General features: G+C 71.7%; 108 protein-coding genes, 8 tRNA genes and 1 other RNA gene (1 of these 117 only partly in view). 54 read left to right on the plus strand and 63 right to left on the minus strand.

Going from position 1 to position 111,278, the window contains the following annotated elements:
- The 7 genes from pheA to AC3IX6_RS18865 form a co-directional block, all read right to left on the minus strand.
- Positions 1-645, minus strand: the 5' portion of a protein-coding gene (gene pheA, locus AC3IX6_RS18835; RefSeq protein ID WP_383940088.1) for a prephenate dehydratase. It extends 291 nt beyond the left edge of the window; 645 of the gene's 936 nt are visible here — the first part of the coding sequence; its start codon is at positions 643-645; its stop codon lies off the left edge, out of view.
- A gap of 42 nt (positions 646-687) precedes the next feature.
- On the minus strand, positions 688-1,995 hold the full coding sequence (efeB, locus tag AC3IX6_RS18840) for an iron uptake transporter deferrochelatase/peroxidase subunit (RefSeq protein WP_489371257.1): 1,308 nt from the start codon (positions 1,993-1,995) through the stop codon (positions 688-690).
- A gap of 5 nt (positions 1,996-2,000) precedes the next feature.
- Positions 2,001-4,037: a copper resistance CopC/CopD family protein gene (locus AC3IX6_RS18845; protein WP_489371258.1), complete on the minus strand. Its 2,037-nt coding sequence runs from the start codon at positions 4,035-4,037 to the stop codon at positions 2,001-2,003.
- Between the two features lie 22 nt (positions 4,038-4,059).
- Positions 4,060-4,557 (minus strand): copper chaperone PCu(A)C, encoded by a 498-nt coding sequence (locus tag AC3IX6_RS18850; protein ID WP_489371259.1) that lies wholly within the window; start codon positions 4,555-4,557, stop codon positions 4,060-4,062.
- Positions 4,554-5,207, minus strand: a complete 654-nt coding sequence (locus AC3IX6_RS18855) for an SCO family protein (RefSeq protein ID WP_489371260.1) — start codon at positions 5,205-5,207, stop codon at positions 4,554-4,556. Before AC3IX6_RS18855 ends, AC3IX6_RS18850 begins: the two co-directional genes overlap by 4 nt.
- A 127-nt stretch (positions 5,208-5,334) precedes the next feature.
- Positions 5,335-6,060, minus strand: a complete 726-nt coding sequence (locus AC3IX6_RS18860; protein WP_489371261.1) for a YcnI family copper-binding membrane protein — start codon at positions 6,058-6,060, stop codon at positions 5,335-5,337.
- A gap of 111 nt (positions 6,061-6,171) precedes the next feature.
- A complete protein-coding gene (locus AC3IX6_RS18865) occupies positions 6,172-6,987 on the minus strand; it encodes a hypothetical protein (RefSeq protein WP_489371262.1) in 816 nt (271 codons plus the stop codon).
- Between the two features lie 271 nt (positions 6,988-7,258).
- On the opposite strand from AC3IX6_RS18865, the gene AC3IX6_RS18870 reads away from it, so the two are divergent.
- Positions 7,259-7,747: an ATP-binding protein gene (locus tag AC3IX6_RS18870; protein ID WP_489371263.1), complete on the plus strand. Its 489-nt coding sequence runs from the start codon at positions 7,259-7,261 to the stop codon at positions 7,745-7,747.
- Positions 7,748-7,849: 102 nt separating this feature from the next.
- Here the strand turns inward: AC3IX6_RS18870 and AC3IX6_RS18875 are convergent, their stop codons facing one another.
- Both AC3IX6_RS18875 and AC3IX6_RS18880 read right to left on the minus strand, forming a co-directional pair.
- Positions 7,850-9,316, minus strand: coding sequence for an aminopeptidase P family protein (locus AC3IX6_RS18875; protein ID WP_489371264.1), 1,467 nt, complete (start codon positions 9,314-9,316; stop codon positions 7,850-7,852).
- 160 nt (positions 9,317-9,476) lie between these two features.
- Positions 9,477-11,084: a PP2C family protein-serine/threonine phosphatase gene (locus AC3IX6_RS18880; RefSeq protein ID WP_489371265.1), complete on the minus strand. Its 1,608-nt coding sequence runs from the start codon at positions 11,082-11,084 to the stop codon at positions 9,477-9,479.
- Between the two features lie 407 nt (positions 11,085-11,491).
- On the opposite strand from AC3IX6_RS18880, the gene AC3IX6_RS18885 reads away from it, so the two are divergent.
- Both AC3IX6_RS18885 and AC3IX6_RS18890 read left to right on the plus strand, forming a co-directional pair.
- Complete coding sequence (locus tag AC3IX6_RS18885; RefSeq protein ID WP_489371266.1) at positions 11,492-12,190, plus strand: bifunctional DNA primase/polymerase; 699 nt, start codon at positions 11,492-11,494, stop codon at positions 12,188-12,190.
- Positions 12,191-12,297: 107 nt separating this feature from the next.
- Positions 12,298-12,975: a hypothetical protein gene (locus AC3IX6_RS18890; RefSeq protein WP_489371267.1), complete on the plus strand. Its 678-nt coding sequence runs from the start codon at positions 12,298-12,300 to the stop codon at positions 12,973-12,975.
- A 261-nt stretch (positions 12,976-13,236) separates the two neighbouring features.
- On the opposite strand, the gene AC3IX6_RS18895 is transcribed toward AC3IX6_RS18890, so the two are convergent.
- The 3 genes from AC3IX6_RS18895 to AC3IX6_RS18905 form a co-directional block, all read right to left on the minus strand.
- Complete coding sequence (locus tag AC3IX6_RS18895; protein WP_489371268.1) at positions 13,237-14,211, minus strand: DUF5926 family protein; 975 nt, start codon at positions 14,209-14,211, stop codon at positions 13,237-13,239.
- A gap of 155 nt (positions 14,212-14,366) precedes the next feature.
- Complete coding sequence (locus tag AC3IX6_RS18900; RefSeq protein WP_489371269.1) at positions 14,367-14,792, minus strand: ATP-binding protein; 426 nt, start codon at positions 14,790-14,792, stop codon at positions 14,367-14,369.
- 261 nt (positions 14,793-15,053) lie between these two features.
- Positions 15,054-15,854 carry a glycerophosphodiester phosphodiesterase gene (locus AC3IX6_RS18905; protein ID WP_489371270.1) on the minus strand — a complete coding sequence of 267 codons (801 nt, stop codon included), beginning with the start codon at positions 15,852-15,854 and terminating at the stop codon, positions 15,054-15,056.
- 235 nt (positions 15,855-16,089) lie between these two features.
- On the opposite strand from AC3IX6_RS18905, the gene AC3IX6_RS18910 reads away from it, so the two are divergent.
- The 6 genes from AC3IX6_RS18910 (at position 16,090) to AC3IX6_RS18935 (ending at position 21,683) form a co-directional block, all read left to right on the plus strand.
- On the plus strand, positions 16,090-17,697 hold the full coding sequence (locus tag AC3IX6_RS18910) for a S1C family serine protease (RefSeq protein ID WP_489371271.1): 1,608 nt from the start codon (positions 16,090-16,092) through the stop codon (positions 17,695-17,697).
- A gap of 119 nt (positions 17,698-17,816) precedes the next feature.
- Positions 17,817-18,722, plus strand: a complete 906-nt coding sequence (locus AC3IX6_RS18915) for a LysR family transcriptional regulator (protein WP_266907002.1) — start codon at positions 17,817-17,819, stop codon at positions 18,720-18,722.
- Positions 18,723-18,831: 109 nt separating this feature from the next.
- Positions 18,832-19,386 (plus strand): cysteine dioxygenase family protein, encoded by a 555-nt coding sequence (locus AC3IX6_RS18920; RefSeq protein WP_489371272.1) that lies wholly within the window; start codon positions 18,832-18,834, stop codon positions 19,384-19,386.
- Positions 19,386-20,444 carry a YeiH family protein gene (locus AC3IX6_RS18925; protein ID WP_489371273.1) on the plus strand — a complete coding sequence of 353 codons (1,059 nt, stop codon included), beginning with the start codon at positions 19,386-19,388 and terminating at the stop codon, positions 20,442-20,444. The genes AC3IX6_RS18920 and AC3IX6_RS18925 overlap by 1 nt, the downstream gene beginning before the upstream one ends.
- Positions 20,445-20,578: 134 nt before the next feature.
- Positions 20,579-21,541, plus strand: a complete 963-nt coding sequence (locus tag AC3IX6_RS18930) for a trypsin-like serine peptidase (protein ID WP_489371274.1) — start codon at positions 20,579-20,581, stop codon at positions 21,539-21,541.
- A gap of 57 nt (positions 21,542-21,598) precedes the next feature.
- A tRNA-Ser gene (locus AC3IX6_RS18935) sits at positions 21,599-21,683 on the plus strand.
- A 104-nt stretch (positions 21,684-21,787) separates the two neighbouring features.
- On the opposite strand, the gene AC3IX6_RS18940 is transcribed toward AC3IX6_RS18935, so the two are convergent.
- Entirely contained in the window at positions 21,788-22,009 is a 222-nt protein-coding gene (locus AC3IX6_RS18940; RefSeq protein WP_489371275.1) for a hypothetical protein, read from the minus strand.
- Between the two features lie 103 nt (positions 22,010-22,112).
- Positions 22,113-23,321, minus strand: a complete 1,209-nt coding sequence (locus tag AC3IX6_RS18945) for an FAD-dependent monooxygenase (RefSeq protein WP_489371276.1) — start codon at positions 23,319-23,321, stop codon at positions 22,113-22,115.
- 294 nt (positions 23,322-23,615) lie between these two features.
- Here AC3IX6_RS18945 and AC3IX6_RS18950 point away from each other — a divergent pair, with 294 nt between their 5' ends.
- From AC3IX6_RS18950 to AC3IX6_RS18990, 9 genes are all read left to right on the plus strand, one after another.
- A complete protein-coding gene (locus AC3IX6_RS18950) occupies positions 23,616-24,038 on the plus strand; it encodes a DUF6344 domain-containing protein (protein ID WP_489371277.1) in 423 nt (140 codons plus the stop codon).
- A 695-nt stretch (positions 24,039-24,733) separates the two neighbouring features.
- Complete coding sequence (locus AC3IX6_RS18955; protein WP_250738547.1) at positions 24,734-25,045, plus strand: hypothetical protein; 312 nt, start codon at positions 24,734-24,736, stop codon at positions 25,043-25,045.
- Positions 25,046-25,227: 182 nt separating this feature from the next.
- The gene (locus AC3IX6_RS18960; protein WP_489371278.1) at positions 25,228-26,385 is read left to right on the plus strand and encodes an acyl-CoA dehydrogenase family protein; all 1,158 of its coding nucleotides are present in this window, start codon (positions 25,228-25,230) and stop codon (positions 26,383-26,385) included.
- Positions 26,382-27,407, plus strand: coding sequence for a bifunctional MaoC family dehydratase N-terminal/OB-fold nucleic acid binding domain-containing protein (locus AC3IX6_RS18965; RefSeq protein ID WP_489371279.1), 1,026 nt, complete (start codon positions 26,382-26,384; stop codon positions 27,405-27,407). The genes AC3IX6_RS18960 and AC3IX6_RS18965 overlap by 4 nt, the downstream gene beginning before the upstream one ends.
- On the plus strand, positions 27,407-28,453 hold the full coding sequence (locus AC3IX6_RS18970) for an acyl-CoA dehydrogenase family protein (RefSeq protein WP_489371280.1): 1,047 nt from the start codon (positions 27,407-27,409) through the stop codon (positions 28,451-28,453). Before AC3IX6_RS18965 ends, AC3IX6_RS18970 begins: the two co-directional genes overlap by 1 nt.
- Positions 28,450-28,848 (plus strand): MaoC family dehydratase, encoded by a 399-nt coding sequence (locus AC3IX6_RS18975; RefSeq protein ID WP_489371281.1) that lies wholly within the window; start codon positions 28,450-28,452, stop codon positions 28,846-28,848. The genes AC3IX6_RS18970 and AC3IX6_RS18975 overlap by 4 nt, the downstream gene beginning before the upstream one ends.
- A complete protein-coding gene (locus AC3IX6_RS18980; protein ID WP_250738542.1) occupies positions 28,845-30,011 on the plus strand; it encodes a lipid-transfer protein in 1,167 nt (388 codons plus the stop codon). The genes AC3IX6_RS18975 and AC3IX6_RS18980 overlap by 4 nt, the downstream gene beginning before the upstream one ends.
- A 179-nt stretch (positions 30,012-30,190) precedes the next feature.
- Entirely contained in the window at positions 30,191-30,724 is a 534-nt protein-coding gene (locus tag AC3IX6_RS18985) for a SigE family RNA polymerase sigma factor (protein WP_250738541.1), read from the plus strand.
- Positions 30,725-30,864: 140 nt separating this feature from the next.
- Positions 30,865-32,514 carry a long-chain fatty acid--CoA ligase gene (locus tag AC3IX6_RS18990; protein ID WP_489371282.1) on the plus strand — a complete coding sequence of 550 codons (1,650 nt, stop codon included), beginning with the start codon at positions 30,865-30,867 and terminating at the stop codon, positions 32,512-32,514.
- A gap of 28 nt (positions 32,515-32,542) precedes the next feature.
- Here AC3IX6_RS18990 and AC3IX6_RS18995 read toward each other — a convergent pair whose 3' ends face one another.
- The 3 genes from AC3IX6_RS18995 to AC3IX6_RS19005 all read right to left on the minus strand — a co-directional run bounded on the left by AC3IX6_RS18995 (position 32,543) and on the right by AC3IX6_RS19005 (position 37,165).
- Positions 32,543-33,121, minus strand: coding sequence for an antibiotic biosynthesis monooxygenase (locus AC3IX6_RS18995; protein ID WP_489371283.1), 579 nt, complete (start codon positions 33,119-33,121; stop codon positions 32,543-32,545).
- Between the two features lie 13 nt (positions 33,122-33,134).
- Positions 33,135-36,602, minus strand: coding sequence for a response regulator (locus tag AC3IX6_RS19000; RefSeq protein ID WP_489371284.1), 3,468 nt, complete (start codon positions 36,600-36,602; stop codon positions 33,135-33,137).
- 119 nt (positions 36,603-36,721) lie between these two features.
- The gene (locus AC3IX6_RS19005) at positions 36,722-37,165 is read right to left on the minus strand and encodes an SSI family serine proteinase inhibitor (RefSeq protein WP_489371285.1); all 444 of its coding nucleotides are present in this window, start codon (positions 37,163-37,165) and stop codon (positions 36,722-36,724) included.
- 186 nt (positions 37,166-37,351) lie between these two features.
- On the opposite strand from AC3IX6_RS19005, the gene AC3IX6_RS19010 reads away from it, so the two are divergent.
- Both AC3IX6_RS19010 and AC3IX6_RS19015 read left to right on the plus strand, forming a co-directional pair.
- Positions 37,352-37,442: transfer RNA gene (locus AC3IX6_RS19010), tRNA-Ser, on the plus strand.
- A 251-nt stretch (positions 37,443-37,693) separates the two neighbouring features.
- Positions 37,694-37,766, plus strand: a tRNA-Arg gene (locus AC3IX6_RS19015).
- Between the two features lie 78 nt (positions 37,767-37,844).
- Here the strand turns inward: AC3IX6_RS19015 and AC3IX6_RS19020 are convergent.
- The 13 genes from AC3IX6_RS19020 to AC3IX6_RS19080 form a co-directional block, all read right to left on the minus strand.
- Positions 37,845-39,071 carry a site-specific integrase gene (locus AC3IX6_RS19020; protein ID WP_489371286.1) on the minus strand — a complete coding sequence of 409 codons (1,227 nt, stop codon included), beginning with the start codon at positions 39,069-39,071 and terminating at the stop codon, positions 37,845-37,847.
- Entirely contained in the window at positions 39,068-39,274 is a 207-nt protein-coding gene (locus AC3IX6_RS19025) for an excisionase family DNA-binding protein (RefSeq protein WP_489371287.1), read from the minus strand. Before AC3IX6_RS19025 ends, AC3IX6_RS19020 begins: the two co-directional genes overlap by 4 nt.
- Complete coding sequence (gene repSA / locus AC3IX6_RS19030) at positions 39,262-40,674, minus strand: replication initiator protein RepSA (protein WP_489371288.1); 1,413 nt, start codon at positions 40,672-40,674, stop codon at positions 39,262-39,264. The genes AC3IX6_RS19025 and repSA overlap by 13 nt, the downstream gene beginning before the upstream one ends.
- A complete protein-coding gene (locus AC3IX6_RS19035) occupies positions 40,671-41,366 on the minus strand; it encodes a DNA methylase (protein ID WP_489371289.1) in 696 nt (231 codons plus the stop codon). Before AC3IX6_RS19035 ends, repSA begins: the two co-directional genes overlap by 4 nt.
- The gene (locus AC3IX6_RS19040) at positions 41,363-41,560 is read right to left on the minus strand and encodes a hypothetical protein (RefSeq protein WP_489371290.1); all 198 of its coding nucleotides are present in this window, start codon (positions 41,558-41,560) and stop codon (positions 41,363-41,365) included. The genes AC3IX6_RS19035 and AC3IX6_RS19040 overlap by 4 nt, the downstream gene beginning before the upstream one ends.
- Before the next feature lie 5 nt (positions 41,561-41,565).
- A complete protein-coding gene (locus AC3IX6_RS19045; RefSeq protein ID WP_489371291.1) occupies positions 41,566-41,751 on the minus strand; it encodes a hypothetical protein in 186 nt (61 codons plus the stop codon).
- A gap of 90 nt (positions 41,752-41,841) precedes the next feature.
- Positions 41,842-42,183, minus strand: coding sequence for a SpdD-like protein (locus AC3IX6_RS19050; protein ID WP_489371292.1), 342 nt, complete (start codon positions 42,181-42,183; stop codon positions 41,842-41,844).
- A gap of 12 nt (positions 42,184-42,195) precedes the next feature.
- Positions 42,196-42,351, minus strand: a complete 156-nt coding sequence (locus tag AC3IX6_RS19055; RefSeq protein ID WP_489371293.1) for a hypothetical protein — start codon at positions 42,349-42,351, stop codon at positions 42,196-42,198.
- A 19-nt stretch (positions 42,352-42,370) separates the two neighbouring features.
- Positions 42,371-42,559, minus strand: a complete 189-nt coding sequence (locus AC3IX6_RS19060; protein WP_388297786.1) for a mobile element transfer protein — start codon at positions 42,557-42,559, stop codon at positions 42,371-42,373.
- A gap of 19 nt (positions 42,560-42,578) precedes the next feature.
- Entirely contained in the window at positions 42,579-43,244 is a 666-nt protein-coding gene (locus AC3IX6_RS19065) for a DUF2637 domain-containing protein (protein ID WP_489371294.1), read from the minus strand.
- A gap of 69 nt (positions 43,245-43,313) precedes the next feature.
- Entirely contained in the window at positions 43,314-43,505 is a 192-nt protein-coding gene (locus AC3IX6_RS19070; RefSeq protein ID WP_489371295.1) for a hypothetical protein, read from the minus strand.
- Between the two features lie 80 nt (positions 43,506-43,585).
- Entirely contained in the window at positions 43,586-44,935 is a 1,350-nt protein-coding gene (locus AC3IX6_RS19075) for an FtsK/SpoIIIE domain-containing protein (protein ID WP_489371296.1), read from the minus strand.
- 2 nt (positions 44,936-44,937) lie between these two features.
- Positions 44,938-45,267, minus strand: coding sequence for an SCO3933 family regulatory protein (locus tag AC3IX6_RS19080; protein WP_382970577.1), 330 nt, complete (start codon positions 45,265-45,267; stop codon positions 44,938-44,940).
- Between the two features lie 153 nt (positions 45,268-45,420).
- On the opposite strand from AC3IX6_RS19080, the gene AC3IX6_RS19085 reads away from it, so the two are divergent.
- The 12 genes from AC3IX6_RS19085 (at position 45,421) to AC3IX6_RS19140 (ending at position 58,806) form a co-directional block, all read left to right on the plus strand.
- A complete protein-coding gene (locus AC3IX6_RS19085) occupies positions 45,421-46,287 on the plus strand; it encodes a GntR family transcriptional regulator (RefSeq protein WP_489371297.1) in 867 nt (288 codons plus the stop codon).
- Positions 46,274-46,966 carry an HAD family hydrolase gene (locus tag AC3IX6_RS19090; RefSeq protein ID WP_489371298.1) on the plus strand — a complete coding sequence of 231 codons (693 nt, stop codon included), beginning with the start codon at positions 46,274-46,276 and terminating at the stop codon, positions 46,964-46,966. Before AC3IX6_RS19085 ends, AC3IX6_RS19090 begins: the two co-directional genes overlap by 14 nt.
- An 839-nt stretch (positions 46,967-47,805) precedes the next feature.
- A complete protein-coding gene (locus AC3IX6_RS19095) occupies positions 47,806-48,570 on the plus strand; it encodes a DUF3800 domain-containing protein (RefSeq protein WP_489371299.1) in 765 nt (254 codons plus the stop codon).
- Positions 48,571-49,260: 690 nt separating this feature from the next.
- On the plus strand, positions 49,261-49,626 hold the full coding sequence (locus AC3IX6_RS19100; protein ID WP_254381969.1) for a PH domain-containing protein: 366 nt from the start codon (positions 49,261-49,263) through the stop codon (positions 49,624-49,626).
- 214 nt (positions 49,627-49,840) lie between these two features.
- Positions 49,841-50,686, plus strand: a complete 846-nt coding sequence (locus AC3IX6_RS19105; RefSeq protein ID WP_489371300.1) for a DUF2797 domain-containing protein — start codon at positions 49,841-49,843, stop codon at positions 50,684-50,686.
- A gap of 100 nt (positions 50,687-50,786) precedes the next feature.
- Positions 50,787-51,128 (plus strand): antibiotic biosynthesis monooxygenase family protein, encoded by a 342-nt coding sequence (locus tag AC3IX6_RS19110; RefSeq protein WP_489371301.1) that lies wholly within the window; start codon positions 50,787-50,789, stop codon positions 51,126-51,128.
- Complete coding sequence (locus tag AC3IX6_RS19115; protein ID WP_489371302.1) at positions 51,109-51,990, plus strand: amidohydrolase family protein; 882 nt, start codon at positions 51,109-51,111, stop codon at positions 51,988-51,990. Before AC3IX6_RS19110 ends, AC3IX6_RS19115 begins: the two co-directional genes overlap by 20 nt.
- Before the next feature lie 76 nt (positions 51,991-52,066).
- Positions 52,067-52,834, plus strand: coding sequence for a response regulator transcription factor (locus AC3IX6_RS19120; RefSeq protein WP_489371303.1), 768 nt, complete (start codon positions 52,067-52,069; stop codon positions 52,832-52,834).
- Positions 52,834-54,504, plus strand: coding sequence for a sensor histidine kinase (locus AC3IX6_RS19125; protein WP_489371304.1), 1,671 nt, complete (start codon positions 52,834-52,836; stop codon positions 54,502-54,504). The genes AC3IX6_RS19120 and AC3IX6_RS19125 overlap by 1 nt, the downstream gene beginning before the upstream one ends.
- 25 nt (positions 54,505-54,529) lie before the next feature.
- On the plus strand, positions 54,530-55,804 hold the full coding sequence (locus tag AC3IX6_RS19130; protein WP_489371305.1) for a bifunctional glycosyltransferase family 2/GtrA family protein: 1,275 nt from the start codon (positions 54,530-54,532) through the stop codon (positions 55,802-55,804).
- On the plus strand, positions 55,804-58,050 hold the full coding sequence (locus tag AC3IX6_RS19135; RefSeq protein ID WP_489371306.1) for an ArnT family glycosyltransferase: 2,247 nt from the start codon (positions 55,804-55,806) through the stop codon (positions 58,048-58,050). Before AC3IX6_RS19130 ends, AC3IX6_RS19135 begins: the two co-directional genes overlap by 1 nt.
- Before the next feature lie 60 nt (positions 58,051-58,110).
- The gene (locus AC3IX6_RS19140) at positions 58,111-58,806 is read left to right on the plus strand and encodes a TetR/AcrR family transcriptional regulator (RefSeq protein WP_489371307.1); all 696 of its coding nucleotides are present in this window, start codon (positions 58,111-58,113) and stop codon (positions 58,804-58,806) included.
- A 9-nt stretch (positions 58,807-58,815) separates the two neighbouring features.
- Here the strand turns inward: AC3IX6_RS19140 and AC3IX6_RS19145 are convergent, their stop codons facing one another.
- On the minus strand, positions 58,816-60,351 hold the full coding sequence (locus AC3IX6_RS19145; RefSeq protein WP_489371489.1) for an MDR family MFS transporter: 1,536 nt from the start codon (positions 60,349-60,351) through the stop codon (positions 58,816-58,818).
- A gap of 83 nt (positions 60,352-60,434) precedes the next feature.
- Positions 60,435-60,842 (minus strand): MarR family winged helix-turn-helix transcriptional regulator, encoded by a 408-nt coding sequence (locus AC3IX6_RS19150; RefSeq protein ID WP_489371490.1) that lies wholly within the window; start codon positions 60,840-60,842, stop codon positions 60,435-60,437.
- A gap of 221 nt (positions 60,843-61,063) precedes the next feature.
- On the opposite strand from AC3IX6_RS19150, the gene AC3IX6_RS19155 reads away from it, so the two are divergent.
- Complete coding sequence (locus AC3IX6_RS19155; RefSeq protein ID WP_489371308.1) at positions 61,064-61,303, plus strand: hypothetical protein; 240 nt, start codon at positions 61,064-61,066, stop codon at positions 61,301-61,303.
- 6 nt (positions 61,304-61,309) lie between these two features.
- Here AC3IX6_RS19155 and AC3IX6_RS19160 read toward each other — a convergent pair whose 3' ends face one another.
- The 10 genes from AC3IX6_RS19160 to AC3IX6_RS19205 all read right to left on the minus strand — a co-directional run bounded on the left by AC3IX6_RS19160 (position 61,310) and on the right by AC3IX6_RS19205 (position 68,332).
- Complete coding sequence (locus tag AC3IX6_RS19160; protein ID WP_489371309.1) at positions 61,310-62,107, minus strand: hypothetical protein; 798 nt, start codon at positions 62,105-62,107, stop codon at positions 61,310-61,312.
- A 92-nt stretch (positions 62,108-62,199) separates the two neighbouring features.
- Positions 62,200-63,054, minus strand: coding sequence for an RNA polymerase sigma factor SigF (locus AC3IX6_RS19165; RefSeq protein WP_243341827.1), 855 nt, complete (start codon positions 63,052-63,054; stop codon positions 62,200-62,202).
- A gap of 246 nt (positions 63,055-63,300) precedes the next feature.
- Positions 63,301-64,329, minus strand: a complete 1,029-nt coding sequence (locus AC3IX6_RS19170; RefSeq protein WP_489371310.1) for an RNA polymerase sigma factor SigF — start codon at positions 64,327-64,329, stop codon at positions 63,301-63,303.
- Positions 64,330-64,540: 211 nt separating this feature from the next.
- On the minus strand, positions 64,541-64,702 hold the full coding sequence (locus tag AC3IX6_RS19175; RefSeq protein ID WP_356511502.1) for a hypothetical protein: 162 nt from the start codon (positions 64,700-64,702) through the stop codon (positions 64,541-64,543).
- Between the two features lie 372 nt (positions 64,703-65,074).
- Positions 65,075-65,362 (minus strand): hypothetical protein, encoded by a 288-nt coding sequence (locus AC3IX6_RS19180; protein ID WP_489371311.1) that lies wholly within the window; start codon positions 65,360-65,362, stop codon positions 65,075-65,077.
- Between the two features lie 102 nt (positions 65,363-65,464).
- Positions 65,465-65,551: transfer RNA gene (locus tag AC3IX6_RS19185), tRNA-Ser, on the minus strand.
- A gap of 80 nt (positions 65,552-65,631) precedes the next feature.
- Positions 65,632-66,060 carry a tRNA adenosine(34) deaminase TadA gene (tadA, locus tag AC3IX6_RS19190; protein WP_489371491.1) on the minus strand — a complete coding sequence of 143 codons (429 nt, stop codon included), beginning with the start codon at positions 66,058-66,060 and terminating at the stop codon, positions 65,632-65,634.
- Positions 66,061-66,137: 77 nt separating this feature from the next.
- Positions 66,138-66,734, minus strand: a complete 597-nt coding sequence (locus AC3IX6_RS19195) for a tRNA adenosine deaminase-associated protein (protein ID WP_489371312.1) — start codon at positions 66,732-66,734, stop codon at positions 66,138-66,140.
- A 252-nt stretch (positions 66,735-66,986) separates the two neighbouring features.
- Positions 66,987-67,160, minus strand: coding sequence for a hypothetical protein (locus tag AC3IX6_RS19200; protein ID WP_243341832.1), 174 nt, complete (start codon positions 67,158-67,160; stop codon positions 66,987-66,989).
- 128 nt (positions 67,161-67,288) lie between these two features.
- On the minus strand, positions 67,289-68,332 hold the full coding sequence (locus tag AC3IX6_RS19205; protein WP_489371313.1) for a universal stress protein: 1,044 nt from the start codon (positions 68,330-68,332) through the stop codon (positions 67,289-67,291).
- A 193-nt stretch (positions 68,333-68,525) separates the two neighbouring features.
- Here AC3IX6_RS19205 and upp point away from each other — a divergent pair, with 193 nt between their 5' ends.
- On the plus strand, positions 68,526-69,161 hold the full coding sequence (gene upp / locus AC3IX6_RS19210) for a uracil phosphoribosyltransferase (RefSeq protein WP_267758966.1): 636 nt from the start codon (positions 68,526-68,528) through the stop codon (positions 69,159-69,161).
- An 84-nt stretch (positions 69,162-69,245) separates the two neighbouring features.
- Here the strand turns inward: upp and AC3IX6_RS19215 are convergent, their stop codons facing one another.
- A complete protein-coding gene (locus tag AC3IX6_RS19215; RefSeq protein WP_489371314.1) occupies positions 69,246-69,896 on the minus strand; it encodes a LytR C-terminal domain-containing protein in 651 nt (216 codons plus the stop codon).
- A gap of 222 nt (positions 69,897-70,118) precedes the next feature.
- A complete protein-coding gene (locus AC3IX6_RS19220; protein ID WP_112446725.1) occupies positions 70,119-70,415 on the minus strand; it encodes a type II toxin-antitoxin system VapB family antitoxin in 297 nt (98 codons plus the stop codon).
- A gap of 88 nt (positions 70,416-70,503) precedes the next feature.
- Here AC3IX6_RS19220 and AC3IX6_RS19225 point away from each other — a divergent pair, with 88 nt between their 5' ends.
- A complete protein-coding gene (locus AC3IX6_RS19225) occupies positions 70,504-72,138 on the plus strand; it encodes a helicase HerA-like domain-containing protein (protein WP_489371315.1) in 1,635 nt (544 codons plus the stop codon).
- A 90-nt stretch (positions 72,139-72,228) separates the two neighbouring features.
- Positions 72,229-73,164 (plus strand): glucose-6-phosphate dehydrogenase assembly protein OpcA, encoded by a 936-nt coding sequence (gene opcA, locus AC3IX6_RS19230; protein ID WP_489371316.1) that lies wholly within the window; start codon positions 72,229-72,231, stop codon positions 73,162-73,164.
- Here the strand turns inward: opcA and AC3IX6_RS19235 are convergent.
- Together AC3IX6_RS19235 and AC3IX6_RS19240 are read right to left on the minus strand one after the other, a co-directional pair.
- On the minus strand, positions 73,110-73,586 hold the full coding sequence (locus tag AC3IX6_RS19235) for a cupin domain-containing protein (protein ID WP_489371317.1): 477 nt from the start codon (positions 73,584-73,586) through the stop codon (positions 73,110-73,112). The genes opcA and AC3IX6_RS19235 overlap by 55 nt on opposite strands.
- 91 nt (positions 73,587-73,677) lie before the next feature.
- Complete coding sequence (locus tag AC3IX6_RS19240; protein ID WP_489371318.1) at positions 73,678-74,289, minus strand: HhH-GPD-type base excision DNA repair protein; 612 nt, start codon at positions 74,287-74,289, stop codon at positions 73,678-73,680.
- A gap of 108 nt (positions 74,290-74,397) precedes the next feature.
- On the opposite strand from AC3IX6_RS19240, the gene AC3IX6_RS19245 reads away from it, so the two are divergent.
- Complete coding sequence (locus AC3IX6_RS19245) at positions 74,398-75,210, plus strand: VOC family protein (protein WP_489371319.1); 813 nt, start codon at positions 74,398-74,400, stop codon at positions 75,208-75,210.
- A gap of 30 nt (positions 75,211-75,240) precedes the next feature.
- Here AC3IX6_RS19245 and AC3IX6_RS19250 read toward each other — a convergent pair whose 3' ends face one another.
- Entirely contained in the window at positions 75,241-75,687 is a 447-nt protein-coding gene (locus AC3IX6_RS19250) for a molybdopterin-dependent oxidoreductase (protein WP_489371320.1), read from the minus strand.
- Positions 75,688-76,157: 470 nt separating this feature from the next.
- On the opposite strand from AC3IX6_RS19250, the gene AC3IX6_RS19255 reads away from it, so the two are divergent.
- The gene (locus AC3IX6_RS19255) at positions 76,158-78,944 is read left to right on the plus strand and encodes a PKD domain-containing protein (RefSeq protein WP_489371321.1); all 2,787 of its coding nucleotides are present in this window, start codon (positions 76,158-76,160) and stop codon (positions 78,942-78,944) included.
- Between the two features lie 58 nt (positions 78,945-79,002).
- On the opposite strand, the gene AC3IX6_RS19260 is transcribed toward AC3IX6_RS19255, so the two are convergent.
- Together AC3IX6_RS19260 and AC3IX6_RS19265 are read right to left on the minus strand one after the other, a co-directional pair.
- A complete protein-coding gene (locus AC3IX6_RS19260; protein ID WP_489371322.1) occupies positions 79,003-81,780 on the minus strand; it encodes a molybdopterin-dependent oxidoreductase in 2,778 nt (925 codons plus the stop codon).
- Complete coding sequence (locus AC3IX6_RS19265) at positions 81,777-82,604, minus strand: FAD binding domain-containing protein (protein WP_489371323.1); 828 nt, start codon at positions 82,602-82,604, stop codon at positions 81,777-81,779. The genes AC3IX6_RS19260 and AC3IX6_RS19265 overlap by 4 nt, the downstream gene beginning before the upstream one ends.
- Before the next feature lie 266 nt (positions 82,605-82,870).
- On the opposite strand from AC3IX6_RS19265, the gene AC3IX6_RS19270 reads away from it, so the two are divergent.
- Positions 82,871-84,346 (plus strand): helix-turn-helix domain-containing protein, encoded by a 1,476-nt coding sequence (locus tag AC3IX6_RS19270; RefSeq protein WP_489371324.1) that lies wholly within the window; start codon positions 82,871-82,873, stop codon positions 84,344-84,346.
- Between the two features lie 134 nt (positions 84,347-84,480).
- Positions 84,481-85,353: a universal stress protein gene (locus AC3IX6_RS19275; protein ID WP_489371325.1), complete on the plus strand. Its 873-nt coding sequence runs from the start codon at positions 84,481-84,483 to the stop codon at positions 85,351-85,353.
- A gap of 5 nt (positions 85,354-85,358) precedes the next feature.
- On the opposite strand, the gene AC3IX6_RS19280 is transcribed toward AC3IX6_RS19275, so the two are convergent.
- The 5 genes from AC3IX6_RS19280 to AC3IX6_RS19300 all read right to left on the minus strand — a co-directional run bounded on the left by AC3IX6_RS19280 (position 85,359) and on the right by AC3IX6_RS19300 (position 90,881).
- The gene (locus tag AC3IX6_RS19280) at positions 85,359-86,120 is read right to left on the minus strand and encodes an ATP-grasp domain-containing protein (protein WP_489371326.1); all 762 of its coding nucleotides are present in this window, start codon (positions 86,118-86,120) and stop codon (positions 85,359-85,361) included.
- 49 nt (positions 86,121-86,169) lie between these two features.
- Entirely contained in the window at positions 86,170-87,870 is a 1,701-nt protein-coding gene (locus AC3IX6_RS19285) for an aspartate:alanine exchanger family transporter (RefSeq protein WP_489371327.1), read from the minus strand.
- A gap of 117 nt (positions 87,871-87,987) precedes the next feature.
- Positions 87,988-88,881, minus strand: coding sequence for an RNA polymerase sigma-70 factor (locus AC3IX6_RS19290; protein ID WP_489371328.1), 894 nt, complete (start codon positions 88,879-88,881; stop codon positions 87,988-87,990).
- Positions 88,882-88,890: 9 nt separating this feature from the next.
- Entirely contained in the window at positions 88,891-89,586 is a 696-nt protein-coding gene (locus AC3IX6_RS19295) for a histone deacetylase (RefSeq protein WP_489371329.1), read from the minus strand.
- Between the two features lie 332 nt (positions 89,587-89,918).
- On the minus strand, positions 89,919-90,881 hold the full coding sequence (locus AC3IX6_RS19300; RefSeq protein WP_489363048.1) for a recombination directionality factor: 963 nt from the start codon (positions 90,879-90,881) through the stop codon (positions 89,919-89,921).
- 313 nt (positions 90,882-91,194) lie between these two features.
- Between AC3IX6_RS19300 and AC3IX6_RS19305 the strand changes: the two genes are divergently transcribed.
- Together AC3IX6_RS19305 and AC3IX6_RS19310 are read left to right on the plus strand one after the other, a co-directional pair.
- Entirely contained in the window at positions 91,195-91,482 is a 288-nt protein-coding gene (locus AC3IX6_RS19305; protein ID WP_489363050.1) for a hypothetical protein, read from the plus strand.
- Positions 91,479-91,907, plus strand: coding sequence for a type II toxin-antitoxin system VapC family toxin (locus AC3IX6_RS19310; protein ID WP_489363052.1), 429 nt, complete (start codon positions 91,479-91,481; stop codon positions 91,905-91,907). Before AC3IX6_RS19305 ends, AC3IX6_RS19310 begins: the two co-directional genes overlap by 4 nt.
- A gap of 132 nt (positions 91,908-92,039) precedes the next feature.
- Here AC3IX6_RS19310 and AC3IX6_RS19315 read toward each other — a convergent pair.
- Positions 92,040-92,127, minus strand: a tRNA-Ser gene (locus tag AC3IX6_RS19315).
- 174 nt (positions 92,128-92,301) lie between these two features.
- On the opposite strand from AC3IX6_RS19315, the gene ffs reads away from it, so the two are divergent.
- The 6 genes from ffs (at position 92,302) to AC3IX6_RS19345 (ending at position 100,714) form a co-directional block, all read left to right on the plus strand.
- Positions 92,302-92,400: signal recognition particle sRNA small type (gene ffs / locus AC3IX6_RS19320), an RNA gene on the plus strand.
- A gap of 180 nt (positions 92,401-92,580) precedes the next feature.
- Positions 92,581-94,803: a DNA polymerase III subunit gamma and tau gene (locus tag AC3IX6_RS19325; RefSeq protein ID WP_489363054.1), complete on the plus strand. Its 2,223-nt coding sequence runs from the start codon at positions 92,581-92,583 to the stop codon at positions 94,801-94,803.
- A gap of 60 nt (positions 94,804-94,863) precedes the next feature.
- Positions 94,864-96,117, plus strand: coding sequence for a phosphoribosylamine--glycine ligase (gene purD, locus AC3IX6_RS19330; protein WP_489363056.1), 1,254 nt, complete (start codon positions 94,864-94,866; stop codon positions 96,115-96,117).
- Between the two features lie 309 nt (positions 96,118-96,426).
- A complete protein-coding gene (locus tag AC3IX6_RS19335) occupies positions 96,427-98,034 on the plus strand; it encodes a M48 family metalloprotease (RefSeq protein WP_489363058.1) in 1,608 nt (535 codons plus the stop codon).
- A 177-nt stretch (positions 98,035-98,211) separates the two neighbouring features.
- Complete coding sequence (locus AC3IX6_RS19340) at positions 98,212-99,699, plus strand: N,N-dimethylformamidase beta subunit family domain-containing protein (protein WP_489363060.1); 1,488 nt, start codon at positions 98,212-98,214, stop codon at positions 99,697-99,699.
- Positions 99,700-99,811: 112 nt separating this feature from the next.
- A complete protein-coding gene (locus AC3IX6_RS19345; RefSeq protein ID WP_489363062.1) occupies positions 99,812-100,714 on the plus strand; it encodes a phosphoribosylaminoimidazolesuccinocarboxamide synthase in 903 nt (300 codons plus the stop codon).
- 149 nt (positions 100,715-100,863) lie between these two features.
- Here AC3IX6_RS19345 and AC3IX6_RS19350 read toward each other — a convergent pair.
- From AC3IX6_RS19350 to AC3IX6_RS19375, 6 genes are all read right to left on the minus strand, one after another.
- A tRNA-Gly gene (locus AC3IX6_RS19350) sits at positions 100,864-100,936 on the minus strand.
- 24 nt (positions 100,937-100,960) lie between these two features.
- On the minus strand, positions 100,961-101,572 hold the full coding sequence (locus AC3IX6_RS19355; protein WP_489363064.1) for a response regulator: 612 nt from the start codon (positions 101,570-101,572) through the stop codon (positions 100,961-100,963).
- Positions 101,569-102,813 carry a sensor histidine kinase gene (locus AC3IX6_RS19360; RefSeq protein WP_489363066.1) on the minus strand — a complete coding sequence of 415 codons (1,245 nt, stop codon included), beginning with the start codon at positions 102,811-102,813 and terminating at the stop codon, positions 101,569-101,571. Before AC3IX6_RS19360 ends, AC3IX6_RS19355 begins: the two co-directional genes overlap by 4 nt.
- Positions 102,814-102,947: 134 nt before the next feature.
- A tRNA-Gly gene (locus AC3IX6_RS19365) sits at positions 102,948-103,020 on the minus strand.
- Between the two features lie 78 nt (positions 103,021-103,098).
- Positions 103,099-103,170, minus strand: a tRNA-Gly gene (locus AC3IX6_RS19370).
- A gap of 85 nt (positions 103,171-103,255) precedes the next feature.
- A complete protein-coding gene (locus tag AC3IX6_RS19375) occupies positions 103,256-103,573 on the minus strand; it encodes a histone-like nucleoid-structuring protein Lsr2 (RefSeq protein WP_356511550.1) in 318 nt (105 codons plus the stop codon).
- A 355-nt stretch (positions 103,574-103,928) separates the two neighbouring features.
- Here AC3IX6_RS19375 and purS point away from each other — a divergent pair, with 355 nt between their 5' ends.
- The 6 genes from purS to AC3IX6_RS19405 all read left to right on the plus strand — a co-directional run bounded on the left by purS (position 103,929) and on the right by AC3IX6_RS19405 (position 109,506).
- Positions 103,929-104,180 (plus strand): phosphoribosylformylglycinamidine synthase subunit PurS, encoded by a 252-nt coding sequence (gene purS, locus AC3IX6_RS19380; protein WP_008740952.1) that lies wholly within the window; start codon positions 103,929-103,931, stop codon positions 104,178-104,180.
- 2 nt (positions 104,181-104,182) lie between these two features.
- Positions 104,183-104,863, plus strand: a complete 681-nt coding sequence (purQ, locus tag AC3IX6_RS19385; RefSeq protein WP_250751956.1) for a phosphoribosylformylglycinamidine synthase subunit PurQ — start codon at positions 104,183-104,185, stop codon at positions 104,861-104,863.
- Positions 104,860-107,109 carry a phosphoribosylformylglycinamidine synthase subunit PurL gene (gene purL / locus AC3IX6_RS19390; RefSeq protein WP_489363069.1) on the plus strand — a complete coding sequence of 750 codons (2,250 nt, stop codon included), beginning with the start codon at positions 104,860-104,862 and terminating at the stop codon, positions 107,107-107,109. Before purQ ends, purL begins: the two co-directional genes overlap by 4 nt.
- Before the next feature lie 122 nt (positions 107,110-107,231).
- The gene (locus tag AC3IX6_RS19395; RefSeq protein ID WP_489363071.1) at positions 107,232-107,771 is read left to right on the plus strand and encodes a hypothetical protein; all 540 of its coding nucleotides are present in this window, start codon (positions 107,232-107,234) and stop codon (positions 107,769-107,771) included.
- Between the two features lie 43 nt (positions 107,772-107,814).
- Entirely contained in the window at positions 107,815-108,606 is a 792-nt protein-coding gene (locus AC3IX6_RS19400) for a maleylpyruvate isomerase family mycothiol-dependent enzyme (protein WP_489363091.1), read from the plus strand.
- A 72-nt stretch (positions 108,607-108,678) separates the two neighbouring features.
- Positions 108,679-109,506 carry an META domain-containing protein gene (locus AC3IX6_RS19405; protein ID WP_489363093.1) on the plus strand — a complete coding sequence of 276 codons (828 nt, stop codon included), beginning with the start codon at positions 108,679-108,681 and terminating at the stop codon, positions 109,504-109,506.
- Between the two features lie 64 nt (positions 109,507-109,570).
- Here AC3IX6_RS19405 and AC3IX6_RS19410 read toward each other — a convergent pair whose 3' ends face one another.
- Positions 109,571-111,007: a sulfatase-like hydrolase/transferase gene (locus AC3IX6_RS19410; RefSeq protein ID WP_489363095.1), complete on the minus strand. Its 1,437-nt coding sequence runs from the start codon at positions 111,005-111,007 to the stop codon at positions 109,571-109,573.
- 141 nt (positions 111,008-111,148) lie between these two features.
- Positions 111,149-111,244: a putative leader peptide gene (locus AC3IX6_RS19415; protein ID WP_323187867.1), complete on the minus strand. Its 96-nt coding sequence runs from the start codon at positions 111,242-111,244 to the stop codon at positions 111,149-111,151.
- Positions 111,245-111,278: the final 34 nt, after the last annotated feature.

The raw sequence follows: 111,278 nt of genomic DNA on the forward strand, positions 1-111,278 counted from the left end.
CTGGAGCAGCTCCAGCAGCGCACCGGGGCGGTCGTCGCCCATCCACAGCACCACGGAGGTCTTGTCGGCGCCGGTCGGCGCGGCCGGGCGGGCCGGACGCCCGACGAGCACGAAGCGGGTCTCCGCGTTCTGCGCGTCGTGGATCTCGGTGACCAGCGGGACCAGCCCGTAGGTGGCGGCCGCGAACTCGCCCGCGAAGGCGGCGTCGAAGCGGCCCTCCTGGACCAGCCGGGCACCGTCGGCATTGGACGCCGCCGACTCCCACAGGGCGTCCGGCAGGTTCGACCGCAGCCAGTTGCGCACCTGCGGCTGGGCGACCGGGTGCCCGGTGACGGTCTTGACGTCCGACAGCTTGGTCCCGGGCCGCACCAGCAGCGCGAACGCGATGGGGAGCAGCACCTCGCGGTAGATCATCAGCGGTACACCGGCGGCCAGCTCGTCCAGGGTCGAGGTGACCCCGCCCTCCACCGAGTTCTCGATCGGGACCAGGGCCGCCGCGGCCTCGCCGTTGCGCACGGCGTCCAGGGCTGCCGGGACCGAAACCATCGGGACGAGTTCCCGGGTCGCGGCTTCGGGGAGGGTGCGAAGGGCGGCTTCGGTGAACGTGCCTTCGGGACCGAGATAGGTGAAGCGGGTGGCCGACATGCGATCAGCCTAATGCCGGGGCCCTGACGCCACCTGGGCTGTTCACCCTTCGAGCAGGCGTTGGCCCACGTACTCCCCGGCGCGTGCGCCGGGCGGCACCGCGTACAGGCCGCTCGACTCGTGCCGGATGAATTCCGACAGGGCGTCGCCGCGGTCGAGCTTGCGCTGGACGGGCACGAAACCGCGGGACGGGTCGGCCTGCCAGCAGATGAAGAGGAGCCCGGCGTCAGGGGTTCCGTCGGCGGCGATCCCGTCGTGGAAGGAGAAGGGACGCCGGAGCATGGCCGCTCCGCCGTTCTGCGCGGGCGCGGAGATCCGGGCGTGCGCATTGGAGGGGATGACCGGCTTTCCGTCGGCGCCGATCTTGTCGAGGGCCGGCGCGGTGGTCTCGCCGCCTCCGGTCAGCGGGGCGCCCGTGGCCTTCGTACGCCCGATGACCTGCTCCTGCTGGGCGAGCGACTGCTGGTCCCAGTGGTCGAGGAGCATGCGGATGCGGCGTACGACGGCGTACGAACCGCCCACCATCCAGGCGTGCTCCGGGGGCACGGTGCCCTGGACGAAGATCCGCCGGTCGAAGTCGGCCTCGGCGGGCTTCGGGTTGTTGGTGCCGTCGACCTGCCCCATGAGGTTGCGGGCCGTCATGGGGGAGGCGGTGGCACCGGGAGAGCGGTTGAAGCCGTTCATCTGCCAGCGCGGCCGGGCGGCCTCCCCGGCGTCCTTCTGCAGCGCGCGCAGCGCGTGGAAGGCGACCAGCGCGTCGTCGGAGCCGATCTGGACCCACAGGTCGCCGTTGCTGCGCTGGGCGTCGAGGCGGTCGGCGGAGAAGTCCGGCAGCGGGTCGAGGGCGGCGGGGCGGCGCGCGGTGAGGCCGGTGCGCTCGAAGAAGGAGTGACCGAAGCCGAAGGTCACCGTGAGGGAGGAGGGGCCGGAGTCGAGGGCGATGCCGGTGTCGGCGACCGGTGCGGTCTCGCCCGCCGTCAGCCGCCGCGCGGTATCGGACCAGCGCCGCATCAGGGCGGCCGCCTCGGTGCGCCCGGCGCCGGGCGCCAGGTCGAAGGCGAGCACGTGCCCCTTGGCCTGGAGGGGCGTGGTGATGCCGGCCTGGTGATCCCCGTGGAAGTCGACCCGGGTGGCACCGAGGCTGCCGGGGGCGCCGCCGGAGCCCGCCGTCCCGGACCCGGACACCTCGGACTGCACGAGGGCCCCGCCGGCGGCGCCGAGCGCGAGCCCGGCCGCGCCCGCGGCGCCGACCGTGCCCAGCAGGCGGCGCCGGGAGATCTCGATGCCGGGGTCCCTGGTGCCGCTCTCGCTGCTCGCAGTGCTTTCAGTGGGTGCGCTGTTCTGGGTCACGCTGGTCAGCCGATCTTCACGTTCTTCTGGACGGTCGTCTGGTCGATGTCGGAGGTGCGGACGGTCACGTCGATCCGCCAGTCACCGGTCAGCGGAAGCTGGACGCCCGATGCGGTCCAGTGCCCGGGCGCGGCGCGCTCGGGCAGGACCGGGAGGGGTCCGATCTCCTTGGCTTCCAAGGTGAACGACACCTTGAGCTCGGGCAGGTCGAGCGGCTTGCCGTCGGGTGTCTCGGCCCACACGTGGAGCGTGTTCGCACCGACGCGGCCCGGGTCCAGCTGGAGCCGGACCGATCCCTTGCCGTTCTGGCCGCCGGTGTCGAAGGGCAGCGTGACCTTGACCGCGCGGTCGGGAACGGCCGTGGCGGTGGACCCGCGGCCGGCCTCCAGCTCCGCGGCACGGCCGGGCTCGGTGCTGGTGAGGACGGTGGTGACGGCCAGCAGGACCACGGCGACACCGGCCTCGGCGAGGACGGACCGGCGCAGGCCGGCGCGGTCCGGGTCGGCGTCGCGGACCTGCTTCTCGCGCGCGGTGCGCCGGGCGGCGCTCTGGCGCGCGAGCTGCGCGGCGCGCTGGGGGTCGGAGGCGCCGGCGTCAGAGGTGCCGGCGTCGGCGGCCGGGGCTACGGACACGGCCGATGTTTCACGTGAAACATCGGAGGCGCTTTCCTCCTCCGCCTCGACCTTGTCCTCCCCCTCGGCCTTGCCCTCGACCGCGCCCCGGCCCCCGGCCAGCCGCGAGGTCCACTTCCGGGAGGTGTAGGCGATGGCGACGACGAGGGCGACGAGCCCGATCTTGACGAGCAGCAGCCGGCCGTAGTCGGTCCCGGTCAGAGCCGACCAACTGCCGACCTGGCGCCAGGCCTGGTAGGTACCGGTGCAGGCCAGGACGAGAACACTGGTGAAGGCGACGGTGGAGAAGCGCCGGATGGCCGCCCGCTCGATCCCGGGGACCTTGTGGAGCGCGACGAGCAGTGCGGTGAGTCCGCCGAGCCACGTGGCGACGGCCAGCAGGTGCACGATGTCGACGGGCATGGCGAGGGCGGGCTGGATACCGGTCGAGGCGTGCTCGGACAGAGCCCAGGTGGCGGCGATACCGCCCGCGACGACGGTCCCGCCGATGCCGAGCCCGAAGGCGAGGTCGCTCTCCCCCTTGGCGTCCTCTTCGGAGGCTTCGGCCCTGTCGGAGCCGTCCGGACCGCCCGGGCCGTCCGACGCGTGGCGCCGGGCGTAGGCGCCGAACAGCACGGTGATGAACAGTGCGGCCGCGCCGAGGAGAAGCAGCCGCGAGACGAGCGAGGCCCCGGACTTGGTCTCCAGGACGGCCTTCAGCCCGGCCAGGTCGAAGGCGTCGGCGAAGTTCCCCGACCCGGTGTACGGGTTGCGGAGCAGCAGCATCACCAGGGTGGCCACGGTGAGCGCGACCCAGGCTCGTACGACCAGCTTCTGCATCGGCCGCTGCGCGGCGCCCCGGCGCCAGCACAGCAGGATGAAGGCGGCGGCGCCGACGAGTACGGCGAACCCGGCGTAGGCCACGTAGCGCGCGATGCCGTAGGCGACGGCGACGGGCCCGTCGCCCGCCGTCCGTGAGGGCAGTGAGACGGCGGTCTCGGAGGGGGCTCCGATGGAGAAGGTGAAGGCGCCGGAGATCGGATGGCTGTCCGCGGATATGGCCTGCCAGGCGACGGTGTAGGTGCCGTCCGGCAGTCCCGGGCGCAGGGCGGTGCCGTAGCGGATGATGCTCCCGCTGCAGAGGTCGCGCAGCTCACCGGTGTCGACGCGCTTGCCCTGGGGGTCCAGGACGCGGATGGAGTCGCCGTTCATGGCGACCCCCTCCGAGAAGGAGAGCGTGATCTGGGCGGGCGCCGTGGCGACCACCGCCCCGTCCGTGGGGTCGCTCGCGGTCAGCGCGGCGTGTGCCGAGGCCGGCGCGGCAGCGGCGAAGAAGGCTGCCAGCAGAGCGGCGAGGACCACCGTGAGCCGCGGCAGGAATGCCGTGGCGCGGACGCGGGCCGTGGATGGGGTCGGGGCGGTGGCCGTCATGGCGTGTCAGTCCCTCGGTCCGTCAGTGGGCGTTGCCATCGGTGGATGTCGGAGCCTTGTACGTCCGCTCCTTGACGTCCAGCTCGACCTTGACCGGGCCGGACTTCTCGAAACGCAGTTCGACGGTGACCTTGTCGCCGACCTTGGGGGTGTTCTTGAGCCCCATGAACATGACGTGGTTGCCGCCGCGCTCCAGCTTCAGTTCGCCGTTCGCGGGCACGTCCATGGACTGCACCTGCTGCATCTTCTGATCCTTGGTCTCGTGGATCTGCAGGTCGTCGGAGAGGGTGCTGGTGGCGCCGATCAGCTTGTCGGCCGTCTTGGAGTCGTTCTTGATGACCATGAACGCGCCGGCCATCTTGTCGTTCACGGGCTCCGGCATGTAGCCGCCGCTGACCGTCAGCTTCGGCGCGTCACCGGAAGCGGACGCGGACTCGGAATCCGAAGAGCAGCCGGATATGGCGAGCGCGGCCGTCAGGGAGAGGGCGGCTGCGAGGGTGCGGGTGGTGCGGGCGTTCACGGGTTCTCTCCCTTGACGATCTTCGGCAGGTCCTTGGTGTAGTCATCGACGGTGGTGCTCTCGCCGTAGAGGAGGTATCCCTCGTCGGTCTTGGGCGAGAAGGCGATGACCTGGGCACCGTGCATGGAGACGACGTTGCCGTTGGCGTCCTTCGAGGCGGCCTCGATACCGATGCCGAGCGTGCGTGCGGCGGCCTGGATGGTGGCGAAGTCACCGGTCAGCCCGGTGAATGCCGGGTCCAGGCCCTGGAGCCAGGAGCCGAGGGACTCGGGAGTGTCCCGCTCCGGGTCGGTGGTGATGAAGACGACCTGGAGCTTGTCCTGGTCGGCTTTGGGGAGTGCCTTCTTGGCGACGGCGATGTTGCTCATCGTCAGGGGGCACACGTCGGGGCAGTGGGTGTAGCCGAAGTAGATGAGCGTCGGCTTGCCCTTGGTCTGCTCGCGCAGGTTCCACGGCTTGCCGGTGGTGTCCGTCAGGACGACGTCCGGCTTGTCGAAGGGGCGGTCGAGCACGGTGGCGGACCCGGCTTTCGCCTGGCTCTCGCTGATCTGGGTGACCTGGCCGTTCTTGGCCGGTTCACCACCGCAGGCGGTGAGGGTGAGGGCGGCCGCCGCCACGAGGGCGGCGAGCGTCACACGTGTGGTGCGCATGGGGAAGTCCCTGAGATCGGGGGTGGTACGGGTGGATCCGCGAGCCCGGCCGGCCCGGATGACCGGCCGGCTGCGCGAGATCGTCAGGTCAGAACGTCAAACGTCAGAAGGTCGAAAGGCCGGGCGGTCAGGAGGTGCGGCGGCGCGAGGCGACGCCGAAGGCCACGCCGCCGAGTCCGATGACGATGCCGGCGATGCCGAGGGCCCGCGCGGTCGTGTCGGAGCCGCTCTTGGCGGCGGTCGCGCCGTGGCCGTCCTTGTGGTCGGCGTCGGAGTTCTTCGCCTCGTCCGCGGGCTTCTTGGCAGCGTCGTGGTGGTCGGCGCCGGCGGCCGTCAGCTTCAGGACGGGCGCCGGGGTCTGCGGTTCGGCGGCGCCTTCCTTGGGCTCTTCGATCCAGCGGACGACCTCGCCGTTGTCGTAGGTCTGGATCGACTTGAAGACCATCTGGTCGGCGTTCTCGGGCAGCTTGCCGACGGAGACCGGGAACTGCTGGAACTTGCCGGGCTCGATCTTGCCGCCGGACCAGGTCACCTTGGTGACGACCTCGTTGACCTGCTTGCCGTGCACGGTGAGCGGCTTGTCGAGCTTGGTCTTCTCGACGGTGGACGTCCAGCCGGGGATGTCCTGCGGCATGACGGACGTGAGCGGCTGGTCCACGGGGAAGTTGACCTCGAGCTGCGTGGTCGCAGCGTTGTCGCGCTCGTTGGGGACCTTGAAGTTGAGCGTCGCGTAGCCGCCCTTGGCGGCCTCCCCGACGGGCTGCACGCCGACGTGGGCGAAGGCGGTACCGGAGAGGAGGAGGACGGAACCGGCGGCGAGGGCGGCGGCGAAGGAGACGCGAGAGGTCTTCATGGCAGAAACACTCCACGGAAGCTGTGGTGGCGGTGGCTCCGCGCGCGGCGCGCACGGAGTTCGCGGCACCGGTGCTCCCGTCGTCAAGTCCCGGGGAGGAGAGGTGCCGCTTCAGGCTGCGAGGGCGAATGCCGTGGGCGGCCCGCGCCTGATCACCGTGTGCTGGAGCGCGTCCCGGCCCGTGGAGAACGCGGGTCCGGTCCCGTGGCCCGCTGCCCGCGGGGTACGGGCGGGCCTGCCCGGAAGACCCGCGCCGAGGGCTCGTACGTAGGCCAGTGCGGCCCGCAGCCGGCGCACCGGTCCGGCTCCGGCGGAGAGCCTGGACAGTTCGAGGAGGCGGAACAGCGCGGCGTCGCCGCGCCCGAGCAGCCAGCCGGCGGCGAGTGCGGCCAGCAGGTGCCCGATCAGCATGGCCGGGCTGAGCAGCCCCACTACTGCGCCGGCCGGTTCCACCAGACCCTGCCCCATGTGGGCGTGGGCCAGGTGCCCCTGCGCCTCGGCCTGTGCGGCCACGGCGTCCGGGTCCAGCCCGGCGCTCTCCACGATCCGCCGGGCATCCGAGGGGTGGATCGGGACGGAGTTGCCCCCGCACACCAGTTGGGCGGCCAGCGCCGCGAGCGAGGTCTCCGAGGAGGTGCCGCTGCCCGTCGAGGCGGTGTGCTGGCCGAGGCCGAACACGGTGTGGAGCGCGAGCTGTCCGCCCGCGAGCGCGGCGGCGATGCCGGGCAGCGAGCGGCGGCGTGCCGCGAGCGGGGCCGCCACCGCGAAGACGGCGAGGAAGCCGGCGCAGAGGGACCACCAGGGCACCGTCGCGCAGGAGGCCAGTGCGTGCCCGACCGCGGACAGCACGACACAGACCGCGGTGAACACCGCGGCCCGGATCAGCCTGAGGCCGGGTCCGGCCTGCGTCGCGTGGGGGGCAGTCATGGCCGGGCCATCATCGCACTGGCCTTAGGCGCCGCATACGGCAGGTGCGACAGCCGGTTTGCATTCCCGCGCACGGATGCCCGGCCCGCGCCCGTGCACGTACACCCGGCCACGGACCCGTCCGCGCACCCCGGCACACACCGAGCACTCCCCCACCTGCGCTCGCCCGCACCTGCATACACCGCCGCCCGGGAGCGCCGCATCGGCCGAATGAGCGCTCTGTCGGCCCTCAGGGGCTTAGCCCCGGCCCCGGGCGGCAATAGGTAACCGTATGAGCATCTGGTGGTCTCTCCACTTGAGGCGCGAAGCAGCGAGTGTGCCCCTCGCGAGGCGACTGCTGTTGGGGACGATGGAGACCGCGGGGGTGGACCCGGACATCTCCTTCGACCTGTCGGTGGCGCTGAGCGAGGCGTGCGCGAACGCGGTGGAGCACGGTGGCCGCGAAGCCGCCCCGCGCTCCGGTCGCACGGACGACACGGCCTGGGGCGGCGGATCCCCGGACGGGACCGGGGCGTACCACGTCACGGCCTATCTGGACGGGGACCGCTGCCGCATCGAAGTGAGCGACTCGGGTCCGGGGTTCCCGCCCGCGACCGTGGCCCGCCGCAGACCGTCCCTGGCCGAGCACGGCCGGGGCCTGCACCTGATCGAGGAACTCGCCGACCACGTCCGCTTCCGCAACCGGCCGGGCCGGGGCGCCGTGGTCAGCTTCGACAAGATGCTGAAGTGGCGGGACGACTCCCTGCTGAAGGTGTCGTAGACGCGCCGATGGGCGGAACCCGTGGAGGGTCCCGCCCATCGGCGCGTACGAGTCAGCGCGTACGAGTCAGCGCGTACGAGTCAGCGCGTACGCGCGGTGGCGTCAGCCCTTGAGCCGCGCCATCCAGGCCTCGACCTCGTCCGAGGTGCGGGGCAGCCCGGCCGACAGGTTCCGGTTGCCGTCCTCGGTGACGAGGATGTCGTCCTCGATCCGGACGCCGATGCCCCGGTACTCCTCGGGCACGGTCAGGTCGTCGGCCTGGAAGTACAGACCGGGCTCGACCGTCAGGCACATCCCGGGCTCCAGCGTGCCGTCGACGTACGCCTCGGTGCGCGCGGCGGCGCAGTCGTGGACGTCCATGCCGAGCATGTGACCGGTGCCGTGCAGGGTCCAGCGGCGCTGCAGACCCAGCTCCAGGACACGCTCGACGGGACCCTCGAGCAGGCCCCACTCGACGAGCTTCTCGGCGAGCACGTGCTGCGAGGCGTCGTGGAAGTCGCGGAACTTCGCACCCGGCTTGACGGCGGCGATGCCGGCTTCCTGGGAGGCGTGGACCGCGTCGTAGATCTTGCGCTGGATGTCGGTGTACGTGCCGCTGATCGGCAGCGTGCGCGTGACGTCGGCGGTGTAGAGGGAGTGGGTCTCCACACCGGCGTCGAGCAGCAGCAGGTCGCCCGAGCGGACGTCACCGTCGTTGCGGACCCAGTGCAGGGTGCAGGCGTGCGGGCCGGCGGCGCAGATGGAGCCGTAGCCGACGTCGTTGCCCTCGACGCGGGCGCGGAGGAAGAAGGTGCCCTCGATGTAGCGCTCCGAGGTGGCCTCGGCCTTGTCGAGCACCTTCACGACGTCCTCGAAGCCGCGGACGGTGGAGTCGACGGCCTTCTGCAGCTCGCCGATCTCGAAGGCGTCCTTCACGGCGCGGGCCTCGGAGAGGTAGACGCGCAGCTCCTCGTCGCGCTCCTTGGTGACCTTGTCGGTCAGGGCGGTCTCGATGACGGAGTCGTGACCGCGCACGGCACGGACCGGACCCTCGGCCTCGGCCAGCTCCTCGGGAAGCTTGCGCACGTCCCTGGCCGGGATGCCCAGGAGCTGCTCGGCCTCGATGAGGGAGTGGCGGCGGCCGACCCACAGCTCGCCGCTGCCGGAAAGCCAGAACTCGCCGTTCTCGCGGTCGGAGCGGGGCAGCAGGTAGACGGTGGCGTGGTGGCCGGTCTCCCCCGCGGGCTCCAGGACCAGGACGCCGTTCTCGGTCTGGTCGCCGGTGAGGTACGCGTACTCGGTCGAGGCGCGGAAGGGGTACTCGGTGTCGTTCGAGCGCGTCTTCAGCCGTCCGGCGGGGACGACGAGGCGCTCACCGGGGAAGCGCCGGGACAGCGCGGAACGGCGGGCGGCGGTGTGCGTGGCCTGAGCGATCGGCTCCAGTCCCCGCAGCTCGGTGTCTGCCCAGCCCGTGCGCATGCTCGCGGCGAGCTCCTCGCTGACACCCGGGTACAGCCCGTTCTTGCGCTGCTTGTGCTTCTTCTTGGGCTGCTCTTCTTCCGGGGTCTCCGGGGTGAGCTCGTCAGCCACGTCTTCTCCTCAGTACGACGGACACGGACCGGGTATGGACCTCATCCATCGTATGTGTGAGCGGACGCCCCCCGACGGGTCGTGTGACAAATCAGCTAAACCAGGCCACACCGTCACACGCCCCGCCCCGCCCTACCCCCCCCCGCCTCTCATCGCCTCGTCACTCGAACCGCGCCGCGAGCAGCACGATGTCCTCCGAGGCGTCCGCCGGGGACGCGGGGCCGTCCCCGTCGCCGTCCGGCAACACCGTGCGCAGGATGTGGTCGCAGATGGCGGCCGGGTCCTCGCGGGCGCTACGGGGAATCCCCGCGGCGGCGGCGTGCAGCCGCGCGTACGCCCGGTCCATCGGGTCCCCGGTGCGCCGGAGCAGCCCGTCCGTGTACAGCAGCACCGTTTCTCCGGGCGCGGGCTCGATCTCCACGCTCGGGGCCTCCCAGCAGGACAGCATTCCGAGCGGCGCGGAGAGGGTGGTCTCCACGTACTCGGTGCGCCGCTCGCCGATCAGCAGCGGCGGGGCGTGCCCGGCGCCGGCCAGGATGAGCTTCCTCCCCCGGCCGTTCGAGTTCGGTCCCCCTGCGGGCTCGCAGTAGGCGAAGAGCGCGGTCGCCGAGCGCGCGGGCTCGGTCAGGCGCAGCAGCAGTTCCAGGTCGGAGAGGACGGCGACGGGGTCCTCGCCCTCCATGACGGCGTACGCGCGCAGCGAGGCGCGCAGCCGGCCCATGGCGGCGACGGCGCTCGGTCCCGAACCGGTGACGGAGCCCACGGCCAGCCCCAGGGCGCCCTCCGGCAGCGGCAGCGCGTCGTACCAGTCGCCTCCGCCGTGCGGCCCGGTGTGGTGCCGGGCGGCGAGCTGGACCCCGGAGATCCGGGGAAGCCGGCTGGGCAGCAGTTCCTCGGCGACGGTGGCCAGGCTGGAGCGGGCGCGCTCCACCTCCAGCATCCGGGCCAGGTGTTCGGCGGCGTGCCGGACGTACAGCCCGGCCAGGTCGCGCTGGCGGTCGTTGGGCTCCGCCTGTTCGTCGTAGAGCCAGACGGCCGCGCCGAGCCGGCCGGTGGCTTCGGCGGTCAGCGGCAGCGCGTAGCTGGCGGCGTAGCCGAGGCGGGCGGCGACCTCGCGGTGGCGGGGGTCGACGGGGGTGGCGTACCCGCCGGCACCGGGGCCGGGGGCCGTGCCGGGCTCGGGCAGGAACTCCGAGCCGCCGTGGGCGTCGGGCAGGCCGTCGAGGATGCGGCCGTAGGAGGTGGCGCTGCGCGGCACCGTCTCGATGTGGCCGAGGTCGGCGTGGCCGAGCCCGAGGCCGATCGTGCTGGTGGGGCCGAGCCCGTCGGAGGGCTCCAGGACGATCAGGCCGCGCCGGGCGCCGACCAGGGCCGCGCCCGCCCGCAGGAACTCCTGGAGGGAGGAGGTGAGGTCACTGGCGCGGGCGAGCCGCTCGGTGAGCTCGTGGAGGGTGGTGAGGTCGGAGACCATGCCTGCGAGACGGTCCTGAATGACCGAGCTCGCAGCGGGGCCCTGCGCCGGGGCGTGGGTCGTCCGCGGGCTCGTCGGTGTGGACACGGCCGTGGGCACCGGTGTGGGCGCCACAGTGTGCGGGGACGCTGTGACGGCTGGATCGATTCCAGCCACTTTCGGCAGATGCGGGGCGCTCATGGCGTCCGCCTTTCCAGCTGGTGCGATTCGCCATATAGCATCGCAAACCCCCAGATCATGCTGCGCCGCTATCAATGAATCCACATCTACACGCACACGAGGAGCGATGTCCAGCATTGCCCAGGTGGGAATCCTGGTGTCCGTGGGACGGCAACTCACTGTCCGGTCAGGGCTAGAACTTGGCCGGAAAAAGCGGGAAGCGGACGGTTTTTGCGGTCGACTGGGCGAGTCCGTCGGCCGGTCCGGGTACGTAATCCGTTGCACCCGGGGAGAGTTGGCGTAGCCCGGTGCCCGCCGGGAACCGTCGGGCACGGCCCGTCGTCCCCATCGACGACAGCCGTCCCCCGCGCGGTCCCGGGTCGCGTACCGCCTCCGACGGACGTTTCATGGACCCGTAAGAAAACTGCACGAACCGTGTGAACCTGCTTCGAGCGGACAGTGACGCGAAACGTGTACGTGTAGTGAACCACCGCTTACATGGTGTGATGTGGCCCTCGGCGTTCAACGGAAAGGAACGAGCGCTCATGCGCGAGATCCTCGGAAGGCGTCTCCAGCGGCTCCGCAATCGCTTGCAATCCCTGCGCCCCGCCCCGCCGCAGGGTGATGCGCCGGCTCTCCTCGACGCGGCGCTGACCTGCGCCACCACCTGGAACTGGCCCGTGCTGCCGGGCGTCGGACGCTCCGGCGCCGACAGCGCCCGGTGCGCCTGCCCCGACCCCGACTGCGTCGTACCCGGCGCACACCCCTTCGATCCCGGGCTGCTCGCGGCCACCACCGACCCCCGAATGGTGTCCTGGTGGTGGGCCAACCGGGCGGGTGCCCCGATCCTGCTGGCCACCGGCGGGAGCGCGCCCTGCGCGGTGAGCCTGCCCGCCGCGGCGGCCGCGCGTGCCGTCGTACGACTGGACGCCGAGGGGATGCGGCTCGGGCCGATCGTGGCCACGCCCACGCGATGGTCGCTGCTCGTGGCGCCGTACTCGCTGGAGCGGCTCGGCGAGATCCTCTACGCCAAGGACCACGTGCCCTCCTCGCTGCGTTTCCACGGCGAGGGCGGCTACTTGCTGCTCCCGCCCTCCCCCGCGGTCGGCGGCGGCCAGGTGCGGTGGGAGCGCGAGCCCGCGGGGGCCGGGGAGATCTGGCTGCCGGAGGTGGAGGCGGTCGTGGACGCCCTGGTGGAGGAGAGCAGCGGGGCATCGGGCGGCGGGAGCCGGCTCGCGTACTGAGCTTGTGCGCTGACGGATCACTCGTACGGGTGTCAGCGAGACGAGTTTCCAAGGGAATTGGGCGCGGGGATCTCCGTGCCCCATTCCCGCATCGCTATCTTCGGCGAATGAATCTCCGCCTGATCGGTATCGGCGCCGGTGTGTTGATCATCTTGTCGCTCCCGCTGGCGGGAGCGATCGCCGGGCCGGATTTCGCCGGTCAGAGCGATGGAAAGGGTGGCGGGCTGCTCTCCACCTTCGGTCTGGGGCACCCGTCCAAGGGCGCCGCGGGGGGATCGGATTCCGCGGACTCCGAGAATGCCGAGCACGCCAACGGCTCCGGGAATGCCGGGGGCTCGGCCGATTCGGGTGGCTCGGCGGCGAGTTCCGGCTCCGGCCGGTCCCGTACGCCGGCCCCCGCCGCGGGGCCGGCCCGCCCGGGTCCGGCCGAGCAGCCGCGTACGGACGCCCGCTGCGGACCCGAACTGTCCTCACCGCAGGGGGTGGAGGCGCAGACGTGCATCCTGTCGGGCGAGGGTCGGACGTGGGGGCGCAGCTATTACCGGAACACCAGCGGCCGCTCGCTCGACGCGGTGCTCACGGTGATGGGTCCGGCGGGGCGCACGGTGCAGATCCGCTGTGCGGTCGGCGCGGGCGACGAACCGGGTCTGTGCGAAACGCCGAGGGAGGAGTCGGCAGGGGTTCCGGCGGACTACTCGGCCGTAGCGGAATTTGCAGTTCCGGATGATGAAGGGGCCCTGCTCCTGCGGTCCGGGAGCAACTCACCGGTACCGGGTGACGGTTGAGCGTCACGGAAAATCAAGGGCCCGGTCGCTGGCGACGGGGGATGCACCAGCGACCGGGCTACAAGAACGGTAACAAGAGATCGCCTGTTCGCAAATTCGATCTCTGATATTCGGACACCGATTTGCAGGCGATTAGCGGGAGTTGTGACACCGATCACCGGTGGCCGGTCACCGGTGACCCTCCCGCAACGCTCCCGTAACCCTCACGAGGGCCCTCACGAGGACCCTCGTGGCCGGCCCGCGAACGGGCCGGCGACCAGGTCAGCTGAGCGTGACCTGGCGGTTGGTGAGGCCACCGCGGGCGCGGCGCTCCTCCGTGGTCAGCGGCGCGTCCGTCGCGAGGGCCGCGGCGAGCCGCTCCGCGAGCTCGGCCGCGGGCTTCTCCACGTCCTCGGCCGACACTCCGGTCGGCAGGTCCCAGACGGGGACCATCAGGCCGTGGGCGCGGAAGGAGCCGACCAGCTTGGTGCCCTCGCCGAGCGAGGACGTGCCCGCGGCGGACAGCCGCGCGAGCGCGTCGAGCAGCTTCTCCTCGGGGTGCGGCATGACCCAGCGCAGGTGGTTCTTCTCCGGGGTCTCGCACCAGTAGGCGGCATCCACGCCGGTCAGCTTGACCGTCGGGATGGCGGCCGCGTTGGCGCGCTCCAGGGAGGCGGCGATCTCCGGGGAAGCGCTCTGGGCGCTCTCCGCTTCCGGAATCCAGAATTCGAACCCGCTGTGGACAACCGGCTCGAAACCGCCGTCCGCGGACAGGAGATCCTGAAGTCGCGGGCCCTCGGCCGGAACCCGGCGGGCCGCGACGACGGTGCCGGGCTCGGCCACGAGCGCGCGCTCCAGGGTGTCGGCCATGTCCCGGGCGAGGTCGCCGGTGGTCGAGTCGTTCTGCAGGCCGAGCAGGACGGAGCCGTCCTCGCGGCGCAGTGCCGGCGAGGCCAGCGGGAGTACGGTCACCAGCGTGACGGAGGGGACGCCCTCGGGCAGTCCGGCCTTGAGGGTGAGCGGCACGGTGGCGGCGGGGACGAGCTCGCGCAGCGCCACCCAGTCGCACTCGCCGGGCAGGCCCTCGAACGGGCGGGCCACGTGCTCGGTCACGGCGTGCGCGGCGGCCGCGCCGTGGCAGGCCTTGTAACGGCGCCCGGATCCGCAGGGGCAGGGCTCGCGAGCGCCCACCACCGGGATCTCCCCGTTGTTGAGCTGCGGCTTTGCGGACTTCGCGGCGGGGCGCTTCTTGGCCATCGTGGGTGTCTCCCGGTTGCGGCGGTACGGCGTCGGTCTGGGCGCGAGCCTAGCCGTTCGTACCGCCACAACCGGTGGGGTGCGGCCGGGAGCACGGTCGGCGTGCGCTCCCGGACGGCCGCCATCCGTCCACCCGCGGTCGAGGACCGGTCGGATCAGGGATCCAGATCGTCGAAGGCCGTACTGAAATCGATCGCCGGGGGCGCAACGCGCGTAGCGAAATCCTCGTGCCGGGGCCCACAGGCAACGGTCGCCCACACGGTGACCTCACCCGCCGCTCCGTCCCGGACACCCCAGTCCTGGGCCAGGGCGCTGATGATGTTCAGCCCCCGACCGCCCCGCGCGGTGACCGAGGGCTTGGCCGGGAGGGGACGGGTGGGCCCGCCGCCGTCCGTGACCTCGACCGTCAGCCGCCCCGCCTTGTCGACGCGCCACGACGCGTGTATCCCGCCGTCGCCGATCTCCCGTGCGCCCAGTGGTCTGCCGTGCCGGCAGGCGTTGCTGAGCAGTTCGGAAAGGATCAGAACGGCGTCATCCACGATCGATTCGGACACCCCGCTGATGCGCAGCTGCTCGCGCATCCGGTGCCTCGCCTCGCCCACGCCCGCAGGACCATGGGACACGTCCATGCACGACGACGTGGGCACTTCTTGTGCCACCATCAACGCCACCCCCGGAACCTCCTTAGCCCCACGCATGGTCTGGATGCCCCAATGGCCTGGACCGGAAACCGACGGACCGGCGCCCTCTGACGCATTCAGGGCGACCGAATGCGGAGTGGATGCGCCGGTGCACACCCTGTAACGGATGTTGCGCGTGGGACGAATGCGCAAAACGGGATGTCAGCGCCCCAGCTGTGACAAAACTTGTCGCGGTCTGTTCGTGATGATCGCTTCCACACCCAGATCAGCGCAGAGCTGAACATCTTCCGGATCGTTCACGGTCCACACGTGAACGGAGTGCCCCGCGACTTGGAGTTTGCGGATGAAAGCCGGGTGGTTGCGTACGATCCGCATGCCCGGCCCGGCGATCCGCACTCCGGCCGGCAGCCGCCCGTCCCGCATCCGGGGCGAGATGAACTGCATCAGGTAGACGGTCGGAACCGTCGGCGCGGCCGCCCGCATCCGGTGCAGGGAGCGCGCGGAGAAGCTCATCACCCGGACCGGGTGCGGCCCCTCGGCGGGCGGGGCGTCCAGTGCGAAGCGTTTGAGGAGGAAGAGCAGGCGCTCCTCCACCTGTCCGGCCCAGCGGGTCGGGTGCTTCGTCTCGATGGCCAGCTGTACCGGCCGCCCGGCGTCCGCGACCAGCTCCAGCAGCCGCTCCAGGGTGAGCACGGAGGTCCGCTCGGGGTCCGCGTCCCAGTCGGGGGACTCCTCCCGGTCCTTCCACGAGCCGAAGTCGAGGGCGGCCAGGTCGGCCAGTTCCAGGGCGGAGACGGCGCCGCGGCCGTTGGAGGTGCGGTTCACCCGCCGGTCGTGGACCAGGACCAGATGGCCGTCGGCCGTGAGCCGGACATCGCATTCGAGGGCATCGGCCCCGTCCTCGATGGCCTTGCGGTAGGCGGCCAGCGTGTGTTCGGGGGCATCCTCCGAGGCGCCGCGGTGGGCGACGACCTGGATGGGGCGCGGCGTTGCGTGGGTCACCGGCTCATGGTGCCACCGAGAGGGGGCCGGATGTCGGGGGAGCCCGGCGGGTGCTTCTGGGGATGCGCCTGAAATGTCGCAGATAAAGGATGGGGGAGACTCACAGGTCCGGCTTACAGTGCTCTGACGGGTCATGGGAAAGGCTTTGCCCAGGAACTTGTACGGCACGTCGAACGTTCAGTCGGACCGATATCGCCCGTATTTCTGAAGCCGTGTGTGACGAGGAGAGAGCGCTGTGAGCACCGAGAACGAGGGCACCGCGGCCCCGAAGCCCCCCGCGGCTCCGCCCGTACCCCCGGTGGCCGCGCCCGTCGACGCCGCGCCGTCCGCGCCCGCCGCGTCGGCGCCCGTGGAGCCGGTGACGCAGCAGCTGCCGCCGACGCCCGCGCCCGGCACCGAGCCGACGCAGCAGCTCCCCCAGACGCCGGCGGCGCAGACCCCGGCAGTGCAGCCCCCGGCGGCCCAGCCCGCCGCACCCGTCCAGCCTCCGGCCCCGGCCTACGCCGAGAGCCCGGCCCCGGCTCCCGCGTACGCCGAGAGCCCGGTCCCGCCGGTCACCCCGGCGTACGCCGAGGCCCACGCTCCCGCCCCCGCGCCGCAGGCGATGGGCGCCGAGGGCTGGCCTCCCCCGCCGCCCGCGGCTCCCGCGTACGGGGCCGGCGACGGCCACGGCGGTGGCGGCTGGGGCGTGCCCCTGGCCACCGACGGCGCCCCGCAGCCCAAGCGGAAGGGCAAGGGCGGCCTGATCGCCGGCGTGCTCGCGGCGGCGCTCCTCGCGGGCGGTGTCGGCGGCGGCGTCGGCTACTGGGCGGCCGACCGGAGCGGCAACGCTTCCGGCTCGACCACGGTCAGCGCCGGCAACACGCCCAAGGACCTCAAGCGCGATGCCGGCTCCGTCGCGGGCCTCGCCGCCGGCGCGCTGCCCAGCGTCGTCACCATCGAGGCCTCGGCCGGCGACGGCGAGGGCGGCACCGGCACCGGGTTCGTTTACGACCAGCAGGGCCACATCCTCACGAACAACCACGTGGTCGCCTCCGCGGCGAACGGCGGCAAGCTCAGCGCGACCTTCTCCGACGGCAAGAAGTACGAGGCCGAGGTCGTCGGCCGCGCCCAGGGGTACGACGTGGCCGTCCTCAAGCTGAAGAACCCGCCGTCCGGACTCAAGCCGCTGCCCCTCGGCGACTCGGACAAGGTCGCCGTCGGGGACTCGACCATCGCGATCGGCGCCCCCTTCGGCCTGTCCAACACGGTCACCACCGGCATCGTCAGCGCCAAGAACCGCCCGGTCGCCTCGGGGGACGGCTCCAGCGGGAAGAACTCGTACATGAGCGCTCTCCAGACGGACGCCTCGATCAACCCGGGCAACTCCGGCGGTCCGCTGCTCGACAGCCGCGGCGCGGTCATCGGCATCAACTCCGCCATCCAGTCGGCCGGCAACGGCGGCTTCGGCGGCGGCCAGGCAGGCTCCATCGGCCTCGGGTTCGCCATCCCGGTCAACCAGGCGAAGAACGTCGCCGAATCGCTGATCAAGACCGGCAAGCCGGTCTACCCGGTGATCTCGGTCTCCGTGGACCTCGCGGCCAAGAGCGACGGCGCGAAGATCTCCGAGACGGGCGCCTCGGCCAACGAGCTGGTCGACCCGAACGGCCCTGCGGGCAAGGCGGGGCTGAAGCCCGGCGACATCATCACCGAGCTCGGCGGCAAGCCGATCGACAGCGGCCCGACCCTGATCAGCGAGATCTGGACGTACAAGCCGGGCGACACGGTGAAGCTGACCTACCTGCGCGGCGGCAAGCCGACCACGGTGGACATCACGCTCGGCTCGCGGGTCGGCGACAAGTAGCGGCCGGCCGCCGCGCACGGGGAGGCCCGGCGGGCGGCAGGACCAACTGGCTTGATGGTGAGGGGCCGTAGGCGCGATTGTGCCTGCGGCCCCTCCCAACGTCCGCTTATGCTTCGACCGTGTTCGATTCGCGGCACATACGGACGTTCCACGAGGTGGTCGCCTCGGGGTCCTACTCGGCCGCCGCCCGGGTCCTCGGGTACACGCAGCCCGCGATCACCCAGCAGATGAAGGCGCTCGAACGCGCCGTAGGCACCCCGCTGTTCACCCGCGTCGGGCGCCGCATGCAGCTCACCGAGGCCGGGGAGTCCATGGCCCGGCACGCCGAGGCCATCCTCGGCAGTCTCTCCGCCGCCGAGGCCCAGCTGAAGGCGTACGCCCGGCTGCGGACCGGTCGCGTCCGGCTGTGTGGCTTCCCCAGCGCCAACGTCACCCTGGTCCCGGAAGCCCTGAGCAGCCTGGCCAAGGAGCACCCGGGCATCCAGGTCGAGCTGCTGGAGGGGGAGCCTCCGGACTCCTTACGCAGGCTGGAACGGGGCGAGTGCGACATCACCCTGGCCTTCACCTATCCCGGCCTGCACGAGGAGGTGCCGGAGGAGGTCGCCGAGGTCAGGCTCATGGAGGACCAGCTGACGGTGCTGCTTCCGACCGGGCACCCGCTGGCCCGGAGGCGGGCCGTACATCTCGCGGACCTCTCCGAGGAGCGGTGGATCGCCGGCTGCCCGCGCTGCCGGGCGAACCTGCTCCACGAATGCGCGGGGCTCGGCTTCGTCCCCGACATCCGGTTCGCCACCGACGACAACCTGGTGGTCCAGAGCCTGGTGGCACAGGGCCTGGGCGTGGCCATGATGCCCGCGCTGGTGCTGCCCTCGCTCTCGCTGAGCAAGGTGTGCGGGCGGGCCCTGCTGCCGGCCGCCCGCCGTCACATCGCCGCACACGTGTACCGCGACCATCTGCGGGTCCCGGCGACGGCGGTGGTGCTGGAAGCCCTGAGGCAGGCGGCCTCGAACCGCGTCGGCTGCTGAACCGGCCCGCAGACGGATCCGGCTCCACCCCCAACCCATAAGCCGGTCTTGGGATTTCAGCTCATAACTGTCGTTGGACGTGATGGGTGGGCTCCTCGACGCTCCCCCTATGACCACCACCACGCCGGCCCGCACGACCGCGAGGATGGCCGCCCTCGTCAGTGAGATCCGTACGGTCGTGGACCGGGGGCTGGCCCCCGACCTGACCGCCTACCTGGTCGGCGAACGCCTCGCCCCGCACCTGGGGACGCCCGGTCTGCTCACCGCCGAACAGTGCGAGGGGCACCCCGACCGCTACCGGCAGCACGTCCTGCACGCCGAGCCGGACGGAAGTTTCTCCGTGGTGGCCCTGGTGTGGCTGCCGGGCCAGGAGACCGCCATCCACGACCACGTCTCGTGGTGCGTGGCCGGGGTGCACGAGGGCGAGGAGAGCGAGCTCCGCTACCGCCTCGCCCCCGCCACGGCCACGACCGGAGCCCGGCTGGTGGCGACCGAGCACGTGGTCAACGGCCCCGGTGACGTCTGCGGGTTCGCCCCGCCCGGCGATATCCACAAGGTCCGCAACTCCTGTCGCACGAAGGCGATATCCCTGCACGTCTACGGCGCCGACGTCGTACGCCTGGGCAGCAGTGTCCGCCGCGTCTACACGCTCCCGACCGACTGATGGCCCTGCTGAACCGCCCGGTGCGCGGGGCGGGATCACCGGTTCCGGTCGATGTTTCACGTGAAACATCGTCATCGTGGCCCGGGTTGGGACTCGCGGTGGCCGGCGTCCTGGTGGCCTGGTCGGTGCACCGGCTGGTGCCCTGGGCTCCGATGCTGACGGTGTCGGTCGTGCTCGGCATCGCCGCGGCGCACCTCCCCGGCCTACGGGGCTTCGTACGGGGCCCCGCGCGCCCGGGCCTCTCCCTGGCCGGGCGTCGCCTGATGCGGATCGGGATCGTCCTGCTGGGCCTGGCGCTGGGGCTGGACGAAGTGCTCCGGCTGGGCTGGGCCACCGTGGCGATGGTGGCCGGGGTGGTGGCGGCGACTTTCCTCGGCACCCTCTGGCTCGGCCGGCGGCTCGGGCTCCCCGGGGACCAGCCGTTGCTGATCGCCACCGGGTACTCGATCTGCGGGGCCTCGGCCATCGGGGCCGTCAGTCAGGTATCGGGCAGCGACGAGGAGGACGTGGCCTCCTCGGTGGCCCTGGTCACCCTGTGCGGGACCCTCGCCATCGCGGTGCTCCCGCTCCTCCAGGCCCCACTCGGCCTCTCCGACCCGGACTTCGGCCGCTGGGTGGGCGCGAGCGTCCACGACGTCGGCCAGGTGGTGGCCACCGCCCAGACGGCCGGCCCCGGCGCCCTCGGCGAAGCGGTGCTGGTCAAGCTGATGCGCGTGGCGCTGCTGGCCCCGCTGGTCGCGGCGGTGGCCTTCTCGGTACGGGCCCGCCGGCGCGGAGTGCGCACGCCCTCGGGCCGCCGCCCGGCTCCGGTCCCGCTGTTCGTGGCCGGGTTCCTCGCCGCGGCCGCGCTGCGCGCCACCGGGGCACTGCCCGACGTAGCGCTGGAAGGGGCGCACATCGCACAGGAACTCCTGCTGGCCGCCGCCCTGTTCGGCCTGGGCAGCGCGGTCCACCTGCCCACCCTGTCCCGTACCGGAGGCCGGGCCGCCCTCCTGGGCCTCGCGGCCTGGGTGGTGGTGGCCGGAGCCTCGTACGCGGGTGTCCTCCTCACCACCTAACCGGAGTTGGCCATTTCCTGGCCGGAACCGACCGAACGTTCCGACTGCTGCCTGACATCTCGTTCCCGGCGTGCCACTCTGCCTCCGATCCGCACCGACAACTCTTCATCCGGGCACGGCAGAAGGAGTCATGCGTGAATCGCCATCGGACAGCCCTATCGGTTCTGCTCGCGACGGGCGCCCTGCTCGCGGGTGCGTTGACGGCGGCCTCCCCCTCGGCCGCCGTACAGCGTCCCGCCTCACCGGGCCCCTGGTCGGCCGAGCGGATGCGGGCCGCCACCCCGCTGGACATCACCGCCCCGCCGGGCATTTCCACCCCGGACGCCGCCGCCCGTAGGGCGCCCACCACCGCGGAGCACCCCACGACGATCGCCCCGACCCCCGCGAGCGCCTCCCCCACGGCGATGCCCGCGGCCTTCCCCCAGCCGGGCGGGGCCTGGACGTCGGGCGGCGCGGTGGTCAAAACCTCGGGCCGGGTCTTCTTCACCTTCAACGGGAAGAGCGCCTCCTGCTCGGGTGACTCGGTCACCAGCGCCAACGGCAGCACGGTGATCACCGCCGGCCACTGCGTGAAGTACCAGGGCGCCTGGCACACCAACTGGATCTTCGTCCCGGGATACGACAACGGGAACGCGCCCTACGGGCAGTGGACGGCCACCAAGACCTTCGCGACCGACCAGTGGGTGGCGAGCGAGGACATGAACATGGACGTCGGCCTGGCGGTCGTCGCCCCGCTGAACGGCCGGACGCTCAGCCAGGCCGTCGGAGCCCAGGGCCTCGTGTTCAACGGCGGCTACAACAAGAAGATGTACGCCTTCGGCTTCCCGGCGGCGGCCCCGTACGACGGCACCAAGCTCGTCTACTGCAGCGGCAACACCGGCAAGGACTTCCTGCTGACCAAGGACCACAGCCTGCCGTGCAACATGACCGGCGGCTCCAGCGGCGGCCCCTGGTTCCAGGACTTCAACGAGGCGACCGGCCTGGGCACCCAAGTCTCGGTGAACAGCTTCGGCTACACGTTCCTCCCGAACCGGATGTTCGGCCCGTACTTCGGCAACGAAGCGAAGGCGGCCTACGACAAGGCCCAGACCGCCTGACCTCCCGAAAATCCCCAGCGCCGCCCACCCCCACCGCCCGGTACTCTGTACCCGCCAGGTGGGTTGCCCGAGCGGCCTAAGGGAACGGTCTTGAAAACCGTCGTGGCGCGAGTCACCGTGGGTTCAAATCCCACACCCACCGCACAAGGCAGGGCCCAGGCCCAGCCACGAAGGGGTGCCACCGTTCAGGTGGCACCCCTTCTACGTTCCGCCGGCTCGGGCGGGCCGCGTCCCCGAGCGGTGGAGTCAGCCGAACCAGACGACCAGGCGGATGCCCTCGTCCCCGTGCAGGCCGGCCAAGGTCCGCATGACGGACCAGACGGCACCCCAGTCACTCTCGGGCACCGTGTCCCTGTGCCGGAGCGGTCCGATGCGGAGCAGACGGTCGCCGTCGGGCCACTCCGTGCCCTTCGGGCGGGCGCGGACCGCTTCGTGGACGGCTCGGGCGTCGGTGATGCCGGAGAGCATGCCGGGAATTCTGCTCGGTGGGGCGGGCTCGGGCGAGGGATTTGCGGCGTGCCCGCCGGAGCGGTGGTGGGTGCCGGGGCGGGCACCCGCCAACGGCTCCGGGTCAGTAGTCCTTGAGGGTGATGGAGTTCGCGGCCTGCTGGATCGGCTCCATGACCTTGGCCATCATCCGCTCCTTGCCCGGCAGGCGGCCCAGGAGGGAGAGCATGGTCAGCTGGATCGAGATCTGGCGCTTGGTCCGCATGACCATGTGCTTGATGTTCGAGGGGCCGAGCTTCTGGTTCTCCTCCGCGAAGCGGCGCATCTCGCGCTCGTAGCCCGCGAAGCCGGCCACGTGGTCGCCGCCCGCCGCCGCGAGCTCGCCCGCCAGGAGGTAGGCGCCGACCAGGGCCAGGCTCGTGCCCTGGCCGGAGGCGGGCGAGGCGCAGTACGCGGAGTCGCCGACCAGGGTGGTGCGGCCCTTGGACCAGTGGTCCAGGTGGGCCTGGCTGAGGGAGTCGAAGTAGAAGTCCGGGGCCTCGTCCAGGGCCGCCAGGAGCCGGGGCACCTCCCAGGCCTCGCCCGCGTACGCCTCGGCCAGCAGCTTCTTCTGCTGGGAGACGTCGTGCCGGTCGTACTCCAGCGGCCCCGAGGCGAAGAGGAACATCGCCTTCGCGCCGGTGTCCTTGGCGGTGCTGTACGTCAGGGCCGTGCGCAGGGGGGAGACGTAGGTCAGCTCCCAGCGGTCGAGGCCGAGGTGGTTGGGGACGCTGTAGATCGAGACGTAGTAGCCGAGGTCCCGGATGAAGCGCTCCTCGGGGCCGAAGACCAGCGCCCGCGTGTTGGAGTGCAGCCCGTCGGCGCCGACCACCAGGTCGAAGACGCGGCGCGCACCGCCGTTGAACTCCACCTCGATGCCGTCCGCGGTCTCCGTGGCGGAGGCGATGGAGTCGCCGAAGAGGTACTCGACGCCGTCGGCCCCGTCGACGGTGAGGTCGTAGAGGATCCGGTTCAGGTCACCGCGCAGGATCTCCGCGTCGTGGCCCGCGCGGCCGCCGAAGGTGTCGCCGTCCAGCGTCGCCACCCGCTTGCCCGCCGCGTTGACGATGGAGCCGCCCTGGACGTCGGTCCGCTGGGCACGCACCGCGGCGAGGACCCCGGCGCGGGAGACCACGTCGAGCGCGGCACCGCGGATGTCGATCTTGTAGCCGCCCTCCCGGAGGGCGGAGGCGCGCTCGACCACGGTCGGCCGGAAACCGTGGTGGCGCAGCCAGTGGGCCAAGGCGGTGCCCGCGATGCCCGCACCCGATATCAGTACGTTTCGGTTCTGCATGGAACTTGGTCCCCCGACCATGAGAAGAAGATCCGCCGCGCTGTGCGTGGAGCATGCTGGGCGGGCTGAGTGGATGTCAACATCCGTCCATAGAAGGGGAGATGGCGATCTGTCGGTGGAAGTCCGGATCGGCCTTACGTGAAGGTCCAAGGGATCGAAATAATGCGATTAGCCCCTTTGAGTGGTGTTTGTCGGAAGATCGGCGCGGGGCGTGGAGGCGCTCCGCTTGCGCCCGCATCATGACGAATGTATTCAGATCCGCCCGTCGGAACATCGCGAAATGAGGGACCCGTCATGGCTCACCGCAGCACCATCACGTCGATCTGGACCACCGTCCTCGCGGCCCTCGTGGCCCTCCTCGCCTCCCTCGGTTTCGGTGGCAAGGTCGCGCAGGCCGCCGCCGCCACCCCGCTCTCCTCCTCCCCCGCTGCCCCCGCCGCCGTCGCGGCGAACCGGCCGGCCTTCATGGCCCGACGGACCTGGAGGGCGATGATGCGCGGTGGTTCGCTCCCGCCCACCATCAAGCAGCGCATCCGCGCCGAGGCCCACGGCAAGACCCCGTCCGTCCGCCGCTCCACCACTGCCCTGTCCGCCGGCTCCGGAGCCGGGTCCGAGTTCGAGTTCGAGTCCGGAGTGGACGGCAGCGTCCGTAGCGCCGCGATCGCCGCAGCGGTCCGCGTCGGAGCAGCTCGCCGGGAGATGGCCCTCGCCGCGTAGTGCGCGGCAACGGCACGGAGTACTCGTACCGAGCAGATGCCGGATCCGTTCACCACGGGATCCGTTCACCACGGGATCCGTTCACCACGGGATCCGTTCACCACGGGATTCGTTGACCGCAGGACGCAGGACGCAGGACGCAGGACGCAGGACGCAGGACGCAGGACGCAGGACGCAGGACGCAGCAGCAAGGCAGCACGACGCGAGAGCAACGCAGCGCAGGCGCTGGAGCCCGGTCGGTCGGTGTGGGTAGGCCGCGACCGCGGATCGTGCCGTGAAGGTGCCCCGGAGCGGGGCACAGAGGGAAGGCCCCGGCGAGCGCCGGGGGCGTGCAGGGGGCGTGAAGCTTGGCAGCGCAGGGCCGCAGGCCCGGGAGACGGTGGGGTTCCCGGACGGCGCGGCCCTTTTCGGCATGTCCGGGGCCGGTCGGCCCGGCCGTTCTGGCGGAACGGTTCGCCCCTTGCCCGGCGGGGGTTTCAGCGGGCCTCAAGGCGCTGACCTGGGGCGCCGGGGGCGCGAATGGGGTTTATCCGATGTTGGTCATGCTTGCGGGGGAATCGAGGACTCCGGGGTGGTTCGCCGGGGATTCGGTGGGCAACTCTGGTCTCGCGACGTCGTCACCACACGGAACGACCGAGGCGGTCGGCCAACTGCCTTGGAGTACACCCCACTTCGGTTTTCTGGAGGATACAGACATGGCAAGCATCCGTACCGCCCGCGTCATCGCCGCCGTCGCCGCTCTCCCCCTCGCCGTCGCCCTGTTCGGCGGGGTGGCATCGGCCGACAACGGCTCCTTCGCGAACGACGGATCGAATGCGAGCGTCGCCAGCATCATCGGCAGCGGCGTGGGTGGCAACAACCACGGCAACTCCTCCACCTCACAGCAGGTGGCCACCGGATCCGGCGCGTCCAACCAGAACAACACCGCGCAGGTCAACGGATCGGCCTTCACCGCGATCGAACAGCACAACTCCACCGTCGCCGTGAACTTCTACCCTTGGTGGTAGTCGCGGCCTGAGCCGCACCGACTGTTGAGGGCGTCTGCGCGACCGGACCGGCTGGGGTCCGGTAGTGCGGGCGCCCTCGGGCGTTCCGGGCGCTCGGTCACGGCGCCCCGGCCTTGACATCCACGGGGAATCTGACGGACAGTCAGGTCCACTTGACGATGCGATGCCGGGAGGCCAGCGCCGTGCACCTCGCCCCGACCGAAGGCCAGTTGCGGCTCCGATCCGAGCTGCGGGAGTACTTCGGAAACCTGCTGCCGGACGGGGTGCCCGAGGACCCCGACGAGCAGCGCGCACTACTGCGCCGGATAGGCGCCGACGGACTCCTCGGCCTCGGCTGGCCCGTCGAGTACGGAGGCCAGGGCCGCGGTCCGGACGAGCAGTTCGTGTTCTTCGACGAGGCCTACCGGGCCGGCGCCCCCGTCTCCATGGTCACCCTCAACACCGTCGGCCCGACCCTGATGAAGTACGGGACGCAGGAGCAGAAGGACTACTTCCTGCCCCGGATCCTCAAGGGCGAACTCGTCTTCGCCATCGGTTACTCCGAGCCCGAGGCGGGCACCGACCTCGCCTCCCTGCGCACCAGGGCCGTCCGCGACGACGCGGGCTGGCTGATCGACGGCCAGAAGATCTTCACCTCCAACGCCCAGAACGCCGACTGGATCTGGCTCGCCTGCCGCACCGACCCGGAGGCCCCCAAGCACAAGGGCATCTCCATCATCCTGGTGCCCACCGACGACCCCGGCTTCTCCTGGACCCCGATCGACACCGTCGGCGGCCTGACCACGACGGCCACGTACTACGACTCCATCCGAGTCCCCGCCGGCAACCTCGTCGGTCCCGAGCACGGCGGCTGGGGCCTGATCACCAACCAGCTCAACCACGAACGCGTCGCCCTCGCGGCCATCGGCATGCAGGCCGAGGACTTCTACCTGGGCGCGCTCGACCACGCCCGCACCCCCGACCCGGTCACCGGCGAGCGTCCCGCCGACCGCCCCTGGGTGCAGTCGCGGCTCGCCGAGGCCCACGCGCGCCTCGCCGCCGTACGCCTCCTCAACTGGCGCCTGGTCCAGGACGTCGGCGCCGGCACCCTGGCTCCGGGCGACGCGAGCGGCGTGAAGTTCCTGGGCACCGAGTCCACCGTCGAGGTGTACCGGATCTGCCAGGAGGTGGTGGGGGAGGAGGCGCTCGTCCGGGGATCCGGCCCCGGGGTCTTCGCGGGCGGGGAGCTGGAGCGGATGAACAGGGCCGCCCAGATCAACACCTTCGGAGGCGGCGTCAGCGAGGTCCAACGGGAGATCGTCGCCATGATGCGGCTCGGTATGAAGGGAAGGAAGCGATGACCGCCACGCCCGCCACCGAGGCCGCGGAAGCGGCAGCAGCGGCAGCATCAGCAGCAGCCGAAGAGGAGACGGAAGCGGCGCGCTTCCACACCCTCCTCACGTCCTTCGAGGGGCAGCCCGCCGCCACCGCCGGCCGGGGCAAAGACGCGGTCAACGAGCCGATGATCCGCCACTGGTGCGAGGCGATGGGCGATGCGAACCCCGCCTACACCGGGCCGGACGCCGTCGCTCCGCCCACCATGCTCCAGGCGTGGACGATGGGCGGGCTCTCCGGTCACGGCGACCGTTCCTCGGCCTACGACGACCTCCTCGGGCTGCTCGACGGCGCGGGCTGCACCTCCGTCGTCGCCACCGACTGCGAGCAGGAGTACCTGAGGCCGCTGCGCCCCGGCGACGCGATCACCTTCGACGCCGTCATCGAGTCGGTGTCGCCGCGCAAGACCACCAAGCTGGGCACGGGTCACTTCGTGACCACCCGCATGGACGTCCGCGCGAACGGCGAACTCGCCGGGACCCACCGCTTCCGGATCCTCAAGTACGCCCCGGCGGCGAAGAAGCCCACCGAGCCGGCGAAGCTCACCGAGCCGACGAAGCGCACCGAGCAGGCGAAGCCCGCCAAGCCCGCCCAGCGCCCCCGCCCCGTGATCAACCGCGACAACCGGGGCTTCTGGGACGGCGTCCGCGAGCACAAGCTCCTGATCCAGCGCTGCACCGCCTGCGCGACGCTCCGCTTCCCCTGGCTCCCCGGCTGCAACACCTGCGGGAGCCCGGACTGGGACACGGTCGAGGCGTCCGGGGCCGGCACGGTGTTCTCGTACGTGGTCATGCACCACCCGCCCTTCCCCGCCTTCGACCCGCCCTACGCGGTGGCTCTCGTCGAACTCGCCGAAGGGGTCCGCATGGTCAGCAACATCACCGGCGTCCCGTACGACAAGGTCCGCATCGGGCTGCCCGTGCGCCTGGAGTTCCTGCGCGTGGACGAGGAACTGGAACTGCCCGTCTTCCGGGGGAGCGAAGGCTGATGGACTTCCACCCCACCGAAGAACAGGCCGCTGCGGCCGGACTCGCCGCCCAGATCTTCGGCGACCTCGCCACCCACGACCGCCTCGGCGCCGCCGGCACCGGCAGTGACGCCGACCTGTGGAAGGCCCTCACCACCGCCGGGCTGACCGCCGCCGTCGAGGATGTCGGCCTGCTCGGCCTGGTGCTCCTGCTGGAGGAACAGGGCCGCACGACCGCGCAGGTCCCGTACGCCGCCACCTGCGTGTACGGGATCCTCGCCCTGGCCCGGCACGGCACCGACGAGCAGCGTGCCCGGCTGCTCCCCGCGCTGGGCTCCGGTGACGCGGTCGCCACCGGAGTCTTCCCGGACCGCGGCCGGATCACCGCTTCGCCGGACGGCCGGCTCACCGGCGGCGCCCCCGCAGTGCCCTGGCTGCGCGAGGCGACGCACGTCCTGGTCCCGGACGGTACGGGAGCCCTGTGGCTCGTACGGACGGACGGGCCCGCGGTGCGTACGGAGCCGGTGGAGACCACCGCTCCCTGGTCGGCCGGCCGCCTGATCCTGACCGGCGCCGAGGCGGAACGGGTCGGGGGAGAGGGCGCCTACGCGGACGTCCTCGCCGTCGCCCGGACCGCCTTCGCCGGCCTCCAGGCGGGGGTCTGCGCGGGCTCGCTGGCCCGCGCCGTGGAGTACACCTCCACCCGCGAGCAGTTCGGCCGTCCGCTCTCCACCAACCAGGGGGTCATGCTGCGCGCGGCCGACGCCTACATGGACACCGAGGCGATACGGGTCACCGCGTACGAGGCGGCCTGGCGGGTGGACGAGGGGCTCCCGGCGGGCGAGCACGCGCTGACGGCGGCCTGGTGGGCCTCGGAAGCGGGCAAGCGGGTCGTCCACGCGGGCCAGCACCTGCACGGCGGCATGGGCGCCGACCTCGACCACCCGGTCCACCGGCACTTCCTGTGGGGACGCCAGCTCGACGCGTACCTGGGCTGCGGCAGCGAACTGCTGGCCGAGCTGGGCGCGGTCCTGTCCGAAGACACGCCCGAGGGGGACGAGGCATGAACATCGGCGACACGCTGCCGCCGCTGGAGATACCGGTCAGCCGCACCCTGATCGTCGCGGGCGCGATCGCCTCCCGCGACTACCAGGACGTGCACCACGACGCGGTGCTCGCGCGGGAGAAGGGGTCCCCGGACGTCTTCATGAACATCCTGACGACCAACGGTCTGGTCGGCCGGTACATCACCGACCACCTCGGCCCGCGCGCGGTCCTGCGCAAGGTCGCGATCCGCCTCGGTGCCCCGAACTACCCCGGCGACACCATGACGCTGACCGGCACCGTCACCGCCCTCGACGGGAACACCGCCGAGATCCGCGTGATCGGCGCCAACGGCATCGGCCACCACGTCACGGGCACCGTCACCGTCACGCTGGACACCCCGGAGGGCACGGCATGAGCGTCCGCACCCGTGACCAGCTCGGCGGCCGCGCCGCCATCGCCGGCATCGGCGCGACCGAGTTCTCCAAGGACTCCGGCCGCAGTGAGCTCAAGCTGGCCGTCGAAGCCGTGCACGCGGCCCTCGACGATGCCGGGCTCACCCCCGCCGACGTGGACGGCATGGTCACCTTCACGATGGACACGAGCCCCGAGATCACCGTCGCCCAGGCGGCCGGCATCGGGGACCTCTCCTTCTTCTCCCGCATCCACTACGGCGGCGGCGCCGCCTGCGCCACCGTCCAGCAGGCCGCCCTCGCCGTCGCCACCGGGGTCGCCGAGGTCGTGGTCTGCTACCGCGCCTTCAACGAACGCTCCGGCCGCCGCTTCGGCTCCGGCGTCCAGCAGCGCGAACCCTCGGCCGAGGGCGCGGCGCTCGGCTGGTCGCTGCCCTGGGGGCTGCTCACCCCGGCCTCCTGGGTGGCCATGACGGCCCAGCGCTACCTGCACGCCTACAACCTGACCCCGGAGGCCTTCGGGCACGTCGCGGTCACCGACCGCCGGCACGCGGCGAACAATCCGGCCGCCTACTTCTACGGCAAGCCCATCACCCTCGCCGACCACGCGGCCTCGCGCTGGATCGTCGAGCCGCTGCGGCTGCTCGACTGCTGCCAGGAGACGGACGGCGGCCAGGCCATCGTCGTCACCACCGCCGAGCGGGCCCGCGACCTGCGGCAGAAGCCTGCCGTGATCACGGCGGCGGCGCAGGGTGCGGGCCGCCGCCAGGAGGCCATGTCCTCCTTCTACCGGGACGGCCTCACCGGGCTCCCGGAGATGGACGTGGTCGCCCGCCAGCTGTGGCGGACCAGCGGACTGCGGCCCTCGGACATCGACGTCGGCATCCTCTACGACCACTTCACGCCGTTCGTGCTGATGCAGCTGGAGGAGTTCGGCTTCTGCGCACCGGGGGAGGCGGCCGATTTCGTGGCCGCGGACGCGCTGCCGCTCAACACCCACGGAGGCCAGCTCGGGGAGGCGTACCTGCACGGCATGAACGGCATCGCCGAGGCGGTCCGCCAGCTGCGCGGCACCTCGGTGAACCAGGTCTCCGGAGCCGCCCACGCCCTGGTCACAGCCGGTACCGGGGTCCCGACCTCCGGCCTGATCCTGGGCGCGGACGGCTGATCCGCCCCCGTGCGGAAGCCTTGCGGAAGCCCTGCGGAAGCCCCGCGGCAACCCCGCGGAAGCCCCGCCTCCTCCACCTTCAGGAGGTGGGGCGGGCTCCGGCCCTACAACCTGAGGGGGATCCCGCTTCGGCACTTGCGGCCGATCCCACGGGGCCGCGCCGCTCCTAGCGTGGAGGCATGACCACGCCTGTGTGCACGCTCGCCTCGAATCCGACGCCGTACCCGTCGTTCTCGGCGTACGTCCGGACCCGCGGCACGGTCCTGATGCGCACCGCGCGCTCGCTCACCGCCAACCCCTGCGACGCCGAGGACCTCCTCCAGACGGCGCTGGCCAAGACCTACGTCGCCTGGGACCGCATCGAGGACCACCGCGCCCTGGACGGGTACGTCCGCCGGGCCCTGGTCAACACCCGCACCAGCCAGTGGCGCAAGCGCAAGGTCGACGAGTTCGTCTGCGACGAGCTACCCGAGGCCGACGAGCCGCCGGCCGCCGACCCCGCCGAGGCGCAGGCGCTGCGCGACGCGATGTGGCGCGCGGTGACCCGGCTGCCCGACCGGCAGCGGGCGATGGTGGTCCTGCGCTACTACGAGGACCTGAGCGAGGCCCAGACCGCAGAGCTGCTCGGCGTCTCCGTGGGCACCGTCAAGAGCGCCGTCTCCCGGGCGCTGGTCAAGCTCCGCGAGGACCCGGAACTGACGCCCGTCCGCTGACTCCGGCACCGCCCGGCCGATGTTTCACGTGAAACAACGCCGCGTTTCTACTCTTGGGTAGTGACATGCCGACCGGTACGTGCGCAGAATCGCAGCATCCGTAGCCGCCGCAGCGCCGCAGCGCTCACCGGGAGGACGCTTTGCTGAGCACCATGCAGGACGTACCACTCCTCGTCACCCGCATACTGCAGCACGGGATGACGATCCACGGGAAGTCCCAGGTCACGACCTGGACCGGGGAGGCCGAGCCGCACCGCCGCAGCTTCGCCGAGATCGGGACCCGTGCCACGCGCCTGGCCAACGCCCTGCGCGACGAGCTGGGCGTCCGGCAGGACGACCGCGTCGCGACCCTGATGTGGAACAACGCCGAGCACGTCGAGGCGTACTTCGCGATCCCCTCCATGGGGGCCGTCCTGCACACGCTGAACCTGCGGCTCCCTCCCGAGCAGCTGGTCTTCATCGTCAACCACGCGGCCGACAAGGTCGTCCTGGTCAACGGCACCCTCCTGCCGTTGCTCGTCCCGCTCCTGCCGCACCTGCCGACCATCGAGCACGTCGTGGTCGCGGGCATCGGCGACCGCTCCGCGCTGGAAGGCCTCGGCGTGCGCGTGCACGAGTACGAGGAGCTCCTGGCGGGCCGCCCGGACACCTACGACTGGCCCGAGCTGGACGAGCGCCAGGCCGCGGCCATGTGCTACACCTCCGGCACCACCGGGGACCCGAAGGGCGTCGTCTACTCCCACCGGTCCATCTACCTGCACTCGATGCAGGTGAACATGGCCGAGTCGATGGGCCTGACCGACAAGGACACCTCGCTCGTCGTCGTCCCGCAGTTCCACGTCAACGCCTGGGGCCTGCCGCACGCCACCTTCATGACCGGCATCAACATGCTGATGCCGGACCGCTTCCTGCAGCCCGCCCCGCTCGCCGACATGATCGAGCGGGAGAAGCCCACGCACGCCGCGGCCGTCCCCACCCTCTGGCAGGGGCTGCTCGCCGAGGTCACCGCCAACCCGCGCGACCTGACCTCGATGAAGCAGGTCACCATCGGCGGCGCGGCCTGTCCGCCGGCCCTGATGGAGGCCTACGACAAGCTCGGCGTGCGCCTCAACCACGCCTGGGGGATGACCGAGACCTCCCCGCTGGGCACCATGGCCCACCCGCCGGCCGGTCTGACCGCCGACGAGGAGTGGCCGTACCGCATCACGCAGGGCCGCTTCCCGGCGGGCGTCGAGGCCCGCCTGGTCGGCCCCGGCGGCGACCTCCTGCCCTGGGACGGGGAGTCGGCGGGCGAGCTCGAGGTCCGCGGCAGCTGGATCGCGAGCTCCTACTACGGCGGTGTGGGCGGCGAGCCGACCCGCCCCGAGGACAAGTTCAGCGAGGACGGCTGGCTCAAGACCGGCGACGTCGGCGTGATCAGCCCCGACGGCTTCCTGACCCTCACCGACCGGGCCAAGGACGTCATCAAGTCCGGCGGCGAGTGGATCTCCAGCGTGGAGCTGGAGAACGCGCTGATGGCCCACCCCGAGGTCGCCGAGGCGGCGGTCGTCGCCGTACCCGACGACAAGTGGGACGAGCGCCCGCTGGCCACCGTCGTCCTGAAGGAGGGGGCCACCGTGGACTACGCGGGACTGCGCGCCTTCCTCGGCGAGTCGATCGCCAAGTGGCAGCTGCCGGAGCGCTGGGCGTTCGTCGAGGCGGTGCCGAAGACGAGCGTCGGCAAGTTCGACAAGAAGGTGATCCGCAAGCAGTACGCGGAAGGCACCCTCGACGTCACCAAGCTCGACTGAGACCCGCCGGGACCACTGCCCGCCGGGGTTACTGGCCGCGCGTGAGCCAGGGCCGCAGCAGCTTGCTGATCGCGGGCATGGCCACGTAGGTCATCAGGGTGCTGAAGACGACGGCGAACGCGGCCGTCCGCAGCACGAAGTGCAGGTTCACCAGGTACGGCCCGAGCAGCGCGTTGCCCGCGAGCGAGATCGGGAAGATGGCCAGCCCCGAGCTGATCGCCATCTTCCACCGCGGCGGCGCGGGCCGGGCCGTACCCGGTTTCGCGAACCAGGTCTCCATGCCGTGCAGTTCGCGCCGGGCTATCTCGGTGTGGTGGTGCCCGAGGCAGTTGGAGAACCAGGCGGCGCGCTCGGCGGAGTCCTGCCACCGCTGGAACGCCGCGTGGTTGCGGAACCGGTGCACCAGGAACCACGGCCCGCCCTCGACGGCCGGGCGGAACAGGCCGTACCCGAGGTGATCGGGGAAGGTCGCCGCCGTGTCCAGGATTCCGTGGGCCCAGGCCTCGAAGTTCTCCTCGTGGCCCGGATCCACCTGCCGGGCGATGAGCAGGCTGACCTCCCCGTTGTCGGCGGGGACGGTCTGCTCGCTCGTGTCGATGATGGCCATGCGGCCAGAATGACTAGTTGGTGCCGATCTTGGCCAGCAGGTCCACGATGCGACCCTGCACGTCCGCCGTGGTGGACCGCTCCGCGAGGAACAGCACGCTCTCGCCCGAGGCCAGCCGCGGCAGTTCGGACGGCTCGATCCCGGTGGCCGTGTAGACGACCAGCGGGGTGTGGTTCAACTGCCCGTTGGCGCGCAGCCAGTCCACGATCCCGGCCCGGCGGCGGCGCACCTGCATCAGGTCCATCACCACCAGGTTCGGCCGCATCCGGGTCGCCAGCTCCACGGCGTCCGTATCGGCGTCGGCCCGCGCGACCTGCATGCCGCGCCGCTCCAGGGCGGCGGTCAGCGCGGTCGCGATCTCGTCGTGCTCCTCGATCAGCAGCACCCGGGAGGGATGCTGCTCGCTGTCGCGCGGCGCGAGCGCCTTCAGGAGCACGGCCGGATCGGCGCCGTACGCGGCTTCGCGCGTGGCGTGCCCCAGCCCGGCCGTGACCAGCACGGGCACCTCGGCGGCCACCGCTGCCTGACGCAGCGACTGCAGGGCGGTCCGGGTGATCGGCCCGGTCAGCGGGTCCACGAACAGCGCGGCGGGGAACGCGGCGATCTGCGCGTCGACCTCCTCGCGGGAGTGCACGATCACCGGGCGGTAGCCGCGGTCGCTGAGTGCGGCCTGCGTCTGCGCGTCCGGAGCCGGCCACACCAGGAGCCGGCGAGGGTTGTCCAGCGGCTCGGGCGGCAGCTCGTCGTCCACGGGACGCGGCACGGTCCGGTTGACCACCTCGACGGCGCCACCGGGCCCGTCCAGCGGCTCGGGGCCCTCGGCCGAGCCCTCCTCGGGTGCTCCTATGGCGAAGGCGCGGCCCTCGGGCGCGGGCTCGGCGAGCCGGCGCCGCCGGCCGGAGCCGTTGGTGTCGTTGGACCCGCCGCCCTGGCCGAGGCTGCCCAGCGCACGGACGCTGATCGGCGCCCCGGCGGCCTCCGCGGGGGCGTCCTGCGGCTGCCGGGCTCCGGGTACGGCGATCTGCCCGCTGCCGTCCGAGTCCTCGGGGGCGGTACGGGCCGCCGGAACCGGCCAGGCCGGGGTGGCGGGCAGCGCACGCCGCCGCCCGGTGGGATGCGTCTCGGGGGCTACGGGGCCCTGCGCGCTCGGGTCCGGCCGCCCGGCGGCGGCTTCGCCGCCCTCGGAGCCGGTGACGGGCGCGCCCAGCACCCGCCGCCCGCGCCGCCCGCCCGGGGCTTCGGAGTCGGCCTCGGCACCGGCGGCCGGGCCGGCCATGGCGGGGGCCTGCGGCGGCTGCGGAGCCGGCGTCGGGCCTGCGGGCAGAGCGAAGCCGCCCTCGGGGGCGATGGGCCGTACGGGAGCGGGGGAAGCCGGGGGCGCGGGCATCGGAGCGGGCGTCGGCCCGAGCCCGGTCGCCGGCACCGGGCCGCCGGGCTGCGCCGGTCCCGCCGCGCCCAGGGCACGCCGCCGCCCGGCGGGGTGCTCCGTCAGCGGAACGGGGAGCCCCGGGAAGGGGGGCACCGGCACCGGAGGCACCGGGATGGGCGGGAGCGCGGGCATGGCGGTCCCCTGCGGGGGCACCGGCCGCCCGGGGCCGCCCGGACGATCGGTGCCGGAGGCGTCGCCGCCGCTGCCGTCGCCGTTCTGGCCGCGGCGCCGCCCGGTGCCGCTTCCCCCCAGGCCCGCCGGGTTCACGGGGGACTGGGCGAGCTCCGCGGGAGCGCCGTCGCCGGGCCGGGCGACGGCCGCGGCCTCGCCGCCCCGGCGCCGCCCGGACGGCAGCGCCAGGGCGCTCCCGCCGTCGGCGCCGTTGGGGTCCTGGCCCGCCTTCGCCAGGCCGCTCCCGGGGCCGCTGTCGGCTCCCTTGCCGGTGGCCGCGTCGGTGCCCGCCTCGGCCGCACCGTCGTCGTCGAGGAACGCGTCCACGCCGCGCCGGGCCCGCCGGCCGCCGGAGACCTGCCCCGGGCCGCCCTCGGTCCCGGGCTCGGCCGGGGGAGCCTCCTCCGGCTCGGGCAGGGTGACCGTCCCGGCTCCCGCACCCAGCGGCAGCTCCAGTACGTACGCCCCGCCGGGCGCGCCCGGCACCTCCACCGTCTGCAGCACACCGCCGTGCGCTTCCACGATGCCCCGCACGATCGGCTCGTGCACCGGGTTGCCGCCCTCGTACGGGCCGCGCACCTCGATCCGTACGACCTCGCCGCGCTGCGCGGCGGCCACCACGATCGTCGAGTCCATGTACCCGCTGCCCTGGCGGGTCTTGCCGGTGGCGTCCACCCCGGCGACGTCCGCGACCAAGTGCGCGAGGGCGGTCGAGATCCGCTCCGCGTCCACCTCGGCCTCGATGGTCGGGGCGTGCACGGCGAACTGCGCCCGCCCGGGGCCGATCAGCTCGACCGCACCGTCGACACCGGCCTTGACGACCCCGTCGATCAGCACCTTCTTCTTGTCGAGCTTCTCGCCGCCCGCGTCGAGGCGCTGGAAGGAGAGCACGTTGTCGACCAGCGTGGTCATCCGGGAGTAGCCGGCGGCCAGGTGGTGCAGGAGCTGGTTGGCCTCGGGCCACAGCTGGCCCGCGTCGTCGGCGGCCAGCGTGGCCAGCTCGCCGCGCAGCTCCTCCAGCGGTCCGCGCAGGGAGTCGCCGAGCACGGACAGCAGCTGGGCGTGGCGCGCGGCCAGCGCGTCGTAGGAACGCCGGTCGGTGAAGGTCATGACGGCGCCGACGAGCTGCTCCCCGTCCCGTACGGGAGAGGTGGTCAGGTCCACGGCGACGGGCTGCCCGGCCTTGTTCCACAGCACCTGGCCGCGGACCCGGTGCTTGCGGCCGCTGCGCAGGGTGTCGGCGAGCGGGGACTCCTCGAAGGGGAACGGCGAACCGTCGGCGCGCGAGTGCTGGACCAGCCCGTGCAGTTCGCGGTTGCCGAGGTCGGTGGCGCGGTAGCCGAGGATCTGGGCGGCGGCCGGATTGACCAGCACGACCCTGCCGTCGGTGTCCGTGCCGACGACGCCCTCGGCGGCGGCGCGCAGGATCATCTCGGTCTGCCGCTGGGAGCGGGCCAGCTCGGCCTCGGTGTCCACGGTCTGCGAGAGGTCCCGTACGACGAGCATCAGCAGCTCGTCGCCGGTGTAGGAGGGCTGGGGCTCACGGTAGGCGTCACGGCCGTCGAGATGGGCCGCGGTGACCTCGACGGGGAACTCGCTGCCGTCGGTGCGGCGGGCGACCATCCGTTTCGGGCGGGCGCGGCCGCCCTCGTCCTCGCCGGGCCGGCGCATGGAGCCGGGGATCAGCTTGGAGTCGAATTCGGGCAGGAGGTCGAGCACGCCCCGGCCGACGAGCCCGGTACCGGGGCTCTCCATGACCTCTAGGGCGATCGAATTCGCGTTGACGACCGTGCCGTTGGCGTTGACGAGCAACAGCGCGTCCGGAAGAGCGTCGAGTATTGCTGCGAGGCGAGCAGCGCCTCGGGATGGCCTGCTGCTCACGACGAGCTTCCTCCCTGACCACAACTACCGGCATGTCACGGGAGGAGTCTAAGGGCACGGGCTCCCGGCGAGGGGGCGGATGTCCGGTGCATACCGCCCGACCGGCGCATCCTCCCAGGTCAGGAACGCCCACGTGGAAGCACAGGTTCCAAGTCGTTCCACCGGCGGATCTCGCATCCGTTCGTCCGGCGGAACCGCGACTCCACCCTCTGGCCGTGCCACGTTCCGGTGATCCGGGCGGTGGCGCGGCCGCCGTCCTGCAGGGTGCACAGCTGATTCTTGGGCTCGGGAGCGAAGGGGTCCTTCCCCTCGCGCGCGAGGGCTTCGAGGCGGGCGCAGGCGTCCTCGGCCTGCGGGTGGTTCCCGCCGGGCGGGGCGCACTCCAGCCGGTACTCGCCGTCCGCCCGCGGGTTGCCCGTGTCGGCCACGACGATGGTGAGCCGGTCGGGGGCGGGGGCAGCCAGGAGCCGGCTCAGGGGTGGCAGCGGGGGCAGGGGGCCCGCCGGGCCCGCCGCTCCTGCGGCCAGAGCGGAGGTGACGGCGAAAGCGGCGAGACGCAGCATGGGGAACTCCAGGTCGTCCGTACGTCGTACGACAGACCAACGACGGGGCGGCGCCGACGTTCTGCACACGGGGGTGCTTAAGGCTTTGCTCTGCGGGCCGCCCTCCTTGTACCGTGGGAGCGGATTGGTGACGGGCCCCTGGCCTGTGTCATCATCTGCACGCACCTTCGTACGCGGGGGTGTGCTGGAGGCGTCGCCTAGTCCGGTCTATGGCGCCGCACTGCTAATGCGGTTTGGGGCTTACCCCCCATCGAGGGTTCAAATCCCTCCGCCTCCGCACTTCACGAAGCCCCGGTCCTTGCGGACCGGGGCTTCGGTGCGTTCGGGGTCCGCGTTCGGGGTGGGGAGCTGGCGGGATCTGCCCGCGCGGACACCCGGCAAGGACGCCCAGGCGCCCAACCGGATGATCTTCTTCCAGGCCATTTCCGCAGGTCAAAGCGGGTGGGGCTAATGGATTTCGCGTCCCGGCGAGGTCCATGTATTGTTGTTCTCGCAAGGCCAACGGGGCGCAAAACCCCGGCCAGCCAAGCACTCGTAGCTTAACGGATAGAGCATCTGACTACGGATCAGAAGGTTGCAGGTTCGAATCCTGCCGAGTGCACAGCAGCTCAGAGGGCCCGGACGAAAGTCCGGGCCCTCTGGCGTTTCCGCCGTACAGCAGCGAAGTACAGCAACCGCCTCAGCCGCTGCCACCCATCGCGGAGGACAGCCGGTCCAAGGCGTCCCGCACGTCCTCGTCGCCGGCCGCCGCGTAGACCTCCATCGTCATGGTGATCTGCGAGTGCCGCAGAATCCGCTGAGCCACCTTCGGGTGGACCTTGAGCACGACCAGGAGCGCCGCGCACGTGTGCCGGGTGTTCCGCAGCGGGATCACGCGAAGACCGGCGCGACGTGCCCGCAGGCCGAACATCCGGGTCAGGTTCCCCGGCTCGATCGGGGTCCCGTGCTTCGTCGTGAAGATCAGCCCGTGGCTGTCCTGCCACAGCTCCCCGGCCGCCTTGCGGTCACCGAGTTGCTGAGCCCGCCGCATCCGGAGCGCCTTCAGGCAGAGCGCCGGCAGCGGGAGGAAGTCGTCCGACTCCTCCGTCTTGGTCTCCCGGTGCAGGATCTGCCGCCCGGCCCGCTGGATCTGGTGGTCGACGTACAGCTCCCCGGCTTCGAGATCGACGGACTTCCACGTCAGGCCCAGCACCTCCCCACGTCGCAGGCCGAGGCAGAGCACGAGCACCCAGGCGGCGAACAGGTGGTCGTCCCGGTCCGCCGCATCGGCGAGGAACTGGCCGGCCTCTGCCACGGACCACGGCTTGATCCGCTTCCGGCGGGGCTTGGGCACCTTCACCAGCGAGGCGACGTTCTTGCCGATCTCCTCCTCGGCGACGGCATGCGTCAGAGCGGCCCGCAGGGCGTCACGCGAGCCCTGGATCACGCGCCGGGACGGGTACGACTCGCAGCACTCCCCGATGGCACAGCACCGCCGGCTTGCGGTGGCGCGCTTCGCGTCCTTGCCCTGGGCACAGCACTGGCAGATGGCCGACAGCTTGGTCAGCCACTCACGGACGTCCCGGACGGTCAGCTTGTCCAGCCGCTTCGTGCCGAGGTGCGGGGCGATGTAGAGCCGCACGTACCCCTCGTACGAGACGTAGGAGAGCGGGGCCAGGTTGGGCTTCACGATCGAGTCCAGCCAGTACGAGAGGAAGGCGGAGAGCGTACGGTGCCGGGTGGCAACGGGCCCCTTCTTCGCTTCCGCGTGCAGGTTGAGCCACTTCTCGTGGACCTCCTCGCGGGTCTTGCCGTAGGCGTACTTCCGGGCGCGCTTGCCGTCCGGTTTCGTCACCCAGACGTAGGCGGCGTAGCCGTTCTTGTACGGGTAGATCGAGCCCTCACCGTTGCCGCGCTTGCCGCTCATGCCGCCCACCCCTCCGCGCCGGTGGTGATGCGCTCGACGTACTCGTCGACCCAGGCCGGGAGGATGCGGCGGTTGCGGCCCACCTTCACCGAACGGATCTCCCCGGTCAGCACGAGCATCTTGGTCTTGGACAGGCCGAAGCCGAGCATGTCGGCGACCTCGGCGGTGGTGTGCCACTTCCGCTGGATGACTACGGCAGCCACGCGGTCTCTCCTTCCAGTTCGGACAGTTCGGCCCGCATCTCGTGGGCGTGTTCGCGGTTGTGCTGGAGTTCCCGGCGGACGTTGGCAGCGAGCCAGGACTCACCGGGGGTCGAGCCGTTGCCGGCGTAGGCCCAGTGCGCGACGACGAGGAGGGTGGCCTCCGGGTTGTCGTCGGGGTCGGGGAGACCGAGCGAGGCGCGTTGCTGGGCTGCGCGATAGTCGGCGCGGACCTGGCGTAAGGCACCGAGGGTGGTCGAGTAGCTGCGGGACTTGGTGGAGAAGTGGCCGCGGAAGCCGAGCATGTGTGCCCAGGCCCGAAGCCGCCGGTCCGGATAAGCCCGATCGAGATCCATGCACGCTTCCATGAGCCGCCGGGGGTGATCGGGCACGCCGAGGAGGAGCAGGGCCTCCTTGTTGCCCACGGGGTGGTCCACGGTCCCGGTGGTCTCGGCGGCCTTGGTGGCGTACTTGGCGACGTAGGAGGCGACCGCCTGTTCCGTCAGGTCCTCACCGTTGCCGAAGGCGCCGATGGGCTGGACGTCGATCTGCTCGCCCCACTGGAGCACCCAGTCGTTCTCGTACCCGTGCTCCAGGGCGGCGGGTACGACGACGCGGACGCGGGCGGCGGCTGCCCGGATGGCGTCGGTGAGCAGGTCGAGGGTGGCCCACGCGGGAGGCGGGCTGTCGGGCCCGTCCGGTCCGTCGAAGCGGACTACAGCGTGGAAGTGCACGGCCCCGCGCTTCTGGTACTCGGCGACCTTGCCGAAGGAGACGCGGGACTGTTCGCGGGCGGCTTTCTGAGTGAGACCGGCGCGGGCGGCGACCTCCCGGCGGAGGTAGATCGTGAAGTAGCGCCACAGCTCGGAGGCGTGGTTGTTCCACAACACGGCGCCCGCGTAGTCGTACGTGAACGGGTCGAGTGGCGTGCCCAGTTCCTCGGCGTCCTCGGGGTGCCGGACGCCGCACCGGCAGGACCGGGTACCGGGGCGGTTGTGGACGGGCCCGAATGACGGAGCCGTCAGGGTGGCGAAGACGCGAGGGTGATCGCGGATCGTCTCGGGGGTGCCCTTGGCGGGGTCGCCGACGAGACCGGCGCGGATCAGGTGGTAGGTGTCGCCGGCGTAGGTCCAGGCGCAGGCGGGGCACCGGGAGGCCCGGCGGTTCCCGCAGGCGACGCGGAGGACTCCGCCGGGTTCGGCGTCGGTGTTGTAGGCGTGGATCACGGTTCGAGTAGCCGGGTCGAGGAGCTTGGTCCCGCCAGCGAGGCGGATCGGGGCGGTGCATCCTCCGGTGCGGCGGATCTGTTCGTGGAGGCGGTCGAAGCCGGGGGCCCCGGCCACCCGGAGCAGGTCGCTCAGGGTGGCCGGGTCCAGGCCCGCCGCAGTGGCGGTGTCGATCACGCGAGTACCTCCTGCCGCGCGGTCAGGAAGGCGGTGCCGATCCACTGGGTGTAGGCGGGCGGGATGGCTTCGGTCAGTTCGGTGTGGACGTCGGTCCAGGTGATGCCCATCGCGTGCTGCATCTCCGGGACGGAGGCCTTGCCGCCACCCTTGCCGTACGCGGCCACGTAGGGGCCTTCGCGGCGGACGCCGTGGCGGTGGCCTCGGACGTAGCCACGGTGGCGGGGGTGAGTCGGCTTGGCGGTGGCCCAACCGCCGAGTTCGAAGTTGCGATGCCGCAGGACGCCGAGGCCGAACATCTCGCCGCACAGCGTGAGGTCCTTGCGGATGGCGGCCCGCCCGTTGGGCTGCTCGATCACGTACGGCAGGCCGGAGGCGTCAAGGAGTTCCCGAGTCGGGGCGACGAGGTCGGTGTGCGTGCGGCCCCAGCCTTGGGACTGGTTGGTGCCGACGGTGAGACCGCAGCCGGCCTGGCAGGGAGGGGAGGCGTGCACGAGGGCGTACTCCTCGATCGCGCCCGTGGAGGTCAGGCGGGCGAGGTATTCGAGGGCGTCGCCCCGGTGGTAGGCGAAGGGGTAGCGAGGGCGTTCGGCGATGTCGCAGCCGTCGACCGCGAAGCCGGCCCGGTGATAGCCGACGGCGGCCCCGCCCGCGCACGAGAAGAGGTCCAGGACACGGGGCCCGCGGGTCATGCCGTGCCTCCCGCGTTGTGAGCGGAGCCGTGGTTCGCGTTCCAGCCGGCGACCAGCACGCCTACCTGGGCGTCACCGGTGGCCGTGGCGGTGGCGCCGCAGTGGCAGACGGCGGAGCCTCGGGCGGGTGCGTCCGGAGACGGCTTGCTGATGTGCAGACCGGGGCGGTCAGATGAGGGAGCGAGGCTGGTCATGCTGTTCACCGTCCGGCGGTGATGGTCGCGGTGCGCCGGATGAGCGTCCCGGTGCCGTGGCAGGCCGGGCAGTAGGCGGTGATGGTGCGGAGGTTGCCGGCCTGGTCGCGGCCGCCGAGCGTGACGGCGACGGAGGGGTGGCCGTCGCAATGCGGGCAGACCGGGCGCAGGGCAGGGGTGTGCTGGGTCATGATGGTGCTTCCTTCCGGATTGTTTGGTTCGGGCAGGAGCGCGGCGTCGGGACGGCGGAGACTTGGCGGTTTAGGCCGTCCCGGGGCCGGTCAACGGTGGTTCTGGCCGTTGAGGAGCGAGCGCAGGACGACGGCGCAGACGGCGACCGAGGCGCCCGTGATGGCGACGGCGAGCAGCATGGAGACCAGGACCGCGCCGACGACGAGGACGAGTCCGGCGCCACCGGCGACGACGGCGACGAGGCCGGCCGGGGTGAGGCGGACCGCGGGGAGCTGGACGCGGGGCTGGTCGGTCGTGGCCGCCGGGGCGTGGTTGCAGGCGCACTCCGGGAGAGCGGTGGCGCCGTAGGTGACGTCCCCCGTGGTCGGGTGGACGAGCGGGGCGACAAGGCCGGTAGGGGCAGGGTTGACCGGGACGCGGGGGCGGAGCATGGCGGAGCCTTCCTACTTGGCGAGCGGGTCGATGAGCGGGGCCATGAAGCTGTGCGCGAGCAGGTATCCGCCGAGGAGGATCACTGCGACGAGCCACAGCGGCGGGCGGATGAGCTTGTAGCCGAGGACGCCGACGACGATCAGGGCGAGCCAGAGCGGTACGTCCATGACGCGGGTCTCCTTGCGATCAGCGCGGGTTGCAGCGGTGGGTACGGGCGGCGAGTTCGGCGCCGGCGCGGCTGGTGTAGTCGGCCGAGAAGTCGCAGCCGGGCGCGGTACAAACGGCGGTGTGCAGGGTGCGGCCACGGCCATCGCTGTGGCTGCCGACCCTCACGGGGCCGATGCGTATGACCTGGTAGAAGCGGTTCGGGCGCACGGTTCTGTCTCTCTTCCTGTCAGGTGAGTTGGATGGCGATGGCGTCCGCCAGCGCGGGCGGGATACCGAGGCGGCTCCGCAGAGTCGCTGTGTCGATCGGGGCCCCGGTCTGTGCCTGGTGGGCGTCCGCGATCTTCTGGGCGTGGTCGAGCAGCGCGGGTGGGACCGGTACGGCAGGCGTGATCGGAGTGGGCTCCGGGGGCAGGGGCTGCGGAGCGGGGTCGGCCGGCGGTAGCTCGGGAGCCGGTTCCGGTGCACGCTCGACGGTCACGTCCGGCGCGAGCTCGACGTGGGGTTGGTCCGTGGGCTCCGGCTCCCGGACCGGGGCGGGGGCGTGGGCCAGTAGCGTGCCGCCGAGGAAGGCGAGCGCGGGCCAACCGGCGACAAGGATGCGGAGCCAGGGCGGGACGTTGGTCAGGTCGAGCAGTCCGGCGGTGGCGACGTTGGCGCCGAGCGACGCGACGAGGGCGATGGCGAACCAGAGCCATGCGTCACGGTTCTCAGCGTCGGTGCGCATCCGGCGCCATGCGGCGACCAAGAGCAGGTCGACGCTGACCGGGTAGGCCCACGCCTTCCAGCCGTCCTGTCCTGCCGCCGCTGCCAGGTCGTGCAGGTGGGCGAACGACAGAGCGCCGGCGATGACTGCTTGGACGAGCACGGCGTCGAGGCGGAGGGTGCGGGACACGGGTCACCTCCTTTCGGGGGAGGCCGGTGCCGGCTGCTGTTCTCCGGCACCGACGGGTTCGGGAACGGGTTACGCGGTGCCGGTGCCGAAGCAGGTGGGGCACAGCCCGGTCTGCGTGGCGTCGATCTCGCGGCGCTTGCGGCCGACCCGGATGGTCGTGGTGGTCTCGCCCGATCCGGCGCAGGTCTCGCACTTCTCGACGGCCGGGGCGGGCTTGGGCGAGCGGCCCCGTCGGGACGGGGTCTTCTGCTCGGGGGTCATGGCGGTTCCCTTCGGCTTCGGGCATGGGTCGGGTAGGGACCTGGCGCGAAGCGGTCGCGCAGACCGAGGGGAGCGAGGTACTAGTCCGTGGCCGGGATCGGCTTCAAGAGCGGAGCGGATCCGGCAGCCGGGACCACAGTGCGGATCACCGGCCGGTACGGAGCCAGAGCGGGAAGAGCCGGGGTCAGGTGCGCGAACTGCGCGCAGATCTCGGCCGCCTCCTCAGCGCTCAACTCGGGAGTGCGGATCCGGGACCAGCCGCCGGAGGAGTCGCCAGCCACCGCGACACCGGGTCGGTCGGGCGGGATCGCCGTCACGGCCACGACCGCATCCGGGGCGATGTCCCCCAAGCCCATGTCAGCGGTCTGCTTGTCGTTGACGCGGTGGACCACGCGACCGGTGAGCTGTGCGCGGAGCGTTGTGGCGCCCTTGCCGAGTTCGGAGCCGAAGCGCTGGCCGCAGATCTCCAGGTAGATGCCGGCGGCGCGAGCCATCTGCCCGAGGCGGATCAACTGCGTGACCATCCGGTCCCGGCGTTCCTCGTCCTTCTTGCCTGCCACGAGGAACAGTTCTGCGACCTCATCCACGAGCAGCACGATCGGCACCGGCCGCACTTCGTCGGGCAGCGCCCAGAGGTCGGCGACCCCGTAGTTGCTGAGCAAGTCGAAGCGGTCTTCCATCTCGTTTACGAGCGCGTCCAGAACACCGGATGCCTCCTCCGGCGTGACGGCGAGCGCCGACAGACGCGGCCCGTACTGACGCTGCTCGACCCCGCGCTTGCAGTCGATCCCGACCAGGGCGACCCGCAAGCGAGCCAGCCCGGCAATCAGGTTGCGCTGATACATCGACTTGCCCGACTGGTTGGCTCCGAGCGTCAGCGCGTGCGGGACCTTGAGGTAGTCCCGTACGAACGCGGTGCCGTCCTCCCGGAGCGCGACCGGGACCACCATCTGACCGGACGGGCGCCGGCGCGGCATCTTTACCCGGCGCAGTACGTCATAGCCGGTCATCCGCAGCTCGACGAACCCGGGCTTCGTCTCCACCACGTTGACGGAGTGGACGCCCCAGGCGTGGCGCAGTCGCTCGGAGGCCGCGATCACGTCGGAGGGCTCCAGCCCGGCCGGCAGGCGCAGGGTGACCCGCATGCCGGTCGAGGAACCCCGTACCCGGCGGACCTTGGGCGGAACGGGCTGTACGTCGCTTCGGCGGGCGACGTTGCGGACCAGGAAGGCCCGCAGGCGGGACGGCTGCACCGTCAATCCGCACACGTCCATCGTGGCCCGGTACGTCACCGCGAACCGCACACGCGCCACGGGCAGACCGGCCACGGTCCAGAACACGCGTGGGGCGCGGACCTTCGCGTATCCGAGACCACCACCTGCACCGGCCAGGGGGAGGCCGACCTCCCATAAGGGCGTCAGGTCGGTCATGGTCAGATCCCGGCCGTGAGGGCGACGGCGCGGAACGAGATGCCGTGGCGGGTCTGGCCGTTGAACGTGTTCTCCCAGTCGCGGGCCTTGAGGCCGATCACCGACACGGGCATGCCCGGCATCAGACCCTCGGGGAGGCCGGTCTCCGGGACGGTCACCTGGTAGAGGTTGCCCTCCCCCTCGTCCGAGATCAGCAGGCCCACCGTGGAGAGGCCGGCGCCGGTCTCCCGGTCCATCGCCCGCTCACCGGTCTGCTTGCTCACGAGCTTCGGGGTCGGAGCCGTGGCCACGAACACCACGGCGGTCGACGTGTCCACCTTGAACGACGGCATGGAAGTCTCCTTCAGAGATGCCAGCAGGAAGCTAGGTGACCAACTGGGCTAGCCAGGTTGCTCACATCTCGAAGTTAGGGGACTTGGCTAGCCATGTCAACAACTTGACTGTCGTGACTGTCCTGCCTCTCGGCGGTCCCCTACGATCGACACATGACCTTCGTCCCCGAGCCCCTAGACCCAGACGACGACCGAGCCCCGTACGAGCAGGTGGCCAGCAGCCTCAGCGCGGCCATCCGCACCAGGAGGTTGGGGCCCGGAGAGAAGCTGCCGTCCCACGCCAAGCTGACGGAGCTGTACGGGTTCGCGCGGGCGACGATCCAGCGGGCGCTACGCGACCTGGAGGACGAAGGGCTCGTGGTCTCCCGCAAGGGCAGCGGTGTCTACGTCCGCAACCGGACGGAGCGGCCGGCGGGCCTGCGTCCTTACGTGGAGCAGGCCTTCGCGAAGGAACACGTGACCATCGACTTCGCGGGCTTCTCCAGCGAGACGCTGCATGGTGCGCTTCAGGAACCGATGGACAAGATCAGGGTCGGTCGACTCACCCCGTCGAGCATCACCATGCGGATACTCGTCCCTGACATGTCCGTTCCGCAGGCCGCTCCGGTACGCATGGCGGACGGCGCGGATGACGAGCGGCTCCGCGACCGCATGCACGACATCATGGTCAACTACACGCGCAGCATCCGGGACGCCATCGCGGAGTTGGGCCATCTCGGGCTCGTTCCCGAGACGCGGATCGACGTACGCGTCCACAGCGGCACGCAGTTCTTCAAGCTCTACGTGGTCAACAACGAGGACGCGTTCTTCGGGTACTACCCGATCCGCCCGAACAAGGTTGTCGCCAAGGGCGAAACGATCGAGATCTACGACCTGGTGGGCAAGGACACGACGCTCTTCCACCACTCGGTCAACGACGGCGAGTCCTCCAGCGGAGCGCAGCAGGTCCAGCAAGCCCGCATGTGGTTCGACAGCGTGTGGGAGACCATCGGAAGGGACTTCGACCTTGACGCACGATGACCGGCTCGCGGAGGTCCTGGAGAAGGCGCGCGTCATCTTCTTCGACTTCGACGGACCCGTGTGCGACGTGTTCGCCGGGTTGCCCGCCCCCAAGGTCGCGGAACAGCTCACCGCGCTCCTCGCAGCCCAGGACGAGGGCGCCGGCGCGAAGGCCGCCGAGACCGACGATCCGATCGAGGTCATGCGCATCGCCCATGCAGCCGGTGACGAGATCGGCCGGAAGGTGGAGGACGCGCTGACTGCGGCTGAAGTCGAAGCCGTGGTGGTGGCCGGCCCGCCGACCCCGGGGGCGGTAGAGGCTCTTCAGGCCGCTCGTGCGTCGGGTCGGGCCGTGGCGGTGGTGAGCAACAACTCCGCGGAGTGCGTTCGGCGATTCCTGGAAGAGCACGAGTTGGAGGGGTACGTCGAGAGGGTCATCGGCCGGCCGTCCGGGCAGCCGCACCTCATGAAGCCCAACCCGTTCCCCTTGATCGGGGCGGCGGAGCAGATGCACATGGATGTCACGCACTGCACCCTGATCGGTGACTCGCTCACGGACATCCAGGCCGCTCATGCCGCAGGGACAACGGTGATCGGCTACGCCAACAAGCCCCACAAGGCCGACCTATTCGCCAAGGCACAAGCCGATGCCGTCACAGACGACATGCAGGCCATCGCCGGCGCACTCACCACGGCGTAGCCGAGGGAGCAGCGGGGGACCTGTTACAGGTTTCTCTACCTCATCAAGCACCCGGCTGCGCTCCGCTCCGCCGGGCGGGCTTCCCGGCTCCGCTCGGGGCGACGCTCCTGCCTGCGGCCCGCTCCGCCCCCGCTGCGCCGACGCCCGCCCCTGCAAGGCGGGATAGGCCCAAAGGCATGAGGCAGTCCCCTACGGGCCCGCGGTGCCATCACTCACCGACATGCCTCCGGCGGGGGCCTCCGGCTCCGGGATGGCGGGGGCACCGCTGGCGGGTGCCGGCCCGTGGAGGGTTGAGGTGGGGAACTCCCACCCCGTCTGCCATCGACCCAGGACAAGCCGAGCAGACACGGCACCGGGCGTCCAGGTCGTTCGTCCAGTTGGGCGCTCCACCTGGACGCCCGGCACCGCGCCCGCTCAACGTGTCATGGGCCGACGGCAGACGGGATGCGAGTTGGGGGAAGTGGTGTGCGTGCGAGGTGATGCAGCTTAAAGGCCGGCTTCCCCACCGAGTGTCTGGTGGCGCATCCAGCAGTTACGGCAAAGAAGTTTTCTTCGACGTGACTGTGGGTGTAAGGACAGCAGGTCAGAGGCCCTGTGAATAGCTCACCTATGACGTCTTGCACAAGAGCCTGCACAGGGTTATCAACAGAAATCCCGTTGTTATCAACAGCTGTAGCGCTACTCATCCACAAGGCCTGTGGATAAGCATATTGGTTGATGGGCAATCACGTGCCACGATCGTCACGCGATGTGCACAAGTTGCCGTTCCACGTGCGACGGCTGAAGTGCAGAGCTGTTGGTGCGATGCATTGGGACGGAGGTACTTGAGAGTGGCCACCATGGGTATAGCAGCAGGTCAGGCGCCTACAGTACGCAGGCTGCACGCCTTCATAGACGAGGCTGGGGTGCGGTCGCACTCCAGGGCGTCTAGCGATCACTTCGTCATGACTGCTGTTGTAGTCGCTGACGAAGACCTCATCCCTGCCTCACAGTTCGTTGCCGAGCTGCGCGGTGAGCTTGGTCGACTGCCCGGCCATACCCTCCACTGGGTCAACCTCAAGAAGCACGAGGAGCGGGTTCATGCGGCGAAGCGCCTCGGGGGTCAGGGATGGGCCACGATCTCGAACGTGATCGTGTGTAAGAGGCATCTTGTGTCAGGGCTGGACGAGACGCAGGCTTACCTGTACACGCTGCGGTTTCTCCTGGAGCGGCTTTCTTGGCTCGCCCGAGACTCCTCAGCGGTCCTCACCTACACGCTTGCGCACATCGTCCGGATGCAGGTTGCTCATCTCCGTCAGTACGAGGCGGCACTCCAAGGGCAGCCCACTCAAATTGCCTGGAATGCCCTCGACCCGAAGGGGGGCAAGATTGATCAGCCCAACCGCATCGAGATGCTGCAATGCGCCGATCTGGCCGCTTCTGCGACATTCGCGGCATTCAATGCGGATCGATTCAACAACACCGAGCCCCGCTACCTTCAGGAGTTCGCCGGCCGCCTGTACAGGCGAGGTGCTGGGCCGACCTCGCTCACGTCCTACGGCATGAAGATGCACCCGTGGAATGGAAACACGAAGGCCGCTTACCCGTGGGTAGCGGCCCTGTGAAGCACGTCGGCCGGCTTGAGCCGCCCTGGGCGGGTGCTGACGTTTCCGAACAGCAGACGACCGTCCGTGCTCTCCTACCGTAGCGCAACTGGGAGATGGGTCAATGGTCAAAGTGGTGCAAACTGACAGACTCGGACCCTCAAAAATAGAACCTGTGTCCGATGGTGTTGGTGGGGTGGGATGTGGCGGATCCCGTCAGCTTCAAGTACACCCCCGTCGTTGTAGGGCTTGAGGCCGAGGTCGCACATGATCGCAATCGACTCTAGGTCGCGGGTTGGGTGGCATGGTGCCCCGGCGGGAGTGGGGACACCATGGCTAGCGGTACAGCAGTGGCGTACCGCAACCACCGCAACCGCCCCCGGTCGCCATCACCCCGGCGAGGCCGTGAAGCAGCCGGAATGACCGCCACTGACCGATCTGGCTAGAGCTACGGATCAGAAGGTTGCAGGTTCGAATCCTGCCGAGTGCACAGCCCAAGAGGCCCCCCGGTTCACCGGGGGGCCTCTTGCGTTGCCCTTCTTCTTCCTCTTCTTCTTCTCGTCCTCCTCCTCAGTGATGAGGACTGGCTCCGGGGGGTCAGGGGGCGAGATGGCTCTGCCGGGGGACGCGGGGTGAGGGACGGCGCGGCTACGGTTTCTTGGAGATCGACTCACCGGAGATCGGTTCACCGGGAAAGCAGGGGGAGCTCACATGGGACTGTTCGGGAACGCGCACGCCGTGGATCCGGCGTCGGCGCACCGCGAGTACGCGCGGCTGCTGGGGCAGGGGGAGCAGGTGCACGCCGCGTACCTGCTGATCCGCGACACGATCCTGTTCACCGACCGGCGGCTCGTGCTCATCGACAAGCAGGGGCTCACGGGCAAGAAGGTGGAGTACCACTCGATCCCGTACCGGAGCATCACGCACTTCTCCGTGGAGACCGCCGGCCACTTCGACCTGGACGCGGAGCTGAAGATATGGCTCTCCGGGAGCTCGGCGCCGATAGCGAAGACCTTCACCAAGGGCGTCGACATCTATGAGGTCCAGGCGATCCTGACGCAGTTCGTCGCCCGCTAGCCCGGCCGGGCGTTCGGGGAGGCCGGGGAGGGGCCGAATGCTGTTCGGTCCGGGGGGCTGTTTCGGGATCGGGTAGCGTCTCCGCGAGGGTGTGCAGGGACGTGGGAGGAAGTTCGGTGGACTACATCGACCGGGTACTGATCCAGCGCCGTCGACCGCTCCCCCTGTGACCTGGTGGTGCACCGGCCTCCGGTGGACTGACGGCCGGCCCGCCATGGGCTGGTACGGGCAGGGACCGGGACGGGGAGAGCGCACCAGCCTCCTCGGGTACGGACAGCCGCTCGCCTTCGCCGCGCGGGGAGAGCGCCGCTGCCTCGGTGTCCGCCGGGCCGGCCGGCGGACGCCGTGCCCGACCGGGCGGGCCGTGCCCGGCCGGGCCGGGAACGCCCAGTGCCCCGAGTGCGCGGGCCTGGACCGGTCCTTCTCCGTGGCGGCCGACACCAATGCCGGTGATCCGCGTACCTACCGGGTGTACCTCGCCTGGTTCGGGGCCGGGCTGGTCAAGGTCGGGATCACCGCCGAGGAGCGCGGGTCCGTCCGGCTGCTGGAGCAGGGGGCGGTGGCCTGGGCCTGGCTGGGGCGCGGGCCGCTGATGGCCACCCGACGGACCGAGGAGCTGCTGCGGGCGGCCCTCGGAGTGCCCGACCGGATCGCCTATGCCCGTAAGCGGTCCGTGCGGGGAGACCTGCCGCCGGGGCCCGAGCGGGCGGCGGAGGTGGCGGCCCTGCATGCCCGGGCGGCCGCGCTGGAGGGGTGGCCGGAGTCGCTGGAGAGGCTGGAGTGCGAGGTGACCGACCATGCCGGGGCGTTCGGGCTCCACGCACTGCCCGCCCCTGACCGGGTGATCACCGAGATGGTGCCCGGCGGGACCGTCGCCGGCCGGCTCGTCGGCGCGGCCGGGCCCGATCTGCACTTCGCCGACGGGCTGGTGGTGGACACCCGGCTGCTCGCGGGGTGGGAGCTGGTGGCGCCCGGGGAGGGCGGTGTCACCGATGTGCCCGTGGCAGGGATCCCGGGCAGCGGCCGGGACGCCGGCGCCGCGCAGGACGGGCTGTTCTGACCGGGAGGGGAGCGGGGCAAGGTCAAAACTTGGATCCCTTTGGCCGTCCGGGCCGCTTTCCGGTGGACATGCCACGTACCGGCCACCGAGGGTGGTGGGCATGACCATTCAGCCCGTACAGGCCTTCGAACCGCCCTATGTCATGAGCGTGTTCACCAGCGTCCGGACCGTCGAGGACGGCGGCTACCCCGAGACGCTCGAGCGGATGACGGAGCTCGTCAGCGGCAATCCGGGATTCCTCGGGTACGAGTCCGCGCGGACACCCGGCGGGCTCGGCATCACCGTCGCCTACTTCCGTGACCACGAGTCCCTGGCCCTCTGGCGCAAGGACATGGAGCACCAGGCGGCGATGAAGCAGGGCCGCGCCGACTGGTACGAGAGCTACACGCTGCACATCGCGACGGTCGAGCGGAGCCACGGCTTTGTCCGCGAAGACGGCTGAGGCCGTCCAGGCGTTCCGCGAACGGCTCGGGGTGCCCGGGCTGGTCGACGTACACACGCACTTCATGCCCGAGCGGGTCCTGGACAAGGTGTGGGACTACTTCGACGCGGTGGGGCCGCTGACCGGCGTCGAGTGGCCCATCACCTACCGGCACGAGGAGGAGCAGCGGGTCGCGCTGCTCCGGGAGTTCGGGGTCCGGGCCTTCACCGCCATGCTCTACCCGCACAAGCCGGCCATGGCGGCCTGGCTCAACTCCTGGTCCGCCGATTTCGCCGCGCGCACCCCCGACTGCCTGCACACCGCGACCTTCTTCCCGGAGGACGGAGTGCGGGAGTACGTCGGCCAGGCCGTCGCGGCGGGGGCCCGGGTCTTCAAGGCCCACCTCCAGGTGGGCGGGTACGACCCCACCGACGACCGGCTCGACCCGGTCTGGGGGCTCCTCGCCGAGGCCGGGATCCCGACGGTCGTGCACTGCGGTTCGGGGCCCGTCCCGGGCAAGCACACCGGGCCCGAGCCGATCGCCCGGCTGCTGGCCCGCCACCCCCGGCTGCCGCTGATCGTCGCGCACATGGGGATGCCGGAGTACGCCGACTTCCTCGACCTCGCCGACCGGTACTCCGAGGTCCGCCTCGACACCACCATGGCCTTCACCGACTTCTCGGAGCAGTTCAGCGGCTTCCCGCCGCAGGACCGCGGCCGGCTCGCCGACCTCGGAGACCGGATCCTGCTGGGCACCGACTTCCCGAACATCCCCTACCCCTACGAGCACCAGCTCGAGGCCCTGGAACGCCTCGGCCTCGGCGATGCCTGGCTGCGCGCCGTCTGCCACGACAACGGAGCCCGGCTCTTCCGCCTGGCCTGAGGGGCGGGAGGGGTTTCTCAGGCAATTCACAGCTTCAGGCAAGAGCGCTCTCACGGGCGGCGGCCAGCGTGTACGCATGACTGCGACGACCACTTCCCACGCGTCCACGTCCACCGGCAACCACACGGCCCTCGTCCGGCCCGACGGCAGCCCGTGCCGGGTCCTCGTCGTGGACGACGAGGCCGCCCTCTCCGAGCTGCTCTCCATGGCCCTGCGCTACGAGGGCTGCGAGGTCCGCAGCGCGGGTGACGGTGCGGGTGCGGTGCGCGCGGCACGGGAGTTCCGGCCCGACGTCGTCCTGCTCGACATCATGCTCCCCGACATGGACGGGCTGGCCGTCCTGGGCCGCCTGCGCAGGGAGCTCCCGCACGTCCCGGTGCTGTTCCTCACCGCGAAGGACTCGGTCGAGGACCGCATCGCGGGTCTGACGGCGGGCGGCGACGACTACGTCACCAAGCCCTTCAGCCTGGAGGAGGTCGTCGCCCGGCTGCGCGGCCTGGTCCGGCGCTCCGGTGCGGCGCAGGCCGCGCGCGGCGGGTCGGTGCTGGAGGTCGGCGACCTGCGGCTCGACGAGGACAGCCACGAGGTGACCCGGGGCGGTCAGGACGTCCACCTGACCGCGACCGAGTTCGAGCTGCTGCGCTACCTGATGCGCAACCCGCGCCGGGTGCTGAGCAAGGCGCAGATCCTGGACCGCGTGTGGTCGTACGACTTCGGCGGTCAGGCCAACGTCGTCGAGCTGTACATCTCCTACCTGCGGCGCAAGCTGGAGGGCGGTACCGGGCTCCCGCCGATGATCCACACCCGTCGTGGCGCCGGCTACCTGATCAAGCCGGCCGACTAGTGGCGGCCGGCGAGCCCCGGCGCACCCGCCGTCCCCGCCCGCCGGGCCGCCCCGGGCGTCCCCCCGGCCCCCGACGCCCCCGACGCCCGCGATGGAGCCGGTGGAGCCTCTGGAGCCGGCGGCCCTGGTCGCTGCGGACCCGGCTCGTCGTCTCGGCGGTGGCCCTCATCGCCGTCGTCGGAGCGGCCATCAGCACCGTCACCACCGTCGCGCTGCGCTCGTACCTGGTCGACAAGGTCGACGAACAGCTGCGCGTCTCCGTCGAGATGGCGAGCCGCCCCGGCGTCGGCAAGTTCCCCCGGGAGAACAACCTTGGCGTCGTCATGGGACCCGGATCCCCGCTGGGGGCCGTAGGGGTCCGCCTCGACGCCGCGGGCAAGACCGTGGAGAGCGTCCGCAGCCAGCGCAGTGCCGCGGTCGGCGGATCCGGGGCCGGGTCCGGGTCCGGGGCCGGGGCCAGTGGTCACCCGCCCCTCACCCCCGACCAGGCCTCCGTCCTCGCCGGGGCCGCGCACAAGGCCGCCGACGGCCGTCCCGGCGACCCGGTCGAACTGCGGCTGCCCGGCCTCGGCGGCTACCGGGTGCTGACCTCGCCCGACGGCAGCATCGTGCTCGGCTTCCCGCTCACCGAGGTCGACTCCACGGTGCACACCCTGATCGCGGTCGAGGTCTTCGTCACCCTCGCCGGGCTGATCGCGGCCTCCCTCGCCGGACAGGTCCTGGTCGGTGTCGCCCTGCGCCCGCTGCGCCGGGTCGCCGCCACCGCCACCCGGGTCTCCGAACTCACCCTGGACAGCGGCGAGCCCGCCCTCCACGAGCGGGTTCCCGAAGCCGAGGCCGACCCTCGTACCGAGGTCGGGCAGGTCGGCGCCGCCCTCAACCGGATGCTGGGCCACGTCTCCTCGGCCCTGACCGCACGCCAGCAGAGCGAGACCCGGGTACGGCAGTTCGTCGCCGACGCCAGCCACGAGCTGCGCACCCCGCTGGCCTCGATCCGCGGGTACGCCGAACTGACCCGCCGGGGCCGCGAGGAGCCCGGCCCCGACACCCGGCACGCCCTCGGGCGGATCGAGTCCGAAGCCACCCGGATGACCGGTCTGGTGGAGGACCTGCTGCTGCTGGCCCGGCTCGACGCGGGCCGTCCGCTGTCCACCTGCGACACCGATCTGGCCCCGCTGGTCGTGGACGCCGTCAGCGATGCCCGGGCCGCCGGCCACGACCACCACTGGCGCCTGGAACTGCCCGAGGATCCGGCGCCCGTCCACGCCGACCCGGCACGGATCCAGCAGGTGCTGGTGAACCTGCTGGCCAACGCCCGGACGCACACCCCGCCCGGCACCACCGTCACGGCCCATGTTTCACGTGAAACATCCGCCGTCCGGCTCCGGATCGAGGACGACGGCCCCGGCATCCCGCCCGAGCTGCTGCCCCACGTCTTCGAGCGCTTCGCCCGCGGCGACGCCTCCCGCTCCCGGTCGGCGGGCTCCACCGGCCTCGGCCTGGCCATCGTCGCCGCCGTGGTCTCGGCCCACGGCGGCCACGTCGACGTCCGCAGCGTCCCGGGCCACACCTCCTTCGAGGTCCTGCTGCCCCTGGCCGACACTGCGGCCTCCGCGGCCCCCGCCCACCCGCACTCACAGACGGGCCACAGGGTCAGCACACAGCGGTGACAGCCCGGCCGGGGAGGGTCGGGGCATGCCTACCGACACCTCTTCCGGAGCGCTCCCGGTACGGGCGCCCCTCGCGCCCGTACCGGGTGAGCCCGTCCTCGACGTGGTGATCCCGGTCTTCAACGAGGAGACGGACCTCGGCCCCTGCGTGCGCCGGCTCCACGAGCACCTCACCCGGACCTTCCCGTACCCCTTCCGGATCACCATCGCCGACAACGCGAGCACCGACCGCACCCCCGAGGTCGCGGCCGCCCTCGCCGCCTCCGTGGCCGGGGTACGCAGCACCCGGCTGGAACAGAAGGGCCGCGGCCGGGCCCTGCGCACCGTGTGGGGGGAGTCGGAGGCGCCCGTCCTGGCGTACATGGACGTGGACCTCTCCACCGACCTCAACGCCCTGCTGCCGCTGGTCGCCCCGCTGATCTCCGGCCACTCCGACCTCGCCATCGGCACCCGCCTGGCCCGCTCCTCGCGGGTGGTCAGGGGAGCGAAGCGGGAGTTCATCTCCCGCGCCTACAACCTGCTCCTGCGCTCCTCGCTCTCCGCCCGCTTCAGCGACGCCCAGTGCGGCTTCAAGGCGATCCGCCGCGAGGTCGCGACCCGGCTGCTGCCCCTCGTCGAGGACTCCGGCTGGTTCTTCGACACCGAACTCCTCGTCCTCGCCGAGCGGGCCGGGCTACGGATCCACGAGGTCCCGGTGGACTGGGTCGACGACCCCGATTCCACCGTGCACATCGCCCGCACCGCCGCCGAGGACCTCAGGGGCGTCTGGCGGGTGGGCAGGGCGCTGGCCGTCGGCGCGCTCCCGCTGGACCGGCTCGCCCGCCCCTTCGGGGACGACCCGCGCGACCGCACCGCCCTGCCCGGGGTGCCGCGCGGGCTGGCCCGCCAGCTCCTGGGGTTCTGCGTGGTCGGCGCCCTGTCCACCCTCCTCTACCTGCTCCTCTACTCCGCGGCCCGGACCGCCGCGGGCCCCCAGCTCGCCAACGCCGCCGCGCTGCTGCTCTCCGCCGTCGCCAACACCGCCGCCAACCGCCGGCTCACCTTCGGCGTCCGGGGCCGGGGCGACCTACCGGAAGCCCTGCGCCACCAGGCCCAGGGGCTCGTGGTGTTCGCCATCGGACTGGCCCTGACCAGCGGATCGCTCGCCGCCCTCGGGGCCGCCAACGCCGCGCCGGGGCACAGCACCGAGCTGGCCGTCCTGGTCACCGCCAACCTCGCCGCCACCGTGCTGCGGTTCCTGCTCTTCCGTGCCTGGGTCTTCCCCGAACGGCGCGCCACTCCCGCGAAGGACCACTCCTGATGACCACGGCAGCGCTACCGCTCCACCCGCCCTCCCCGGCCGCCCCCTCGCACCGGGCCGCCCGGGCGCACGCCGCACGGCCCGGCTGGGAACGCCCCGCCTTCCTCGGGCTGCTCCTCGCCACCGCCGTCCTGCTGCTGTGGGACCTGGGGGCCTCCGGCTACGCCAACTCCTTCTACTCCGCCGCCGTCCAGGCGGGCGGCGAGAGCTGGAAGGCCTTCTTCTTCGGCTCCTCCGACGCCGGGAACTCCATCACCGTCGACAAACCCCCGGCCGCGCTGTGGCCGATGATGCTGTCCGTCCGGCTCTTCGGGCTCGGCGCCTGGCAGATCCTCGTCCCGCAGGCCCTCATGGGCGTCGGCACGACCGCCGTGCTCTACGCGGCCGTACGCCGTCAGTTCGGCCCGGCGGCGGCCCTGATCAGCGGAGCCGTCTTCGCGCTCACGCCCGTGGCCGCGCTGATGTTCCGCTTCAACAACCCCGACGCGCTGCTGACCCTGCTGATGACCGTCACCGTGTACTGCGTGCTCCGGGCCCTGGACGGGGCCCACACCAAGTGGCTCGTCTGGGCCGGGGTCGCGGTCGGCTTCGCCTTCCTGACCAAGACCCTGCAGGCCTTCGTCATCCTGCCGCCCCTCGCCCTGCTGTACGCGGTCTGCGCGCCGACCGGACTGCGCAGGCGCCTCGGGCAACTGCTGCTCTCCACCCTCGCCATGGTGGTGGCCGGCGGCTGGTGGGTGGCGGTCGTCGAACTGTGGCCCGCCTCCTCCCGCCCGTACATCGGGGGCTCGCAGACCAACTCCTTCCTGGAACTGACCCTCGGCTACAACGGCCTCGGCCGGATCAACGGCGAGGAGACCGGCAGCGTCGGAGGCGGCGCCCGCACGGCCGCCGAGGGCATGGCCGGCGGGCCCGGCGGCGGTGGTGGCGGAGGCGGGATGAGCTGGGGAGAGACCGGCATCGACCGGATGTTCTCCTCCAACATCGGCGGTCAGATCGGCTGGCTGCTGCCCGCCGCGCTGATCCTGCTCGTCGCGGGCCTCGTGGTCACCTGGCGGGCCCGCCGGGCCGCCGACTCGCTGGAGGGCATGGCCCGCGCGGCCTTCCTGGCCTGGGGCGGGGCGCTGCTGATCACCGCGGTGGTCTTCAGCTTCATGCAGGGCATCTTCCACGAGTACTACACCGTCGCACTGGCCCCCTACATCGCCGCCCTGGTCGGCATGGGCATCGCCGTCCTCTGGGAGGAGCGGGGCAGCCGGGCCGCCTCCGTCACGCTCTCGGGGACCCTCGCACTCACGTCGTACTGGGCCTTCGTGTTGCTCGGCCGCTCCGCGGAGTACGTGCCGTGGTTGCGCTGGTTGGTCCTCGCTGTCGGACTCGGCACGGCCCTGCTGCTGCCGTTCACCGCGCGGCTGGGCCGCCGCACCGCACTCGGCGTGGCGGCAGTCGGCCTGGGCGTGGCCCTGGCCGGACCCCTCGCGTACTGCCTGACCACGGTGACCACCCCGCACACGGGCTCCATCGTCACGGCGGGCCCCGCGGTCGCGGGCGGCCGTGGCGGCCCCGGCGGCGGGATGCGCGGCTTCGAGATGCAGGGCGGCGGCGGGATGCCGGGCGGCGGAGCCGCACCGCAGGGCATGCCCCCGGGCGGAACCGCCCAGGGCGGCCAGGCCCCCGGCGGCGGCCAGGCTCCGGGCGCCGGCCAGGCCCCCGGCGGCAGCGCTCCCGCCGACGACGGCCGGAGCACCCGGACCGGAGGCGGCCCCGGCGGAACCACCGGCGGCGGCCCGGGCGGAGGCGGCATGGGCGGCCTGCTCGGCGGGACGAAGACCAGCGCCGAGGCCACGGCCGCGCTGCGCGCCGACGCGGACCGGTACACCTGGGCGGCGGCCGCCATCGGCTCGCAGAACGCGGCGAGCTACCAGCTGGCTTCGCGGCAGCCGGTGATGGCCATCGGCGGCTTCAACGGCAGCGACCCCTCACCGACCCTGGAGCAGTTCAAGGAGTACGTGAGCGCCGGGAAGATCCACTACTTCATCGGCCAGAGCAGCGCGGGAGCCGGCGGCGCCGCAGCCGGCGGCGAAACCGGCGCCGCTGCCGAGGCCGGCACGGCGACCCGCGGCGGGGGCGGTCCCGGCGGGGGCGTGAGCAGCTCCATCGAGACCTGGGTCAAGGCCAACTTCAAGGCCTCCACCATCGGCGGAGCCACCTTCTACGACCTCACGGCGCCGTCCGCGACCCCCTAGCATCAAGGGGGCGGACCGGGCATTCCGGGCCGGTCCCGTGCGCGTGAGGAGGACGCCTCCATGGTCACCCCGGCCGATCCCGGCACGGCCCGGACCAGCGTCTGGCTGGCCGTGCGGCCGGCCGCACCCGCCCGGCGGCGCACCGAAGGCCCCGCCGGACTCGACCGGGAGCGGATCACGGCCGCGGCCGTACGGCTGCTGGACACCGAGGGGCTGGCCCGGTTCTCCATGCGGCGGCTCGCCGCCGGGCTCGGAGTCACCGCGATGTCCCTGTACTGGTACGTCGACACCAAGCACGATCTGCTCGAACTCGCCCTGGACAGCGCCCTGGGCGAGCTCGGCGCACAGCAGGAGCCGGCCGGGCCGCCCGCGGAGGGCTGGCCCGGCCGGCTCCGTTCGCTGGCCCGGGGCTACCGGAGGCTGCTCGCGGACCACCCGTGGGTGGCTCCGCTCACCGCCGCCTATCCGAACATCGGCCCGCACGCGCGGGCCTTCGACGCCGCCCTGCACCGGCTGCTGGAGGCCACGGGCCTGCCGGACGCCACCCGCGCCGGGGCCCGGTTGGCCGTCTCGCAGTTCCTGCACGGCTGCGGGGGCACGGTCCGGCGGCCGCCCGACGGGGAGTTCCGCCTCGCGCTCGACGTCCTGATCGCCGGGATCCAGGCGCACACCGGGCCCGCGGCGGACGTAGCGCCCGCCGCCGCCCCCGCAGCCCCCGCCGCTCCCGCAGCCCCCTCCGCGCCCGCGGCCCCGTAGACCGTCCGGCTACTCCGCCGGGGCGGCCACCGGCTCGTGGGCCGCCGGCTTCGACCTGAGGGCGACCTCCTTGATGAACACCACCAGCACCAGCGCGAGCAGCGCCGTGGGGGCGGCGTAGAGGAAGACGTCGCCGACGCCGTGCCCGTACGCGGATTCGACGACCACACGGAAGGGCTCGGGCAGTTTGGCGAGGTCGGGGATCGCGCCCCCGCCGGTGCCGCCGTGGCCCATGGCCGCCGCCTTCGGACCGAGCTCGGCCAGGCCGTCCTGGACGTAGTGGGTGACGCGGTTGGCCATGACCGCGCCGAGGGCGGAGACGCCCATCGCGCCGCCGAGCGAGCGGAAGAAGGTGACGACCGAGCTGGCGGCGCCGAGGTCCTCGGGGGCCACCTGGTTCTGGGAGGCGAGGACCAGGTTCTGCATCATCATGCCGAGGCCGAGGCCGGTCAGCGCCATGAAGATCGCGATGTGCCAGTACGGGGTGTCGTACCGCAGGGTGCCCAGCAGGCCGAGTCCGGCCGTCAGGAGCACGCCGCCGGAGACGAGCCAGGCCTTCCACTTGCCGGTCTTGGTGATCACCTGACCGGAAACGGTGGAGGAGACGAAGAGTCCGCCGATCATCGGAATCGTGAGTATTCCGGACATCGTGGGGGACTCGCCGCGGGCCAACTGGAAGAACTGGCTGAAAAACACGGTGCCCGAGAACATCGCGATGCCGACGAAGAGCGAGGCCGCCGAGGCGAGGCTGATGGTCTTGTTGCGGAAGAGGCGCAGCGGAATGATCGGGTCGCTCGCCCGGGACTCGACGAGGACGAAGAGCAGGCCGAGGGCGAGTGCGCCGCCGGTCATCGTCCAGGTCTGCCAGGAGATCCAGTCGTACGAGCTGCCGGCCTGGGTCACCCAGATCAGCAGGAGCGAGACGGCGCCGCTGATCAGGAAGGCGCCGAGCCAGTCGACCTTGACGTCGCGGCGGACGACGGGCAGGTGCAGGGTGCGCTGGAGCACGACCAGGGCGATGACGGCGAAGGGGATGCCGACGTAGAAGCACCAGCGCCAGCCGAGCCAGCTCGTGTCGGTGATGACCCCGCCGAGGAGCGGGCCGCCGACGGTGGCGACGGCGAAGACCGCGCCGAGGTAGCCGCTGTACCGGCCGCGCTCGCGCGGGGAGATCATCGCGGCCATCACGATCTGGGCGAGGGCGGAGAGCCCGCCGACGCCGATGCCCTGGACCACGCGGCAGGCGATGAGCATGCCGGTGTTCTGGGACATGCCCGCGACCATCGAGCCGAGGACGTAGATCACCAGGGATATCTGGACCAGCAGCTTCTTGCTGAAGAGGTCGGACAGCTTGCCCCACAGCGGGGTCGCCGCCGTCATCGAGAGCAGGGCGGCCGTGACCACCCACGTGTACGAGGACTGGGTGCCGCCGAGGTCGCCGATGATCTGGGGCAGGGCGTTGGAGACGATCGTGGAGGACAGGATCGCCACGAACATGCCGAGCATCAGCCCGGAGAGCGCCTTCATGATCTGCGGGTGGGTCATGGGCGCGCTGTCGGACGTGGTCTCCGGCCGGCCGCCTCCCCGCACACCGGTGGGTGTGGTCGTAGCCATGTTGTTCCTTCGGTCTAGCTGTCTGGAAGCGTGAAGCCCGATCGGAGTCGGGCCAGCAGGATGTTGAGGTGGTCGACGTCCGCGTCGGACCAGTCGGCCAGGGCCTTTTCCAGCGCGGTGGTGTGGCGGGTGCCGAGCTCGGTGAGGAGAGCGCGGCCGGCCGGGGTCAGGCGCAGGATCCGGCAGCGGGCGTCGACGGGGTCGGTGTCGCGGGTGATCCAGCCGCGGTCGGCGGTGTGTGCGACGTGCCGGCTGGTCACGGAGATGTCGATGGCCAGGTACTCGGACAGGCGGCCGAGCCGCATCTCGCCGTGGCGGTCGAGCACGGTGAGCACGGCCGCCGAACCGGGCGGGCAGTCGGGGGGCAGGAGGCGGGCGAGGTCGCGCTTGACGGCGCCGATGCCGGTGAGCTGACGGGCCAGCTCGGCGTAACGCGTGGCCGGTGTGGCCGTTGTGGTCGGTACGGGCTCTACGGGCTCTACGGGCTCTACGGGCGCCAGGGGTGCCACGGGCGCTGCGGTCAACGGGACCCCCCTCCATATGTCGTTGCTTCGGGCAACCATAGAAGCAGATGGTTGTTACAGGCAAATGAATCGGAGGGCTGGGCGGTAAAGGAATCGGAAAACCGGCTAGGGTCCTGCGCATGGCTGCGAATCACGACTCGAACCACAACTCACAGGCTCCCGAGGGTGACTACGACCCCGCGGGCAGCACCCAGATGTTCCGGGCGTTCGTCGACGAGCCGGTACCGGCTCCCGCCGTCCCCGGTTCGCGCATGCAGAACCGTGCCGCGCGCAAGTCGGGACCGGGCGCGGGCCTGTGGATCGGGGTGGGCCTCGGCGCGCTGGTCCTGATCGCCGTGGTGGCCTGGCTGGCGCTCTGACGGCCGTCAGTTCCAGGTGGCCGTGACCTTCTGGGTCTCCACGCGCATGCCCAGGGGGACGCGCCAGGATTCGACGCAGATCCGGTAGGTCTGCGTCTTCGTCGTGCCGCCCGCGATCGGCGCGGGCAGCGGCTGGGTCGAGTGGATGGTGGCCCAGTCGACGCCCAGGGCGCCGATGATGTGCGTCGCGAAGCTGACCGTGCCCGAACGGGCCGCCGTGCCGCCGGTGTTGGTGAACGCCACCGTGACCTGCTCGCACCAGCGCTCCGCCGTCGCGGTACGGGTGGGCGCGCCGATGCTCAGCTTCGCCGGCGTGGCCGGAGGCGGCGCCGGGGTGGACGGCCCCGGCTTCGGGGGCGGGCTCGACGGAGCCCCGGGCTTGCCGCCCGGCGGGGTGGGAGGCGTCGTGCCGGGTGCGGTGCCGGGCGGGTTCCCGGAGCCGCCGGGGGCGGTGGGCGCGCCTGCGCCCGGGGCGGAGCCGCCGGGAGGCTGGGACGACCCCGGGGCGCCGGGCGGCGTACCGCCGGGGACCCCGCCGGGAGTACTGCCCGGGATGTCCGCCGAGGTGCTGCCCGACGTGCCGCCGGGGGACGCGGAGGATCCCGGCGAGGTCTGCGGGAGCGACTGGAACTCGACCCGGGCCTGGGGGGCGACGTTCTCCCCGGCGCCCCGCTCCGGGCCCGGAGCGGCCGCACCCAGGGCCACGTAGCCCTCGCGCGGCGAGCCGCCGCAGCCGGTCAGGGCGACGGCGGCAGCGGTGGCGCCGAGGACGAGGACGGCGGCCTGCCGGGATACCTTTCGCATCCCGGCAGTTTTCCTGACGTGCCGTCAATTGGGAAGCGGGTGCGGTGGATTGCCCGAGCGCACCCGCGTCCCGGTGACCCGCGGAGGCGGGACTACTCGCCGATCAGGCCGACGCGGAGCTGCGCGAGCGTGCGCGTGAGCAGCCGGGAGACGTGCATCTGGGAGATGCCGACCTCCTCGCCGATCTGCGACTGGGTCATGTTCGCGAAGAACCGCAGCATGATGATCTGCCGTTCCCGGGGCGGGAGCTTGGCCAGCAGGGGCTTGAGCGACTCGCGGTACTCGACGCCCTCCAGCGCGGTGTCCTCGTACCCGAGCCGGTCCGCGAGCGAGCCCTCGCCGCCCTCGTCCTCGGGAGAGGGCGAGTCGAGCGAGGAGGCGGTGTACGCGTTGCCCACGGCGAGGCCGTCGACGACGTCCTCCTCCGAGACCCCGAGCACGGCCGCGAGCTCCGGCACGGTCGGCGAGCGGTCGAGCTTCTGGGCGAGCTCGTCGCTGGCCTTGGTGAGGGCGAGTCGCAGCTCCTGGAGCCGGCGCGGGACGCGCACGGACCAGGAGGTGTCCCGGAAGAACCGTTTGATCTCACCGACGACCGTCGGCATGGCGAAGGTCGGGAACTCCACCCCGCGCTCGCAGTCGAACCGGTCGATGGCCTTGATCAGCCCGATCGTGCCGACCTGGACGATGTCCTCCATGGGCTCGTTGCGGCTCCGGAAGCGGGCCGCGGCGTAGCGCACGAGGGGGAGGTTCAGCTCGATCAGGGTGTCGCGCACGTAGGTCCGCTCGGGACTGTCCGCGTCGAGGCCTGCGAGCCGCTTGAAGAGGGAGCGGGAGAGGGTGCGGGTGTCGATCCGGGTGTCGATGGCTTCCGAGCGGTGGGACACTGCCGGCACTTCACGCTGCTTGACGAGCGTGAGCACCTGTGAGCTGCCCTGGTCTACGGACATGCCACCCCCTTGAGGTCGCGGACGGTCGCGCTTCATCTGCGCGCCCGTCGGAGGAACGCAGCCTCCACCTGAATACCGGAGGCGGGGCTGCGGCAAACGCGGTTCCAGCAGAATGTCACATGTCGGCAACACGCTGTAGCGCCATGTCGACAAGTATCTCCAGCGACAGAACCCGATAGACCTGCTCTAGGGCGGGAATCTGCCGCTCTGTCAGGAAACGCGGAGAATGATCTCCACTCGATCCGGTTAGGCCTCGATCCTGTTTGCGGATCTCAGCCGGGCGAAGCTCCGGGCGAGGAGTCGGGAGACGTGCATCTGGGAGACGCCGAGCTCGGCGCTGATCTGCGACTGGGTCAGATTGTTGTAGTACCGCAGGAGGAGGATCCGCTGCTCGCGCTCGGGCAGCTGGACGAGGAGGTGGCGGACCAGGTCGCGGTGCTCCACGCCGGCCAGCTCGGGGTCCTCGTAGCCGAGGCGGTCGAGCAGGCCGGGAAGCCCGTCGCCCTCCTGGGCGGCCTCCAGGGAGGTCGCGTGGTAGCTGCGGCCGGCCTCGATGCAGGAGAGCACCTCGTCCTCGCCGATGCGCAGCCGCTCGGCGATCTCGGGGGTGGTCGGGGTGCGGCCGTGCAGGGTGGTGAGGTCCTCCGTGGCGGCGTTCACCTGGACCCACAGCTCGTGCAGGCGGCGCGGGACGTGGACGGTGCGGACGTTGTCGCGGAAGTACCGCTTGATCTCGCCCACGACGGTCGGCATCGCGAAGGTCGGGAACTGCACCCCGCGCTCCGGGTCGAACCGGTCGATCGCGTTGATCAGCCCGATCGTGCCGACCTGGATCACGTCCTCCATCGGCTCGTTGCGGCTGCGGAAGCGGGCTGCCGCGTACCGGACGAGCGGGATGTTGGCCTCGATGAGGGCCCCGCGGACCCGGGAGTGCTCGCTGGTGCCCGGCTGCAGGTCCTTCAGCTGCCCGAACAGGACCTGGGTGAGGGCCCGGGTGTCGGCGCCCCGGCTCTGCGGCCTGGGGGCGACCGGGGGCTCCTCGGGGGCCTCCTGCTGGGGCGGTACGTGGGACTCCGGCGGCGGGGAGGCCGGGTGGGATCCCGGGCGGGATGCCGGGTGGGGCCCCGCGTGGGGGGCCGGGTGGGGCCCCGAACGGGCCCCCGGCTGGGGTCCCGGCTGGGCCTGCGCGGAGTCCCGGTGCGGTTCCCGGGGGTGCTCCTGCTGCGGGTCCTGCTGGGGCGGCACCTCGGGCGCAGTACTGGCCGGCACGGTCACGCCACCCCTTCACGTCACGTCATCAACTCATCCGTCAAAAGCGGTCATAGCATCACAAGACATGTGCACTGTGTGCAAGCACCGTATATCGCCGTGTTGAGGGCAAGTTGGGCATAACAGGGCATCTTGCCCCGTGTGCGGGAACGCAAAAAGCCCCCCACCCGTCGGAGTGGGGGGCCGGGGAGTCCGGAAACCGCTTCAGCGTACGGGTTCAGCGCACCAGTTCGGTCATGAACTCGCCGATCGCCGTTGCGGCATCCGAGATTCCTTGGAAGCCTATTTGCACCATATCGGCGGCTTTTATGGGCTGAGTGATGATGACGAAGAGGACGAAGACGACGAGGGCGCCCGAGATCAGCTTCTTGGTTTCCACGTGCGCTGTCGGCCTCCCCAACCGGTCCTGCAAGGTCGGGAGAGTCTAGCCGGTCGTGTTCGAACACTCACCTGGCCTTTAAGGACCAATGACCCGGCGCCACAGGCCCTTTGCCGGTGTGCCGACGGCCTCGGGAGGCGCAGTATTGAACACGAGCCCACCGGTTCTGGCAGGAAATCGGTGAGCGAGGGACAGGACCTCACTGCGGGGTCCGAGCCGCAAGCTTCCCCCCTGACTGCGGCTTGGACTGGCAGGTTCCGTCCTCATCGGGGGAAGTGGCTTGTCCCCCCGATGCCACTTCCCCCGTCCCAACCGTTGAAGGTCCCGACTCAGGTCGGGGCCTTCTTCGCGTTCTCGGGGGGATCCGCGCGCCTACTCCAGGCCGCCGGCCAGGTCGGCGATCGGCTGGACCGGGGCGATCACGGGCGCGAGGTGGTTCGGCACCTCCATGAGCTGGTTGAGCTGGTTCAGGCCGCCGCTGAGCTGCCCGCCGACCTCCTGCACCGAGGACGGGCTCGCCCCCTCCGGCATGCCCTGCGGCGCCGGCAGGTCCGGGAGGGTGAGCGGGGCGATCGGTGCGGCGGAGGCGGCGGGCGCCGCGAGGCCCGCGGCGGCCCCCGCGAGGGCGATGGCGGCGAGGATGCGCTGGGTCTTGGTCATGCCGTGACAACGGCCGAGGGCGCGGGCGGTCACGCGGATGTCCCCCGGACGCCGGAAACGCCGAGAGCCCCGACCCTTGCGGGGCGGGGCTCTCGATCAGAGCGGTAGCGGTGGGATTTGAACCCACGGATAGCTTGCACCATCACACGCTTTCGAGGCGTGCTCCTTCGGCCGCTCGGACACGCTACCGAGAGAGAGCTTAGCCCAAGGAGACCCGTGCTCTGAAATCCATACGCACGGATCCCGAAGAGGATCCCTCACCGCAGCCCTCAGAGGTCGCGGAAGAAGTCGGTGAGCTGCTGCGCGCACTCCCCCGCGAGCACGCCCGCGATCACCTCGGGCCGGTGGTTGAGCCGGCGGTCGCGCACGAGGTCCCACATCGACCCGGCGGCGCCCGCCTTCTCGTCGGACGCCCCGTAGACCACACGGGCCACCCGTGACTGCACGAGGGCGCCCGCGCACATCACGCACGGCTCCAGGGTCACCACGAGGGTGCACCCCGGGAGCCGCCATTCCCCGAGGGCGGTGGCCGCCCGGCGCAGCGCCAGTACCTCGGCGTGAGCCGTCGGGTCTCCGGTCGCCTCCCGCTCGTTGTGCCCGGTGGCGAGGAGCTTCCCGTCCGGGCCGAGCACCACGGCGCCGACCGGCACGTCGCCGGCCGGCACCGCCCGGGCGGCCTCCCGGAGCGCCAGGCGCATGGAGTTCTGCCACGGGTCCCGTACGGGGTCGGGCGTGTACGGGGCGGGCTGCGGGGTGTGGTGGTGCGCGGGGATCACTAGCGGACGGCCTCCAGGACCTCGGTGGCGCCGAGCGAGTCGGCGATCTCCGAGAGCGCGTCGCCGTCCAGGGTCATCAGTTGTTTGTGGCTCACCCCGAGGTCGTCCAGCAGCCTGGGGTCGCCGAGCGGGCCGGCGGGTGCCGGTTCGGCGCCGGACCGTACGTCGTGGCCGTCGTCCGCGTCCGTGCCGGTCGCGTATGCGTCGTCCCCCTCGTCTCTGTCGGCGGGTCCGCCGTCCGGGTAGGAGGCGATGACCTCGTCCTCGCCGTCCTCGGTTCCGTCGAGGTCCAGCTCGTCGAGTTCGTCGTCCTCCTCGTCCTTGCCGAGCAGCTCGTCGGTCAGCATCGAGCCGTAGGAGCTGCGGGAGGCGGCGGAGGCGTTGGACACGTAGTAGCGCGGGTCCTCTTCGCCGTCCACCCGGACGACCCCGAACCAGGTGTCCTCCTGTTCGATGAGGGCTACCACCGTGTCGTCGTCGACAGAGGCGGAGCGGGCGAGATCGATCAGATCACTAAGGGACTCGACATCGTCGAGTTCCATGTCGCTCGCTTCCCACCCGTCTTCGGTGCGCGCGAGCAGTGCGGCGAAATACACCGTGACTCTCCCACTGGTCATAGGCGTGCCGGTTGGAGTTCCCCCCGGCCGGAGGTGGGTGGGGGTGGAACGGCCGTCGTGCTCACCGTTTCGTACCCCGCCCAGTCGGCATCGTGGCAGAAACGGAGCCATTGCGAGAGGTCTTCCGCGCCGTGGCGCTGGCCGCGCGTGTTGTACGGGGCCTCGTGCCGGGGGCGCGACGGCGGCCGGGCGGTGCCTCGGCAGGGCCTCGGACGGGTGCCCCGGCAGGGCTCACCAGCGGAAGGTGCGCATGCGCATCTGCTGGCGCATGCGGGCGGCGCGGGCGCGTCTGGGCTGGACCCGGTCGCGCAGTTCCCGGGCCTCGTGCAGGTCACGGAGGAACTGCGCGCGCCGTGCTCTGCGCTGCGCCGTCGTCTCCAGTGGCTCGTGATCGTCGTCGGGCATGGGTCACCGCCCCTGGCTGGTCCGGTCCGGTCCGTCCCCCCGAACCCCCACCTTCCCTCGGACCGGCCGTTTGATGCCACCTTCTGCCACGACTCGAGAGGAATTCAGTCGGATTCCGACAATCCCGGCTACGCGGACTGCGCCGGAGACTCCGGCGTCTCAGTCGACTCCGACATCGACTCCGACATCGACTCCGACATCGAATCCGACCCCGACTCCGAATCCGACCCCGACTCCGACTCCGTCAGGGTCGGGACGATCGCCACCGGCCCGTGCGCGTGTTGCAGCACGGCGTTCGCGACCGAGCCGATCATGAGGGACCGGATGTGCCGGCGCGGGTGGTGGCGGCCCACGACGACCAGCGCCGCCGACTTCGAGGTGTCGACGAGGCGCCCGGCCGCGTCCCCGGGCACCGCGGCCTGCTCGACGGGCACGGTCGGGTACTTCGCCCGGAACGGTGCGAGCCGTTCCGTCTGGGAGCGGAGCATCTCCCGCTCGGCCGGTACCGCGTTCTCGTCCTCCCCCACCAGCGCCTCCGGCGGGATCACCGCGAACGGGCTGTCGATCACCATCGTCGGCGACGGCGGGATGCTGTACGCCGAGACCACCTGGAGGGTGGTGTTCCGCGCGGCGGCCTCCGTGAACGCGAAGTCCAGTACGTTGTCGGGCGTCTCCGCGGCGTGCAGTCCCACCACCACGCGCCCGGCCGAGGCCTGGGGTTCCCCGTCCGCGCCGCGCGCCTCGTGCGCGACCACGACGACCGGGCAGGCGGCGCTGGTGGCCACGGCGCGGCTGTTCGAGCCGAGCAGCAGGGCGGCGAAGCCGCCGCGGCCCCGGGACCCCATCACCAGCATCCGGGCGCCCTCCCCGATGTCCCGCAGGGCCTCCGGGACGGAGCCCTCCAGGGACTCGTAGCGGACTTCGGAGGGGAGCGGGCCGCCCGCGGCCAGGTGGGCCCGTATCCGCACGCTGACGGGGTCCTCGGTCTCTTCGGGCTCGGTGCGGTCGTGCAGGGAGGAGCGGCGTGCCGCGTACAGCTGGGCGCTGTCGGACAGCACGTGGGCGACGACGAGCCCGGTGCCGTGGCGCACTGCCGCAGCCCTTGCCCACTCCAGGGCCTTGAGGCTGTGTTCGGATCCGTCGACTGCGGCGATCACCCTTGCGTGGCTCATCCGTCCAGCGTGCTGGGGGTCCGGGCGGGTCGCATCTCCAGGGGTTTACGGGCGTGGCCGCCGCTTCGGGCGCGAAGGGGTGGGCGCAGCGCGTAGCCTTTTGGGTGTGGGTCGCGTGTTTGCGGCCGTTTTCGCAGGTAGCGGCGTCGCAGGTCGCAGCTTTCGCTGCGACAGCCGAGTCTTGGAGGATGTTGTGCGTTTGCAGGTCGTGGATCACCCGTTGGTGGCGCACAAACTCACCACCCTGCGCGACAAGCGCACCGACTCCGCCACCTTCCGGCGCCTCGCCGACGAGCTGGTGACCCTGCTCGCGTACGAGGCCACCCGGGACGTGCGCACCGAGCAGGCCGACATCGTCACCCCGGTCGGTCCGACCACCGGCGTGAAGCTCTCGTACCCGCGGCCGCTGGTCGTACCGATCCTGCGCGCCGGTCTCGGCATGCTCGACGGCATGGTGCGGCTGCTTCCGACCGCCGAGGTCGGCTTCCTCGGCATGGTCCGCAACGAGGAGACCCTGGAGGCCTCCACGTACGCGACGCGCATGCCGGAGGACCTCTCGGGCCGCCAGGTCTACGTGGTGGACCCGATGCTCGCCACCGGCGGCACGCTCGTCGCGGCGATCAAGGAACTCATCAAGCGCGGTGCGGACGACGTGACCGCGGTGGTGCTGCTGGCCGCGCCCGAGGGCGTCGAGATCATGGAGCGCGAGCTCGCGGGCACGCCGGTGACGGTGGTGACGGCCGCGGTGGACGAGCGGCTCAACGAGCACGGCTACATCGTGCCGGGCCTGGGCGACGCGGGCGACCGCATGTACGGCTCGGCGGAGTAGCGCGCGGGAGCGCCCCGGAAGTCCGAAAGCCCGGCCCCCCTTCGAAGGGGGGCCGGGCTTTCTCGGATGGTCGGCCTCAGCCGGTCAGCACTTCTTGGCGGGTGCGGGCTGGGGGTTGGCCAGTGCGGCCAGGGCCTTGTCCGCGTCGGCCTTCGGGGTGAGCTCCTTGAAGGCGTCGCCCAGGATCAGGTCGATGTCCGCGGTCTCGCGGGCGTCGGTCTGCTGGGTGGCGCCGGCGAGGTTGGTGCCGAGGACGGAGAAGGCGGCCTTGTCCGTCTGCGGCGAGCCGACCAGTATCCCGGCGCCCGGGACCTTCTTGTCGAAGTCGGCGGGGGCGTTGCCGACCTTGCCGATGGCGAAGCCGCGGTTCTTGAGCTCGTCGCCCACGGCCTTGGCGAGGCCGGCGCGCGGGGTCGCGTTGTAGACGTTGACCGTGATCCCGCCGGGCGGCGGGAGCGCGACCTGCGGCGCGGCGGCGGGGGTGGCGGTGGAGCCCGCCTTGGGGGCGGGGGTGGCGCAGTCCTTGGCCGCGGCGGCGGTCTTGCGTTTGTCCGCGTCACCGCCGAACACATCGATGAGCTGCACGGCCCCGTAAGCGATCAGGGCGAGCCCGATGATCGATCCGAGCACCACGAGGACGATCCGGCGGCGGCGTCGAGGGCGGGACATGCGGGGGTAAGCCGCTCCCGTGACCTTGTACTTTCCGCCCATGCCAGGGGGAGTGAGCATGCTCATGTGCGCAGCGTAATGCCGACCGCTGCCGATGCCCACTGAATCATCTGTTCATAGGGCAAGGCTGACCCGAAAGGCGCAACCGGGACCTATCCGACACTCCCTCGAAGCCTCTCCGAAGCCTCTCCGAAGCCTCTCCGGAGCCTCTCCGGAGCCTCTCCGGAGCCTCTCCGGAGCCTCTCCGGAGCCTCTCCGGAGCCCGTCGGGCGCCCGGGCGGCGGCGGATCAGCCCAGTTCGAGGACGCGCGCGTGCAGGACCTGGCGCTGCTGGAGCGCGGCGCGCACGGCGCGGTGCAGGCCGTCCTCGAGGTACAGGTCGCCCTGCCACTTCACGACGTGGGCGAAGAGATCCCCGTAGAAGGTCGAGTCCTCGGCGAGCAGCGTTTCGAGGTCGAGCTGGCCCTTGGTGGTCACAAGCTGGTCGAGCCGGACCGGGCGCGGGGCGACATCCGCCCACTGACGGGTGGTTTCCCTGCCGTGGTCGGGGTACGGCCGCCTATTTCCGATGCGCTTGAAGATCACACGGAAAGCCTACCGGGCAGGGACCTGCGGGCGCAGCCTTGCGATGACGGTGCAAAGGTGGCAGATAGTGCTATTTCGGGAGTGATATATGAGCCAGAGCACCGACAGTCAGAGCGCCGACGGCCAGGGCACCGACAGTCCGGGCACCGACAGCACCGGCGGCACCGACCCCGCGTCCCCCGCCGGACTGATCGCCGCGGGGTACGCCTTCACCGGACCCGCGCTCGATCTGGGGGCCCTGCTCTGGGACGGGGCCTGCCTGCCGGAGCACCAGATCCGCATCCCGCTGCCGATGCTCAACCGGCACGGACTGGTCGCGGGCGCCACCGGAACCGGCAAGACCAAGACGCTGCAGCTCATCGCCGAGCAGCTGTCGGCCAACGGCGTGCCGGTCTTCCTCGCGGACATCAAGGGCGACGTCTCGGGGATCTCCGCTCCCGGCACGGCCAACGACAAGATCGGGGAACGCGCCAAGGACGTGGCCCAGGAATGGGAGGGCGCCGGATTCCCCAGCGAGTTCTACTCGCTCGGCGGGATCGGCCCCGGAATCCCGCTCCGGTCCACCGTGACGAGCTTCGGCCCGGTCCTCATGTCCAAGGTGCTCCAGCTCAACCAGACGCAGGAGCAGTCGCTGGGGCTGATCTTCCACTACGCCGATACCAAGGGCCTGGAGCTGATCGACCTCAAGGACCTGCGGGCGGTCGTCGCCTTCCTCGTTTCGGACAAGGGAAAGCCGGAGCTCAAGGGCATCGGCGGACTCTCCACGGTGACCGCCGGCGTGATTCTGCGGGCGCTCACCGCCTTCGAACAGCAGGGGGCGGCGGAATTCTTCGGCGAGCCCGAATTCGACACCAGCGAATTCCTCCGAACGGCGGCGGACGGGCGCGGACTGGTCTCCGTACTGGAGCTCCCGGCGGTCCAGGACAAACCGCAGCTCTTCTCCACCTTCCTGATGTGGCTGCTGGCGGATCTGTACGGCGACCTTCCGGAAGTCGGCGATCTGGAGAAGCCCAAGCTGGTCTTCTTCTTCGACGAGGCGCACCTGCTGTTCAACGGGGCCTCGAAGGCGTTCCTCGAAGCCATCACGCAAACGGTGCGGCTGATCCGCTCCAAGGGCATCGGCGTCTTCTTCGTCACCCAGACTCCCAAGGACGTGCCGGCCGACGTGCTGGCGCAGCTCGGCAACCGGGTGCAGCACGCGCTGCGCGCCTTCACCCCGGACGACGCGAAGGCGCTGAAGGCGACGGTGAAGACCTTCCCGAACTCCGCCTACGACCTGGAGGAGCTGCTGACCCAGCTGGGGACGGGCGAGGCGGTGATCACGGTGCTCAGCGAGAACGGCGCTCCGACGCCGGTGGCGGCGACCCGGCTGCGGGCCCCCCAGTCGCTGATGGCGCCGATCGACGCGGCCGCGCTGGACCAGGCGGTGAAGTCCTCGCTGCTCTACTCGCGGTACGCGGAGCCCATCGACCGGGAGTCGGCGTACGAGAAGATCAGCGCCGAGCAGGCGGCGGCGGAGGCGGAAGCCGAGGCGGCGGCGGCCGCGGCGGAGGCGGAGAAGCAGGCGAAGGCGGCCGCGAAGGCCGCGCCGAAGCCGGATCCCTCGCTGGCGGAGCAGGTGGTGGGCAGCGGGCTCTTCCGCTCCCTGGCCAGGTCGATCGGTACACAGCTGGGCCGCGAGATCTCCCGGTCCATCTTCGGCACGGCTAGGCGGCGCCGCTGACACCGCACGGGGAACCCGTACCTGACGGGGAATCCGCACCCGACCGGGAATCCGTACCTGAGGCTCCGTCCGGCCTGCGAGACTCGGAGCATGCGGACCGAACTCACCGATACGACCTCCAGCAAGGTCAACCGGGCCCTGCTCGACGCGCGACGGGCCGTCGGGAGCCCCACGATGGGGCTCGTGCTCAACCTCCTCGTCGCCACGGACGAGGAGAACGCCTACGACGCCGTCCGCGCGGCCTCCGAGGCCTCGCGCGAGCACCCCTGCCGGATCATCGCGGTGATCAAGCGCACCGCGCGCGGCTCGCACCGGCTGCGGCGCAGCCGGCTCGACGCCGAGCTGCGGGTCGGCACCGACGCCGGGTCCGGGGAGATCGTGCTGCTCCGGCTGCACGGGACGCTCACCGAGCACGCGGGCTCCGTGGTGCTCCCGCTGCTGGTGCCGGACGCGCCCGTGGTGGCCTGGTGGCCCGCCGACGCCCCGGACGCACCCGGCCGGGATCCGCTGGGCGCCCTCGCGCAGCGCCGGATCACCGATGCCGAGGCCGCCGCTGACCCGGTCGCCGCGCTCGACGCCCGGGCCGGCGCCTACGAGCCCGGGGACACCGATCTGGCCTGGACCCGGCTCACTCCGTGGCGTTCGCTGCTGGCCGCCGCCCTGGACCAGAAGCCGCTCCCGGTGACGGGCGCGGCCGTGGAGAGCGAGCCCGGCAACGCGAGCTCCGAGCTGCTGGCCCGCTGGCTGGAGGACCGGCTCGGGGTGCCCGTGGAGCGGGTGGCGACCGGGGGGCCGGTCATCACCCGGGTCCGGCTGACGACTTCGGCCGGGGAGATCCGCGTGGACCGCCCGGACGGGGTCCTGGCCACCCTGCTCCTGCCGGGCAGCCCGGACCGCAAGGTGGCGCTGAAGATCCGCAGCAGCGCCGAGCTGATAGCGGAGGAACTGCGCCGGCTCGACGCCGACGAGATCTACGCTTCGGCGCTGCGCTTCAGGCGGCCGGCCCAGGCGTCGCTCTCCGCGTAGTGGTTGTCGTAGACGGGCTGGCTGTCGATGATGTCCTGCACCGTGGCCTCGCCGGCCCGGACCCGGCCGAGCAGCCGGTAGTAGTCGAAGCGGCCCATGCCGGGCGTGAAGCCGACGAAGACCTCGGCGGTGGCGCCCGCGGCCGGGGCGAAGGCGTGCTTCACGCCGGGGGGCACGGCGAGGAAGTCGCCCTTGGTCAGGGTGTGTATCTCGTCGCCGAGCAGGACGTCGAGCGTGCCGTCCGTGACGTGGAAGAACTCGGTCGCCTTGGTGTGGAAGTGCACCGGGGCACCCGCGGCGCCGGCCTCGAAGGTGGCCGTGTTGCAGGTGAGTTCGGCGGTGTCCGTGAGCAGCGTGATCAGGCTGCCCGGGCCATCGGAGATGATCTCGGCAGTGGCGGCGCGGGTCAGGTTCTCAGTCATGATCACGAGCTTAGGGGCAGGGTCTGACAACCGGCCGGACACTCGCCCCAACCGTCAATTCCGCTTACTGGAACCGCTGGTGGCCCCCTCTCTAGGACTTCGCGGCGGCCCTCTCCGCCTTCGCGGCAGCCTTCGCCTCCTGCTTGTGCGCCCGCACCTTGGCCAGCGATTCCGGGCCGGTGATGTCGGCCGCCGACCGGTAGACGTTCGCCGGCCCGTACCCGCCGGCCGCCTCGCGCCAGCCGCGCGGCCGCACCCCGAACCGCTTGCCGAGCAGCGCCAGGAAGATCTGCGCCTTCTGCTCCCCGAAGCCGGGCAGCGCCCGCAGCCGCGCCAGCAGCTCGGCCCCGGTACCCGCGTCCGCCCACACGGCCGCCGCGTCCCCTTCGTAGTGCTCCACCAGGTACGCGCACAGCTGCTGCACTCGCTTCGCCATCGACCCCGGGTAGCGGTGCACGGCCGGCTTCTCGGAGAGCAGCGCGGCGAAGGCCTCCGGGTCGTAGGCGGCGATCGCGTGCGCGTCCAGGTCGTCGGAGCCGAGGCGCCGGGCGATCGTGTAGGGCCCCGAGAACGCCCACTCCATGGGTACCTGCTGGTCCAGCAGCATCCCGACCAGCGCGGCGAGCGGGCTGCGTCCGAGCAGCTCATCGGCCTCGGGCTGCTGGGCGAGCCGGATGGTGACGCTCTTGTTCGTGTCGTCCATGACTCCAGGGTCCCGCGCGGCGGTGCTCCCCGCGCGATTGTCAGATCCCGCGCCTAGCGTGAGTACCGAGACGGGTCACGTCGTACACGACACAGGAGTCGATCGATCATGACTGAGTTCACGGAAGGCGCGCCCTGCTGGGTGGACGCGATGTTCTCCGATCTGGAGGGCGCGAAGACCTTCTACGGCGATGTGCTGGGCTGGACCTTCGGAGAGTCCAGCACCGAGTACGGGAACTACACGCAGGCCTACTCCGACGGCAAGGCCGTCGCGGCCGTGGTGCCGCCGATGCCCGGGGCGGAGGGCCATTCGCAATGGTGTCTCTACCTCGCCTCGCCCGATGCGGCGGCCACCGCCGCGAAGATCAAGGCGGCCGGCGGCGAGCTCCTGATGGAGCCGATGCAGGTCGGCTCCTTCGGCACGATGGCCATCGCGAAGGAGCCGAGCGGCGCCGTCTTCGGCGTCTGGCAGCCGGGCGACCACAAGGGCTTCGAGAAGACCGGCGAGGCGGGCGCGTACTGCTGGGCCGAGTTCTTCTCGCGCGACGTGGCCAAGGCGGACGCGTTCCTCCCGCAGGTCTTCCCGTACGGGAGCCGGCAGATGGAGGCCGGGGACGACCCCGAGATGGCCGGGATGGACTTCAAGGTCTTCAGCCTGGGCGGCCCGGAGAACCCGGTGCTGGGCCGGATGGGCATGGGCACCGACTTCCCGCCGGAGATCCCCTCGTACGTCCAGGTCTACTTCGCCGTCCCGGACTGCGACGAGGCGGTCGCGAAGACCCAGGCCCACGGCGGCAAGCTGCACTTCGGCCCGATGGACAGCCCCTTCGGCCGCTTCGCGGCGGTGACGGACCCGCAGGGCGCGGCGTTCGCGGTGATCGACGTGGCGAAGACGGTCGGCGAGATGCCGAAGTTCGCCTGACGGGCGGCGCACCGGCCGGCCGCTCCCGCCCTACAGCCCCAGGCGCGGCGGCGACAGCGCGCCGAACCACACGTGCGTGACGGCGCTGACGTACCGCGCCCCGCACCGGTCCGAAGGGACCACCAGCTGCGCACCCGCCTCGTCGAGGTCCTCACCGTCGAGGCGGGTCGCCAGCAGCACCGGGCTCGCGCCGAAGTCGGCGTCCAACTCGGCCCAGGACAGCATCGAATGGTGCCCGTCCCCGCCGGTCACGGCGAGCAGGAACCGCGAACGGTCCTTGCGGCGGCGGGCGTCGAAGGCCGGGCCGGCATCCGAGATGACCTCCCGGAGCAACGGGCCCTCGAACACGTGGTGCTGCGGACCGTTCGTCGCGCAGTCGAAGGTGACCGCGGCCCGGTGCTGTGCCCAGTCCCGCAGATCCGCGACGCTGAGCGTCGCCGGGTGGTCCAGGTCTCCGTGCAGCATGAGTTTGCCCATGGATCACTCATGCCCGGCGGGACGCCTTCCAGAACCTCATCTGCAAGGTTGAAGCCTTGATGTGGGCAGCAACTGTCCACGACTTCGTCATTTCTTCCTGGCAGATCACGAGGCTGCGCGCTCGCGCCGAAAGGTGTCCGTTCCCGTGCAACCTTCGGGCGGGGTGGGCGGTCCTATGCGTGACGGTCGAACCACTTCACCCGTCGCGAACGGCAAGGTGAGCATCTTCAACAGCCACGGCGGCTCCAACCACGTGATCACCGACCTCCTCGGCCACTTCACCGCGAACTGAGACCGAACTTCCTCACCCCCTCGTACAACCATGCGAGGGGGTGAGCCGTCTCCTCGGTGAACGCTGAGCGGATCTTCCGGGGGGACAGATGAGCGAACGGGTCACGCATCGGCACCGCCGTCCGCCCCGCAACGGCATCGGCCAGTGGCAGCTCCAACTCTCGAAGGGAGTCCTTCTGTTGCGTCCCATTCGTACGACGACGGTCCTGCTCACCGCAGGCCTCGTCACCCTTCTCGGTGTCCCGGGCGCCGTGGCCGCGGAGGCGGCCCCGTCCGGCCTCTACGTAAACCGTGCCGCCAAGAACTGTTCCGACGGCGGACCCGGTTCGTCGGCGGTGCCCTTCTGCTCGGTCTCGAAGGCGGCGAAGGTCGTCGAGCCGGGCCAGACCGTGTGGGTCGACACGAACATCGGCTACTACGGCGAGTCCGTCACCATCGACCGTTCCGGTGAGCCGGGCAAGCCCATCACCTTCGACATCATCCCGTCCGCGCCCGACGGGGAGACGGGGCAGGTGTCGGAGTCGTACTGGACAGACGGCCTGACCATCAGTGGTGCCTCCCACGTAGTGGTCCGCGGGGTGGAGACCGACGACGGCCCCATCCGGGTCCACGGTTCCACCGATATCGCACTGGACAGGGTCGGGAACGGGTGGGGCACGTCCCACGGCCTGGTGGTCGGCGGGGGAAGCGAGGACGTGCGCGTCACACGGAGCCGGCTGCACAGCGCCCGGGTCGAGGGAGGCGCCCGGAACACGGTGTTCGGCCGCAACACCTTCTGGGCCCAGAGCAGTCTGGAGTCGGCCGAAGTGGTGGACGCGCCCGGCACCGTCCTGACCAACAACACGGTCTACGGCGGCTGTGGGGAGGCCATCGGGGTCAGTGGTGGCTCGACCGGCTCCAAGCTGTTCAACAACCTGATCTACCCCTACTCCTATTGCGGGACCTCCGAACTCTTCCGGGGCATCCGCGTGACGGAGAGCGCGGCGGCCGGAACCGCCGCCGACTACAACCTGATCACCGGCCCCCGCGGAGCCGCCAGCCCCTTGCCCACGCCCTATCAGTGGGCAGGTACCGCGTACAAGACCCCGGCGGAGTTCACGGCCGCCACCGGCCAGGGCGCGCACGACATCGTCACGCCGACGTACGACGGAGTCGGTGCGAGCGAGACCGGGTCCCCCACCGTCGACTCCGGCGATCCGACGGCGCCGGGCGTGCTGCCGACCGACATCTACGGGGGTCCGACCGCGGACGACCCGCGGGTCCCCAACACCGGTAGGGACGGCGGGTGGATCGATCGCGGTGCGGAGGAAACACAGGACCGCCTGAGCATGGTCTGGGCGTACGTCTCGCAGAACAACTGGGCTCCGGTCGGCACAGAGGTCGGGGTGAACATCTCCACGGACAGCAACTGGCAGTCCACCCTCACGTACCACGCCGACTTCGGTGACGGGACGGCCCCGGTCGTCAGCAAGAAGAACTTCCTCGAGCACGTCTACAGCTCGCCGGGCGTGTACGAGGTCAAAACGAAGGTGGTCACCGCAGTCGGGCGGGAGGTACCGGGGTCCACGCGGACGACAAAGGTGACCGCACCCGGCGTACTGACCGCTGACTTCACCGCCACTCCGGTCCTGCCGACCTCCGCCGACACGGGATACCGGATCGCTCCGCTGACCGTCCGCATCGACACCCCCGGTGCCACGGTGGCGCCGTGGCGGGTGGGTGCGCAGAAGGTGGACTTCGGCGACGGCACCTCTTCGAGCCGCGGGGGTCTGGAGAAGGTGGAGCACGCCTACAAGACGCCCGGCACGTACCAGGTGACGGTCAGCCTCACGGACGTCCAGGGAGCGAAATCGACGGTCACCAAGAAGGTGCAGGTCGACTACGCGCCGTCCGGGTACGTGGCCACGGAGCCGTTCCGGCTGCTGGACACCCGTACCACGAACACCCCCATCGAGGGCGGCACCGCCCACCCGGTGGTCCTGTGGGCAGGCCAGGGCGTTCCGAACCACGGGCTCGGCCAGAGCATGAGCGCGGTGGTCCTGAACGTGACGGTCACCGGTGCCACCCAGGACACCCACCTCACGGTGTGGCCGTCGGGCCAGTCGCGTCCGGCGACGTCGAACGTGAACATCGCCCGGGGCGGCACCTCGTCCAACACGGTGACCGTGCCCGTGGGCGCTGACGGCAAGATCAAAGCTCAGCTGAACGCGGGCAAGGCCTCACTGATCGTCGACGTCGTCGGCTACTACCAGCCCACCATCGGCGAGCGTTTCTCCCCCATCACCCCGACCCGTGTCACGGACACCCGTTCCTCGGGCGGTGCGCTGGGCGGTGGCAAGACCCGCACGGTGAAGGTCGCGGGCGTCAACGGCATCCCGGCCGGCGCGACCGCGGTCGCCCTGAACCTCACCGGTACGGGTGCCACCCAGCCGGCGCACGTGATCGCGTACCCGGATCCGGCGAAGCGTCCGGCGACGTCGAACCTGAACGTGGAGCCGGGCAAGGACAAGTCGAACCAGGCGATCGTCCCGGTGGGCCCGAACGGCACGATCACCCTGTTCACGAACAGCGGCTCGACCCACCTGGTGCTGGACGCGGTCGGCTACTACGGCAAGGACGGCAAGGCCCTCTTCACCCCGGTCGTCCCCAAGCGCCTGGCCGACACCCGTACGACCGGCAAGGTCGCCCCGGGCGCCACCACCACGGTCGCCGGCCTCCCGGCCAATGCCGTGGGCGCGGCCCTGAACGTCACCGCGACCGACACCACCGGCCCGGGCTTCCTCACCGCGTACGCCTTCGGGGGCAAGCTCCCCGGAGCCAGCAGCCTCAACACCCTCCCCGGGGTCACCGTCCCGAACCACGTCACCACCCCGGTCGGACCCGGCGGCAAGGTGAGCGTCTTCAACAGCTACGGCGGCCCCAACCACGTGATCACCGACCTCCTCGGCTACTTCACGCAGGGCTAGCCCCCGGCGCGCACCGAGTCCAGTGGGGCAGCTCCGGCGGAGCTGCCCCACTGGCGTTTCAGGGCCGGCCGCCCGCTTCGTGGATCTTCTGCCAGACCACGTCCCGGGTCACCGGCAGCTCCGTGAAGCGGATCCCCGTCGCGTCCCGCAGCGCGTTGGCGAAGGCGGGGGCCACCGGGTTGAAGGGGCTCTCGGACATGGACTTGGCGCCGAGCGGGCCGATGGCGTCGGAGGTCTCCATGAAGTGGACCTCCGTGCGCGGGACGTCCGCGTACTGCGGGAGGCGGTAGCGGCGGAAGGCGGCCGTGGTGACTTCCCCGCGCTCGTCCACCCGTACGGTCTCGAAGAGCGTGGCGCCCAGGGCCTGGGCCACTCCGCCCTCGACCTGGCCGCGGCACTGCATCGGGTTCATGACCTTGCCGGCGTCGGCCGCGTGGACGGAGCGGAGGATCTTCATCTCGCCGGTGTCCGGGTCGACGGCGATCCGGAACCACTGGGCGTTGAAGGCCACCGAGCGCGGGGAGCCGCCCCAGTGGCCGTCGGCAGCGAGCTCGTCGAGCTTGCCCTTGTCGTACGCGGCCTCGTACAGCTCCTTGAGGGTGACCACGCGGCCCGCGCAGTCGAAGGCCTCCGCGGACGGCTCGCACAGGTGCCGGGCCACGCCCGTGTGGCGGGCGGCGAAGGTCCGGAGGCGTTCCGCGAGGGAGTTCGCCGCCAGCATGACCGCCTTGCCGGCCACCACCGTGCCGGCCGAGCCGAAGGCACCGGTGTCGTGGCGGACCACGTCGGTGTCGGACTGGCGGACGGCGATCCGGTCGACCGTGGTGTTCAGGGCGCCCGCGGTGATCTGCTGGTGGACGGTGGTGGTGCCGTTGCCGAACTCGGCCGTGCCCACCGCGATGTCGTACGTGCCGTCGCGCAGCAGGCTGACCCTCGCGTCGGCGTAGTGGCCGCCGGGCGGGCCGGTCGCGATCATCGCGACCGCCGTGCCCGTGCCGGTGAGCCAGCCCTCGGGAACGTCCTCGTGGCTGCGGTCCTCGGCGACGGCCCTGCGGACGACGTCCATGCACTGCTTCATGCCGTACGAGGCGATGAAGAGGTCTTCCTCGTGGCCGATCGGGGTGACCATGTGGTCGCCCGGGCCGATGACGTTCTTCTCGCGCAGTGCGAGCGGGTCCATGCCGAGCCGCAGGGCGAGCTCGTCCATCACCGATTCGAGGGCGAAGAGGACCTGGCCCAGGCCGTAGCCGCGGAAGGCGCCCGCGGGCACGCCGTTGGTGTAGACGGAGTAGGCCTCGACCTGCTTGTTCGGGGCCTTGTAGACCGCGAAGGACTCGCCGACGCTGTGGAACATGACGGCCGGGCCGTGGTTCCCGTAGGCGCCGGTGTTGGAGACGACCCGGATGCGCAGCGCCGTGAGGGTGCCGTCGGCCTTGGCGCCGGCCTTGACGGTGATCTTGAAGGGGTGGCGGGTGGTGGCTCCGTAGAACTGCTCGGCCCGGGTGAATTCGAGCTTCACGGGGCGCCGCAGTTTCAGGGCGGCGAGGACCACGATGTCCTCGGTCAGCATTTCCTGCTTGCCGCCGAACCCGCCGCCCACGCGGCCCGCGACGACGCGGACCTCGTCCTCGTTCAGGTCGTAGAGGGCGCACAGGGCCCGCCGGGTCAGGAAGGGCGCCTGGGTGGAGGAGCGGACGGTGATGCGCTCGCCCGGGGAGCCGTCCTCCTTGGGCTCGAAGTACGCGACGCTGCCGTGGGTTTCGAGGCTGGCGTGCTGCACGCGCTGGGTCTGGAAGGTTTCCTCGTAGACGACGTCGGCTTCGGCGTACCCCTTCTCCATGTCGCCGAGGGTGTGGTGGACCTCGCCGCACACGTTGTTCTCGGCGCGGAAGATCCCCGACTCGGGACCCTTGGGGTGCAGGACCGGGGCGCCGGGGAGCATCGCCTCCTCCGGGTCGATGACGTACGGGAGTTCCTCGTACGTGACCACCACGCGCCGGCACCCCTCCTCGGCGGCCTGCTCGCTTGTCGCGACCACGGCGGCCACGCGCTGGCCGACGAAGCGGACCACGTCGTCCAGGACCCGGGTGTCCATCGGGTCCTCGGTCGGGTGCTCGTGCCGGGCCGAGGAGTACAGCCGGTCGGGGGCGTCGTAGTGGGTGAGGACCGCGTGGACGCCCGGTACCTGGAGGGCTTCGCGGGTGTCGATGGAGACGATCCGGGCGTGCGGGTGCGGGGAGCGCAGCAGCTTCATGTGGAGCAGGCCGGGGACGGTGACGTCGAAGGTGTAGCGGGCCGTGCCCGTGACCACCTGCGGGCCGGCCGGCGCGCCGGGGGACTTGCCGACGGCCTGGCCCACCTCGGGGGTTTCGACGTGCTGCACGCCGCGTACGGCGTCCTCGATGGCGCGATAGCCGGTGCAGCGGCAGATGTTGCCCTTGAAGGCGCGGGGGAGGTCGTCGAGCTTGCCGTCGTCGTGGGCGGTGCCCCGCTCGGCCTGGAGGGCGGAAGTGGTCATCAGGAACCCGGCGGTGCAGAAGCCGCACTGGAAGCCCTGGGCGTCGAGGAACTGCTGCTGGACGGGATGGAGTTCGCCGCCGGGCGAGCACAGTCCCTCGACGGTGGTGACGGAGCGGCCCTCGGCGCGGACGGCCGGGTAGAGGCAGCTGTGGACCGGCTGCCCGTCCACGTGGACCGTGCACGCCCCGCAGTCGCCCTGGTCGCAGCCCTTCTTCACGCCGAACCAGCCGCGGTCGCGCAGGTAGGTGCGCAGGCACTGGCCGGATCGGGGCTCCTCGGTGAAACGCCGCTCGTTGATGTCGATCTCGTAGCTCATCGGGACACCTCCTCGGGATCGAGCTCGCGGCGGACTTCCTCCGCCAGGCGCAGGCCCATGTGGCGCCGCCAGGCGGGCAGTCCGTGGATGTCGTCGAACCACTCGTCGGGCCGGACGGTGTCGTCGATCGTCCGGCGCAGCTCGGCCGCCGTGGGAGGCAGCGCGAACCAGAAGCGGAAGGGCCGGGTGGTGGCGGCCGAGACCGTGACGGCGAGGGAGCCGTCCTGGGGGTCGTAGGCGCCGATGACGAGGGCGCCGGAGCGGCCGAGACCGTAGAGGGAGACCTGCCGGAAGGCCGTACGGGAGTCCAGGGCGCGGGCGGGCAGCCGCACCGAGCGCAGCAGCTCGCCGTCGCGCAGGTCCTTGACGCCGGCTCCGCGGATGAAGTCGGTGACGGGCAGGCGCCGGGTGGAGCCGTCCTGGCCCTGGAGGAGGACGGTGCCGTCGAGGGCGGCGGTGAGGGAGACCATCGGGCCGGCGGGGAGGCCGTTGCAGAGGTTGCCGCCGACGGTCGCCATGTTCCAGATCTTGAAGCTGGCGAGGAAGGCCCGGCAGCACTGTTCGAAGAGGGGCGCGGCCGTGGTGGGCAGGGTTCGGCCGAAGCGGGACAGCTCGGTGATCGTGCAGGTGGCGGCGATGTCGAGGGCGCCGTCGGACTGCCAGGACAGGGGCGGCCAGCCCATCCGGGAGAGGTCGACGAGCCGGCGGACGTGGGGCTGGGGCTCGGAGAAGAGGTACGTGCCGCCGCCGAGCCAGGCGTCACCCGGACGCCAGGGTTCGCGGCGGCGTGCGTCGCGTACGTCGAGCACCGTGTTGAGATCCATTTTCCGCCATCCTTTCCGTCGCCGTCGCCGTCGCCGTCACGTTGTTCGTCGTCGTTTTTGGTCGCTTTCGTCGACTCGTGCCAGTGAAACAACCGGCCGGCGGCTGGGACGACTGGTCCCCGGCACGGAAAAACACCAGGGCCGACGGGGCGTCCCTGGTGAATCATCCAAGAGGCTGTTCGCGGGGTTGTCCTTGCATTTACCACGGCAACCCTCATATTCGCCTCGCGATTGTGGGCTGCCACCCGCCGCAAGGAGTCCCCGTCATGCACGTCCTCGACCTGCTCCAGTCCGACAACCTCGGCCTCACCCTGCTGTGGGGCGAGCAGTCCCTTCTCGGCCAGGAGGTCAGTGGGGTGACCGCCACCGACCTGGAGGACCCGGGCCGGTTCCTGGGCCCCGGGGAGCTCGTGCTCAGCGGTCTCGTCTGGTGGCGTCCGGGGGCGTCGGCCGCGGCCAGGACCGACCGGTTCGTCGCCGCCCTCGCCGACGCCGGAGCGCGGGCCCTGCTGGCCGGCGAGGAGACCCACGGAAGGGTGCCCGAGGAACTCGTGGCCGCCTGCCGGGCCCACCGGATGCCGCTGGTGGCGGTGCCCGCGCGGACCAGCTTCCGGGCCGTCACCGAAGCGGTGTACCTGCGCCAGTGGGGCGACCTCAGCCGGCGCCCGACCCGGCACTTCGCGCTTCCCGAGAACGTGCGCAGCGAGCTCAGCCGGCTCCTGGAGGGCGGGGCCGGGCCGGCCGAACTGCTGGACCGGGCGTGCGCGCACCTGGGCCGGCTGCCCTGCTACCTGCTGACCGCGAGCGGCCGCACGGTGGCCCGTACCCCGTCCGCGCCCGCGATCCCGGCACGGCGGGCCGTCTCCGCCGCGAAGGGCGGGCTCTCGCTCGGCGTCGGGGGCGAGAGCTCCCCGTACGACGCCTGGCTGCTGCACGTCCCGGACGCGGACGCGGCGCCGCCGCGGGTGCTCCACGAGATCGCCGAGGTGTTCGCGCAGTACCGCGACGCCGCGGTCCGCCGGGTGGCCGTACGCCGGGCCGCCGGACGGGACCTGCTCGCCCTGGTGGCGTCCGAGGCCGAGCCGGACCTCCTCGGCGCCGCGCTCCAGGCGGCCGGACTGCCCGCGGGGGGCCCGTACCGCGTGGTGACGGCGAGCGACGGGGACGCGCTGGCGGAGGCGCTGGCGCACCTGGAGGGCGCCCGGTGGGCGGCGGGGCCGGGCGGGGCGGTGCTGTACGAGGGCCGGGAGGGAGTCGATGCCGCCGGGGCGGCCCCCGCCGCCGATCCCGCCGACCGGCTGCGCGCCGTATGGCCGCTGCTCCGGGCGTGCGCCGAGCCGGGGGCGGACCTGCGCCTCGGTGTGGGCGCCCGGACGGATTCGGCCGAGGGGCTACGCGCGTCCCTGTGCCAGGCGCGCTTCGCGCTGATGGCGGCGGACGAGGCGGTCGCGGTCCGTGGGGTCGAGCAGCTGGACACCCTGGCCGAACTGCTGTCGGGGGTCCCGCCGGAGGTGCGCGGGGTGTTCGGGACGAGGATGCTGGGCTCGCTCGGGGACGGGATGCTCCGGGAGACGCTGGAGGTGTTCCTCGCGAACAACTGCTCGTGGACGCGTACGGCGGAGGCGCTGCACCTGCACGTGAACACGGTCCACTACCGGATCGAGCGGGTGGAGGCGCTGACCGGCCGCGACCTGTCGCGCCTCGACCACAAGCTGGACCTGTACGCGGCACTGCGCTGCTAGCCGCAAGAGCAAAGTTCTCCTCATCGGACAAACAGGGCAAGGGGCGTAGCGTCGTAGGAGCGACCAGGAAACGGCCACGCGCGCGTGCGAACGGCGTGCGAAGGGGCCGCGCGAACGAACGAAGGGTGCCGCCGATGTCCGTCCCGTCCGTCCCGCCCGCTCAGCCCGCCGAGCCCGCCCTCCCGGGTCTCCCCGTCCTCCCCGTCCTCGTCGGGTTCGACGGGTCGCCCCGGAGCCTCGCCGCCGCCCGGTGGGCCGCCCGTGAGGCCCTGGCGGCCGGGGCGCCGCTCCGGCTGCTCCACGTGGGCCAGGCCTGGCCCACCGTCCAGCCGATCTCCCCGGAGTTCCAGCCCGTGCTCGGCGCGAGCGAGTCCGCGGCGAGGACCGTACTGTCCTCCCTCGCCGGGGAACTCCGCGCCACCCACCCGGGCCTGACCGTCGAGGCGGCCACCGCCGAGGGCGGACCCGGCAACGAGATCCCGCGGGCGGCCGCCGCGGCGAACGCCGGGCTGATCGTGCTCGGCGCGAGCGGCGAGGAACGCCACGTGGTTCCGCTGCTCGGCTCCACCGCGCTGCACGTCGCGGGGCGCGCCGAGGTCCCGGTCGTCCTGGTACGGGAGCCCGCCGAGCGCGCGCCGCACGGACACGGGGTCGTCGTCGGGGTGGACCCGGCGGGCGACTACGCCGCGGTCCTCGACTTCGCGTACGCCTGGGCGGCGCGGCACGCCCTCCCGCTGCGCGCGGTGCACGCGGTACATACGGGCCCGGCCGCCCCGGAGGCGCTCGAAGCGGCGGTGGCCGCGGCCGGCGCGCGCCACCCGGGGGTGGCGACCGTGTGCGTGACCCGCTCCGGCGACCCGGCGAAGCTCCTGCTGGAGGAGTCCGCCGAGGCCGACTTCCTGGTCGTGGGCCGCCGCCACCACCGCCCCCTGCACGGCATGGGCCCCACGGACCACGCGGTGGCCCACCACGCCCACAGCCCGGTGGCCCTGATCCCCCACGGCTAGGGATCTCACCCGCGCACGAACCGCAGCTCGGCCGCCGGGATCCGCTCCCGGGGGCCGGCCGAGCGGAGCACCACGTCGAGGACGCGGCCCGGGTCAGCGGCGTAACAGTTCGAGAACCACGCCATGTTGGCCTCCACGACCACCACGGTCGGGCCGGCGAAGCCGACGTCGACGGTCACGGCGCTCGGCAGGGTGGCGCCCGCCACCGCGAGCAGCCGGGCCGCGAAGGCGCGTACCTCCGCGGCCCGGGGATCCTCGTCCAGCGGGGTGGGGTCCAGCCGTCCGTGGACGGCGTACCGGCTCCCGGCGGCGATCTCCCCGTCCAGCAGGAACAGCCGGTATTCGGCGGCGAAGTCCACCACCCCGGAGACCAGCACCGGGGTGTCCGGCGGCAGTACGGGCAGCGCGGCGCCGTCCGCGTACACGGCGGCCGGGAAGGACTTCTCGCGCGGCGGTTTCACGAAAGCCGGCTCTCGCAGCGCCTCCCGTGCCTCGCCCAGGCTGGTCAGCCGGATCCTGCGCCCGGTGGCCCACTCCGGCAGCCCGGCCAGCCACGCGTCCGCCGGCTCCAGCAGCCCGATCCCGAGCGCCCCGGCCACCCGCGCCCCGGCCGCGGGCCCGCCGCACCAGTACACGTCCCGCCAGGCCAGCCCCCCGACCCCGGCGTCGAGCCCCCGCACCTCCATCCCCCGCCGCGCGGCCGCCTCACCGAGCAGCCCGGCCGTCGCACTCCGCTGCCCGGGCACCAGGAACACCGCTTCGTCCATACCGCCATGGTGATCGCCGGCCGGGCGAACAGGAAGACCGGCAGCCCTCTCACCGCCGCAGCAGCACGATCACCGACCCCCACATCGTCAGCAGTACGTTGCCCAGGGCGTACGGGACCGTCGTTCCCAGGGCCGGGATCTGGCTGCGCGCGCGTTCCGTCAGGGCGCCCAGCGCGGCCGTGGTGGTCTGGGCTCCGGCCAGGGCGCCGAGCAGGATCGGGAGGGGGAGCCGCTGCACGAAGTGCCCGTAGGCGAATCCGGCCAGCAGCGGCACGCTCGTCACGGCCGCGCCCCAGAGCAGCAGCGGCCAGCCGGCTTCGCGCAGGCCCGGCATGAAGCTCGGGCCGGCGTTGAGGCCGACGACCGTGACGAACACGCACAGCCCGAGCGTGCCCATCAGCCACTGCGCCGCCGACGGCAGGTTCCCGTACGTCGGGTACTTGCTCCGGATCCAGCCGAAGACCAGCCCCATCAGCAGCGCCCCGGTGGAGGTGGACAGCGACAGCGGAGCACCCGCCGCGTGCAGCGCCGGGATGCCGAGGCAGCCGCCGAGGAAGAGCCCGAGCGCGATCCACACCATGTCCGTCGCGAAGCTGGTCGGCACCGGTTTGCCCAGCTCCGCCGCGGCCGCCTCCACCCGGCTGCGCGGCCCCGTCAGGACCAGGGTGTCGCCCCGCTCCACGGTGCTGTCGAGGCGGACCCGCAGGTCGGCGCCGGCCCGCCAGTGCTCGTCGACGAAGACGCCCGGCATGAACTCCTCGTGCCGCAGGGTGCGGATGGTGCGGCCGCTGAGGTTCCGGTCGGTGATGACCACGTGCAGGGACTCGGTGCGGTAGGCGAGCAGCTCGAAGTCGTCGGTCTCCATCCCGATGTGCGTGCGCGCGTCGTACGCGACGAGGTCGCCGCGGACCGCGCTGACGGCCAGGATGTCCCCGATCTCGACCCGGGTGTCGGCGGCGTGCTCCAGGATCTCCCCGGCGCGGCGCAGCCGGGTGATGTAGAGCCGCCGCCCGGCGGCCTTCTGCTCCGCCTCGAAGTCCCCGATCGTGCGCCCCGCGAAGGCCGCCACGTCGACGGCGTACGCGCGCAGCACGTGCTTGTAGTAGCCCTCCCCGGCGTCGGGGTCGTCCTCGGCGGCCTCCAGGTCGGCGGCGAGCACGGCGCTCTCGGCCGCGAGGTCCCGGCGCAGGAGGCGGGGCAGGAAGCCGGCGAGGAGCAGCGCGGGCAGCACCGTACCGAGGGGGTACGTGACCGCGTAGGCGACGGCGATCAGATGGGACTGGTCCCGGGCCTCGTCCGCACTGACCCCGGGCAGGTGGGCGATGGCGTCGGAGCCGACGCCGATGACGGCGGACTGGGTGAGGCCGCCGCCGAGCAGACCGGCGGAGAGGCCGGGCCCGTACCCGGCGAGGGCGGCGAAGGCCCAGGCGGAGGCGAGTCCGGTGACGCAGACGATGACGGCGAGGACGACCTGGGGGAGGCCGTCCTTGCGCAGGGCGCGGAAGAACTGCGGGCCGACGTCGTAGCCGAGGGCGAAGAGGAACATGAGGAAGAAGACGGACTTGATCGGACCGTCGATCTCGACCTTGGCCTGGGAACCGATGACCAGGCCGGCGACGAGGCATCCGGTGACGGCGCCGAGGGCGATGGTCTTGTACCGGATGCGGCCGAGCAGGAAGCCGACGGCGATGGTCAGGAAGATCAGCAGTTCGGGGTAGGGCCGGAAGATCTCGTCCCGGAGCCAGTCCATCCACACCTCCTCGGCCGTCTCGGGAAACGGTATGTGCCGGTATGTCCGCCCGCACGTCCAGGGCGGTGCCCCGATCCCCGATCCACCGGTCGAGCCCCCGCGACACAGACCGGCGGGTCAGCCGTTCTCTGACAGCTCTCGGAGCTGAGTTGCGAGGAAGGCGAGTTTGTCCGGGTTCAGGACGAGCCGGACGCCGGTGATCCCGCCCTCGCCGAGCTCCAGCGCCCCGAACGCGGTCAGCTCGCCGTCCGCCCAGCCGACCACCGCCGGAACGCCGTTCACCTCGGCGAAACCGATCCGCGAACCGTTGACCCACCGGGAGAAGAGGCCGACCAGGAAGCGGGCCACGTTGTCCCGCCCGGCCACCGGCCGGCTCGAAGCGCTCGCCTTGCCCCCGCCGTCGGACCAGACGACCACCTGGTCGGAGAGCAGCTGTTCCAGCTGTGCCATCGCGCCGTCGGACGCGGCGGCCAGGAACCGGGCGAGCAGCTCGTCGTCCTGCTCCCGCGAGGTGGTGAACCGCGGCCGGCCGTCGGCCAGGTGCTGCTTGGCCCGGCGGTAGAGCTGGCGCGCGTTCGCCTCCGAGCAGTCGAGTACGCCCGCGATGTCCCGGTGGCTGTAGTCGAAGGCGTCGCGCAGCACCACGGCGGCCCGCTCGGGCGGCGACAGCCGCTCCATCATCGTCAGCACGGCGAAGGACACCGAGTCCCGCTGCTCCGCCGTCTCCATGGGTCCCAGCACCCCGGCACCGGTCCCCACCGGCTCCGGGATCCAGGGCCCGAAGTACTCCTCGCGCTGCACCCGGGCGGAGGTGAGCCGGTTCAGGCACAGGTTGGTGACCACCTTGGCCAGCCACGCGCCCGGCGCGACCACCTGGCCGGACTCGGCCCCGTGCCAGCGCAGGTACGCGTCCTGCACGGCGTCCTCGGCCTCGGCCGCCGAGCCGAGCATCCGGTACGCCAGTGAGAACAGCCGTGGCCGATGGGTCTCGAACTCCTGTGCCGTATCCATGGCCCCACGCTAAACGCGGGCCCCCGGCGGACCTCCGGCAGGCCGCTCCCTCAGCAGGTCGAGCACCTGTCCCGGTGTCCAGTGGCCGGTCGCGCCCGGGCAGCCGGACAGGTAGTCGGCGATCTCCTGCTCCCGCCACGGCCCCGACTCCAGCAGGCCGCCCGCCAGGTGGCGCAGGTACGCGGCGGACGGCCTGAGCGGCTCGACGTCCCGGAGGGACCACGGGGCGGTGAAGGTCAGCACGGGGATGCCGTCGACCGTCCCCGGGCAGATCAAGGTCTCGTACCGGCCGCCGCCCGACGCGTCGCGGCCGTCGCGCAGCACCGCGGCGAGGTCGAGGTCCGTTCCGGGTTCCCGGTACATCTCCTGCGCGGCGATGTCCGACAGCTGGCCCACGGTGACGAGGTGCGCGCGCCCCAGCAGGCGACCGGGCGCCGAAGGATCGTAGAAGCCCCTGCCCCCGGTCCACACCGGGGACTCGGTGGCGAAGTAGAGGCATCCGTCGAGCTGGACGGCGATCGACCGCTCCGGCGCCCGGCGGTCCCGGCAGCCGGGGTACGGGCGCGTCGCGCCGGGCGGCGTCCCGCCGGCGATGTAGGCGGCCAGCCGGTCCGTGTGCATGTTGGAGCCGTAGGCGGCGTACCAGACCCGGCCGTGGCCCCGCGGAGCCTCGACGCCGAGCGGAACGGCGGTGTGGACGACCATGTGGTTCCTCGCCTGCGGGGCGGTGCGTGCGGCGGTACGTGAGGGGCACGTGAGGAGAAGGCCGAAGAGCCCCGCTGCAAGCAGCGGGGCTCTTCGACTTATTGCCCGGTGAGAGCAATGGCGGAGGATACGAGATTCGAACTCGTGAGGGGTTGCCCCCAACACGCTTTCCAAATGTTCGTACGGGGGTCCGGCGGGGGTCGTACGTGTCCTGACTTGCGGCGGAACGTTCGGGGTGGCCCCGTCTGGACGGGCCCGGACGGGGGCGAATGAGACCACAACTGAGACCAGCTGGCCGGCTGTGGTGATCACTGCGAGACGGTCGGAGCCGGTCAGGTGAGTGAGGAATCCCGGCCTTGGAGCGCTTGCCCCGCGATGGCGGCGATCCGTCCGACCTGCTCTCGTAGCCGGACGAGCTCTGCGGTCTGCTGCCGTCCTGCCACGATCTCGGACAGGGCTGCGATGACGGTTTCCTCGTGGTCGCCGGTGCCGAGCACGTTGGCGGCGCGGCGAAGCAGAGCGGCGTTCACGCTGACCGAGTGGCTCGACTCCGGTGCGGACGGGGTGGTGGGCTCAGGGGCCGGCCTGGCCTTGCGGCGGGGTGCGGATGGTGCCGGAGCAGGCCTGGGCTCGGTCGTCGGCGGGGGTTCGGTCGCAACGCTGTCGGGGCTGCCGAGCACCGTGACCACCGGCTTTCGATAGCAGGCACCTCTGCCCACCTTGGTCGTGTAGACGACGAGCTCCAGGGTGAGGTTGCAGATGGCCGGGCCGTTGACCCGCTCCAGCGCGTCCGTCAGGTCGGAGAGCTGCGCGGCCATCTGCCACGAGTGCGTCATGAAGTGGAACGCGCCGAGCTCGGGTGCCGCTGCGATCTGGAAGGTGATGTCGACGGAGGGCATCGGGCCGCGCCCGTCCCTGGCCGCCAGCTTCCTGTCCTCAAGTAGTGGAGGGCAGCCGCAGGGCTGGCCCTTCTTCTCTTCGGGTGACAGGAACTCCACGCCGTCGCACTCGTGGATGATGCCCGTACTGCCCCGGAGGACCATGTGTGCCGCCACGGCGTCGGGCCCGTCCAGGAGAACGCGTACGCTCTCGCGGTTCGTCAGCACTTCGTAGGCAAGGCTGGCTCCTCCTGTCCCTTCGTTCGGTCGAGGTTCGCCACCCAGGAAGCCGGCGACACGGGCGGCTACATCGGCATCGTCGGTGGTGACACGCCAGGCATCCAGGGCCTGGGGCAGTCCCTCGGATAAACGCCCCGTGTGGAAGCGTCCGGCTCGGGCGGCTGAGCTCTGCGTCATTCGCTACCTTCGGTGGAGGGGGCGACAGCCGATCTTCGCCATGTACCAATGGCGCGGTGCACGCGACGTGTCACGAAACCGGCTACAGGGCGGCGCTCCCATTGTGTCCAGCCAGACAGCTACGTTCAGCTGGTTCCAACCAAAGGGGCATCGCTGTCGCCGGTAGACGGCGGCTGCCACACAGCCGGCGGTGGCTCGGCGGATGGGTCCCGTCAAAGCTCGGATTCGGGTCGTTTCCGACCCTCCCCAGGGCTGCCCGGCCTAGGGTGGTCTTCAGGCATGAGCCCGTGACCACAGCGTGGAGGAGCCGATCATGAGCACTGCCCCGAACCTGCCGCTCCCACCGCGCAGACCCGAGGAATCCCATCCTCAGTCTCATCCGCTACGGACGATCCGGGAGATCCGGGAGTCTCTGCCCGAGCATCAGCTTGGGCACTTCGATGCCGAGCTGGCCGACACGGACATCGATGCCTTGCCAGACATGCTTCACCGCTGGGCGACCCTGGGCAGCGACGGATTCCTTGAGCGGCTTACGGCGACCCCCTTCGAGGGTCTGGAGTTCGGGCAGCGGTCCTACGACGATTCGGCGGACGGCGAGTGATCTATCTGCTCGACACCAATGTGATCGCCGAGATCACCACCCGGCCGAAGCCTGCCCCGGCTGTCGTCGCCTGGGCTCGGTCTGTTCCAGCTCCTGCCCTCTATCTGAGTGTCATCACGATCGCGGAGATCGAGGCGGGCATCCAGGGGACGCAGGATCTGGTGCGGCGTACCGCTTTCGAGCGGGCGCTCGCGGACATCCGTGATCAGTACCGCGACCGGATCGTCACCATCGGAGAGCGGGAGGCACTCGCCTACCTCGCTCTTCACCGGAGGCTCAAGAGTGCCGGGACCAGCATCGATCCACCCGATGCGCTGATCGCTGCCACCGCCCTGGCGAACGGCTGGACGCTGGTGAGCCGCAACATCAAGCATCTGGCGCGATCAGGCGCACTCCTGCTGAACCCTTGGGAGTACGAGGGGTAGGCCATCGGACCCGGGATGTGGCGGATCATCCGGTTATGTCGCAAATAACTGAGACTGGAACTGAGACCACGGAACGCAAAGAGCCCCACCGCAAGCGGTGGGGCTCTTCAACGTATTGCCCGGTGAGAGCAATGGCGGAGGATACGAGATTCGAACTCGTGAGGGGTTGCCCCCAACACGCTTTCCAAGCGTGCGCCCTAGGCCACTAGGCGAATCCTCCGCGGCAAACAATACAAGACGTTGAGGGGTGCTCGCGAACGTGATCGTCGGGCGGGCCCGGGCGGGGGTCCAGGTCGGGGTGCGGTCGGGGTGCCGGTCGGGGTCCGGGTCGGGTCGCGGGGAGCTCCGCCCGGGGTCCGGCTCGATTCCGGGGCCCTCCATCCGCTAGGGTGGGGCCAGCCCCTCACGTGGCGCTATCTCACCCAACTCCCCCAGGGCCGGAAGGCAGCAAGGGTAAGTGGGCTCTGGTGGGTGCGTGGGGGGCGCTTTGCGTTCCGGGACGGGTCGGGCCGGCCGGGCCGCTCTGCCGCGGCACCGCTCTGCCGCAGCGCGGCAGGCACGGCGGGCGCGGCAGTCATGACGAGTACGGCGAACACGACGGGTGCAGCGGGCACGGCAGGCCGGGTGGGTCTGCGGGCCACCGTTGTCGGTGGGCCCGGATAACCTCGTAGACGTGTCGTCCCTTGCGCTGTACCGCCGCTACCGCCCCGAGTCGTTCGCCGAGGTCATCGGGCAGGAGCATGTCACTGACCCGCTGATGCAGGCCCTGCGCAACAACCGGGTCAATCACGCGTACCTGTTCAGCGGGCCGCGAGGCTGTGGCAAGACCACCAGCGCGCGCATCCTCGCCCGCTGTCTGAACTGCGAGCAGGGCCCCACGCCCACCCCCTGCGGGGAGTGCCAGTCCTGCAAGGACCTCGCGCGCAACGGGCCGGGGTCCATCGACGTCATCGAGATCGACGCCGCCTCGCACGGTGGTGTGGACGACGCCCGTGACCTGCGCGAGAAGGCCTTCTTCGGGCCCGCCTCCAGCCGGTACAAGATCTACATCATCGACGAGGCGCACATGGTCACCCCGGCGGGCTTCAACGCCCTGCTGAAGGTGGTCGAGGAGCCGCCGGAGCACCTCAAGTTCATCTTCGCCACGACCGAGCCCGAGAAGGTCATCGGGACCATCCGGTCCCGGACGCACCACTACCCCTTCCGGCTCGTGCCCCCCGGCACCCTGCGGGACTACCTCGGCGAGGTCTGCGGCCGCGAGGGCGCCCACGTCGAGGAGGGCGTGCTGCCGCTCGTCGTGCGCGCCGGAGCCGGATCCGTCCGTGACTCCATGTCCGTCATGGACCAGCTCCTGGCCGGCGCCGCCGAGCAGGGTGTGACGTACGCCATGGCCACCTCGCTCCTCGGGTACACCGACGGGACCCTCCTCGACGCCGTCGTGGACGCCTTCGCCGCCGGGGACGGGGCCGCGGCCTTCGAGATCGTGGACCGGGTGGTGGAGGGCGGCAACGACCCGCGCCGCTTCGTCGCCGACCTGCTGGAGCGGCTGCGCGACCTGGTGATCCTGGCGGCCGTGCCCGACGCGCGGGAGAAGGGGCTCATCGACGCCCCCAACGACGTGGTCGAGCGGATGCAGGCCCAGGCCTCCGTCTTCGGCGCCGCCGAGCTGTCCCGCGCCGCCGACCTGGTCAACACGGGGCTCACCGAGATGCGCGGAGCCACCTCGCCGCGGCTGCAGCTGGAGCTGATCTGCGCCCGCGTGCTGCTGCCCGCCGCCTTCGACGACGAGCGTTCCGTGCAGGCGCGGCTCGACCGGCTGGAGCGCGGCGGCGCCGCCGTCGCCGCGGCCGCCTTCGCCCCGGCCCCCGCCATGGGCTACGTGCCCGGGCCGGAGGCCCACGCGATGGCCCCCGCGGCGGTACGGACCCCCGCGCCGCAGGCTCCGGTGCAGCAGGCTCCCGTGCACCAGGCCCCGGCCCCCGTGCACCAGGCCCCCGCCCCGGCCCCCGTGGCTCCGCCCGAGCCGGTGGCCCCCGCGGCCCCGGCCGCCGCCCCCGGCGCCTGGCCCGGCGCCGCGCAGCCCGGTGGCGGCGCCCCCGGTGCCTGGCCCGGCGCCGCGACCCCCGGCGCCCCCGCGGCTCCGGCTCCGGCCGCCGCCCCCGCCGCGGGTGCCTGGCCCGGCGCGGCCACCCCCGGCGCCCCGGCGGCTCCCGCGGCTCCCCCGGCGGCACCCGCGCAGGCCGCCCAGGGCTCCGCTCCGGCGGCGCCCGCCGCCCCGGCCCCCGGCATGGCCGCCGGCGCGGGGCAGATCCAGGCGATGTGGCCGGCCGTCCTGGACGCGGTCAAGAACCGCCGCCGCTTCACGTGGATCCTGCTCAGCCAGAACGCCCAGGTCGCCGGCTTCGACGGCACCACCCTCCAGCTCGGCTTCCCCAACGCCGGAGCCCGCGACAACTTCGCGAGCAGCGGCAGCGAGGACGTCCTCAAGGCGGTGCTCGCCGAGCAGTTCCAGGTCACCTGGAAGATCGAGGCCGTGGTCGGCGGGGGAGCCCAGCCCCTGGCCCCGGTGTCCGGGTCCTCCTACGGGGCTCCGGCCGCGCCCGCCTACAACCAGCCGCCGGCCCAGCAGGCCCCGCAGCAGCCCCAGCAGTCACAGCAGCCCCAGCAGGGGTACCAGCAGCAGCCGCAGCCGTCCCAGCAGCCGCAGCAGTCGTACCAGCAGCAGCAGTCCCAGCAGCACCAGCCGCCCACCCACCAGGCGCCCCCGCCGGTCGCCCCCGAGGACGACGTCGCGGAGGCCGACGACCCGGACCTCGTCGACACCGCACTGAGCGGACACGACCTGATCGTGCGCGAGCTCGGAGCCACCGTTGTAGAGGAATATACGAACGAGTAGGGGGTCCGACTTGGGTGCCCGCACGAGGGGCACCCCGGAACCCGGGCTAGTCTTCATCGCGTGAAGGTCCTCGTCATCGGCGGCGGCGCCCGCGAACATGCCCTGTGCCGCTCTCTGTCCCTCGATTCCGACGTCAACGCGCTGTACTGCGCTCCCGGCAACGCCGGCATCGCCGAGGTGGCCGAGCTCCGCCCCGTCGACCCGCTCGACGGCGAAGCCGTCGCCCGCCTCGCCACCGAGCTCCGCGCCGACCTGGTCGTCGTCGGCCCGGAGGCCCCGCTCGTCGCGGGGGTCGCCGACGCCGTCCGCGCGGTGGGCATCCCCGTCTTCGGCCCGTCCGGCGAGGCCGCGCAGCTGGAGGGTTCCAAGGCCTTCGCCAAGGACGTGATGGCCGCCGCCGGAGTCCCGACGGCCCGCAGTTACGTCTGCACCACCCCGGAAGAGGTGGACGAGGCCCTCGACGCCTTCGGCGCCCCGTACGTGGTCAAGGACGACGGCCTCGCCGCCGGCAAGGGCGTCGTGGTCACCGACGACCGGGCCGCCGCCCGCGCCCACGCGCTGGGATGCGACCGCGTGGTCATCGAGGAGTTCCTCGACGGCCCCGAGGTCTCCCTCTTCGCCATCACCGACGGCGTCACCGTGCTGCCGCTCCAGCCCGCGCAGGACTTCAAGCGCGCGCTCGACGGCGACGCGGGCCCCAACACCGGCGGCATGGGCGCGTACTCGCCCCTCCCCTGGGCCGACCCGAAGCTCGTCGACGAGGTCATGGCCTCCGTCCTGCAGCCGACCGTGGACGAGCTGCGCCACCGCGGCACCCCCTTCTCCGGGCTGCTCTACGCGGGCCTCGCCATCACCTCGCGCGGCGTGCGGGTCATCGAGTTCAACGCCCGCTTCGGCGACCCCGAGACCCAGGTGGTCCTGGCCCGGCTGCGCACCCCGCTCGCGGGCGTGCTGCTGGGCTCCGCCAACGGCACCCTGGACACCCTGCCCCCGCTCAGCTGGCGCGAGGACGCGGCCGTCACCGTGGTCATCGCCTCGCACAACTACCCGGAGACCCCGCGTACCGGGGACCCCATCACGGGCCTGGCCGAGGTGGCCGAGCTGGACGCCCCGTACGCCTACGTCCTGCACGCCGGGACCCGCACCGAGGGCGAAGCCGTCGTCAGCGCGGGCGGACGCGTCCTGTCGGTGACGGCGACCGGTTCCGATCTGGCGGAGGCCCGGGACAGGGCGTATAAGGCGGTCGCGCGGATCGGGCTCGATGGCTCGCAGTACCGCACGGACATCGCCGCGAAGGCCGCCGAACAGCGCTGAACAGCGCTGATCAGCGGGATTCGACGGAAGCGGGCCCGGTGCGCACTCGGTGCGGCCGGGCCCGCGCGCATGCTCGCGTGCGAGTGCATCCAGCCGCGTTCGAACGCACCCACCTTTACCCAAAGCCATTCCATCGGGTGATCGTCACCCGGTCTGCCTGACGGCCGCCCGCGCCCCAACTATGGTGCGGCGCAAGCATTCCGGCTCTCATTCCGGCACATGGCCCACCGGCATTGCGATGTCAGTGGCTGGTGTCACAGTGGGGGAGTGAGCAACGCCGCCGCATGGCAGAGGGGGTGAGGTCCGGCCGTGTCCGGAACCGGTTCGATCGCTGAAGTGGGTACGCCGTCCGCGCGTTCCCGTGCCTTGGCCGTGCTGCGTGTGCGCAGCAGGGCACTGGCCGTCGGGCTGCTGCCCGCCGCCGTGGCCGTGGTGCTGGTGAGCGCCCGTACGACGGGCCGCCTCGTCGGTGACCCCTGGCCCGCCGTGACCCTCGCCGTGTGCGCCGTCGCCGCCTTCGTCCTGCTCGTCGGCGGGATCTTCGCCGCCGTCGTGCTGCGGGCGAGCCCCGCCATGACCCCGACCGTGCCGCTGTCGGAGTCCGCCGCCCCCGATCTCTACCGGCTCGTGCGGGACCTGGCGGACCGGATGGACGTTCCGGCGCCCTCCGCGATAGCCCTGACCCCCGACTGCGACAGCTGGCTGGAGGACCGGACACACGCGGCGCACCGCCGTGCCCGCGGCCGCGCGCTCATATCGGGTGGGGCCGGCGGTCCGGAGTCCGAGCCCGGCGCCGCCCCGGTCCTGGTGATCGGCTCGCCGTTCCTGTGGTGGATGAGGGTCGCCGAGCTCCGGGCCGTCCTCGCGCCCGTCGTCGCCGGTACGGGCCCCTCCGCGCACCCGGACATAGCCGACGCGCGGGGATTCGTACGGGGCCTGGACGCCGCCGTGGACGTGGGCGGCCGGCGCTTCCTCGGCTGGATCGCCGCCCCCGCCCGGCTGCTGCTGCGGCTGTGCCGGGTGGACGCCGCCGAGATGGAGCGCGGGGTCGCCGCCGCCGCGTCGGACCGTGCACAGGGTGTGGATTACGCGCTGCGCATCGCCGCCCAGGAGCAGGTCGGGCTGGCGTACGCCGGCTGGGACCGGCTGCTGACCCGCGTCGCCCTGCCCGCCTGGCGGATGGGCCGCTGGCCCGCGCACCTGGACGCGGGCGTGGTCTCCGCACTGACCGAGCTGTCCCGGCGCGACCGGCTGGCCGACGGTTTCACCTCGCGGCTGGGCGAGCGCCCGGCGTGCGATCTGCTGGACCAGCCGGGTGCGGTGGACGAGGCCGCCTCGCTGCTGGCCGCGCGGCTGTTCCACGGCGGGCCGGCCGAGGCCGGTCCGGACTGGGCGCCGGTGGACTGGGCGGCCTATCCGGAGGAGGTCGTCGACCGCAAGTGGCGCACGGAGGCGGCCCGTCTGCTGGCCGCCCTGGACGCGCTGTCGGCTCCGTCGGTGCCCGCGGCCTCCACGGTGGAGCGGGTGCTGAACCACCTGGCGGACACCGACGCCGACGCCCTGGCGGGCCGGCTGAGCGGTGATCTGGCGCGGGAGGCCGTGCCCGGCCTGGCGGCCGCCGCCGCGGGCCGCGGGGCCGACGCGCTGCCGCTGTTCCCGCTGGAGGCTCCGCGCAGCGGGCGGGACCTGCTGGCGGACCACGTCGTGGCGCTGGTGTGCTGCGCCGCGGTCGACTCCGCGGGAGGCGAGCCCGGGCTGGACTGGCTGGACGGGCCGGTCCTGCTGATCGCCGGGGTGCGGCGGGCCGATCTCGCCGGACCGGTGCTCTCGCTCGTGGAGGACCGGGACCCCGGCCCGCTCCGGGACTGGCTCGCCGAGGTCGGCGTACGCCCGGAGAAGCCGGTCCGCCTGGTCTAGGGCCTGTCGGGCCCGTCGCCGCCCCTCGGGCCTCCCCGGCCCCGCCTGCCCCGGGGCCGGGCCCCGTCGGGATCCCCGTCGAAGTTTTCGCGACGAACGGTGACGGAGTGCGTGCGTTATGTGATGTGCTGGGGACAGGTCGCGGCGTTCGGGGGAGCGAGGGAGGGGAGCAGCGGTATGGGTGCGGAGCAGATCAGGCGTTGGGAGTCGGGTGCGCTCGCGCACGCGGTGACCGATCCCTTCGGCCAGGGCCCCCTGCCGTGGTTCCGGGGGAGCGAGCTCTACTACGACGACAACGGCCAGGTCGTGCCCTGGTACGTGGACCCGGCCGTCGCCGCCGGTCCGGGGCAGCAGATCCCCCGTGCCCGTGGTGCGGGCGGCCCCCGCACCGCCGACGACGTGCACCGGCAGATCAAGGGGTTCGCCTCCACCGGAGCCGTCGCGCCCGGTGAGGCCATCGACTTCCACATCACCGTGGATCCGCCCCAGCAGTTCTCCGTGGACGTCTACCGCATCGGGCACTACGGCGGCGACGGCGCCTCCAAGATCACCACGAGCCCCCGGCTCTCCGGCATCGTCCAGCCCGCGCCCCTGACCGCCGACCGCACCGTCTCCTGCCACCACTGGTGGCTCTCCTGGCGACTCCAGGTCCCCTCGTACTGGAGCATCGGCGCCTACGTGGCGGTCCTGACGACCGCCGACGGATACCGCTCGCACATCCCCTTCACGGTGCGCGACGACCACCCGGCCGATCTGCTGCTCCTGCTCCCCGACATCACCTGGCAGGCCTACAACCTCTACCCGGAGGACGGCCGAACGGGTGCGAGCCTCTACCACGCCTGGGACGAGGAAGGCCGGCTGCTCGGCGAGCGCGACGCCGCCATCACCGTCTCCTTCGACCGCCCCTACGCCGGCGCGGGCCTGCCCCTGCACGTGGGCCACGCCTACGACTTCATCCGCTGGGCCGAGCGGTACGGCTACGACCTCGCCTACGCCGACGCCCGCGACCTGCACGCCGGCCGCGTCGATCCCACCCGCTACCGCGGCCTGGTCTTTCCCGGCCACGACGAGTACTGGTCCGGCCCCATGCGCCGCACCGTCGAGCGCGCCCGCGACCACGGCACCTCGCTCGTCTTCCTCTCCGCCAACACCATGTACTGGCAGGTCGAGCTCTCCCCCTCGCCCTCCGGAGTCGACGACCGGCTCCTCACCTGCCGAAAACGCCGCGGTCCGGGCCGCCCCAGCCTCTGGCGCGAGGTGGACCGCCCGGAGCAGCAGCTGCTCGGCATCCAGTACGCGGGCCGGGTCCCCGAGCCCGCGCCGCTCATCGTGCGCAATGCCACGCACTGGCTCTGGGACTCCACCGGAGCCGCCGAGAACGACGAACTGCCCGGTCTGGTCGCGGGCGAGGCCGACCGGTACTTCCCGCGCACGCAGCTCCCCGAGCACCAGAGCCGGATCCTGCTCGCGCACTCCCCCTACGAGGACGGCGACGGCCACCGCCGCCACCAGGAGACCTCCCTCTACCGGGCCCCCAGCGGAGCGCTGGTCTTCGCGTCCGGCACCTTCGCCTGGTCCCCGGCCCTCGACCGCCCCGGGCACGTGGACGAGCGGGTCCAGCGGGCGACCGCCAATCTCCTCGACCGGATCTGCAAGAGGGACTGAGAGCGGGACCGGGAGCGGGACCGGGAGCGGGACCGGCGGACCCGTTGTCCGTGCGCGCGGCCAGGTGCGGGAGAATGGGCCGCGCGCTCGTACAGAACCACAGGGAGACTCCGTGCCCGGATTCGTCGAAAAGCCCGAGCCCGTCCAGGTGCCCGGCCTCGTCCACCTCCACACCGGCAAGGTCCGCGACCTCTACCGCGACGAGGACGGCCATCTCGTCATGGTCGCCAGTGACCGCATCTCCGCCGCCGACTGGGTGCTGCCCACCGAGATCCCGGACAAGGGCCGGATCCTGACCCAGCTCTCCCTGTGGTGGTTCGACCAGCTCGCGGACCTCGTCCCGAACCACGTCATCAGCACCGAGCTGCCCGCAGGCGCCCCCGCCGACTGGGCCGGCCGCGCCCTGGTCTGCCGGAACCTCGACATGGTCCCCGTGGAGTGCGTGGCCCGCGGCTACCTGACCGGCTCGGGCCTCGCCGAGTACGAGAAGACCCGTACGGTCTGCGGACTGGGCCTGCCCGAGGGCCTGGTCGACGGCTCCGAGCTGCCCGGCCCGATCTTCACCCCGGCCGCCAAGGCCGAGGTCGGCGAGCACGACGAGAACGTCTCCTACGAGGAGGTCGCGCGCACCCAGGGCGCCGAGACCGCCGCCCTGCTGCGCCAGACCACCCTCGCCGTCTACGGCCGGGCCCGGGACATCGCCCGCGACCGCGGGATCATCCTGGCGGACACCAAGTTCGAGTTCGGCTTCGACAAGGACGGCAACCTGGTCGCCGCCGACGAGGTGCTGACCCCGGACTCCTCGCGCTTCTGGCCGGCCGACCTGTGGGAGCCGGGCCACAGCCAGCCGTCCTTCGACAAGCAGTACGTCCGCGACTGGCTGTCCTCCCCGGCCTCCGGCTGGGACTCCAAGGGCGAACTCCCGCCGCCCGCCCTCCCGCAGGAGGTCGTGGAGCAGACCCGCTCCCGCTACGTCGAGGCCTACGAGCGCCTCACCGGCCAGACCTGGGCCTGAGCCCCACGAACGGCGAAGAACGTCGAAGAACGGCGAAGGGGCCCCGGAAACGGGGCCCCTTCGCCATGACCGCGGCCGGACCGCGACCGGAGTGCGGCCCCGGGAACGAAAGAAGCCCCGGTCCGAGGACCGGGGCTTCTTCACTGCTGAGCGGACAACGCGACTCGAACGCGCGACATCCACCTTGGCAAGGTGGTGCTCTACCAACTGAGCTATGTCCGCAGGTGCGCCGTAGCGCGAGAACTACTATACCCAACCCCGGGCCCGTGCGAGACGCACCGCCGTGTGCCGGTTCTCGGCGCCCAGCTTGGTCGCCGCCGAGGACAGGTAGTTCCGCACCGTCCCGGGGGACAGCGAGGCCCGCTCCGCGATCTCCGCGATCGGCGCCCCGTCCCCCGCCAGTTCCAGCACCTCGGCCTCGCGGGCGGTCAGCGGGGAGTCGCCCGCGCTGATCGCGTCGGCCGCCAACTCCGGGTCCACATAACGGCCTCCGGCGTGCACGGTACGGATCAGCTCGGCCAGCCGCTGCGCCGAAACGGTCTTCGGCGCGAAGGCCCGTACGCCCGCGGCGAGGGCCCGCTTCAGGTGCCCGGGCCGCCCGTGGCTGGTCACGATCATGGTCTTGCAGTCGGGGAGTTCGGCCCGCAGGGATGTGGCCACGCTCACACCGTCGGCCCCCGGCATCTGCAGGTCCAGCACCACCACGTCGGGCCGGTGGGCCCGCGCCATCGCGAGCGCCTCCGGCCCCGAGGCGGCCTCGGCGACGACCAGCAGGTCGTCCTCCAGTCCCAGCAGCGCGGCCAGCGCGCCCCGGATCAGGTGCTCGTCGTCGGCCAGCAGTACGCGTACGGGGGTCATGCCCGCGCCTCCAGTTCTCGGGTCGGACCGGCCGCCTGGCCGGGGATCTGTGCCCGCAGCCGGAACCGGCCGCCGTCCACCGGGCCGGCTTCCAGCGTGCCGTCCAGCACCGCGAGCCGTTCCCGCAGGCCCGCGAGCCCCGAGCCCGGCGGCCCGGCCGGGGCCTTGGGGGCCCCGTCGTTCTCCACGACCAGCGTGAGCGCGCCCGAGGGGCCCGCCGTCAGCCGGATCACGCAGCTGCGGGCGTCGCCGTGCCGCAGGACGTTCGTCGTCGCCTCGCGCACCACCCAGCCGAGCGCCGACTGGGCCTCGGCGGACAGCTCGCGGCCCCGCTCGTACTCGACGAGGCAGTCCATCCCGGCCGCGTGCAGGACCCCGCGCGCACCTTCCAGCTCCACCGTGAGGTTCGCCTCGCGGTAGCCGCGGACCACGTCGCGGACCTCCTTCTGGGACTCCCGGGCGATCCGCTGCACCTCGATCATCTGGTCGACGGCTTCGGGGCGTTCGCGCCGCGCGAGCTGCACGGCCAGCTCGCTCTTGAGGGCGATCACCGCCAGATTGCGGCCCATCACGTCGTGCAGGTCCCGGCCGAACCGAAGCCGCTCCTCGGCCACCGCGAGCTGCGCCTGCACCTCGCGGGCCCGGTCCAGTTCGTACACGGTGTCGAGCAGCCAGCCGGAGAACCCGCAGGCGAAGCAGAGGAAGGCGCTGCTCAGCAGCACCCCGAGAGCCAGACCGGCGGACTCGCCCGCCGAGGTGCCGAAGGCGAAGGACGCCAGGCCGACGAAGGCGGCCGTGGCCGGAGCCACGTAGCGCATCTGCCGGACCTTGCGCAGACACAGGACGAGCGCGCCGCTGGTGAAGCAGGTCATGCCGGCGATGAGGGTCGGCGCCACCCCCTCGTCGCCCGTGAGGTCGGCCGCGCGCAGGCCGAGGACGCCCAGGGTGGCGGCGGCGGTGAGGCCGGCGACGGTGACCGCCAGCCGCACCGGCTGCTCGCGCCGGCCCAGCATCCAGTCGAGCGACCGGGAGGAGAGGAAGCCGACGACGAGGGAGTGCGCGCACACCGCCAGGAAGAGCGCGACCGTGACCAGGGCGGGGACCTTTCCGGCCGTCGCCCCCAGCACGGCCAGTCCGATCGACGTGATCTCGATGGCCACGAAGAAGTGGAGCGACCAGCGCGTGTACAGCTCGACCTTCTCCGCGCTGCTGCGGTTCTTCCACCAGCCGCTGAGTTTCATGGCCCCAGTGTCGCGGCCTCCGGGCCGGGGAAGCCATGACACCTGTCATGGATCTCCGATAACCCGGGACGGACGGAAGGGCAGCCGGACATACGACAAAGGCCCCGGTCAATGACCGGGGCCTTCATACGCTGAGCGGACGACGCGACTCGAACGCGCGACATCCACCTTGGCAAGGTGGTGCTCTACCAACTGAGCTACGTCCGCATGCTTCTCACGACAAACTGCCGTGCGATGCGTGCATCACTCTACCTGATCCACAACCGTGGTCGGTAAAGCGAGCAGAGCGGGTGACAGGGATCGCACACTGCGCCTTCCTCCTGGAAGGAGGATGTTCTGCTACTGAACTACACCCGCACGACTTCGGGGTCCGGCCTGCGGCCCGCCCCTTGGCGTGATCCACACACTAGCGGACCGGTGGGGGTGGATGGCAAATCGGCTCTCAGTGAGCGGCGTTGTACTCCTCGTAGACCTTCTTGGGGATCCGCCCGCGCGGCGGGACGTCGAGCTGGTTGGAGCGGGCCCAGGCCCGGACGACCGCCGGGTCGGGGGCGATGGCGGTGTGCTTGAAGGTCTTGCCGGAGCGGGCCTGCCGGCGGCCGGCGGCCACGAAGGGGGCGAGGCTCTTCCGCAGTTTCTTTGCGTTGGCCACATTGAGGTCGATCTCGTACGACTTACCGTCCAGCCCGAAGACGACCGTTTCCGATGCATCTCCGCCATCGATGTCGTCGGAGATCGTGACTACTACGCGCTGCGCCACGGATATCGGTCCCTTCGTGCGACGCCGCTCCCGCTGACGTGCGCGGACGGAGCGGTGATGTCGCCTGTGTGGATGTTTCGGAGGAATGCATCTTTCTGGCGTCGCCGTGCGCCGAAAAATGCCGGCGCAACGGAGGAATCCTTTGTACCCCGATTCTCATTGCATTGCGAAGCCCAGTTAATTATCTCCGCGTGTCCCGCCGCAATGCCGGACGCGTGGTTTTCCGGCGGATTTTGCGAAGCGTTGGTGAAGCCGAAACGGCGTGGAGGATCATACAAGAGAGATATCTACTCGCGTAGAATTTTCCTACGGGTACGCTGAGGGAACCGCCTTCGCACCAACCACCTCATCGGGAGTGCCAGTGGCACGCGTCGTAGTCGACGTCATGCTCAAGCCGGAGATCCTCGACCCCCAGGGCCAGGCGGTGCAGCGTGCACTGCCGCGCCTGGGCTTCGAAGGAATCGCCGACGTTCGCCAGGGGAAGCGCTTCGAACTGGAGGTGGAGGGACCGGTCGACCAGGCCGCCCTCGACCGCATCCACAAGATGGCCGAAACCTTCCTCGCCAACACCGTCATCGAAGACTTCACCGTGAAGGTCGAGGCCTGACGGTGACCACTCGCATCGGAGTCGTCACGTTCCCCGGAACGCTCGACGACCGTGACTCGCTGCGCGCCGTGCGCCTCGCGGGAGCCGAGCCCGTATCGCTCTGGCACCGCGACAAGGACCTCCACCAGGTCGACGCGGTCGTCCTCGCGGGCGGCTTCTCCTACGGGGACTACCTGCGCGCCGGAGCCATCTCCCGCTTCTCGCCGGTGATGGAGAGCATCATCGAGCAGGCCAAGGGCGGCATGCCCGTCCTCGGCATCTGCAACGGCTTCCAGATCCTCACCGAGGCCCACCTGCTGCCGGGGGCGATGCTCCGCAACAACCACCTGCACTTCATCTGCCGCGACCAGAAGCTGCGGGTGGAGAACGCGGAGACCGCCTGGACCGGTGACTACACCGCCGGCGAGGAGATCTCCGTACCGCTGAAGAACATGGACGGCCGCTACGTGGCCGACGAGCGGGTGCTGGACGAACTGGAGGCCGAAGGGCGCGTGGCCTTCCGGTACGTGGACGTCAACCCGAACGGCTCGCTGCGCGACATCGCCGGCATCACCAACGCCGCGGGCAACGTCGTCGGCCTCATGCCGCACCCCGAGCACGCGGTCGAGCCGCTGATCGGGACGGGCCGCACCGACGGCCTCCCGTTCTTCACCTCGGTCCTGAAGAAGCTGGTCAGCGCATGAGCCTCGACACCGTCAAGAACGCCACCGAGACCCCGGACGCCTCCCAGCCCTGGAAGGAACTCGGCCTCAAGGAGGACGAGTACGCCCGGATCCGCGAGATCCTCGACCGCCGTCCCACCGGCGCCGAGCTCGCCATGTACTCCGTCATGTGGTCCGAGCACTGCTCGTACAAGAGCAGCAAGGTCCACCTGAAGCAGTTCGGCGAGAAGGTCCCGCAGAACGACGCCATGCTCGTCGGCATCGGCGAGAACGCCGGAGTCGTCGACGTCGGCCAGGGGTACGCGGTCACCTTCAAGGTCGAGTCGCACAACCACCCGTCGTACATCGAGCCCTACCAGGGCGCGGCCACCGGCATCGGCGGCATCGTCCGCGACATCCTCGCCATGGGCGCCCGCCCGGTCGCCGTCGTCGACCCGCTGCGCTTCGGCGCGGCCGACCACCCCGACACCAAGCGCGTCCTGCCGGGCGTCGTCGCGGGCATCGGCGGCTACGGCAACTGCCTCGGCCTGCCGAACATCGGCGGCGAGGTCGTCTTCGACGCCTGCTACCAGGGCAACCCCCTCGTCAACGCCGGCTGCATCGGCGTCATGAAGCACGAGGACATCCACCTGGCCAAGGCCTCCGGCCCGGGCAACAAGGTCATCCTCTACGGCGCCCGCACGGGCGGCGACGGCATCGGCGGCGTCTCCGTCCTCGCCTCGGAGACCTTCGACGACACCAAGCCCACCAAGCGCCCCGCGGTGCAGGTCGGCGACCCCTTCCAGGAGAAGCTCCTCATCGAGTGCACCCTGGAGATCTTCAAGGAGAAGCTGGTCGCGGGCATCCAGGACCTCGGCGGCGCCGGGCTCTCCTGCGCCACGAGCGAGCTGGCCTCCGCCGGCAGCGGCGGCATGAGGGTCGACCTCGACACCGTCCCGCTGCGCGACGCGACGCTCTCGCCCGAGGAAATCCTCATGAGCGAGTCGCAGGAGCGCATGTGCGCGATCGTCGAACCGCAGTACGTGGACCGCTTCATGGAGATCTGCGAGAAGTGGGACGTCATCGCCACCGTCATCGGTGAGGTGACCGAGGGCGACCACCTGGAGATCTACTGGCACGGCGAGCTCATCGTGGACGTGCCCCCGGGCACCGTCGCCCACGAGGGCCCGGTCTACAACCGCCCGTACGCCCGCCCCTCGTGGCAGGACGCGCTCCAGGCCGACGACGCGGGCAAGCTGCCCCGCCCGCAGACCTCCGAGGAGCTCCGCGCGCAGGTCCTGGCCCTGGTCTCGTCGCCGAACCAGGCCTCGAAGTCCTGGATCACCGACCAGTACGACCGCTTCGTCCAGGGCAACACGGTGCTCTCGCAGCCCGAGGACGCCGGCATGGTCCGCATCGACGAGGAGACCAACCTCGGCGTCGCCATGTCCACGGACGGCAACGGCCGCTACGCGAAGCTCGACCCCTACACGGGTGCGCAGCTCGCGCTGGCGGAGTCCTACCGCAACGTGGCCGCGACCGGCGCCAAGCCCCTCGCGATCTCCGACTGCCTGAACTTCGGCTCCCCCGAGGACCCGGACGTCATGTGGCAGTTCGCCGAGGCCTGCCGCGGTCTCGCGGACGGCTGCCTGGAGCTGGGCACCCCGGTCACCGGCGGCAACGTCTCCCTCTACAACCAGACGGGCGACATCGCGATCCACCCGACCCCGGTCGTGGCGGTGCTCGGCGTGATCGACGACGTCAACCGCCGTACGCCGATGGCGTTCGCGGAGGCCGGCCAGCTGCTGTACCTGCTCGGTGACACCACCGAGGAGTTCGGCGGCTCGGCCTGGTCCGAGGTCGTCCACCAGCACCTCGGCGGGATGCCGCCCAAGGTGGACCTGGGCCGCGAGAAGCTCCTCGCGGAGATCCTGATCTCGGCCTCGCGCGACGGCATGATCGACGCCGCGCACGACCTGTCCGACGGCGGCGTCATCCAGGCGCTCACCGAGTCCTGCCTGCGCGGCGGCAACGGTGCGCGGATCGTGGTGCCGGAGGCGCTGGACGCCTTCACCTTCCTGTTCTCCGAGTCCGCGGGCCGCGCCATCGTGGCCGTCCCGCGCAGCGAGGAGCTTCGCTTCACCGACATGTGCGGTGCGCGGGGCCTGCCGGCGACCCGGATCGGTGTGGTGGACGGCGAGGAGATCGAGGTCCAGGGCGAGTTCACCCTCCCCCTGGCCGAGCTCCGCACCGCCCACGAGGGCACGATTCCGGCGCTGCTTGCCTGAGCGGCCGTTCCCCAGGAACCGAGCAGCCCCCGTCCGGAACCATTTCCGGGCGGGGGCTCGTCCGTTCCGGCAAGGAGCCCGCGCCGACGGCGGCGCGGGGCCGGCGGGGGAACGGGGCTCAGATGGCACAGAGTTGGGGCCGATGGCTGCTCGGAGCCGGGATACCGGTGGTCGTGGCTGCCGTGGGGGTGGGCGGCTGGCTCGTCTACGACAACACCGGGGACCGTGCGCGGAGCCGGGCGGAGATCATCGAGAACTGTCAGGGACTGGTCGATCCGGACGCGGTGATGGGGTTCGGCATGCCCAGGGTGGAGGCGGGTGCCTCGGCGGACCAGGCGTGCGTGCTGCTGCATGAGGTGACGTTCGAGGGCCAGGAGCAGATGGAGGAGTTCGTCTCCGTCGCGGTGGTGGCCTCCAAGGACGCCGAACCGGGCGGGAGCCGGTTCGACTACGGGACCTTCAGCGTCACCGCGGTCGCGAAGTGCGCCGACCCGGCCGGGTCCGGCGGAGTGACCGCCCTGCGGGCGACCGCCGCCGGCGAGGGCGACGGCCGGGGCAACAGGGGGCGCGACCTCCTGTCGGGGCTGGCCCGCGAGGCGGCCCTGCGCGCGGCGGCGAAGGCGGGCTGCGAGACGAAGCTGCCCGCGGTCCCGAAGGCCTGACGGCTACCGGACCCGGGGCGCGCGGCGGCGTAGGGTCGGCCCCATGCCGCCCGCCAAGAAGAAGCCGCGCACCTACGACCAGGCCCGCACCCGCACGGCCGTCCTCGCGCAGTTCCACCACGTCCGGGACGCCGTAAGGGAGTTGGAGCCCGAGCAGCTCGCCCGCCCCAGCGGGGTCGGCGACTGGTCCGTCGCCGAGCTGGCCGCGCACATCGCGTGGATCGCCGACTCGCTGGCCGGCGGCCTCGCCCGGCCGCCGGCCGCCGTGGCCGAACTGTCCGCCTCCGAGTGGCCGTTCGCGACGGCCTCGCTCGCCGGGAAGATCGCGGAAGCCGCCAAGGAGACCCTGGAGGGCGCCCCGCTCGCCGAGCTCTACGACCGGGCCGGCGCCCGCCTGGCCGCAGCGCTCGAAGCGAACCCGGGCAGCCGCGTGCTGGACCTGTGGATCGGGGCGATGACCCTGGCCGACTTCCTGGTCACCCGCACCGTCGAGCTCGTCGTCCACACCGACGACCTGCGCCGCGCCACCGGACTGGACATCCCCGTGGACCGCCAGGCCCTGGCCGCGTGCACCCGGCTGCTCGCCGACGCTCTCGCGCTCAAGGCTCCGGGCGGGGCGGTGGAGTTCCGCGTCCCGCCGTTCGCGGTGGTGCAGTGCGTGGAGGGGCCCCGGCACACCCGCGGCACCCCGCCGAACGTGGTGGAGACCGACCCGCTGACCTGGATCCGGCTCGCGACCGGCCGTACGAGCTGGGCCGAAGCGCTGGACGGGGCGCAGGTCAGGGCCAGCGGCGAGCGCGCGGACCTCTCGGCGCTGCTCCCCCTGATGAGCTGATCCGGCCGCCGAGCCGATCCCCCTGACGGGCTGATCCGGGAACCGGTTCGCGGCCGGCCGCGTCCCACCGGCATGCGTACGCTGCCGCTCCTCCCCGCCGCCCTGGTCGCCGTACTCGCGCTGTCCGCCACCGCCACCGCCTGCGGTGACGACGGCGCCTCGCCGGGGACGCGCCCCGGCCACGGGTTCTCCGGCCCCTGGACGGTCGAGAGCCTGACCGTCGACGGCAAGAAGCTGCCGGCCCCCGCCTCCGCCGCCCGCCTGAACGTGGAGCGCGGCACGGGCAACGAGGCCGAGGCCACCGGAAACTACGGCTGCAACGGCTTCACCTCCGCGGTGGTCTTCGACTCGGCGGCCACCATGACCGTGACCCCGGGCGCGACCACCGAGATGGCCTGCGCCGACCTGCCGTTCGAGACGGCCTTCCGCGAGCTGTTCCGCGGCAGGCTGACGGTGGAGCACGGCGGGGACACGATCACGTTGAAGACCCCGGACGGGAACGTGATCGCCCTGAGCTCGAAGCCCCCGGCGCCCGCCGCCCCGCTCCTGGCCACGCAGTGGACCGTCGATTCCCTGATCGAGGGCGAGAGCGCCGCCTCGGTCCCGGCCGGCGCCGAGGGCCGGGCCCGCTTCACCCTGGCCGCGGACGGGACGGCGAGCGGCAGCCTCGGCTGCAACCGCTTCAACGCGACCGCCGCCGTAGAGGGCAACCGGCTCACCTTCGGCCCCCTCACCACCACCCGAATGGCCTGCGAGGGCGGCGCCGGAGAGGTCGAGCGGGCCCTCACCGAGCTGTTCGGCAGCGGTCCGCTCGACTGGAAGGTCAGCGGGGACAAGCTCACCCTCACCGGGAGCGACGGCAGAGCCGTCACGGCGACGGCCGCCTCCGCCGTCGAGTGAGCCCCGGTCCACAACCTTCCACAGGCTGTGGACCACGGCGCCGGGATCGCGGTACGGGCGGTGATCAGCCCGGGTACGGCAGCAGTCCCGCGTCCGTCTTCTCCCAGGCCGCGCGCAGTTCGGCCAGGCGGGCCGGCTCCAGTGCCGCCTTGTCGGCCTGCTCGCGGATGTCCCCGGCCAGGTTGAAGAGCTGGTCGCGGCCCGCCTTGCCGCGGTAGTACTTCCAGTCGCCGCGGCGCAGCGCCCGCTCCCCGCGCACCCGCCAGAACAGGTTCCGCTCGGCGACCTTCTCGCCGCGCAGCAGGTACCCGGCCAGGCTGACCCCGTCCAGCGGGTACGCCGGGTTCGCGCGGGCGCCCGCCAGTTCCAGCAGGGTGGCCGTCCAGTCCGGGGTGAAGACCGGCACGTGGCTGACCTGGCCGCCGTCGAGCCGGGCGGGCCAGCGCACGATGTTCGGGACGCGGATGCCGCCCTCCTGGAGGGTGGCCTTGTTGCCGGAGAGCGGCCAGTTGTGGGAGAAGCGCTCGCCGCCGTTGTCGCTGGAGAAGAAGACCAGGGTGTCCTCCTCCTGGCCGGAGCGCTTCAGCGCCTTCAGCACCTCGCCGATCGAGCGGTCGAGGTCCTCCACCATCTCCTTGTACTTCTCGATGGACCCGCCGTCCTCGTGCCACAGGGCCCGCCGGTCGCCGGCCTTGATCCGGCGCGTGACCTCGGCGCTCGCCTCGGTGTCCCCGTCGGCGATCCACGGCCAGTGCGGGGTGGTGAAGTTGAGGTTCAGCAGCCACGGCTTGTCGCCGTGGTCGCGGGAGACGTACTCGCCGGCCCGCTCGGTCAGGATCCGCGTGTAGTAGCGCAGGTCCTTGTATTCGGCGTCGCCCTCGTAGAGGTCGTACGAGCCGTCCCCGCCCAGCTTGGAGTAGTACTCCAGGGCCCCGCCGAAGTTGCCGAAGAACTCGTCCCAGCCCGACTTGGTCGGGCTGTAGTCGGGCAGGAATCCGCAGTGCCACTTGCCTATCAGCGCGGTCGCGTAGCCGGAGCCGCGCAGCAGCGAGGCGAGCGTCGGGTGGGTCGGCTCCAGGCCCGCGGTCTTGTCGGCGATGGGCTCGGCGAGCCCGCCCTCGGCGCGGCCCGGGTAGCGGCCGGTGTACAGGCTGAAGCGGGTCGGGGAGCAGGTCGCGGAGCCGGAGTAGGCGTCGGTGAAGCGGACGCCCTGGCGGGCGAGCCGGTCCAGGTTCGGGGTCTTGATGTGCGGGGAGCCGTAGGAGGACAGGTCGGCCCAGCCGAGGTCGTCCCCGAGGATGAACAGGATGTTCGGGCGGCGGGAGCGGCGTCCCCGGTCGGCCCGGAACTCCCGCTCCTGCGGGCCAGCGTGCCGGTCTTCCGCGGCGGGCGCCGCGTGGGCCGGGGCGGCGGCGCCCAGACCCACCGCGGCGGCGGCCGCGGTCGCGCCGACCGCGCCGCCGAAGGCGCGCCGGGACAGGTTGGGTTCGTACGAGGTCACGGGTACTCCAGAGCACGGCCCGCCGGCCCTCCGGCGCGGGCCGGCTCCGGGCAGCGCGGGACGGCGCAGGGCACGGCGGAGCGGACTCGTACGGAAAGCGGCGGGGAAAGGAGAAAAAGGAAAGAGAAAAGCGCCGTATGACTACGCAGAACAGCGACAGATGGCGCTGGCGACACGGACGAGGTCCACGTGTCGGCGCGCGACGAGGGTGACGGTGCGGTCACCGAGAGGCTGCATGGGCCGGAGCTTGTACGAAACGACAGGCGGCTGT

This window comes from Streptomyces sp. GL_141 (genome assembly GCF_057834385.1).

Bases quoted from the DNA above. Each gene is read 5' to 3' on its own strand.
- AC3IX6_RS18845 (WP_489371258.1), bottom strand. From the start codon at position 4,037: ATGACGGCCACCGCCCCGACCCCATCCACGGCCCGCGTCCGCGCCACG.
- AC3IX6_RS18855 (WP_489371260.1), bottom strand. From the start codon at position 5,207: ATGCGCACCACACGTGTGACGCTCGCCGCCCTCGTGGCGGCGGCCGCC.
- AC3IX6_RS18860 (WP_489371261.1), bottom strand. From the start codon at position 6,060: ATGAAGACCTCTCGCGTCTCCTTCGCCGCCGCCCTCGCCGCCGGTTCC.
- AC3IX6_RS18865 (WP_489371262.1), bottom strand. From the start codon at position 6,987: ATGACTGCCCCCCACGCGACGCAGGCCGGACCCGGCCTCAGGCTGATC.
- AC3IX6_RS18870 (WP_489371263.1), top strand. From the start codon at position 7,259: ATGAGCATCTGGTGGTCTCTCCACTTGAGGCGCGAAGCAGCGAGTGTG.
- AC3IX6_RS18880 (WP_489371265.1), bottom strand. From the start codon at position 11,084: ATGCTGGACATCGCTCCTCGTGTGCGTGTAGATGTGGATTCATTGATA.
- AC3IX6_RS18885 (WP_489371266.1), top strand. From the start codon at position 11,492: ATGCGCGAGATCCTCGGAAGGCGTCTCCAGCGGCTCCGCAATCGCTTG.
- AC3IX6_RS18890 (WP_489371267.1), top strand. From the start codon at position 12,298: ATGAATCTCCGCCTGATCGGTATCGGCGCCGGTGTGTTGATCATCTTG.
- AC3IX6_RS18895 (WP_489371268.1), bottom strand. From the start codon at position 14,211: ATGGCCAAGAAGCGCCCCGCCGCGAAGTCCGCAAAGCCGCAGCTCAAC.
- AC3IX6_RS18900 (WP_489371269.1), bottom strand. From the start codon at position 14,792: ATGCGCGAGCAGCTGCGCATCAGCGGGGTGTCCGAATCGATCGTGGAT.
- AC3IX6_RS18920 (WP_489371272.1), top strand. From the start codon at position 18,832: ATGACCACCACCACGCCGGCCCGCACGACCGCGAGGATGGCCGCCCTC.
- AC3IX6_RS18925 (WP_489371273.1), top strand. From the start codon at position 19,386: ATGGCCCTGCTGAACCGCCCGGTGCGCGGGGCGGGATCACCGGTTCCG.
- AC3IX6_RS18940 (WP_489371275.1), bottom strand. From the start codon at position 22,009: ATGCTCTCCGGCATCACCGACGCCCGAGCCGTCCACGAAGCGGTCCGC.
- AC3IX6_RS18945 (WP_489371276.1), bottom strand. From the start codon at position 23,321: ATGCAGAACCGAAACGTACTGATATCGGGTGCGGGCATCGCGGGCACC.
- AC3IX6_RS18950 (WP_489371277.1), top strand. From the start codon at position 23,616: ATGGCTCACCGCAGCACCATCACGTCGATCTGGACCACCGTCCTCGCG.
- AC3IX6_RS18955 (WP_250738547.1), top strand. From the start codon at position 24,734: ATGGCAAGCATCCGTACCGCCCGCGTCATCGCCGCCGTCGCCGCTCTC.
- AC3IX6_RS18965 (WP_489371279.1), top strand. From the start codon at position 26,382: ATGACCGCCACGCCCGCCACCGAGGCCGCGGAAGCGGCAGCAGCGGCA.
- AC3IX6_RS18970 (WP_489371280.1), top strand. From the start codon at position 27,407: ATGGACTTCCACCCCACCGAAGAACAGGCCGCTGCGGCCGGACTCGCC.
- AC3IX6_RS18975 (WP_489371281.1), top strand. From the start codon at position 28,450: ATGAACATCGGCGACACGCTGCCGCCGCTGGAGATACCGGTCAGCCGC.
- AC3IX6_RS18980 (WP_250738542.1), top strand. From the start codon at position 28,845: ATGAGCGTCCGCACCCGTGACCAGCTCGGCGGCCGCGCCGCCATCGCC.
- AC3IX6_RS18985 (WP_250738541.1), top strand. From the start codon at position 30,191: ATGACCACGCCTGTGTGCACGCTCGCCTCGAATCCGACGCCGTACCCG.
- AC3IX6_RS18995 (WP_489371283.1), bottom strand. From the start codon at position 33,121: ATGGCCATCATCGACACGAGCGAGCAGACCGTCCCCGCCGACAACGGG.
- AC3IX6_RS19005 (WP_489371285.1), bottom strand. From the start codon at position 37,165: ATGCTGCGTCTCGCCGCTTTCGCCGTCACCTCCGCTCTGGCCGCAGGA.
- AC3IX6_RS19020 (WP_489371286.1), bottom strand. From the start codon at position 39,071: ATGAGCGGCAAGCGCGGCAACGGTGAGGGCTCGATCTACCCGTACAAG.
- AC3IX6_RS19035 (WP_489371289.1), bottom strand. From the start codon at position 41,366: ATGACCCGCGGGCCCCGTGTCCTGGACCTCTTCTCGTGCGCGGGCGGG.
- AC3IX6_RS19040 (WP_489371290.1), bottom strand. From the start codon at position 41,560: ATGACCAGCCTCGCTCCCTCATCTGACCGCCCCGGTCTGCACATCAGC.
- AC3IX6_RS19045 (WP_489371291.1), bottom strand. From the start codon at position 41,751: ATGACCCAGCACACCCCTGCCCTGCGCCCGGTCTGCCCGCATTGCGAC.
- AC3IX6_RS19050 (WP_489371292.1), bottom strand. From the start codon at position 42,183: ATGCTCCGCCCCCGCGTCCCGGTCAACCCTGCCCCTACCGGCCTTGTC.
- AC3IX6_RS19055 (WP_489371293.1), bottom strand. From the start codon at position 42,351: ATGGACGTACCGCTCTGGCTCGCCCTGATCGTCGTCGGCGTCCTCGGC.
- AC3IX6_RS19070 (WP_489371295.1), bottom strand. From the start codon at position 43,505: ATGACCCCCGAGCAGAAGACCCCGTCCCGACGGGGCCGCTCGCCCAAG.
- AC3IX6_RS19075 (WP_489371296.1), bottom strand. From the start codon at position 44,935: ATGACCGACCTGACGCCCTTATGGGAGGTCGGCCTCCCCCTGGCCGGT.
- AC3IX6_RS19080 (WP_382970577.1), bottom strand. From the start codon at position 45,267: ATGCCGTCGTTCAAGGTGGACACGTCGACCGCCGTGGTGTTCGTGGCC.
- AC3IX6_RS19085 (WP_489371297.1), top strand. From the start codon at position 45,421: ATGACCTTCGTCCCCGAGCCCCTAGACCCAGACGACGACCGAGCCCCG.
- AC3IX6_RS19095 (WP_489371299.1), top strand. From the start codon at position 47,806: ATGGGTATAGCAGCAGGTCAGGCGCCTACAGTACGCAGGCTGCACGCC.
- AC3IX6_RS19100 (WP_254381969.1), top strand. From the start codon at position 49,261: ATGGGACTGTTCGGGAACGCGCACGCCGTGGATCCGGCGTCGGCGCAC.
- AC3IX6_RS19105 (WP_489371300.1), top strand. From the start codon at position 49,841: ATGGGCTGGTACGGGCAGGGACCGGGACGGGGAGAGCGCACCAGCCTC.
- AC3IX6_RS19110 (WP_489371301.1), top strand. From the start codon at position 50,787: ATGACCATTCAGCCCGTACAGGCCTTCGAACCGCCCTATGTCATGAGC.
- AC3IX6_RS19120 (WP_489371303.1), top strand. From the start codon at position 52,067: ATGACTGCGACGACCACTTCCCACGCGTCCACGTCCACCGGCAACCAC.
- AC3IX6_RS19130 (WP_489371305.1), top strand. From the start codon at position 54,530: ATGCCTACCGACACCTCTTCCGGAGCGCTCCCGGTACGGGCGCCCCTC.
- AC3IX6_RS19135 (WP_489371306.1), top strand. From the start codon at position 55,804: ATGACCACGGCAGCGCTACCGCTCCACCCGCCCTCCCCGGCCGCCCCC.
- AC3IX6_RS19140 (WP_489371307.1), top strand. From the start codon at position 58,111: ATGGTCACCCCGGCCGATCCCGGCACGGCCCGGACCAGCGTCTGGCTG.
- AC3IX6_RS19145 (WP_489371489.1), bottom strand. From the start codon at position 60,351: ATGACCCACCCGCAGATCATGAAGGCGCTCTCCGGGCTGATGCTCGGC.
- AC3IX6_RS19155 (WP_489371308.1), top strand. From the start codon at position 61,064: ATGGCTGCGAATCACGACTCGAACCACAACTCACAGGCTCCCGAGGGT.
- AC3IX6_RS19160 (WP_489371309.1), bottom strand. From the start codon at position 62,107: ATGCGAAAGGTATCCCGGCAGGCCGCCGTCCTCGTCCTCGGCGCCACC.
- AC3IX6_RS19165 (WP_243341827.1), bottom strand. From the start codon at position 63,054: ATGTCCGTAGACCAGGGCAGCTCACAGGTGCTCACGCTCGTCAAGCAG.
- AC3IX6_RS19180 (WP_489371311.1), bottom strand. From the start codon at position 65,362: ATGACCAAGACCCAGCGCATCCTCGCCGCCATCGCCCTCGCGGGGGCC.
- tadA (WP_489371491.1), bottom strand. From the start codon at position 66,060: ATGCGCCTGGCGCTCCGGGAGGCCGCCCGGGCGGTGCCGGCCGGCGAC.
- AC3IX6_RS19200 (WP_243341832.1), bottom strand. From the start codon at position 67,160: ATGCCCGACGACGATCACGAGCCACTGGAGACGACGGCGCAGCGCAGA.
- AC3IX6_RS19205 (WP_489371313.1), bottom strand. From the start codon at position 68,332: ATGAGCCACGCAAGGGTGATCGCCGCAGTCGACGGATCCGAACACAGC.
- AC3IX6_RS19215 (WP_489371314.1), bottom strand. From the start codon at position 69,896: ATGAGCATGCTCACTCCCCCTGGCATGGGCGGAAAGTACAAGGTCACG.
- AC3IX6_RS19225 (WP_489371315.1), top strand. From the start codon at position 70,504: ATGAGCCAGAGCACCGACAGTCAGAGCGCCGACGGCCAGGGCACCGAC.
- opcA (WP_489371316.1), top strand. From the start codon at position 72,229: ATGCGGACCGAACTCACCGATACGACCTCCAGCAAGGTCAACCGGGCC.
- AC3IX6_RS19235 (WP_489371317.1), bottom strand. From the start codon at position 73,586: ATGACTGAGAACCTGACCCGCGCCGCCACTGCCGAGATCATCTCCGAT.
- AC3IX6_RS19240 (WP_489371318.1), bottom strand. From the start codon at position 74,289: ATGGACGACACGAACAAGAGCGTCACCATCCGGCTCGCCCAGCAGCCC.
- AC3IX6_RS19245 (WP_489371319.1), top strand. From the start codon at position 74,398: ATGACTGAGTTCACGGAAGGCGCGCCCTGCTGGGTGGACGCGATGTTC.
- AC3IX6_RS19250 (WP_489371320.1), bottom strand. From the start codon at position 75,687: ATGGGCAAACTCATGCTGCACGGAGACCTGGACCACCCGGCGACGCTC.
- AC3IX6_RS19260 (WP_489371322.1), bottom strand. From the start codon at position 81,780: ATGAGCTACGAGATCGACATCAACGAGCGGCGTTTCACCGAGGAGCCC.
- AC3IX6_RS19265 (WP_489371323.1), bottom strand. From the start codon at position 82,604: ATGGATCTCAACACGGTGCTCGACGTACGCGACGCACGCCGCCGCGAA.
- AC3IX6_RS19270 (WP_489371324.1), top strand. From the start codon at position 82,871: ATGCACGTCCTCGACCTGCTCCAGTCCGACAACCTCGGCCTCACCCTG.
- AC3IX6_RS19275 (WP_489371325.1), top strand. From the start codon at position 84,481: ATGTCCGTCCCGTCCGTCCCGCCCGCTCAGCCCGCCGAGCCCGCCCTC.
- AC3IX6_RS19280 (WP_489371326.1), bottom strand. From the start codon at position 86,120: ATGGACGAAGCGGTGTTCCTGGTGCCCGGGCAGCGGAGTGCGACGGCC.
- AC3IX6_RS19285 (WP_489371327.1), bottom strand. From the start codon at position 87,870: ATGGACTGGCTCCGGGACGAGATCTTCCGGCCCTACCCCGAACTGCTG.
- AC3IX6_RS19290 (WP_489371328.1), bottom strand. From the start codon at position 88,881: ATGGATACGGCACAGGAGTTCGAGACCCATCGGCCACGGCTGTTCTCA.
- AC3IX6_RS19295 (WP_489371329.1), bottom strand. From the start codon at position 89,586: ATGGTCGTCCACACCGCCGTTCCGCTCGGCGTCGAGGCTCCGCGGGGC.
- AC3IX6_RS19300 (WP_489363048.1), bottom strand. From the start codon at position 90,881: ATGACGCAGAGCTCAGCCGCCCGAGCCGGACGCTTCCACACGGGGCGT.
- AC3IX6_RS19305 (WP_489363050.1), top strand. From the start codon at position 91,195: ATGAGCACTGCCCCGAACCTGCCGCTCCCACCGCGCAGACCCGAGGAA.
- AC3IX6_RS19340 (WP_489363060.1), top strand. From the start codon at position 98,212: ATGGGTGCGGAGCAGATCAGGCGTTGGGAGTCGGGTGCGCTCGCGCAC.
- AC3IX6_RS19355 (WP_489363064.1), bottom strand. From the start codon at position 101,572: ATGACCCCCGTACGCGTACTGCTGGCCGACGACGAGCACCTGATCCGG.
- AC3IX6_RS19360 (WP_489363066.1), bottom strand. From the start codon at position 102,813: ATGAAACTCAGCGGCTGGTGGAAGAACCGCAGCAGCGCGGAGAAGGTC.
- purL (WP_489363069.1), top strand. From the start codon at position 104,860: ATGAGCCTCGACACCGTCAAGAACGCCACCGAGACCCCGGACGCCTCC.
- AC3IX6_RS19395 (WP_489363071.1), top strand. From the start codon at position 107,232: ATGGCACAGAGTTGGGGCCGATGGCTGCTCGGAGCCGGGATACCGGTG.
- AC3IX6_RS19400 (WP_489363091.1), top strand. From the start codon at position 107,815: ATGCCGCCCGCCAAGAAGAAGCCGCGCACCTACGACCAGGCCCGCACC.
- AC3IX6_RS19405 (WP_489363093.1), top strand. From the start codon at position 108,679: ATGCGTACGCTGCCGCTCCTCCCCGCCGCCCTGGTCGCCGTACTCGCG.
- AC3IX6_RS19415 (WP_323187867.1), bottom strand. From the start codon at position 111,244: ATGCAGCCTCTCGGTGACCGCACCGTCACCCTCGTCGCGCGCCGACAC.